The following is a 113,083-nucleotide window of genomic DNA, read 5'->3' as shown; positions in this document are numbered from 1 at the left end:
CGGGATGGCCGACGACGACCGCCGGCGCGGGTCCGTCGACCCGGGGTGTGTAGAGGTGCCCGGCGAGCTTCAGGCCGGCGCTGACGAAGCTCACATCGATGGGCTGGATGGCGTTCTGCTGTTGTTCGGTCATGTCTCCACAGTCGGCGCGCGCCGAACCCGGTTCCAGGGAGGGTTTTGCCTGGGCAACCCAGTACCAGGCACGGCTCCCGTCCCTGGGAGACACTGGAGCCATGAACGAACTCGGCGAGTTCCTCCGCTCGCGGCGCGCCGCCCTCGAACCGCAGCAGGTGGGACTGCCGGACGACGGACGTCTCCGCCGGGTGCCGGGACTCCGCCGTGAGGAGCTCGCTCAGCTCGCGCACGTCAGCATCGACTACATCGTCCGTCTCGAGCAGGGCCGCACCCGTCGCGTGTCGCGTCCGGTCCTGGACGCACTCGCCGACGCGCTGCAGCTCGCCGAAGACGAGCGTGCCTATCTCTTCACGGTCGCTGACGTCGCCCCCACCCAACGCATCACCCGCCCGGCGGTGGCTCCGCAGCTCCGGCAGTTGCTCGACACCATGCACGACGTCCCCGCGATGGTGCTCAGCCGCACCACGGACGTCCTCGCCTGGAACCGCGGCGCCACGGCGCTCCTCACCGACTTCGAGGCCCTGCCGTCCGCGCACCGGAACCTGATCCGGCTCACGTTCCTCGACCCGGCGTTCCGTTCGCTGTACGCCGACTGGACGCGCTCGGCCCGCGAGTGCGTCGCCGTACTGCGGATGGAGGCCGGCCGCACACCCGGCGACCCGGCGCTGAACTCGTTGATCGGTGAGCTCAGCGTCCACGACGCCGACTTCCGGGTCTGGTGGGCGACCCATCAAGTTCGTGGCCCTCGGCAACTGGCCAAGACGTACCTGCACCCGGTCGCCGGCGAGCTCACCCTCGACGTGCAGCAGTTCACCGTCGACACCCACCCCGAGCAGTTCCTGGTCGCGTACACGGCGGCCCCGGACTCCCCGTCGTACGACGCACTGCGCTTCCTGCTCCAGATGGCCGAGTCCACACCGCGATGAACTCCGCGGCCGGACGGCGGTCAACCAACGCTGTCGGCAGGCGTACGGGCGATCGCCGGGTATGACGCCGTGCGCCGGCTCGTGATGCGGGCGGCGAGCTCGTGCCGGTACACCGGACGTGCCACGTCGGTGGTGTGGGTGAGCGTGCCGTCGCGCAGCATCTGGTGGACCTCGTCGACGCCGACGCCGAGGCTGTGCGCGGCGACCGACAACGGGAGCCAGCCCTGCCGCAACCGCGCCAGCACCACCACGTCCTCGTGCCGCAGCGGGAACTCCTTGCCGTAGGCATGCAACAGGCCCGCGGTGATCAACCGCCGGACCCCGGTCTGTCCGAGGCCGAGCTCGGCGCCTGCCTCCGCGACGGACATCCACTGGTCCAGGCCGACCTGGACGACGTCCGAGAGCAGCAGCCGGCGATGCGTGCGCGACCGGGCCGGCAACCGCCCCGCGCGCACCAGTCCGACCACCCGCTTCGGCGACACCCCGAGCAGCACCGCCGCCTGAGCGGTCGTCAGCAGTGGGTCGTCCACCATGATCGGCTCGCCGAGCAACTCGGCCAGCCGTGCGCGATACTCCTGTCCCAACGCGTCTTCTGTCACCGCAGCCCCTCCCCAGTTCGCTGCCGCACGCGAGCGGTTGACGGACAACACGCTCTGTAGCCATTGACGCATGATCAGATCTACACGGTCGAGGATCGAAATTCGCTTCCTGGACGACGAGTCCGGATCCCGGAAGGCCGTGGCAGGAGCTCATTCCCGGGCGGGAATTGTCGCGCCGGTACCGCGTCCCGAAGATCTGCGTATGACTGTGGACGCGAAGGTCGGCGTACTGCTGCCGACGGGACAGGCGCACTGGGCGGGCGGGGATGATCCGCGGGACCTCGTACGGCTGGCGGTGCTGGCCGAGGGGCTCGGGTTCGACTCGGTATGGGCGAACGACTCGGTGCTCACACCACGGATCGAGGCGCTGACGGCACTCACCGCGGCCGCGGTCGCCACCGAGCGATTGACAGTCGGTACGGCGACATTGATGCCGGTGACGCGGCGCCCGGTGAACGCGGCGCACAGTCTGGCGTCGCTCGACCTGGTGTCCGGTGGGCGGCTCGTGGTTGGCGTCGGCGCGGGGTTCCCCGGACGGTTCGGGGAACCCTTGCACCGGTTGTCGGAGGTGCCGTGGGGACGGAGGTTCAGGCGGCTCGACGAGACGGTGGCGTTGTGGCGACAACTCTGGACTGCCGATGAGCCGGTGACGTTCCACGGCGAGCTGCTGCGACTGGACGACGTACCGCCGGCCATCCGTCCGCACACGGCCGGCGGACCGCCGGTCTGGCTCGGCGGGTCGACCCCGGCGGCGCTCGAAAGGACGGGACGTTTGTACGACGGTTGGCTGCCGTACCCGCCGGACGCGCAGGACTACGCGGCCGGCGTGCAGACCGTGCGGAAGGTCGCCGCGGAAGCCGGGCGACACGTCGACTCGGCGCTGTTCGTCTCGGTCGCCGTGACCGACACGATCGAAGAAGGTGAGGAGCGGTTGGGCGCCTACGCACGAGCCGGCTACGGGATGGAGCTCGACGAGCTCCGCAAGATCCAGGCGGTCGTCGCGGGACCTCCGGCGTACCTGACGGAGTACCTGCAGCGATACGTCATGGCCGGCGCCGGCCACCTGGTCTGCCGACTGGCCGTCACCGATCTCGCGGAGTACCGCCGGCAGCTAGAGCGACTGGCTACTGTCGTTGTATGAGTCGACTCGTGGTGGATGCGCCGATCGTTGGTGTGACTGTGTACCCGGACCGCGCGCGGGTGACCCGGCGCGGGCGGATCGCCGTGCCGGCCGGGGACCAGACGGTGTACGTCGAACCGCTCCCGCTGTCCCTCGAGCAGGACTCGGTCCGCGTCTCCGGCCGTGGTCCGGCGACCGTCCTCGGTGTGGACGTCGCGACGCAGCACCACCCGCAGGCACCTGACGAAACCGTCGCCGAGCTCGAACGCGAGCGCCTCGAAGCCCAGAACCAGGTCGCCGAACTGGCCGACGCCGACGATGTCCAAGCGCAGGTCGACGCCTTCCTCACGCAGCTGGCCCGGCGCGCCGGTGGGAGCTTCGCGCGGACGTTGGCGTCGAGCGAACCGGGCGCCGAGCTGGGTGACTTCACCGAGTCGCTCGCCGCCCGGCTCTCCGCCGTACGGGCGACTCGCCGGGAGCTCGCCACCCAGCGGCACGATGCCGACCAGCGGCTCGCGGCCGTCGAGCGCCGGCTCACCGGGCTCACGAAGCAGCGCGTCCCGGACCGGCACGCCGCCGCCATCGCCTTGGCGGTGGAATCCGAGTCCGAGGTCGAGATCGAACTCTCGTACGTCGTCCCCGCCGCCGGCTGGACCAGCTCGTACGACGTTCGTCTCGCCGGCGACCGCCTCACGCTGAACTGGTACGGCCTCGTCACCCAGCAGACCGGCGAGGACTGGCCCGAATGCGACCTCACGCTCTCGACCGCGCGGCCCACCGTCACCGCGAAGGTTCCCGAGCTCGACCCGTGGTTTCTCGACCGCTTCCAGCCGCCGGTGCCGGTCGCCGCCGCTGCACCCGGCGCCTGGGACGGGACCGAGACACTGCAGTCCGCTCCGGCCGGACCGCGCTTGGGCATGCAGGCGACGCCACGTCGCGACCGTGCGTTCGCCAACGCCGAAGCAGTTGTCGAGCAAGGCGTCACCGCGGCGAGCTACACACCCCCGCGCCCGATCGCCGTCCCCGCGGACGGCGCGACACACCGCGCCACCATCGCAGCGCTCGACCTCGAGGCAGAGCTCGACTACGTGACGGCCCCGGTGCGCTCGACCGACGTCCACCTGCGCGCGACCGTCGTGAACTCGTCCGCGCACACCCTGCCCGCCGGACGCGCCGCGGTCTTCCACGACGCGGACTTCGTCGGCTCGGCCGCGCTCCCGCTGTGGGCCCCCGGCGAGGACGTCGAACTCGCCCTCGGCCTCGACGACCGGATCCGCGTCGAACGCAAGCTGGTACGTCGGGAAGCCACGAAGGCAACCCTCGGCTCGACCCGGCGCCGTCAGGTCGAGTACGAGACCCGAATCGAGAACCACACCCCACGCACCGCGCGGATCACGGTCCTCGATCAGCTGCCGGTGGCCCGCGACCACGAGATCACCGTCAGGCCGATCACCACCCAGCCGGACCCGGCCGAGACCACCGAGCTGGGCGTCGTCACCTGGAAACTCGACCTCGCCGCCGGCGCCGAAACCACCGTCCGGTTGGGTTTCCGGGTCGACACCGGCAAGTCCGTCGACCTCACCGGCTGGCGCGAGTAGGCACTCAGACGATCTCGAGGTTGGCCATCATCCCCATGTCCTCGTGCTCCGCGTTGTGGCAGTGGAACAGGTATCGCCCGCGGTAGCCGTCGAACCGGGTGATGATCTCGGCGGACTCCCCCGGGCGCAGCGACACCGTGTCCTTCAGGCCCGCGTCGTGCGGAAGCGGCGCGTGGCCGCCCCGGGACAACACCTGGAATCCCACCAGGTGCAGATGCACCGGATGGTGGACATCGGCGACCAACCGCCAGATCTCCACATCTCCCAGCCGGGTGGTGACATCGGTGCGGTCCGGCGCGAACGGCAGGCCACCGATCAGCCATCCGTGCCCGTCCGCGAGCTGCCCGGCGCGGAACGCGAAGTCACGCACGCGCACCGCCTCCGATCGCTGCCACTGCGGAAGATCCTCGGACAGCACCGGCGGAATTCGGCTCGCGTCCGCCGCCTTCCGTACGACGTCGAACGCCATCACGTCGCGAGTCCGCCCGGTCCCCGCGCGATTCACGATCCGCACCCGGCTTCCCACCGGAACCGCGGTGAAGTCGGCGATCACGTCGTACCGCTCGGCCGGCGCGATCGGCAGATTGCGATGCCTGACCGGGGCGTGGAGCAGGCCCTGGTCGGCGCCGATCTGGACGAGCTCGAGCCGCCGTCCGTCGTCGAGGACCGCCTCCAGGTCGTAGTGCCGGGCGTTCGACGCGTTCAGGATCCGTAGCCGGTACCGTGCCGCGTCCACCTCGTGCACCGGCCACGGCGCCCCGTTGACGAGGATCACATCGCCCAGAACACCTGCCAGGTAACGCTCCTGCACACCTGGGCGGGATCGCAGCGTGGGGTCGAGAGCGGGATAGCTGAGCGAGCCGCCGGCACCGAACGCGCGGTCGGCGATCATCAACGGCAACTCCCGCGAGCCGGCCGGCAGCCCCAACGACTCCTCGGCCTCGTCGCGGACGATGTGCATTCCGGCCAGTCCCCGCCAGATCGCCGGCGCGGTGAAGTCCATCCGGTGATCGTGGTACCAGAGCAAGGTAGGTCGCTGGTCGAGTGGGAACGTGTACTCCCGCGTCACCTCGGTGGTCGTCGCCCGTGGATCGTGCATCCCCTGCATGCCCTGCCTGCCTGACATCCCGGGCATCTCGTGTGCCGTGTGCTCCGGGGTCCAGCCCCTCGGCAGGACGAGGTCGGTCGGGTAGCCGTCGGAGGCCGGTGGTGTCCGGCCGCCGTGCAGGTGGACGACCGTCGGCACCGGCAACTCGTTGCGGTGGGCAACCGTGATCGCCTGCCCGCGGCGCGATTCGATCGTCGGGCCGGGGAACGTCCCGCCATACGTCCACAACCCGGTCCGCAGCCCGGGCAGGATCTCCGTGGTCACCTCCCGCTGCACGATCTCGTACCGCTCCACTCCGTCCACGACCTGCACCGGTGCCAGCACCTCAGGCACCGGCAACGGCACCCGGAACGGCGGCGGCAGCGGTACGTCGCTCCGCAGCAGGGCGCCCGTCCGCGCCGGGCGCCGCGCCAGCGCCGCCGCACTCGACAACCCGCCGGCCGCGACGACCCCGAGCGCTCCGCCGATCCCGAGCACCTGCCGTCGGCTCATTCGTTCACGCATGGTCGACACCCACCTCGGCCTCGATCTCGACCTCGGCCTCAGGTTCGCGGCGCTCGAGCGGGTGGCGCCAGACGGCCACGAACAGCAGGACGACCGCGGCCACGGTCAGCACCCCCAGCGGGATGTGCAGCCACAACGCGCCGTCCCGACCGGCGAAGTACTGCACGGTCTCGGCGGCGACCACCGCCAGCGACGCGACGAACGGCCAGACCTGCCGCAACCGAACCCAGACCACGACCGCCACGATCACCTGCAGATAGCCGATCGACGTTGTCACGTCCGCACCGGCGGCGTGCAAGCGCAGACCGTCGAAGTCACCACTCAGATAGACGCCGGCGAACACCGGCTGGCCACAGATCGCCACCAGGTGCGCGCTGACCAAGCCCCGCAGTACCCACCCGCTGGTCATCGGGCAGCCTCCTCACTCAAGGTTCTCGACTCGCCGCGACACTATGATTCGAGAGTTATGAGCGTCCAAGACCAATATCGCTATCCTGTTATGACTCAGCCGGCATAACCAGCGGCTTCATCGAGAGGATCGCGGTGGATCTCACCATGCTCCGGCAGTTCGCCGTCGTCGCACGCCTCGAGCACCTCAGCCGGGCCGCCGACGAGCTGCACGTCGCCCAGCCCGCGCTCAGCCGCACCATCGCCCGCCTCGAGAACGAGCTCGGTACGCCGCTGTTCGACCGGGCGAACCGCCTGCGCCTGAACCCGGCCGGGGCGCTGTTCCGCGGCTATGTCGAGCGCGCTCTCGGTGAACTCGACGCCGGGCGGCGGGCCGTCGCCGAGGCGACCGAACAGGGCTCGGGCTCCGTACGGCTCGCGGCCGAGAACTTCCTGGCCCTCACCGAGCCGCTGGCCGTCTTCCGGCGCACGCATCCCGCCATCGAGTTCGCGCTCCAGCAGATGCCGGCCACGGAGATGGCCCGCCGGTTGCGTGCGCAGGACGTCGACTTCTGTATCGCGTCCCAGCCGGTGCCGAGCGCGGGCCTGGAATCGGCCGTCCTGCTGGACGAAGCCGTGTCGGTGGTGACGCCGCTCGACCATCCGCTGGCAGGCCGCGGCTCGGTGACCATCGACGAGCTCGCGGATGAGCCGTTCGTCACCGCGCGAAAGGGCCAGTGGCAGCGACGCTTGCTCGACCGGCTGTTCACCGAGCGCGGTCTGACTCCGCGGATCGTCTGTGAGAGCGACGAGGCCGGGGCGATCCAGGAACTGATCCGGGCCGGCCTCGGCATCGGCTTCAACCCGGAGACCGCGCGCCGGATGGTGCCCGACTACCCCGTCGCCTGGCTCGCTGTCGACCATCCCGAGTGCCGCCGTACGCTCTCGTTGCTGTGGAGTGCCGAGAGCCGGCTGCCGACGGCCGCACAGTTGATGCGGACCGCGATCATCGGATGGGACTGGACGCCAGGATCAGAGTGAGCCGTCCAGCCAGGATCTGGCGACCTCGAACTTCTTCTCCAGGCGAGCGCGGACGGCGTCCGCGACGAGCTGCTCGAGCCGGCTGCCGACGACCGGGACGGAAGCCGTCACCTGCAGGTCGAACGCCTGCTCGGTCCCGTGGTCGCAGGGCACGATACGCGTCGTACCGATCAGCTTCACCGGTACGCCGGTCAGCTCACCGTCGACGTCCGCCTCACGCGCACCGTTGACGTCGGCCCGGTGCCAACGCTTGCTCTGCGCAAGCTCCAGCGTGGCGCCGACGAACCGCCGCGCCACCACCGGTACCTCGGTTGCCCTCGTCTGCCAGTGGAACCGCACCGCCAGGTCGTCACCGTCGTCCCCCACGACCACGTCGTACGACTGCGCCCGCATCCGCTCGAAGACCTGCCGCTGGAACGTGACATCGGTGATCATCGCGAACACTTCCTCCGGGGAGGCGTCGTACGACGTGGCGAGAGACAGATCCATGCGCCCATCTTGCCCGACCCCCACCCCCCGGTCACGACCACTGCAGCTTCCGGCCGCCCCCTCACAAGCCCCCGCGCCGCATCCGCAGTTTCGGCGGCTCCTCCGCGATCACCTGGAAACCAAGGCGTTCGTACAACTCCCGCGCCCGATTCAGTCCCAACACGTGCAACTCCACGACGGACGCACCCGCCTGCCGCGCGCGATCCATGAGCAGGTGCAACAGCGCCGTACCGACGCCTCGCCCCTGCACCTCGGGAGCTATCTCGAGGCGGGAGATGTAGAACGTGTCCGCTGTCGCCGCAGCGGCCTGTACCATGCCTGCACGCTCGCCGCCGACGAGCACGATCTCGATCGTCTCCGGGTGGAACCAGGCCTGGTGGAACCGGCGCTGCACTGCGTCGTCCCACGGGCCCCAGGTCGCCTCGATCACGTCGCCGAGCGAACGGCGGTGCAGGTCGTACAGGAACTCGTCGTCGGCGGGCGTGGCCGGTCGCAGCCGGATGTCGTCCACGGCACCCTCCCAAACAGTTGCCTTGCGCAACAATCAACCGCCGTTCCAGCCTATTGGATCGTGGTGGCCAGGTGTTTTTCGAGTACGTAGCGGTAGGGGCGTGACACGGTGCGCAAGCTTGTGTAATCTTTTTGTGATGTTCACGGCGTAGCTGACTGAGAACGGGGCTTGGGAAGCGCATGGAGCATTTCGCACCGGGCGGTGCATGAGCCAGACATGTCCACACATGTGTCTGTACACACGCACACCGCCACCGACACAGACGATGACGAGGACACACTGATCCGGCTCGCGCAAGCGGGCGACGGGCCTGCCTTCGGCCGGCTCTACGATCGGTACCTGCCGTCGATCTACCGCTACACCTACAGCAAGACCTCGTCCCGCAGTGTGGCCGAGGACCTGACCAGCGAGACGTTCCTGCGGGCGTTCCGCGCGATCGGCAAACCACGGGCGCGGCTGAACTTCGCGGCGTGGCTCGTCACCATCGCCCGGAACGTGGTGATCGACCATCACCGGTCCGGCTGGAGCCGGCTCGCGGTCGTCACCGACGAGGTCGACCCGCAGGTCGACGAGTCGGCCGGACCGGAGCAGGTGGCACTCGCCTCGGTGAGCGAGGCCTCGCTGCGCGGCGCGATGGCCGGACTGCCCGACGACCAGCGCGAATGCCTGCTGCTGCGGTTCTTCACCGGACTGTCGATCAGCGAGACCGCGGCCGCGATGGACCGTACGGACGGCGCGGTGAAGCAACTGCAGTTCCGCGCCACCAACCGCCTGCGTGGATTGATCAAGGACCGTTGAGGTCTGCGGGAGGCGCGGTGGATGAACGCGGGCGAAACACCGGAGCGGAGTCCTTGCGCAGGTACCTACCTTCCGGTAGGAAAGGGCGGGTGCCATCCGGCTCACGGCCGTGACACGGCCGATCCATTCATATCTCACGGGGAGATATCGCATGAGCAATCCTTACGACGACAGCGAATCGTCGGACCGTTCCGGTTACGGCTCCGGTGACCAGGGCAACGACTTCGGCTCGGATTCCAGCGGAGGGGAATCCGGCGGCGAAAGCTCGTTCGGCCAGGGCAACGAGGGCTACGACAGCCGCGGCAACGACGGCGACAGCGGCAACGAGCGCCAGGGCAACGACTTCGGCCAGGGTGGCGATTCGGAGCGCTCCGGCAACGAGTCCGGTGGAGACTACGGCCGGGAAGAGTCGGGCAGCAGTTACGGCTCGGACGACGACTCGCGTGGCGGCAACGACTACAGCCAGGGCGGTGACTCGGGTGGCGACTCCGGCTACGGCCAGGGTGGCAACGAGAGCTCGTCGGACGGCGGCTACGGCTCGTCCGACGACGGCGGCAACAACGACAGCGGCGACAACAACAGCTACGGCAACTGAGCGGAGATCTGACCATGGGTGTCTTCGACAACATCAAGAACGCCGCGGAAGGCCTGAAGGACAAGGCCACCGACCTGGTCGACGGCCACGGCGACAAGGTCGGCGAGGGCCTGGACAAGGCCGGTGACTTCGTCGACGAGAAGACCGGCGGGCAGTACGGCGACAAGATCGACACCGGCGTCGACAAGGCCAAGGACGGACTCGACAACCTGGACGGCCAGAACGACGACATCCCGGACAACCAGGGCTGATCGAGAGGCCTGACCCGGTACCGCGAGAGGCGGTCGTGGATACGCTCCACGGCCGCCTCCGGCACGTTCAGAGATCGTCGTCCGGAGTGTCGACGGTGGCCAGCTCGATCAACCGCTCGGCGACCTGCGCACAGCGTTCCTCGGCCCGGCCGCGCGCCGCGCCGGCGTGCCGCAGCCGTGCGGTCGCGGTGAGAGGGTCGGACCGGACCTCGATCAGGGACCCACCCGGTCGCGGCTGCACCTTGACCGCGATCCGCACCCAGCCGCCCAGACCGCTGCGCAACCGGACGACGAGCTCGTGATCCGGACGCCAGCTCTCGACCACCGCGACGATCAGGTGCCGGTTGTGGGCGTGCCGCGCCCGCGGCTCCTTGCCGGTGTCGCGTTCCAGCGTGCTGCCCGCTTCGGGCCAGTTGTGCGCGGGCCGGAGCTCGGACGGTACGGCGACCATCCAGTCGGCGAAGGTGGCGGGATCGCGCAGCACCGCCGTCACGGCGTCAACGCCAACGGCGCCGAACCGCCAGGCCATCACCATCCGATGCCGCTTCCCTGTCCGCTGCCCGTGCCTCGACCCTTGTCCATCAGGTAGCGCCCTCGCCCGGCACCTGTCCCACGCACCCAGTAGCACCCGACGCCGGCGATCCGATGCCGCAGGCAACATCACACCGCTACCGGACCGCGGTCACGGGTCCACCATAGCGGCGGGCAGGACCAGCTCGAAGGTCGCGCCGGCCGCGCTCGGGGCGAGCCGCAGCTGGCCACCGAACCGGTTCGCCACGTCGTGCGCGAGCGCCAGGCCGAGGCCGTAGTGGGCACGACCACTCCGCGGTCCGCTCGAGTCGAACCGCCGCAGGACCCGTTGCGCCGCTTCGGGATCGAGGCCCGGGCCGGTGTCACTCACCGCGAGGATCACGTCCCCGCGCTGCCGCCGGACGGCGATCCGCACGTCTCCCCCGGGCGGCGTGTGGTCGATCGCGTTGTCCACCAGGGAAATCGTGGCCCGACGGATCGCACTCGGCGAGCCGACCGCCACCGCGCTGCCGTCGTCGGTGACCGTCCGGATCCGTACGCCGACCTGTTGCGCATGCGCTGTCGCCGACTCGCTCACCTCCAGCGCGACCCGCGCGAGATCGACCGGTTCCTGCTGCTCGGCACCTCGCGGATCGGCAGCCGCCAGCAGGTCGTCGACGACCTCCGCCAGCCGTCGTGTGTCCCGAATCACGCCGTCCGCGTCGCCCAGTACCTCGGCGCCGGCGCCTTCTCGCCGCAGCGTCCGGCCGAGCAGTTGTGCTCGCGTGCTCAACAACGTCAACGGCGTGCGTAGTTCGTGCCCGGCGTCGGCCACGAAGGCACGCTGCAACGTCAACGCCTGCGCCAGCGGCCGGACGGCACGCCGGCCGATCAGCACGCCCAGCAATCCGGCGAGCAACAGCGCCGGTACGGCGGCGAGCGCCATCGACTGCACCAACCGCGCCTGCTGCTTGTGCGCGGTCTCGAGATCGAGGATCGCCTGAACCGGCCGGCCGCGCACCATCCCGGTCGCGACCCGGTACTCACCGTCGTCCTCCGCGACCGTGCTCACCTCGATCTTCGGCGCGGCGTCGGTCCGGAGCGCCACCAACTCCGGACTGAGGTCCTCCGGAAGCCCCGGTGACGACGCCGTCCCCGACGGGCCGGCCAGCACGAGCCAGGTGCCGGCCGGTGGATCACCGACGTCGTCGGCGGTCGCGACGGCGGATCGCAGCAGATCGTCCGCCGCACCGGCTTGTCCACGCACCACGATCACGGTGACGGTCGCGATCAACAGCAGCATCGCCGCCGCCACCAATGCCGCGGCCTGGACGGCGACTCCGCGAGCAGCTCGCCGGACGAGCACCTCGTCGCCGATCAGCTGTCCGCTCATGTCGCACCCAGCCGGTACCCGAGCCCCCGCACCGTGCTGATGACGCCCCGTCCCAACTTGCGCCGGCAGTAGTGCACGTAGGTGTCCGCCACGCTCTCCGACTCCGCGTCGTCGAACACCAGGTCCAGCAGTTCCGCGCGGCTGAAGACCACTCCGGGCCGCGCCGCCAGCAGACCGAGCAGCGCGGCTTCCCGCTCCGACAACTCCACGGTCCCGCCCGCGTGCCGGCGTACCGTCCGCCCGGCCAGGTCCAGCGATCCACCGGGTACGGCGAGCTGGACGGCGTGATCGAGATGGCGCCGAAGCAGGGCCCGCACCCGGGCCAGCAGCTCGCTCAGCTCGAACGGCTTCGTCAGGTAGTCCTCGGCACCCGCGTCGAGACCCTCGACGCGGTCCTCGGTGCTGCTCCGCGCCGACAGCACCAGGATCGGCGTGCCGACGCCGCGACTCCGGAGCCGGGCGATCAGATCCAGCCCGTCGACGGCGGGCAGGCCACGGTCGACGATCATCGCGTCGACCGAACGCGTCAGCGCGAGATGCAATCCGGTGTGCCCGTCGCCGGCCCGCGTCACGGCGTACCCCTCGTCGGTGAGCACCCGGTCGAGCATGCCGATCAGGTCGGCGTCGTCCTCGACGAGCAGGATCCGCCCGGTCACGCGACTCCCCAGCCGGCCGTCGAGAACATGTTGCCATCAGCAAGGATGCCGAGCCCTTCGAAGCCCGGCAGCAGGACCGTGGGCCAGTCGTCACCGGCCACGAACGCGGCGGTGGCGAAGATGTCGGCGTACTCCAGCGACGGCCCGCTGACCGACACCGAGAGCCAGCGGCCCTGCACGGGGTCCCCGGTCCGCGGATCGTAGAGGTGCGCGCCGCGGGCCGCCGTACCGCTGGTAGCCACCGCTCCCCAGCTCCGCTGCAAGCTCGCGACGACCCGGCCCGGATCCCGCGGGTCCTGGATGCCGATCGTGAAGGCCTCGGCGCTCGGCGAGATGACGAGGACGTCGCCGCCCGCGTTCAGGCACCAGTCCACCTCGGCCACCGCACGCAACCGCCGGCCGGCCCGCTCGACGGCCCACCCCTTGACCAGCCCGGAGGGATCCCAGCCACCGTCCGGCAGGTCGGCGTCGAACAGGCCGCCGGTCATCTCCCGCGCCGCGGCACACCGCTCGCAGACCTCCTGCACGTCGAAGCCGGCCTGGTCCCAGCCGACCTCACCACGCATCAGCAGACTGACCATGCTGTCCGGCTTGTACGGGGAGAACAACCGGTCGATGCCCTCGAGTTCGGCGTACAGCTCCTGCACGGCGGTGTCCGCCGCTTCCGAGTCGGCCGCGTCACCCCGGGCGAGCACACTGATGGGCATCCCCATCATCTGCTCGACCCAGCTCCGCCTCATGACGCCGACGCTAGAGAACCTTCCCTGAGAGCCCGCTGAGCTGTGTACGCCGCGACATGCTGAGCGATCACCCGCTCCCACGTCATCACCGGATCGGTGTGCCGGTTGTGCTGCTGCATCCGGTGCAGTACGGCGGTGTCGGACAGGAGTGCCGCGACGGTCCGGGCCATCTCGGTGTCGGACTCGACCAGGAAACCCTCGACACCAGGCCGGATGAACTCGCGCACACCACCGGACGCCATCGCGACCACCGGCAGACCGGCGCAACGCGCTTCGAGCGCCGCGACCCCGAACGATTCCAGCTCGGCCGGCGCCAGGTAGACGTCCGCCGACGCGTACAACTGCTGAATCTCGTACCGTGTGAGGCGGCCCGGCAGCTCCACCCAGGGCGTCAGCGAGCGACGCCGGCTCTCGACGGCGCGCTCCCGCGGTCCGGCGCCGACGATGACACCCCGCAGCGGCACTTCGGGCGGCACGAGCTCGCGGATCGCGGCCAGGGTCCGGAGCAGCGCGATCGGACGCTTCCGCCTGGAGAGTCGCATCGTGCTGACGATCGTCAGCGGATGACTCACCCGTCCGGCGAGCCGCCACGCGGTGGGTTCGACGCCGTTGTGCAGTACGTCGACCGCGCGTCCGGGCAATGCCCGCCGAACCACGTTCGCGACCGCGCCACTCACCGCGGTCCACGCGACGTCACCGCAGTACCGGTCGATCTGGGCGATCGGCCACGGCATCGTGGGTCCGGGCAACGAGTGCACGGTGATGATCGCGGTCTCGGCCAGCCGTGCCGCACGCCAGGCCAGTGGCGACAGCAAGGACGAGTGGGCGTGGACGAGGTCGAACGACTCCAGCTCGGCGCGTAACCGCTCCACGCTCGCGGGCAGCGGTACGCCGGCCCTGGCGGGCAGCCGCACGACCGGGACACCGACCGAGGGCGGTCCCTCCGTGCTGGTGAACACCGTCACGTCGTGCCCGGCCCGGATCAGCTGGACGGCGAGATCGTGAACCTGTAACTCGATGCCCCCGAGGCGCGGCAGATAGCAGTCACTGACCAGCGCGATCCTCATCCGGCCACCGCCTGAAGGCGCGACGCGCGGTGCTGCAGCGACGACCAGATCGCGAGCAGGATGCCACCGACCGGGATCTCCATCAGGAACGTGAACCCGCGGAACAGCAGCAGCCCGGCCGCGACACCGGCCGGATCGCCACCGAGGGCGACCAGAGCGGCCGACGTACCGACCTCGACGATCCCCGCGCTGCCGGGCGTGATCGGAACCAGCGTCAACAGCCGCTCCACGGCCAGTGCCGTGAACAGCACCGGGAGACCGAGCGGCACGTGCAGGACGTGGAAGCACAGCCACAGCAGGGCGAGCTGCAGCGCGAGGTAGGCGATCATGCCGACCGTCATCGTCCGCCAGCCGGTCCGCATCAGGTGCAGCGTCGTACGGCGGAACCTCGGCAGCCGCTCGGCCAGCCGCGACCGGCGGAAGACCTTGTCGAGGGTGCGACCGATCAGAGTCGCGGCGCGCTCGTCGGCCAGGATCCAGACGCCGACCAGCACCGCGACAGGCACCGGCAGGAACAGCAGGCCGCCCGACCGGAACGCGGACGCACTGTGCAGGATCGGCGCCAGCGCGAGTGCGACCGCGATCACGCCGAGTTTCGAGGCGACGTTCAGCAGCGTCGTCACCGCGAGGAATCCGCCGAACGCGCGGCGGGTGAATCCCCAGCGCCGGACCATGCTGAAGTTCAGCGCGGTCCCGACGGCGCCGCCCAGCGGGAGAACGTTCGCCACGGCGCTCCCGGTCAGACTCAGGGTCAGCCCACGGCGCTTCGTCAGACCGGGCAGGGACGCCGCGAGGACGAACGAGTGCGCCCACAGGCCGGAGATCCACACCACCGCGAGCAGCAGCAGCGAGACCAGCGACACCCGGGCGAGGACATCGCCGATCTGCGCCCAGGTGGCACCGACCGCTCGCGGTAGGAACACCACGAGCGTCGCGGTCAGCAGCCCGCTCAGGACGGAGGTCGTCAGCCGCCTTCGCCATCCCGTATGCCGTTCGAGTTCGCTCATCGGCACCAGCGTGGAGCCCGGACGCTGAGAGGGTGCTGAGAGCAACTAGGCCGGATCGGCGGGGCGTGCCATGCTCGTAGTGTGGGCCGGTCTTTCACCCTGGTGGCGTTTCACGCGCACCCGGACGACGAAGCGCTCCTGATGGGCGGAACGCTCGCGCGCCTTGCCGCCGAGGGGCATCGGGTAGTGCTCGCGGTCGCCACCGACGGTGAGGCGGGCGCGGCGGCTTCGACGTACCGTTCCGGTGGCGGGCTGGCGGCGTACCGGCGCAGTGAGCTGGATCGGTCGGCGGCGGCGCTGGGGTGCGCGCGGGTGGTGCGGTTCGGTTTCACGGACTCCGGATCGTCGGGGCCCGCGGCCGACGGCGGTTTCAGCACGCTTCCGGTCGAGGAGGCGGCGGCGCCGTTGATCGCGCTGCTGCGCGAGGAACAAGCCGACGCGCTGACCATCTACGACCCGGCCGGCGGCTACGGTCATCCCGATCACCGGCAGGTGCACGCCGCCGGGAACTACGCCGCGGCCCGGGCCGGTACGCCGTTGGTGCTCGAGGCAACGATCGACCGGGGACCGATCCGGCGGCTGATCCGGATCGTCGAGGCGATCCCCGGCGTCCTGCCCGAGGTCTCGGCGGCGGACTACGACGACGCCTACTCCCCCGGCACCGCGATCACGCACCGGGTCGACGTCCGCCGGTACCTGCCGGCCAAGCGCCGGTCGTTCGAGGCCCATGCGAGCCAGGCGAGCTCGGACCAGGGTGCCCGGACGCTCGCGCTGCTGCTCAAGCTGCCCCCGTGGCTCTTCCGCCTGCTGCTCGGCCGCGAGTGGTACGTCGAACACGGCCGCACCCCAGGCGCACCGCTCGACGACCTCTTCGCCACTCTCAGATCCTCTTGACATCCCCGGAGCCGCCCTCACCTCAGCCGGGTAACGAATGAGATCTTCTCGCAACTCGGCTGTGAACTTTTCGGCGGCGTCCGGAATCCAATGCGGTACGACGGAGGCTGGGGTGCCTCCGCGTCATTGGGGAGGACGATCGAGATGTTTCGTAAGACCGTAGGTCTGGCCTCGGCCGGCATGCTCGCGCTGGGGCTCGGAGCGGCCATGGTGCCGTCCGCGCAGGCCAAGTCGTCAGCAGTGGACACCACGACGGCGACCACCGCGGCGTGCGCGCTGCGGCTCGGATCGGTGACGTCCACCGGCGCGTTCACCAGCCGGATGATCAACGCCACCGCGCCGATCACCGTCGGCGGCGTCCGTGGCACCGCCGGGGTGTTCGGAGCGAATCAGGTCCAGCACATCACCACCGTCGTCGGTACGCCGCTGACGGGTGGCGGCGAGGCACGCTCGGGGCTGACCGTGATGGGCGGCGCACTGTACTCGAGCTCGTTCGTGGTCGACAGCGAGAGCCAGATCGACCCGCACTACCCGCACAACAACCTCCGCGTCGGCGGCGGTTGGGCGAACTACCGCTGGATCGAGCAGTCGGTCCTGCAGCCGGCCAACGCCGGCGACCCGGCCCGTACGCTGCTGTACGGCCAGAGCACCAACGGCATCACCACGCGGTGGATCTCCGACGGCAGCGGCTGGCGCACGACCGCGGGTGTCGGCGGCCTCAGCACGGTCAAGGGGATCGCACTGATCAACCGCACGGCGACGTCGGAGACGTTCCTGGCCAACACCCGGTCCGGTGCCCTGGTGACGGTCACCTGGCCGACGAAGTACCTGGGCCCCGCCTCCAGCAAGGTCGTCCGGGGGTCGACCTGGCAGGGCTTCGAGCAGCTGATCGCGACCAAGTGCGGCGCGAACGGCACGTTGCTGCTCGGCATCGACCGGGACACCAAGTCCGGTTACCTGTACGCCGTTGGGCACGCCAACGGCAAGAGCACGGCGATCAAGAGTCTGGGCAAGGTCCCGCTGACCTTCTCCGACCCGCAGTACTTCCGGATCGCCCCGAAGTACGACGTCCTGAACGGCTGAGCAGTCCGATCCTGGGGCCGGTCGCACCACCGCGGCCGGCCCCGCCTCTGCCCGGGACCGCCCCGGAGGGTGCAGACTCGTCCGTAGGACGCGACCGGGCGGAGGAACAGTAGATGACCGACGACACGGTGAACTCCGGCGGCGACGGGCCCGCGACCGACGGCGAGTGGTCGCAGCAGGACTACCACCACCCGGCCGCCGGTTGGGGCGCGGCGAAGTCCGTGGCCCAGGTCCTCGGTCACGAGCACGCCGTCCTGTCCGGGCCGCGGGCGATGCTGAAGATGAACCACGAGAACGGCGGCTTCGACTGTCCCGGGTGTGCCTGGCCGGACGCGACCGACGGCCTGAAGCTCGATCTCTGCGAGAACGGCGTCAAACACGTCGTCTGGGAGATGACCCCGAAGCGGGCCGGCCGGGAGTTCTTCGCCGCGCACACGGTCTCCGAGCTCGAGACCTGGACGGATTTCGCTCTCGAGGACGCCGGCCGGCTGACCGAGCCGATGGCGTACGACGCGCGCACGGACCGCTACGTGCCGATCACGTGGCAGGCCGCCTTCGACCTGATCGGCGGTCAGCTGCAGGCGCTCGACTCCCCCAACCAGGCGGCCTTCTACACGTCCGGCCGGCTGAGCAACGAGGCGACGTTCCTCTACCAGCTGTTCGCCCGCGAGTACGGGACGAACAACCTGCCCGACTGCTCGAACATGTGCCACGAAGCGTCCGGCCGCGCCCTCCAAGCCGCCCTCGGCACCGGCAAGGGTACGGCGGACCTCCGCGACTGGGAGAACGCCGAAGCGATCTTCATCCTCGGAGTGAACGCCGCGTCGAACGCTCCGCGGATGCTCACCGCCCTGTCCGACGCGTACCGCCGCGGCGCGCAGATCGTGCACGTGAACCCACTCGTCGAGGCTGCGGCCGGGCGGACGATCGTGCCGCACGAGTTCGTCGACATGGCGCTGTTCAAGGCCACCCGGACCGGCACGCTGAACCTGCAGGTCCGCGTCGGCGGGGACCTCGCGCTGCTGCGCGGCATCGCGAAGGCAGTGCTCGAGGAGGCACGCACCGACGAGAAGGCGCTGGACGAGGTGTTCCTGGAGCGGTACACCGACGGCTTCGCGGCGTACCGGAAGCTCTGCGAGGACACCGACTGGGCGGACCTCGAAAAGCAGTCGGGGCTCTCGGAGGCCGACATCCGGCGCGCGGCGACGATCTACTCGGAGGCGAAGCGCACGTTGTTCAGCTGGTGCCTCGGCATCACGCAGCACGAGCACGGCGTCGACACCGTGCGAGAGATCGTCAACGTGCTGCTGCTGCGCGGCAACCTCGGCCGCGAGGGCGCGGGGCCGTCTCCGGTGCGCGGGCACAGCAACGTGCAGGGCAATCGGACCTGTGGCATCGACCATCGCCCCAGCGCGGAGTTCCTGGACCGGCTCGCGACCGCCTGCGGGATCGACCCGCCCCGCGAGCACGGCCTCGACACCGTCCGGACGATCGCCGCGATGCGCACCGGGGCGATCCGGGTGTTCGTCGGGATGGGTGGGAACTTCGCCCTCGCCGCACCTGACACCGCCGCGACCTCCGAGGGACTCCGGTCCTGCGACCTGACCGTCCACGTCAGCACCAAGCTGAACCGCAGTCATCTGGTCCACGGCCGCCAGGCGCTGATCCTGCCGTGCATCGGACGCACCGAGATCGACCGGCAGGCCGCCGGTCCGCAGTCGGTGTCGGTCGAGGACTCGATGAGCATGGTGCACCTGTCGGCCGGCCACAAACGCCCGGCGTCACCGCAGCTGCTGTCGGAGCCCGCGATCATCTCGGGCATCGCTCAGGCGACGCTGCCCGCGTCCCGGACTCCGTGGACCTGGTACGTCGAGGACTACGACCGGATCCGCGACATCATGGCCAAGGCCCTCGACGGGTTCGAGGACTTCAACCGCCGGGTGCGGAACCGCCTCGGGTTCCGGCTCCGGCAGCCCGCGCGCGAGCTGGTGTTCCGCACCCCGAGCGGCCGCGCCGAGTTCTCCACGGCCGATCTACCGGACGTGGTTCCGGCGGACGACGACGTACTGATCCTGCAGACGATGCGGTCGCACGACCAGTGGAACACCACGATCTACTCCGGCAACGACCGGTACCGCGGGGTGCGGAACCTCCGCACGCTCGTCCTGATGAACCCGGACGACATGCGCAGCCGCGGTCTCGAGCAGGGCGATCTGGTGGACGTCACCGCCACCGCGCGGGACGGGTCCGTCCGCGAACTGCGCCGGTACCGGGCCTTGCGCTACGACCTGCCGCGCGGGAACGCCGCTGGGTACATGCCGGAGATGAACGTGCTGGTCGCCGCGAACGACTACAGCTCGCAGAGCGACCAGCCGTTGATGAAGAACATCCGGGTCCGGGTGACGCCTGCGCGTTCCGTCGACTGACCGACAACGTTGTCAGCTGTTCAGGAGTTCGTCATGATGGGCTCCTAAGCTCTCCGCCGTTCCGTCTCCGCCCCCACGGAAGGTCGACGCATGCGCCTGCCCGCTCTCGCTCTCACCGTTGCCCTCAGTGCCGCCCTCGTGGCGTCGCCGGCTCCCGCGGTACCGGCCCAGGCCGGGTTCGATCCGGCGGGGTACGTCGACCCGCTGATCGGCTCCGCCCGCGACGGAACGACCTGGCCGGGCGCGGTCCGGCCGTTCGGGATGATCTCCTGGAGCCCGACAAGCACCCGCGGCGACCAGACCAGCACCGGCGCGGCCAACGGGTACCAGTACGACGTCACGCGGGTGCGCGGGTTCAGCCTGACGCACCTCAGTGGCGCCGGCTGCAATCCCGGAGCCGCCGGTGACGTCCCGATCCTGCCGTTCGCCGGCGCGGTGGACTCGTCGCCGACCGCGGACACCGCCGACGCGAAGTACGCGACGAACTTCCGGCACGAGAACGAGACCGCCCGGCCGGGCCGGTACACGGTCACTCTCGACTCCGGCGTGAAGACCGACCTCGCTGTGACCACGCGCGCGGGCGTCGGCGAGTTCACCTTCCCGGCCGACCAGGCCGCCAACCTGCTGTTCCGTACGTCGAACTCGCTCAACGGCAGCGAGGACGCCGAGATCACCATCGACCCGGCGCACCGCACTGTGACCGGCTCGGTGCTGACCGGCGCGTTCTGTGGCCGCCGCGCGAACGGCGGCGTGAACAACCGGAAAACGTACTACCGGCTGTACTTCACCGCGTCCTTCGACCAGCCGATCGTTGCCAACGGCACCTGGAAGGACAGCACGCTGGCGCCGGGCAGCACGCACACCACCGGTGGCGAGGGGTACGCGACGGGCGCCGACCGGGCCGGCCGCGGCTCGGGCGGGTTCGTCACCTTCGCGCCCGGCTCCGCGGTCCGGATGCGGCTCGGGATCTCGTACGTCAGCCTCGCGGGCGCCGAGCAGAACCTGCGCGCCGAGCTCCGGCCGAACGCGACCGTCGACAAGGTCGCCGCGGACGGGTACGCCGCCTGGCAGCACGAACTGAACGCGATCAAGGTCAGCGGTGGCACCGATGCCCAGCGGACCACGTTCTACACCGCGCTCTACCACACGCTGCTGCAGCCGAACGTCTTCAACGACGTCGACGGCCGGTATCTCGGGTCGGACCAGAAGATCCATCGGCTCGCGCGCGGGCAGAAGGCGCAGTACGGAACATTCTCCGGATGGGACCAGTACCGGGCGCACATCCAGCTGCTCGCGCTGCTGAAGCCGGATGTGGCGGGCGACTACGCCCAGTCGATGTATCAGTTCGCCCAGCAGAACAAGGGGATCTGGGACCGCTGGCTGCACAACAACGGCGCGACGCATGTCATGACCGGCGATCCGGCCGCGCCGACGCTGGCGACGTTCGTCGCGATGGGCGTCCGGAACTTCGACACCCGTGGCGCGTTCGACTCGCTGGTCCGGCAGGCGCGGGTCCAGAACGCCGACGCGGAGAACGACGGCGGCTGTCCGGGCCAGTGCACTGGACAGCGGCCCGCGCTGAACACGTACCTCGCGAAGCACTACGCACCGCAGGACGCCTGCCACTGCTGGGGCGGAGCTGCCGAGACGCTGGAGAATTCGCTCGCGGACTACTCGCTGGCTCAGTGGGGCTCGCGCATCGGTGCCGGCGTGGCGGATCTCGAGGACCGTGGCAGCTGGTGGAAGAACACGTTCGACCCGGCTGTCGGATATCAGCGGGCGCGCAAGGCGGACGGCACCTGGCAGGACGGGTTCAGCCCGTCGACCGATGTCGGGTTCGCGCAGGGCACGACGTCGACGTACACGTGGATGGTGCCGCAGGACGTGTCCGGGCTGGCGTCGCTGATGGGTGGCAACGCACCGGCGGTTCAGCGGCTGGACACGTTCTTCCACGACGCCGACGGCAACTGGGCCGTGAAGGGCGGCAGCCCACTGCGATACGACCCGACCAACGAACCCGGTCTGCACGCGCCGTGGCTCTACAACGGTCTCGGCGCGCCGTGGAAGACGCAGGCGACCACGCGGGAGATCGTCGACACGGTCTACGGGACCGGCCCGTCGGGACTCCCGGGCAACGACGACCTGGGCACCTTGTCCGCGTGGTACATCTTCGCCGCGATCGGACTGTTCCCGCAGACACAGGGCCGCGCGGAACTGCTGGTCGGCAGCCCGCTGTTCCCGAAGGTCGAGGTACGGCGGAGCAACGGCGTACGGCTGACCGTCGAGGCGCCGGCGACCTCGGACGCGAACCAGTACGTCCAGGGCCTGACGCTGAACGGGCAGGCGCGGAGCGAGTCGTGGCTGCCGGAGAGCTTCGTCACCCGGGGCGGGCGGATCACGGCGCAGATGGGGGCCGCCGCGTCGAACTGGGGATCTCCCCCTGTGGACCACTGACGCGCCGGTCCGGCTCCGGCCGTTAGGATAGGCCGGAGTTAGACCGGCGGTGGGGCTCGCCGGACCGAACTGTCGCCGATCCGGTGGCCAACAGTCCCTACCAGGTAGCCTCGCGGCGTCCCGTCGCGAGGTCGGTCCAGGTAGGAGGCCTGTCTGTGGAGCACCACCCTGTCGCACCGCTGCCCAAGGGGCCGGTGGATCCCGATGTCGACCTGCGGATCGACGGTCGCGCCGGACGTGCGCACGACCCGGTGATCCTCGGCGCGATCGCGGCCGGCGGGGCGCTCGGTGCGACCGCTCGCTACCTGATCGGGCTCGCCTGGCCGACGCCTGCCGGCGGCTTCCCGGTGAGCACGTTGCTGATCAACGTCGTCGGCTGCGGGCTGATCGGGATCCTGATGGTCGTGGTGACCGACGTGCTGACGCGGCAGCGGCTGCTGCGCCCCTTTCTCGGGACCGGCGTGCTCGGCGGGTTCACGACGTTCTCGACGTACGCCGTCGACATCCAGCGGCTCGTGACGGGGCAGCATGCCGGGGCCGCGCTGCTCTACCTCGTCACGACGGTTGTCGGCGCGCTGCTCGCAGTACGGGCCACGGTGTCGGCGACCCGGGCACTCGTCAGCTGGAGGACGCGATGACGTCGCTCGTGCTGGTGATCGCCGGCGGCCTGATCGGGGCACCGCTGCGCTACGTCGCGGACCGCGCCGTCCAGGCGCGTCACGACTCGCCGTTCCCGTGGGGCACGTTCAGCGTCAACGTCCTGGGCTCGCTGGTCCTGGGATTCCTGGCCGGTGCGTCGTCCGCGCTCCCGCACGAGGTTCAGCTCTTCGTCGGTACGGGGTTCTGCGGCGCGCTGACGACGTACTCGACCTTCTCCTACGAGACGATCCGGCTGTTCGAGGACCGCGCGCGTTTCCTCGCCTTCGCCAACGTCACGGCGAGCATCGTCGCCGGCCTCGGCAGCGTCTTCCTCGGGGCGGCCGTCAGCCAGGCCTTGTGGAGTTGACGGTCGGGGGTCGCGATCCCCGGATAGTCGATGACGAGGCCGGTGGCGTCGAAGACCAGCTCGCACTCGAAATCGAAGGTGGCGGCGGGCAGCGCGCGGAACTCCATGACGCGACCCTAGCCGGACATGATGGACTGGTCCCGTGACCGACGGACAGGTGGAGTTGGGGCCCGGGTACTCGAGTCAGTTCCACGACGCGATGCGACCGGTGAACCTCTTGTACGACGAGGTTCGGCAGCGGCGCGAGACGGGGTACGACGTCGACTCGCTGGTCACCGAGGCGAACCGGACCGACCCGAACGACCGCGAGGCCGTGCTCGACCTGGTGGACCGGATGTCGCTGGCGGCCCGCGCTCCCGGCTGGCGGTACTTCGAACCGGACGAACTCGTCGACATCGAGGAAACGCTGGACGCGCGGCCCGAGGCTTTCGCCGTACCGGAGGCGGAGCTTGCGGACAAGATCCAGGCGGCGTGGCTCGGTCGGATCGCGGGGTGCAACGTCGGCAAGCCGGTCGAGTCGGGTGACTACTGGACGTCCGACCGGATCCGCGACTACCTGATGCTGGCCGACGCGTACCCGCTACGGGACTACGTGCCGGTGCTGGATCCGATGCCGGACGGGTATCGCCTGATCGCCTGCTGGCCGGAGACGACCCGCGGGAACGTGCACGGGTCGGCCCGCGACGACGACATCGACTACGCGATCCTGGCCCTGCACCTGCTGGAGACGCACGGTTCGGCGCTACGGCCCGAGGACGTGGGCGTGGCGTGGACCCGGCTGTTCCCGATCGGACAGGTGTTCACGGCCGAGCGAGCGGCGTACCTGAACCTGGTCAACGGGTTCACGGTGCCCGAGGTCGCGCGGCGGCGGAACCCGTACCGCGAGTGGATCGGCGCGCAGATCCGCGGCGACGTGTTCGGGTACGTGCGGGCCGGCGACCCGTGGGCGGCCGCCCGGCTGTCGTACCAGGACGCGGCGCTCTCGCATGTCGGGAACGGGATCTACGGCGAGATGTGGGCGGCGGCGCTGGTCGCGGCGGCGTTCACGGCGGCCGGTCCGCGCGAGGTGGTCGAGCGGGCGCTGGCCGTCGTGCCGCCGCAGTCCCGGCTGGCCGAGGCGATCCGGGACGTGCTCGAACTGCAGGCGTCCGGGAGCACGTGGGAGGACGCGCTCGCCGCGATCCAGCAGCGGTACGGGCACTACTCGTGGGTGCACACGATCAACAACGCGGCGATCGTCGCCGCAGCGCTGCTCTGGTCGGACGGGGACTACCTGACCGGCGTCGGCCGGGTCGTGATGAGCGGCTGGGACACCGACTCGAACGGCGCGACCGTCGGCTCGGTCCTCGGTGTCCTCACCGGGACCCGCGGCCTGCCCGAGCACCTGATCGCTCCGCTGGAGGACCGGACCCGCTCGGCCCTGTTCGGCTTCGACAACTCCCGGATCTCAGATCTCGCCGCCCGTACGGTGCGCCTCGCCGTACAGGGTCTCGAGTGATGCTCGACCGGTCCGAATCCGCGCTGGGCATCGTCCTCCGGTCACGCTTCTACCGCTCGGCCTTCCTGTCGCTGCTGGTAGCCGGCATCGGGGTGTCGGCCGCGACGCCGCAGTTCACGCTCTTCCTGGTCCGCGACCTCGGTACGCCGCTCCCGGTCGCCGGCCTGTACTACGTGACGAACCTGGCCGCCCCGGTCGCCGGATTCCTGGTCGGGCGCTGGTCCGACCGCAGCCACGACCGTCTGCTCTGGTTCCGGATCTGTGCGCTGATCGGCTCCGCGGGCTGGTTCGCGATGGCGGCGACCAACGCGATCTGGATGCCGTTCGTGATCAGCGTGCTGGCGTTGAGCGTCTCCGGTGGGTCGATGGCGCAACTGTTCGCCGCCTGCCGCGACGAGCTCAGCCGTCACCCGACCCGGGCCGAGAACCGGGTGATCGCGACCATCCGGATGGCGTTCACGACGGGCTGGATCCTCGGCCCGGTGTTCGGCAGCTGGTTCGGCGGCGTGTTCGGTCTGCGCGCGCTGCTGATCGCGACGGCCATCTGCGTGTTCGCCCAGGTCCTCCCTCTCGGCCGCCAGCGAGTCGAGCGGTACGACGCCCCGCGGGACGTCGACGCGCCGGTGGAGAAGCGGCGGATCGACCACATGATGCCGCTGCTGATCTTCACCGCGGTCTGCGTGCTGGCGATGACCGGTGACACCATCAAGTTCGGCTACCTGCCGATCTACATGGCCGAACAGTTGCACGTGTCCGACTCGCTCCGCGGTCTCGTGATCGGCGTCCAGCCGCTCCTCGAACTGCTCCTGCTGCCCGTGGTGGCGCGGCTCGCGGACCGGTACGGCGCGATGCGCGCGATGACGGTCGGCGCGATCCTCGGTCTGGGCGGAAACGTCGCCTACGCGCTCAGCACGTCGGTCGCCGGCCTGTTCCTCGGGCAGACCCTGACGGCCGGTCTGTGGGCCTGCGTCGGCGCACTCGGGGTATCCATCGCTCAGCGTCTCTATCCGGAAGGTGTCGGCACTGCCTCCGGCGTGTTCCTCAGCGCGATCCCGCTCGGCTCGGCGATGGGCGGCACCATCGGCGGCATCGGCGTGGCAGCGATCGGTCTCCCGCACGTCTTCTTCATCCCGGCCGGCCTGACGTCGCTGTCGATCGTCGCGTTCGTGATCCTGAGTGTGCGCGAGCGGGTCTAGCTCTCCATCTAGCTCACGGCCGCGCGGATCGACTCCTTGAGTGAGCCGAGCGTCGCGACCACCGCGGTCGGTTCGTAGCCGCAGTGCGCCATGCAGTTCGCGCACCGCGGGTCCTTACCGCGGCCGTACGCGCTCCAGTCGGTCTCGTCGAGGAGCTCCTGGTACGTCGCGACGTACCCGTCGTCCATCAGGTAGCAGGGGCGTTGCCAGCCCTTGAGCGAGTACAGCGGGATCGCCCACGCCGTACAGCTGAAGTCGACCTTGCCCTCCAGGAAGTCGAGGAACAGCGGCGAGTGGTTGAGTCGCCACTTCTTCCGGCGGCCGTCGCCGAACGCCTTGCGGAACAGTTGCCGGGTCTCCTCCGGGCCGAGCCAGTGCTCCTGGTCGGGCGCCTTCTCGTAGGCGAACCCGGGCGAGATCTGCATGTTGTCCACGCCGAGGTCGTCGTTCAGGTAGTCGAGTACGTCGATGACGTCCTGCGGGCTGTCGGTGTCGAAGAAGGTCGTGTTCGTCATCACCCGGAACCCCGCCGCCTGCGCCTGCTTGACGGCGTCCACGGCCTGGTCGAACACCCCGTCCTTGCACACCGATTGATCGTGCCGCTCGCGCAGCCCGTCGATGTGCACCATCCAGGCGAAGTTCTTGTGCGGCGTGAACTTGTGCAGGTGCTTGGGCAGCAGTACGGCGTTGGTGCACAGGAACACGATCTTCTTCCGCGCCAGCAACTGCCGGACGATCTCGTCGATCTCCTTGTGCATCAGCGGTTCGCCGCCGGCGATCGAGACCATCGGCGCACCGCACTCCTCGACCGCCGCGACCGCCTGCTCGACGGACATCCGCCGCTTCAGCCAGTCGTGGGTCTGCTGGATCTTGCCACAGCCCGCGCACTTCAGGTTGCAGGCGTACAGCGGTTCGAGCTCGAGCAGGATCGGGAACTTCTCCCGGCGGTGGAGCTTCTGCTTCATCAGGTATCCGCCCAGGCGGACGGACTGCCGCAGCGGCATGCTCACGACTGGGTCACCTCTTTCGGTAGCGCGAAGCGGACGTCCTCCACCAGGCTTCCGTGCTCGGTGAGGGTCGTTGGGCCGAGTCCGGACAGGCAGTGGACCAGGGCATCGACGAGTGCGGGTGGGGCTGATGCACCGGCGGTGATGCCTACGCGTCGTACCCCGGCGAGCCGGTCGAGCGTGAGCTCGCCGGCGTCGTCGACGAGGACCGCGGGGGTTCCCGCCGCCTCCGCCACCTCGACCAGGCGCCGGGAGTTCGAGGAGTTCTGGGAGCCCAGGACCACCACGAGGTCGGAGCGTTCGGCGATCGCTCGGACGCCGGCCTGGCGGTTGCTGGTCGCGTAGCAGATGTCGTCCTTGCGCGGACCGGTCAGGTTGGGGAAGCGCCGACGAAGTACCGCAGCCGTCTCGGCGGCCTCCTCGAGGGCGAGGGTGGTCTGCATCGCGTAGCCGACGTTGTCGGGATCGGGGACCTCGACGGTCTCCGCCTCGGCCGCGTTCGCGACGACGATGACGTGGCCGGGCGCTTCACCTACGGTGCCGATGACCTCTTCGTGGTCGGAGTGGCCGATCAGCAGGACGGTGCGATCGTGGGCGGCGTACCGGCGTACCTCCTGGTGGACCTTCGCGACGAGTGGGCAGGTTGCGTCGATGACGCGCAGGTTGCGCTCGGTCGCCTGCTCGCGGACCGCGGGAGCGACGCCGTGCGCGGCGAGCACCAGGAGGCTGCCTTCCGGGACCTCGTCCACTTCGTCGACGAAGACGGCGCCGCGTCGCTCAAGGTCGCCGACGACGTGCCGGTTGTGGACGATCTGCCGACGGACGTAGACCGGGGCGCCGAATGTCTCGAGCGCCCGCTCGACGGTCTCGATGGCACGCTCGACTCCGGCGCAGAACGAGCGCGGCGTGGCGAGCAGCAGCTCCCGCTCCCCGGTCGCCGCGGCCCAGGCGTCGATCCCCGGCGCCGTCCGCCGCAGCTGCTTCAGTGCCTGCGCTCCACGGCGCGGCATCCCGATCCCCCGCAGCCGCTGCGACGGTGTGTCCACCACGACCCGAACCACGACGGTCAGCCCGTCGTCCCCTGCCAGCAATCCCGACTCGGTGTCCACGGCCATCGCTCCGCTCGCGGCAAGCTCGTGGCGTTCCCGGGGCGAGTCGACAACGTGATCGGTGGTCACGATCGGACCGGCGTGAACGGTCAGCCCGAGCCGCCGCAGCTCTCCTGCGACGAGTTCGGCCGCTCGGCAAGGTACGACGCTCTGCCGGTGCCGAACCTCTGTCGCGACCACCACGTCGCCGGCGGAGATCCCGTCGGTCAGCGCGCCGGCGACGCCCGCGACCAGCGCCGGGCCCCCGGTCGGTCTCCCCTTCGATCGGCCGGTGTGGATGACCCAGGTCGCGAGTTCGTCCCGGAGGGCCAGCCACTCGGCGAGCAGTGGTGTGTAGACGACCGCTGTCATCGCGGGCTCCCGAGATAGCGGCCCAGCGCCCAGATGGGGAAGACCAAGCGGTACAGGTGATAGCCGATGGAGAAGTCGCCGGGGAAACCCGTGCCGGTGTAGCGGTGCTCGTCCCATCCGCCGTCCGGCCGTTGGGTGTCGACGAGATAGTCGATCCCGCGGGACAGCGGCTCGCCACTCTCGTCTGCCGCGAGCAGAGCGAGCAGAGCCCAGGCGGTCTGCGACGGTGTGGAGTCACCACGGCCGATCCAGGACGGATCGACGTACGAGCGGAGGTCCTCGCCCCAGCCGCCGTCCGGGTTCTGGTGCTCGGCCAGCCAGCGCACGGCCCGCCGTACGACGGGATCGCGCGGCGACATCCCGGTCGCGATCAAGGCCGGTACGACGGCCCCGGTCCCGTACACGTGGTTGGTCCCCCACCGTCCGAACCAGCTTCCGTCCTCTTCCTGCGCGTCGAGCAACCACCGCACCCCCCGGCGGCACTCCTCCGACTCGGTCCGCCCCTCGGCCGCCAGCATCTCCACGACGTGGGCGGTGACGTCGGCCGAGGGTGGATCGATCACCGCCCCGAAGTCGCAGAACGGCAGCTTCAAGGCCGTGGTGTCGGTGTTGTCCGCGTCGAAAGCGCCCCACCCGCCGTCGGCCGACTGCATCCCGGTCGTCCACGCGACCGCGTCGTCCAGCGCCATCCGCAACCGCTCCGGCTCCGGGTGATCCACCCGCCGCAACGCGAGCACGATCTCGGCGGTGTCGTCGGTGTCCGGATAACCGTCGTTCGCGAACTCGAACGCCCACCCACCGGTCACCAGGTCCGGCCGCCGGACCTGCCAGTCCCCCGGTGCGTCGATCTGCTCGGCCAGCAACCAGTCCGTTGCCTTGAGCACCGACTTGTCGTCACCGGGCACGCCTGCATCCAGCAACGCCCCGACGGCGAGCCCGGTGTCCCACACCGGTGACTGACACGCCTCGAGCCAACGCACCGGCCCGTCGGCGGTCTCGGAGTGCACGGTGAACCCTTCGAGCCCCCGCAGGCCTGCAGCCATCACGGGATGGTCGAGCGGGTACCCCATCAGCCGCAGCGCGATCAAGGAGTACACCCACGGCGGCTGGATCCCTCCCCAACCACCATCGGCCTCCTGCCGCGCCACGATCCACTCGGTCGCCCGCCGCATCGCCAACCGCCGCAGGCCCTTGACCGCCCCCTGGCGGGTGTACCAGTTCAGTACGACGTCCAACCGCTGGAAGGCACCGTCGAGTCGCCAGGGCGGTGCGAGCGGCGCGGACGGCCTACCCGAACGCAGCTCGTCGATCGTGAAGTCCACCGGGTGCACCGGCCTGCACGCGCTCACGATCGTCAGCGGCACGATCGTCTGCCGCGCCCAGCACGCCCAGTTGTAGATGTTCAACGGCGCCCAGCGCGGCAGGAAGATCAGCTCCGGCGGTAGGTCCGGGGTGTCGTCCCACCTCCACAAGCCGAAGAGCGCGAGCCAGATGTGCGTGAACACCCGCGCCTGCTCGACACCACCCGCCGACCGGATGAACTCCGCGGCGCGCGCCAGATGCGCCGCCCCGGGATCGTCGCCCGCCATCCGCAACGCCACCCAGGACTCGACCGTCGTCGACAAGTCACCAGGCCCACCCGGGTACGTCGCCCACGTCCCGTCCTCCCGCTGCTGTGAACGGATCCATCGCGCCGTCTCCGCGTCGGCCTGCGCCGTCGCCACGCCGAGGAAGTGCCGCAGCATCAGATCCTCGGCGTCCATCGTCACGTTGGTCGCGAGATCGCCCTTCCACCACCCGTCCTCGTGCTGCAACGACCGCAGATACTCCACCGCCGCGTCCAGACAGTCCTGTACGCCGGAACGCTCGCCGTACCGTTCCTCGGGCACTCGCTCGGCCGTCACAGCTGCCGCTCCGCGACGAACTGGGCCAACTGGTCGAGCTGGTCCCGGTTGGCCGGCGCGATGCCCGCGGCGTCCAGGGCCTTCCCGGCATTCCGCACTCGTTCCTCCGCTTCCGCGAGCGCCCACTCCCGGCCGCCCGCGCGTTCGACCAGCTCGGCGGCCTCCGAGGCGTCGCCGGACGGGTTCGCGAACCAGGCCGCCAGGTCGCGGCCGGGCGCACCGCCGTACTGGAGGGACCAGACGACGGGCAGCGTCTTCTTGTGGGCGAACAGATCGGAGAAGACGGGTTTGCCGGTCGTCTCCGGCGTACCCCAGATGCCGAGCAGGTCGTCGACGAGCTGGAACGCGAGGCCGAGTTCCCAGCCGTACGTGCGGAACGCGTCGCAGGTGACCGGGTCGGCGCCGGACAGGATCGCCCCGAGCTCGGCCGCCACCCCGAGCAGCGCACCGGTCTTGCCCGCGGCCATGTCGAGACACTCGGCCAGGGTGACGTCGTCCCGGCGCTCGAACGCGACGTCGAGCACCTGGCCGCGGATCAGTTTGCGGGTGGCGACGGCGAGGGCGTGTCCCGCGGGTGCGGCGTACGGCGTGTTGCTCTCGGCAAGTACTTCGTCGGCGAGACAGGCGAGCGCGTCGCCGACGAGGACCGCGGTCGCGTCGCCCCAGATCGCCCAGACGGTACGCCGGTGGCGGCGCTTGGTGTCACGGTCCATCAAGTCGTCATGGATGAGCGAGAAGTTGTGCACCAGCTCGACCGCGACACCACCGGGGACCGCCGGCTCGGCCCGGCCGCCGACGGCCTCGCCCACGAGCAACGTGAGGCCGGAGCGGATCGCCTTGCCCGAGCTTCCGTTGGCGGGCCGGCCGTGCTCGTCGCACCATCCGAGGTGATAGGCCGCGACCAGCCGGCTGTGGTCGTCGAGCCGGTCGAGGGCCTGGCGGAGGGGCGGATCCACCAGTTCCCGTCCCCGGGCCAGCATCCCGGGGACGCTCGTGGCCGCCGGCATCCTCTCCACCGCGGTCACGAGACCACATCCTTCGCAGCCACCTCGCCGGACCGGGTGACGGTGGTTCTGCCGGACGTGCGCAGGACGGATGCGGCGGCCGCCTCGCCACTGCGGACGGCGCCCTCCATCGTCGCGGGCCAGCCGGTGGCGGTCCAGGCACCGGCGAGATGGAGCCCGGGCCGGCGCGTGGTCGCACCGGGCCGGAAGCGACCGGTGCCTGGCGCCGGCCGGAATGTCGCGTGTCGCTCTCGGGTCACGAAGAACTCCCTCACACGTGCGTTGGCCGCCTCCGGGAGCAGCCGCCGAACAGCCGGCACCAGCACATCCCGCACCTTCGCGACCGGAGTGTCGATCAGGTCGTCGGCGGCCGACATGGAAACCGCGAGGTACTGCTCGCCCCCGCGCATCCCGCGGTCGAAGACCCACTGCAGCGGGCTGTCCACCGCGGCGACGAAGTGCTCGCCGAGCACCTGGCGATCGAACATCAGGTGCGCGTTGACGATCGGCGAACTCCCGAGCGCCTCGACCCACCCACCGGGAACGTCCAGTGCGTCGTCAGGCAGCAACCGCGCGGCTTCGTCGGGCGGGACGGCGAGCACCACGTCGTCGTACCGCTCGCCCCCGATGGTCCATCCGCCGCCGGCCGCCTCCAAGGAGCGCGCGCGAGCACGCACCCGTACTCCGACACCCGCGGCCGCCAACGCCCGCCCTGCAGCATCGCCGTGCAGTTGCTGCAGGGGCACCAGCGACCATCCGATGTCGGCGGCATCGGCCTGCTCCAGCAGTCCGATCTGGAAGACCGTCGCCGCGACCGCCAGCGACGCGTCGTCCGCTCGCGCGTTCAGCGTCGCCACGCCGATCAGTTCCCACAACGCCTCGACCGCGCGAGCGTCCTGACCGTGCGCGGCCAACCAGCCGCCGAACGACTCGGCATCCGTCGCCGCGGCGTACCGATCCACCCGCCCCATCGCGAGCGCACCACTGACAGCGGCCGCCCGCTCGGCCAGACTCAACCAACGGTACGTCGCCAACGCCGGCCCGAGATGCAACGGCGCCGGCATCCCGTTCCGCCAGATCCGCCCCACCCCGGGCCGCGTCCCACTGCGCACCGGCACGTCGAGCCGCGGCTGCAGATACACCTGGTCCCGCACCCCGAGCCGCTCCAGCAGGCGCAGGTACGACGTGCAGCACCGCAGGAACACGTGTTGGCCGTTGTCGATCCACCGCCCGTCGCGCTCGAACGAGTGCGTCAACCCACCCAACTTCGGGCGACCCTCCAGCAACACGACCTGACACCCCGCATCAGCCAGCGACAGCGCGGCCGTGATCCCGGCAAGACCGCCTCCGACGACCGCAACCCGCCTCATCGCCGGGCTCCCGTCAGCGACACGAGAGCGACCAGTGCCTTCTCGCCGGCCGACAACGACAACCGCTGGTCGTACACGAGGACCGGGTTCGCCCCGATCCGGCGGAGCAGGTGGTGGTAGATGCCGGACATCGCCCGGCACGACGCGCCGCTGCGCCAGTCCAGGTACGGCAGCAGGCGCCACCCCAGCGAGTACCAGTCCTGCGCGCGACCGGCGGCGTACCGGATGTAGCCGGCCAGCCGGCCCTGTGGGTCGTCGAGCCGGCCGTGCTCGTCGAGGACGATCCGGACGCCGAAGCGTTCGAGCTCGTCGGCCGGCAGGTAGATCCGGTCGTTGGTCAGGTCCTCGCGGATGTCGCGCAGGATGTTCGTTTGCTGCAAGGCGATTCCGAGTTGGTCGGCGTACCCCGCGAGGGTCTCGACGTCGGCGCCGGTCGTCGCCGGGCCGAAGATCGACAGGCACAACCGCCCGACCGAGCCGGCGACGCGACGGCAGTAGACGACCAGTTCGTCGAAATCACCGATCCGTACGTCGGCGAGATCCGTCTCGACTCCGGCGATCAACTCCTCGAACGCGCCGAGCGGCACCGGATAGCGCCGCGCGGCATCCGCGACCGCGACGTACACGGGCTCGGCCACGTCGTCCAGGCGACCGAGATCCTTGCGGACCTGCGCGAGCGCCGACCGCTTGGCCTCCAACGGCAGATCACCGTCGCCGATGTCGTCGATCCGCCGGGCCAGTGCGTACAAGGCGGACAACGCGTTGCGCTTCGGCGGTGGCAACAACCGGATGCCGTAGTAGAAGTTCCGGGCCTCGCGTCGGGTGATCTCGAGACAGGCGTCGTACGCCGCCGCGACAGTTGCCGTCATCGCGCCACCGCCCGAACCATCAATCGCACCGTCTCCACCTTCGAAGGCCGAGCCGATCCGGCCAGCACCTCACCCCCGGTACGCCGCAACGCGCGCACCGTCGCCTGGCCACCGGCCACGAATCCGGCCACCGCTACCCGCGCCCAGCCGTGCAGTCGTCGCACGATCTCCGCCCCCTCGTCGAGCATCACCGCGGCCCGTTCGGTCTCGAACGTCATCAGCGCGCGCAGCTGCGGTGTCGCCCGCTCCCGATCGAGATCGCTCGCGTCGACGCCGTACGTGCGTAGGTCCTGTTGTGGTAGGTAGATCCGCCCGGCGCGACGGTCTTCGGCGACGTCCTGCCAGTGCTCGACGAGCTGCAACGCCGAGCACACGAGATCCGAGAGCCGCTCGGCTTCGGCGTCGTGGACGTCGAAGACACCGAGCACCATTCGCCCGACCGGATCCGCGGACAGCCTGCAGTAGCCCATCAGGTCCTCGAAAGTCTCGTAAAACTTGACGGTCTGGTCCTGCAGGTTGGCCTCGATCAAATGCCGGAACGGTTCGGCGGTCAGGCCGTGCGCCCGGACGACGGGCAGCAACCGGCGCAGTACCGGGTGCTCCGGCTGCTGGCCGGTCCAGATGCGGTCGAGATCGGTCGCGAACGCGCGCAAGGCCGCCGTACGGTCGCCTGGATGACTGTCGCCCAGCTCGTCGACCGTGCGGGCGTAGCCGTAGACAGCGTGTAGCGCTTCTCGATGTCCGGAGGGCAGGAACTTCAGCGCGACCGGGAAGTTCTCGCCCTGCTCCTTCCTGCCCAGGTCCTTCTGCAGTCCGTCTGGATGCACCTTTCCATGATCGGAAGCGGTTTCCTGCCAACTCTGCCCCGGTGGAGCACATTCGGCGCAGGGAAATTTGTCACGGAGTTACAGTTGCCTTCGAGGGGCTGGTGCCTTCGCGGCGGCCTTCGAGGGGGTAGGCAGGCATGACCATCACGACGTTCGATCGCGCGAGTCTCGAGGAAGCGCTGCTCGACGGACTGCCGGCGCTGGTCGCCGAGGTGCGGGACGGACTGGCCGAACACTGGCCGGACTACGCGGCGTTCCTGGACGCCGACCGGGACGCGGTGGTCAAACCCGCCGCGCTGTTCGTACATCGGCTGCTGGACATGTCGATCGCGAACCTGAACAGCCCGGACCGCACCACCGTCGACCGCGGGCTCGACGGCGCGGACGAGACGGTCCGGCAGGTGTTCGAGGAGATCGGCCGCCGGCAGCTGCAGGAGGGCAACGACCTGACCCGGCTGCTCACCGCGTTCCAGCTCGGCGCCCGGGTCGCCTGGCGGCATGTCGCCGCGACCGCACTTCAGCTGGACTTCGCACCGGACAATCTCGCCGCGCTGGCCGACTCGGTGTTTGTCTTCGTCAACCAACTCTCCTTCTCGGCCGCGAACGGCTATCTGCAGGAGCAGATCGACGACGCGATGGCGCGTGAACGCCGCCGCGAGGAGCTCGCCAACCTGTTGCTGTCCGGCCGTGCCGGCAGCGAGGCGATCCAAACGGCCGCGCTGCAGGCGGCCTGGCGAATTCCGTCGACCGCTGCGGTCGTCATCTACAGCGACGGTGACGAGGAACCTCCCAGCACGCTGGTCGCCCGGCTCGAACCAGGCGCACTGCCGATCCGCCGCAACGGCGTGCTGGTCGGTGCGATCGTTCCGGAACCGTCCGGTCCGGGACGCCGGCTGCAGCTCAGCCGGGAGCTCACCGGTCGCGGCGCGGTGGTCGGCAACTCGGTCGCGCCGGAGCAGCTCCCGCGCAGCCTGGAGATCGCGCGAATCGCTGTCCGGCTGCGGCGGACCGGCGTACTCACCGACGACCCGGTGTTCGCGGACGAGCATCTCGACGCATTGATCGTCTGGCGGGACGAGGCGCTGGTCGCCGCGTTGCGCGACGAGATGCTCGCGCCGTTGGAGGGCCAGACGGTGGCCGCGCGCGAGCGGCTCGCGGAGACGCTCGCGAGCTGGTTGCGGCACTTCGGCGACCGGCAGGCGATCGCGCACGAGCTGAGTATCCACCCGCAGACCGTCCGCTACCGGATGGCGCGGCTCAGAGCCCTGTACGGCGACCGCCTGGACGACCCCGAGTCACGCGCTCGACTCTTCCTCGCCCTGGAGTGGCCCGGCCCCTGACTCGCGGCGCAGCCTCTGCAAGGCTTTGTCGAGGTACGCCGCCAGCGCCGGCCCGTCGACGAGGTCGGGATCGGTCGCCAGCCCGATGCCGAGCGTGCCCGACCAGCTCAGCGCACCCACCGCGAGCGGCGTCCCCGGGACCAGCGGCAGGATCGGGTACGCGCGATGGTGCGGTACGCCGGCGAACGTCATCGGGATCGTCGGCCCGGGCATGTTCGACACCACCGCGTGCAGGAATCGTGGCCCGTAGACGGTGCGTGCGAACCATCGCACGAACGGTTCCGGCACCACCCGCAATCCGGTCGCCATCACGAAGCGGGACGCCAGTGCCCGCGTCGGCCGGCGCAACCGCTCGGTCCGCCGCGAGACCTCCGCGAGCAGGTCGTCGAACGGACGCCCGTCGACCGGCACCTCCACCATGATCGCCGCGGTCGCGTTCCCCTCCGCCGCGCTCTCGGGCGTCCGCACCATCGTGGTCACGGAGAACCGCATCCGGTCCCGGACCGATTGCGGTAGCGCGGGCGCAACGGCGTACAGGCCGTCGGCGAGGAGGGCGAGCAACAGGTCGGTGACGCGGACGCCGCGGGCCGTCGCGATCCGTCGTACGACGTCCAACTCGACGGCGGCGACACCGAAGTCGCGGCGCGACGATCCTGGCGGCAACGGTGCGGAGGTGCCGTCGGTCGCGAGTTGCGCGAGGCCGACTGTCACTGCCGCGGCACGGGCGAGCCGACCGGGTCCGGCGGCGGACGGCATGGTGAGCGTGGGGCGAGGCTCGAACAGGCTGAAGGTCTGCAGCACCGTACCGATGCCGTCGGCAATCGAATGATGGACGAGCACCACGAGCGCATCGGCCGCACGCGGCCCGGCGTCGCGGACCATCGCGATCCGCCACAGCGGCCGGTCCCTTGGCATCGGCTGCTCGGCCAGGTCACCGATGAACCGCAACAGCCCCGGTACGCCGTCCATCGACCGGTGCTCGATCACGTGCCAATCCAGATCGGCCTCGCCTGCCTCGATCCAGCGCGGCCGCCGCCACGGGGACGACGGCGCGAGTCGCTGGTGCATCCGCGGCAGCCGCGCGAACCCGTCCCCGACCAGCTTGCGGATCTCCTCGATCGAGGGCCGCTGCTCCGTCGGCTCGAGCATCACCACGCCACCGACATGCTGAGCCGCGCCGGTCCCCTCGATGTGCAGGAAGAACGCGTCCGCCGACGGTACGACCAGGCCCTTCACCGGGACTCCCGCCGCGACTGCACCTGCTCGCCGAAACGTGCCGAGAGCAGCCGATAAGCGCCCGGAGCAACCGCGCGGACGACGGGCGCGACGCGCAGCCATCCGGGCACGACGGTCTCGGGGCGATCGTTGGTGATGCCATCGACCAGAGCTCGCGCGACGTCGGCGGCAGGCATTGGGCGCGGCCGGCTCCGATCGTACGGGCGACCGCGAGCAGCGAAGAAGCCAGTGTCGACAACGCCCGGGACCGTCAGGCTGACACCGACACCGGTCCCACGAAGTTCCAGCCGTAGGCTCTCGGCGAAGATGTCGATCGCGGCCTTCGTGGCCGCGTACACGGCCTCGCCCGCGACCGCGGTGCGTCCGGCGATCGAGCCGACGAGGGCGATGTGGCCGCTGCCCCGCTCGACCATTGGCGGCAGCAACTGGTGGGTCAGCCGGAGCGGCGCCACCAGATCGACCGCGATCAGCCGTTCGATCTCGTCGTACCGCATCTCCACGAACGGCCCCGACCATCCGGTGCCGGCGTTCGCGACCAGGACGTCGACCCGCCCGTGGACACGCAGTACTTGATCGGCCAACGTGCCGGTCTCGGCGAGATCACCGACGAGGGGTACGCCGCCGACGCGCGTCGCGACTGCCGCGGTCCGTTGCTCGTCGCGGCCGTGCACGACGACCCGAGCGCCCGCGGTCGCGAGCCGCTCGGCGACCGCCGCGCCGATCCCCGCCGATCCACCGGTGACCAGCGCAACCTTCCCGTCCAGTCGCATCGCACCCTCCCACCCCAGCATGCACGACGAGCGGGTGGGAGTGCGGGATCAGTCGCCGCCGCGGAACGGGAAGCCCGGGTAGCGATACCCCGGGGTCCAGAACGGAGTCATGCCGTAGTAGCCGTAGACATCGTTGAGGTCGTCGACGGGCTGCAGCTCCGTCAGGGCCGGGTCATACCCGGGAGCTTTGGCGATCTCGCTGCGGGTGCGGCCGATCGTGACCTGCTCGTCGGTCACCTCGACGACGGCGTCGACCGGGATCAGCCGGTGCTCGGCGCCGATCCCCAGCAGTCCGCCGGACTCGACGTCGAGCAATCGGACCTGCCGCTCGTCGGCGTCGACGAACAGACTGTGGACCTTGCCGATCTCCTCGCCCGCGGAATCGACCACGGTCCGGCCACGGACGTCGTCCTCGGTCTTCGCGAGCGTCAGATCGGTGTCGTCCAGCCGGACAAGGCCGAGCGGTTCCTTCTCGGTCATGGTGTGCCACCTCCAAGAGACCTCCGGGTACCCAGGCGGCCGGGCCGTCATTCCCGCACAGTCCGCACAGTCCCGAGTCGGGACGTTCACGCACCGTCAACCTGTAGCCACGTGACGTATAGGCGATCGTGCCTCGGTGCTGGCATGGTCGTGTCGTTGTTTTCCGCCCTGAAGTAAGTCCCCGAAGGAGCGATCGATGCAGGACTCCGCCCCGCCTCCTCGTCCGCGCCGCGTCCGCCGGCTGCTCGGCGTCGTACTCGGAACCACCGCCCTGATGGTCACCTCGGCCGCGCTGGCGTACGCCGCCCCGCCGCCGCACCTCCCGCAGAACGCCGGTGGGTACGAGCAGTCGTTCTCGCCGGCGTACGACTACGACACCGACGGCTGCTACGCCACCCCCGCCATCGGACCCGACGGCACCCTCAACCCCGGGCTCAACCCGACCGGCGCCGTGAACGGCAACTGCCGGGACCAGTCCGACCTCGACAACTCCCAGACCTACGCCCGCTCGAAGTGCGACAACGGCTGGTGCGCGATCGTGTACGCCAGCTACTTCGAGAAGGACCAGGCCGTCCCCGGCAGCAGCCTCGGCGGCCACCGGCACGACTGGGAGCACGTCATCTCCTGGGTGAACCAGGCCTCCAACCAGGTCGAGTACGTGACCACGACCCAGCACTCCAGCCAGGTCACCTACACCCGCTCGCAGGTGCGCTTCGACGGCTCGCACCCGAAGGTCGTCTACCACAAGGACGGCGCCAGTACGCACTTCTTCCGGCTCGCCAACACCAACGACGAGCCGCCGGAGAACCACTACCACGACTGGCGCTACCCGCCGCTCGTCGACTGGAACGGCTACCCCAGTACGGGGTTGCGCGACACCCTGATGAACGCCGACTTCGGCTCCGCGACGATCAAGATCACCGACTCCGGCGACCGGTTCCGCAACCTGCTGAACGCATCCAAGCCGTCCGGGATCCCGTTCGACCCTTGGGCCTGACCAGCCCTGGATCGGCGGTGTGCGCGCTCAACCCCGGGCGCGCAGGCCGCCGGTCAACGACTCCACGATCAGGTCGATCATCGCCGCGTGCCGGTTCGCCGCGGTGTCGGCCTGCCCGAGGGCGAGCGTGTCGAGGAAGACCCGGCTGACCACGAGCTCGGCCGCGGCCTGCACCCGCGCCGGATCGGCGGTCACGTCCCCCGCGCCACCGAGGACGCCGGCCACGGTCTCGGTCGCCTCGGCGAACAGCTCGGCCGCCCGCGACGCGATCTCCGGCCGGGCCTGCGCCTCCCGGAACACGATGATCCGGGCGGCCCGATCGTGTTCCAGTTCCGTGGCCATCGTCGCCACGATCGCCCGCAACCGGCGCCGTACCGTCCGGCCGCGGGCCGCGGAACGCAGTACCTCGCTCGGGGCGGGGCGTTCCTGGACGATCGCGAGCAGCAGGTCGAGCTTGGTCGCGAAGTGGTAGAACACCAGCCCCGACGGTACGCCGGCCTCGTGCGCGATCCGGGCCGTCGATGTGCCGTCGTACCCGTGCTCCGCGAACAACCGCTCGGCGGTCTCGATGATGACCTGCCGTTTGGTGTGCCGTGCGTGCGCCGGTGCGGTCATGATCCTGCTGGTTGAGCGGCGGGCCAGACCTCACCTTTCCGTTCGGCGGCGAGCTCGGCGGCCCGCCGCAGGGACTTGAACACGTAGTCCGGGACGCGGAGCCCGCGCCGGTGCGCGAACATCAGCTCGTACTCGGCCCGCCCGACCTGCCGCGCGTACTCACGCAGCTCCGCCTCGCCGCCGTCGGTCATCTTCAGCGCGTCCATCACGTCACCGAACTCGGTCACCTGGCGCTTGTTGTAGGCGCCCACCACTTCGAACGTACGCTTCCGCAGGCCGCGTGTCAGCCATTTCTGCCAGCCCGACAGCTGGTCCCACAACTGCTGGGCGGCCATCTGGTAGTACGCGAAGTGACCCGGCTCCTGGCGCCGGATCGGCGCGATCACGGTCGCCGCGATCGCCCGCTCCCCCAGCTCGAGCAGCCCGGCGTGGAACTTGTTGTAGGCAATGACCGCGGAGCGTTCGGTGGCCAGTCCGGTCAGGTAGTAAAGCATCCGGCTGATGTCCTGGACGCCGCGCATCCGGCCGAGCGCACCGAGGAACTTCAGGCTGAACGACACGTCGGTCAGGTTCGGGTCGTGCGGGTCCACGCCGATCAGCTGCTGCAGCTTGTCGAGGATCTGCCCGTGCCGGGTCTCCTGCGGCATCCACACGTCGGCGTAGAAGTGCTTGTCGACCTCGGGCGGGTCGGGCAGCAGGATGTTCAGCTCCAGCACGTTGCGCTCGACCTCGAGCTCGACCCGGGTCATGTAGGCCAGCACGGACCCGAACCGCTCGGCCAGCAGGCCGGGCTGCTGCATCGTGTAGTCGACGCTCTCGAGCGGGATCGGCGGGTGCTCCTCGCCCAAGCGGTCGACGTGATCGGCCAGCCGCGAATCCTCGCGGCGGGGCCCCCGCCGGGAGCGGAAGGGCTTGGTGGGCCTGGTGGGCCTGGTGGGCATGGTGATATCGCTCAACGACATACGCGGAACCTCGCTCCAAGGACGGAGATGCGGGCTCGATCCCCGGGTTCCAGCGTAACAAGGTGACTGACCGATCAGTCAGTTTATTTCCGTGTGAGACCGTGCACACACGCCTGTGGGCGGCGGTCCCGAGGACCAGCACAGACCGCCGCCCGCAGTTGCATCGGTGACTGAACTACTTCGCGATCGTGTAGCGGATCGTGTCGTTGCGCAGGACGTCGCCGTTGACCTTGACGATCTTCACGGTGTGCGGCCCGTTCTTCAGGCCGGTCGTGCTGAACGCCTGCTTCGCCGTCACCCGGGTGTCGCTGTGCAGGTTCACCCGCTGCAGCAGCTTGCCGTCGACGTACACGTCGGCGTCGCCCTGATCCGGAGCCAGTGCGGTGATCCACTGGACGCCTGTACCGGTGAAGGCGAAGTTGACCGCGGCACCGTCCACCTTGGTCGCGTGGATGTCGTCGCGGTAGTCACCGCGGAAGCGGAAGTCCAGCGACGTGTTCCCGAGCGGCAGTGTCGCGAGGAACGTCTTGCTCAGCGTCACCGTGCCGCCGTTCAGCGTGTAGTCGGTGCCCTGAACCAGATCCTTGCCACTGTTGGCGATACCGGCCAGCTCGCCCGGGTCGCGGCCGAGCTGGATGCTGACATCGGCCGGCGCGACCTTGTCGAAGGCCGCGGTGTCCGGGTTCAGCAGGCTCTCCTGCCGGATGTTCAGCTTGTCCAGCAGCATGAACTGGCCGGACTTCTTCACGCCGCGGATCGTGTGCGTGCCGTTCGGCAGATCCGAGATGCTGTACACGACCTGCTGCGGCTTGTTGTGCCCCTGCGCCGGATCCATGTACGTACTCACGGTCTGCTTCAGTTCGCCGTCGATGTAGATGTCGACGTCGCCCTGGCCAGGGTCCGTCTCCGTCACGTAGTCGACACCGGTTCCGACGAACTGGTACGAGAACGAGTCGCCGTTGCCCTCCGTCCACTGCACGTCGTCCTGATAATCGCCGAGCCCACGCCCCGAACTGTTGTTCCAGTTGCCGGTGTAGACGATCTGCGAGTTGTTGTTGTTGATCTCAACGGTCCGCGTCGCGACGTCGGCGGTCCTGGCTGTCGACTGCGTGGCCTTCACGGACGAGTCCGTCACACCAACGGTCAGTGCCTGCGAGACGGCCGGCACCTCGTAGTTGGCGTTCCGCTGCCACGCGCCGTCGTACGTGACCCGCAGATCGTCGTCGTTCACGCTGATCGCCGCGTTCTTCTGCGGCGTCACCTTCAGCAGCCGTACGCCGTGGATCGGGACGTCCGTCGCGGTGAAGCTCGAAGCGAACGAGCCGAGATCCTTGCGGGCCCACAGGTCACGCACCTTCGCGGCACCGTCCAGGCCGAGGTCCGCGAAGTTGACCGTCATGTCCGCATCGGTCTGGCCGAGGTTGAACAGGGCAACGGTGTACGAGCTGTCCGGATTCAGCGAGAACCAGACCTGCCGGTTGGTCTTCGTGGACAGCGGCTGCGCCGGACGGCCGGCCTGGTCGACCGCGATCACCTCGGGGTTGGTGAGCAACTCGAGACCGTACGAGTCCAGCTTGGTCATGTCGTTGCCGATGTACATCGGCGCCGCGGACACTGCCCACAGCGTGGCCGCCGTACGACGCTCGTCCTTGGTGAGACCGTCCATCTGGCCGTTGCCGACGTCGAGCGAGTCGAGGTCGTTCCAGCCGCCCGGGCCGGCGTGGCGCCACCAGTCGGCCAGCTTGGGGAACAACCGGTTGATGTTCGGCCAGGCGGTGAGCGCCGTGCCGGTGCAGTAGCACTCGACGTCCCACTCGATCCGCCAGCCGTTCGCGTACTGCTTCCAGTAGTCCGCGTAGTTGATGTCCAGCGCCCAGGAGATCTCCAGCCAGATCTTGTGCCGGGCGAGCGCCTGCGACCACGCTTTCACGTCGTCCCGGGCGTCGACCGACAGGTCACTGATCCCCGAGCCCGGTGTCACGCTGTCGAACTTCAGGAAGTCCAGGCCCCAGGAGCCGAACAGATCCGCGATCGAGTCGACGTACTTCTGCGCGCACGGCTTGGAGAAGTCGATGCGGTAGCCGATCCCCCAGTAGTCGCCCTTCTGCAGCGGCAGCACCGGCAGGTCCGCGGTGGTGCACTCCGGGGCGCCGTAGATCGGGAGCTTGGCGTCGATGACGGCCTTGCTGATCCCCGGGATCGTGTAGAGCCCGACCTTCTGGCCGTTGGCGTGGATGTGGTCGATGACCGCCTGCAGGCCGTTCGGGTAGAGCTTCTTGCTCGGCGTCGGCCGGCCGTAGGCGTCGATCCCGTCGTTCCAGCCGGCGTCGATGTTGAGGTAGTTGTACCCGTACGGCTGCAGCTTGGCGTGCATCGCGTCGGACTGCTTGATCAGCTGGTCGGCGGTGATCCAGCTGCCGCCGTTCGGGTTGTAGACCTGCATGCTGTAGCTGCTCCAGCCCATGTAGGGCCGAGCCGCCACATCCCCCGCCGGCCCCGGGAGGGCCGGCGGGGTGACGCTGGTGGTTGCTGCTGATGACGTACTCAAACCTGCCGGCAGCAGCCCGGCGATCACGAGACCGGCAAGCGCGGCCCGTAACACCCTGCTCCGAACGGATCTGGTCATGGCGGTGACCTCTCTGAGAGAACCGAATCGGATAGGATATTGGAACTATTACTTAACCTTGTCAAGATTCTGTGCGAAAGTGGCGCAGTGATGCCGGGCCGCGAAGTCCGTCGTCAGCCGCGGGGCCGGGGTCACGAGCGAGACGATCTTGCCGCCGGGCCCGAAGGACGGCCAGCCCGTGGCCGGCTTGCCGGTCTTCGCGAAGTTCACCCAGGCCGCGCGCATCGTGTCGGCGAGCTTGGTCTGCTCGGCGTTCAGCGTCACCGGGAACGGAGCGTTCGGCAGGTCGAACAGGTACCACATCTCCGATCCGTGCGTGGCCACCGACAGCGTCCCGGCCGGCGCGAAGATGAACGGCGCCGTGTCGTCGTTGAACTCGTACCCGTACGCCGGAACGTGCCGACCGGCCCACGTGTTCACCTGCGCCGCCCCGCACGCGAACGTCGCGTCGCCGACCAGCGTCCCGAACGCCTTGTCCGGAGTCGGGTACGACGCCGGCGGGTACTCAACTGCGATCGCGGCAGCCTGCGCCGGGGTCACGCGAAGCGCGGACGCGATGTTGCTCTCGTAGTTCTGCGCCGTGACCGGACTCGTGTACGCGACGTTGTACCCGCGGCTCACGACCCGGCCGCCGAGCGTGAACAGCGCCTCCTCGTCGTGGTTGCTGCCGTTCAGAATCGGCACGTGGTTGAACCGGCCGGCCGCCAGCGCCGTACCGATCGACTCCTTCAGGACCGCGCCGTCGACCACGCCCGGGATGAGGGCGGTCGCCGTCGAGATGTTGTTCACCAGCGTCTGCGCGGGAACCTTGCGCAGGCAGTCCGCGGACTGGTCCGCACAGCCGACCTTGGTGGCGAACTCGGTGCCGAACTTCTCGGCCTGCGCGAGCGACTGCTGCTGCAGCGCGAACGCTCCGCTCTCCACGATCGCCCGCTGGAACAGGCCCGCCGAGCTGCGCGACACGACCTGCGCGAGGACCGACAGACCACCGGCCGACTCACCGGCGATCGTGACGTTGTGCGGGTCGCCGCCGAACTGCCCGATGTTGCGCTGCACCCAGCGCAGCGCGGCCTGCTGGTCCATCAGGCCGTAGTTGCCGGCCGCTCCCCCGGGGCGGGACGCGAGTGCCGGGTGGGCCAGGAAGCCGAGCGCGCCGAGCCGGTAGTTGATGGTGACGACCACCGCGCCGGCCTTGGCGAGCTTGGTGCCGTCGTAGTTGGAGCCGCTGTCCTGGATCAGGCCGCCGCCGTGGATCCACACGATCACCGGGCGCCTGACGGCGGTCTGCGCCGCGGGAGTCTGGACGTTCAGGTACAGGCAGTCTTCCTGGAGCTGTCCGGGCGGGGCGATCCCCGGAGCCTGCGGACAACCCGGCGCGTACGACGTGGCGTCGCGGACCCCGCGCCAGCTCGCGGCGGGCTGCGGTGCGCGCCAGCGCAGGTCGCCGGTAGGCGGCGCCGCATACGGCAGACCGCGAAACGCGGACGTGCCGTCGAGGCTCAAACCCCGGACCACGCCGTTGCCCGTGGCGACCACCGGGCCCGTCGAGCTCACGCCGGCGGTCGAGCCGACGCCGGACGTGGCGGCGGACGTGGCGGCGGACGTGGCGGCGGACGTGGCGGCGGACGTGGCGGCGGACGTGGCGGCGGACGTGGCGGCGGACGTGGCGGCGGTGGGGGTGCCGGCGTCTGCCGCGCGGGCGGCGGTCAGGCCGCCTACGACGGTCGCCAGGGTGGCGGCGCCTGTGGCGAGGGCGACGCGGGTGCGTCGCGAGAGAGCGGTTCTCATGGTTCGTTGCACCTCATGCTGGAGAGTGATTCCGTAACGGCTTCACTCTCCAGCGGGCGACCGCCCGTCGCCCCAGGGAGAATCCCTGGTGTCAGGCCGCGGACTCGCCTGCGGGACCCGCGGCCTCGCGCCAGCCGTCCGGCCCGTCCGAGCCGGCGTCGTACTCCTCCAGCGGGACCTCACCCGCGCGCCACGCGGCGAGCACCGGTTCGACGATCTCCCAGCAGCGCTCGGCCACGTCACCACGGACCGAGAGCAGCGGGTCGCCGCGCAGGATGCCGTTCAGCACCTCGCCGTACGGCAGCACCGGGGACGACGGGAGCGTCGCGTCCAGGAACACCTGGCCCATCGTGTACGGCCCGTCGACGCCGAGCGCCGGGACCGACAGCGACAGCTCGCCCGGATTCAGACCGATCCGCAGAGTCTCGCCGTCCCGGCCGCCGTGCAGGCCGGACGGCAGGTGCCGCAGCGGCTTGAACTTGATCACGATCTCCTTGCGCGCGACCCCGAGCGCCTTGCCCGACCGCAGCGTGAACGGGACCCCCGCCCAGCGGTTCGTGTCCACCTCGACGGTCACCTCGGCCAGCGTCTCGGTCCCCCGCTCCGGGTCGACCCCGGACTCGGCGGCGTACGCCGGGACCACGCGGTCGTCGGCGATCCCGGCGGCGTACCGCGCCCGCCGGCCCGCCTCGGTCGCGGAGCCGCGGTACAGCCGCACGCTGCGCAGCGCACGAGCCATCTCGCTGCGGACCTCGACAGCGTCCATCGTCGACGGCGCGTCCATCACGAGCAGCGCGAGGACGAGCAGCAGGTGGCTCTGGATCATGTCGACGAGCGCGCCGGCGTTGTCGTAGTACTGCGCGCGTCCCTCGAGGCCGAGCGTCTCGTCGTACACGATCTCGATGCTCTCGATGTGCTCGGCGTTCCACACCGGCTCGAACAGGCGGTTGGCGAACCGCAGGCCGATCAGGTTCAGCACCGCGGTCCGGCCGAGGAAGTGGTCGACGCGGTGCACGTTCTCCTCGGGGACGAACGAGCCGACGAGCCGGTTCAGCGCGGCCGCGGACGCCGAGTCGGTGCCGAACGGCTTCTCGAACGCCAGCTCCGTCCCGGCCGGCAGGTCGACCTCGCGGAGCTTCTCCACGATCGCGGTGGTCACCGCGGGCGGGAGCGAGAAGTACAGGACCGGCGCCGGACCGGCCAGCTCGAGGAGCGTCCGCAGGTGCTCGGTGTCGGTCGGGTCACCGGCGACGTACTCTGTGGTCGCCAGGGTCTCGGCCGCGACCGGGCCGATCTCGCCGCGGGACGCGAACGCCGACCGGACCCGGTCCGTCCACTCCTCGGCGGCGAGCGCCGACCGGCCGGTGCCGATGATCCGGACGCCGGTGGCGCGCGGTCCGGCGAGCAGACTGCCGAGACCGGGCAACAGCAACCGGGAACTCAGGTCGCCGCTGGCGCCGAAGATGACGAGGGTCCGCTGTTCCGTCCCCGCCGGCCGATCGTCGACCGGCAGCAGGGCCGCATACGTAGTGATGGTGCCTCCCAAGACAGGGCAGATTCCGGGCTGTGCGGCCCCTGTCGTGGAGCCACACCCTCAGACCCAACGGCGCCGAGGGTAACCGCATTCCCCTCACCGGGGCGGCGACGTCTCAAGGGCTGGGTACGGCGAATCCGGCAGGCCCAGGTTTCGCCAGACGAAACGTGGGACCCGGGACAGGAAACCACGGATGAACTCCGAGCTGTGCGCGATCGCCGGCTGGCTGTGCTCACCCGGTGAGAACCAGGCCCAGTCCTCCTCGATCGAGAACGACGCCGGCGGGTTCGCCATCAGGTACTCCATCTGCCGCGGGTGCATCACGTCGTACGCGAACTTCTGGTCCGGCGAGTTCACCGCGAACCGCTTGTTGAACTCCGCGCTCTCGAAGCTGATCCCGCTGCTCAGACCCTTCCGCCCGACCTGCAGCCGCGGCATCCGGATCGGCAGCTGAAACCCGAGGACCGGCTCGCTGTGGCTCTCGACGACGGTCCGGGACTGGGTCCGGCCCTCGCTGTCGGTGTAGGTCTCGGTACGCGTCGTCTTCCAGTGGTGCTCGAACGCGACGAACGGCGGGCCGCCAGCGTCCTGCCCGCGGACCACGTCGCTGGTCCGGTGGTCGTGCCCACCGCGGTTCACCGGCGTGACCTGCAGCAAGCTGTCGTCGACGCCGACCCAGTACCAGTCCGGGTGCTGGTAGAACGTCAGCCGCGCCGGCGGCTCCGGCTGCCGCCACTGGTCGAGCGGTACGGCGTCGATCGCGGCGGCGACCGCGGCGACCTGGTCCAGCCACGGGCCGAGCTTCTCGAGATCCTTGCGCGGCGGGTCGAGCACCACGAGCTGGTCACCGTCGATGCTCAGGTTCACGCCCGGTTGCCCGGCCGCCAACGCGGTCAACTGCGCCGACAGCTGCGGCGTCAGCACCTCGGCCGCGAACGCCGGGTCCGTCACACCGACCTGCCACCCCGGTCCCAGCTCGGCCGGCGCGGGTACGGCGGTCGCGCGGACGCCGTACCGCGGCCGGGTCTCGCCGCCGGTGATCCACAGCTCGGGCAGGCGACGGGACAGCGTGACCATCCCGACCCAGCCCGACCAGTAGGTGGAGGCGTACTCGATCACCTGGAACGGCCGGCCTGCCGTGGTCACCCCGGAGATCTGGTCGTCGGGCTTGCGGTCGAAACCGATGCCGAACGGCGGGTTGCCGAGGCGCGCCACCGAGTCCCACGCCGGCGTGTTGACGAAGGTCCAGCCCCGCCGGCGGATCGAGTCGATGTAGTGCTGGCGGCGGACGAGCGCGACGATGCCCCCGATGATGCCGCCCACGACGAGCAGCCCGACGAGCAACAGGACAATGACCATCGCGCTCACGTGCGCCTCCCCGATCCGGCTACTGGCACACCGGACGATAGCGCCGGGACGGGATCACGCCAGCGCCGCGGGGAGCGGGTCGGCGTGGATGATCTGCAGCCGGCTGACCGCGCGGGTGAGGACGACGTACAGGCGGTGCACGCCGCGGGGCTCGGCGGCGACGATGCGGGCCGGCTCGGCGACGACGACCGCGTCGAACTCCAGCCCCTTCGCCAGCGTGGCGGGCACGCAGACCAGCCGGACGGTGTCGATCTCGTCCTCGCTCTCGCCGAGCAGCTCCGTCTCGAGGCCGGCCGCGGTGATGGCGTCCCGCAGTACCGCGATCTGGTCGTCGGCGGCGATCAGCGCGACCGATCCCTCGCCTTCCAGCGCCGCCCGGCACTCGGCGACCACCTGGTCCGCGAACGTCGCTTCGTCGGCCGGGACGATCCCGAGCGCGTCGGCCACGGTCCGTACGCCGCTCGGCGTGCCCAGCGTCGGCGCGATCTCGGGGAGCAGCTTCGCGGCGAAGTTGATGATCTGGGCCGGCACCCGGAACCCACGGTCGAGCTCGGCCACCACACCGTCGCCCTTGTCGAGATGGCCGAGCACCCGGTCCCACGATCCCGCGGCCCACGGCGTCGTCGCCTGCGCCAGGTCACCCAGCACCGTCGCCGAACCGGTGCGGCACCGGCGGCCGAGCGCCCGCAGCTGCATCGCGGACAGGTCCTGTGCCTCGTCGAGCACCAGGTGGCCCAGCGATCCGGTCCGGCGCTCGATCAGGTCTTCGAGCTCGTCGAGCAGGACGCTGTCGGCGAACGACCATGTCGCCGACTTCCACGAGCGCGGCGGTTTGGTCCAGAGCAGCGCCGTACGCTCCTCGTCGGTCAGTTCGGGAGCGGCCTCGGCGAGGAACCCGGCGTCGGCGAAGAGCCGGTGCAGGATCTGCTCGGGGACGACCCGCGGCCACACCGAGTCGAGGACCTCCTTGACCGGCTTCGAGCGTGCCACCGCGTTCTGCACGCGGTCGTCCGGGGACTCGGCGCGTTCCTCCATCCGGACCAGGACGACGTGCGCGATCCGCTGCGCGAGCGCGTTCCGGCCGGGCGCGTAGCGGGTCGACTCGCGCAGGTCCGCGACGATGTCGACGACCTCGTAGTCGTGCACGCGATAACGCCGCGATCCCTTGCTGTACAGGACTCCGTCGGTCGGCGTACCGACGTACGACCACAAGGCACGGCGCAGTACGCCGGCCATCCGCGCGTCGCCCTTCAACGCCTCGGCCTCGACCGAGTCGGTCGCGGCGGTCGGCCGGGTCAGCAGCTCGTCGATCGTGATCTGGCGGACGTCGACCTCGCCCAGCGCGGGCAGCACCTTGCGGATGTAGGACAGGAACGACTTGTTCGGCCCGACGATCACGACGCCGCCGCGGCCGAGGCGCTCGCGCTCGGTGTAGAGCAGGTACGCGACGCGGTGCAGGCCGACCGCGGTCTTCCCGGTGCCGGGTGCGCCCTGCACGCACACGCTCGGGTGCAGCGGTGCGCGGACCAGGTCGTCCTGCTCGGGCTGGATGGTGGCGACGATGTCGCGCATCGGACCGGTGCGCGGCCGCTCGATCTCGGCCCGCAGGAACGCGTCCGCCTGGTCGGTGTCCACGCCCCCGGTCAGCGGCTCGTCCTCGAAGCCGGTCAGCTCGGCATGGTCGGAGAACCCGTACCGCCGGCGCATCAGCACCCGCTGCCGGTCGCTCTGGGTCGCCCGGTAGAACGGCACCGACACCGGCGCCCGCCAGTCGATCACCAGGGGGACGCCGCTGCCGTCGTGGACGTGGCGGCGGCCGATGTAGATCCGGTCGTGGTCCGGGATCGTGCCGTGCTCGTAGTCGAGCCGGCCGAAGAACAGCGGTACGTCGGGCAGGTCGACGAGCGCGCGGGTGCGCATCTCCTTCGCCCGCTGGTTCGCCTCGTTGGTGAAGCGTTCGTCGTTGTCCTCGCCGCCGATGATCTGGACCTCGCGGTCCACGACGCCGGCGTACATCCGCTGCAGCGCGGCGCGGGCGGTGCTGAGGAAATCGCGTTCGGAGGTGAGTTCGGGCAGGGCTGGTGCAGGTTCGGCCATCGGAGAGCAAGCCTCGAATCGTGAGCTTGGCTGGGTCCCGCCCCGGAGCAGATCCATCCGGTTCGATTCGATCCCGAAAAGACAGGCTCGCGACGTTACCACCGCGCCCGGTGGCCGGCGACTGATTTACCGCGGCGTTACCGGAGCCAGTCCGGCGTGTGCTCAGCGTCCCGCGGGAACTCGGCCAGATCGGCCCGATAGATCTGCGGGTCGACGTCCATCGACCAGGCCGGCTCGTGATCGTAGTCGAAGTCCGTCGCGAAGTGCCCGGTCGAGGTGACCGTGAGCCGGGCCGTGAACCAGGTGCCCTTGCCCGGCTGATACATCGTCCGTCGCAGCTCCTCGAAGTGGTCCTCGAGACCGGCGGGCAGCTTCCGCAACTGCGACCTACCCGAGGGTCCGAGGACCTCGGCATCGAGCTCGGAGTACGACGTCGTGGACCGGTAGACCGCACTCACCTCACGCCAGCCGGCGGGCAGGTCCGCGACCAGTGCCCGCGCGATCGTGTCGATCACGCCGATCTCGCTCATCGCGCTCCCCGGGCCGTCGGTATCGTCTCCCTGAAGGTACGCCGTGGTTCGCGGCGGCCGTCGTGCAGGGCGACGACTGTGCGACTCGACGGGCGGCGCGTGGTGCGGTTCGGATGCGCGACGTCGATCGTCGCGTGCACCTGGATACCGGCCGCGCGCATCGCCTGCCAGGTCTGTTCCATCCGCCGCCAGTTTTCGCTGCCCTTCACCGCCTGGTTCTGGGTCCGGGACTGGGCGGTCAGGTTGATCGACTCCCCCGGGCCGCCGAACGACGTACCGAACAGGTGACCGCCGTCGTCCTCGCGCTCCCGGTCGGGTTTGCCCGCGTCCCGCTGCGCGTCCAGATTGCGGCGTTCCTCGTTCTGCTCGTGCGGCAGCCAGCCGAGCCAGCCCTCGGCGTGCTTGACCCGGCCCTCGTCGTCTGTGACGTACAGGTAGCGTTCGTCGACGATGTACACCGCCGACGGCTCCGGGTTCATCAGGCGCTCGTTCCACTGCTCGTCGCGCCCCGACCGTTCCTTGTGCACGGGGAGCCCGGCGTACTCCTCCGGCACCACCGGGACGTCGCCGGGCCCGTAACCGACGTCGCGGACGTCGGCCGGATCGGCGTGCTGCTCGATCCGGGCCGGCGCCCGCGTCGATCGTTTCGGCATGCGCTGTTTCTACACGCCGAGTGTTGACAAGTGGTAGACCTCAGCCGTCGTTCTCGGCACCCGGGATGACCGCGCCCGGAACGTTCTGCGGTGCGAAGATCTGGCTCTCACCGGGGTACGGCGTGGACCAGTTGTGCGCCTCGTACCAGTCGAAGTGGTTCATCAGCACCGGGCTCGCGGTGTCCGGCTTGGCCGTCGGAGCGTTGAAGAGCTGCTTCGACGTCCACGCGTTCCACTGCGCCGCGACGGCCTGCTTGTCCGCCGGAACGGTTGCCGACGGCACCGGAGCGACGGCCGGGTTCTGCGCCGCCGGAGTGTCGGCGCCGCACGGCGGCAGGTCCTTCAGACCGGCGGTCAGCGAGGTGCGGTTCGGCACCGCGGTGAACGGGGTCAGGTCCGGCTTCTGCGTGAATGCGCCGAACATCGGGGTGGCCGCGGTGTCCTTCTGGTTCATCGGCTTCATCCCGAGGATCTGCTCGATCGTCCGGATCAGCGTGATCTGGGTGTAGTAGTGGCTGTCCACCGCACCGTGCTGGGCGTACGGGCTGATGATCTGGATCGGCGCCCGGTGCCCGTCGACGTGGTCGAGACCGGCCTGCGAGTCGTCTTCCGCGACGAAGATCGCCGAGTCCTTCCAGTACTTGCTGTGGGTGATCTCGTCCACGATCCGGCCGACGGCCAGGTCGTTGTCGGCCACGCCCGCGGGCCCGCTGTTCGGTCCGCCGGTGTGGTCGTTGGACAGCCAGAACATGTTCAGGTTCGCCGGACCGTTCTTCTCGAAGTCCTTCTTCCAGATCTCGGCCTTGTAGATGTCCGGGACGTTCAGGTCGAACTGCGGGAAACCCTGCACCGAGATCGCGTTCAGCGACGGGATCGCCGACCCGACCTGGATCGGATACGCCGTGTCCGCACCGGTGGACCGCATCGTCTTCGTGTCGCAGTACAGGTTCTGCCAGGAAGCGCCGGCCGGCTTCTGCTCGATCGACTGGAACTCGCCGTAGTCCTTGACGGTCTTGCCCGCTGCCTGCACGCCGGTCCAGAGGAAGCCGCTCCTCTGGTGGCCGAGGGCATCGTTCTCGGTGTCGTAGGTGCGGATGTACTCGCCGGCCATCGACTCGGTGTACTCCGGGTTGTCGGCCTGCATCATCCAGTTGTGGCCCTCGGCCGAGTTCGTGCCGACGTCGTAGGTGTTGTCGTACAGCCCGAACTGCTTGGCCAGCGCGTGCTGGTTCGGCGTCACGTTCTCGCCGTACTGCGTCAGCGCCGGATCGCCGTTGCCCTCGGGGATGTCGCCGTACACCTGGTCGTAGGTCCGGTTCTCCTTGACGATCAGGAAGACGTGCTTGATCGTCGACGGGTCACCGATCTTGGCCGGGACCGGCACCGGGTTGCGGTGTCCCTGGTCCGTCGCGGCCTGCGCCGATCCGTTCGTCCAGCCGTTCTGGTCGAAAACGGTCTTGGTGTACTTCTTGATCGCCTGGTCGTCCGGCAACTGGAACTTGGTCAAGCTCGACGTGGTGTCGTGCGTTGCGTGTCCGGCGGCGGTGGTGTCGCGACGGGCGTCGACGCCGCGGGTGTTCGACACCACGATGTCCTTGCCGACCTGGGCGAGCTCGGCCGGGAAGTAGTCCGTCGGCAGCAGGCCGATGTAGCTGACCGGCTCGAGCGGGTTCTTGTACCTGTAGACCGCGACCGCGTTCGCCCGGCCGAGGGTGACCAGCAGGTGGCCGTCGTCGGTGAGCATGACGCTGTTCGGCTCGTACCCGACCGAGGCTTCCGGCCACGGCTGGGTCGCGATCGTCTGGGTGACCTTGTTCTTCGTCGCGTCGATCACCGAAACGGTGTTGCTCGAGGTGTTCGTGACGAACACCGCGCCGTTCTTGGCGTACACCGCGGTCGGGTGCAGACCCACCGAGATGCTGGCCGGTGCGGCCGACGCGTTCTTGGTGTCGATCACCGAGACGGTACCGGTGGTGGTGATCGCGTCCTGGTTCGCGACCACATTCGTGCCGTACGAGTTGACCGTGCTGTCACCGGCCTGCGCCGTCCGGCCGCCCTCGTTGCTCACGTACAGCTTGTCGCCGACCATCACCAGGTCGCGCGGCGCGTTGCCGGTCGCCCAGCTCTGCTTGATCGCACCGGTCGCGGTGTCGATCGCGACGACCTTGTTCTGGCCGTTCACCGCGGCGTACACCGTCGAGCTGTCCGCGGAGAACACGGCCTCGGAGGCCAGCGCACGCTTGCTGCCGTCGGCCGGGATCGCCACGAACGCCGGGTTCGCGAGCGAGCCGTCCGAATTCACGGTGAACTTCCGGTAACCGTCGGCCTGCCCCAGCCAGACCTGTTTGCCGTCCGGCGAGTACGTCGGTCCTTCCTGGCCGATGTCGTTGCCGGGGATCTTCAGGTCGGCGGCGGCGTTGTTGCCGACGTACTGCTGGACCTTCCAGTTCTTCAGGTCGACGATCGCCAGTGCCATCCCGCCGTCGGTCACCCCGGCGGCCATGTGGCTGCCGTCCGGGCTGACCGAGGACGACATGATCTTGCCCTTCTGGAGGACGAGACGGTCGCCGATCGGCTTGATGTACTGGTCGGAGGAGACGACTTGACCCTTGGCGGTGACCTGCCCGACCTGGTCGTGTCCGAAGCCGGTGGTCGAGGCGACCGCGGTGCCTGCGAGGGCCACGGCGACCGCCGTGGTACCCGCTGTGACGAGTGGTAATCTCCGCCGGAGGGGGCGGGACGGACCCTTTTCGTCACGCCTGCGGCGGCGTGTTACCTGCATGGGAGGGTTCCCTTCGGGTTGGCCTTCAATGGGCGGGTAGCAGTTCGACTGTGCCGTCGAACTGCCACAGCGGGTTCGGTTCGTCCCCGGACGGGGTGCGGACCAGGAAGAAGCCATTCACTTCTTTCGGTCCGTCCCCGTCGGACACGTACCGACCGAGTGGGTTGATGTCGAGTTGGTAGATCGCCGAGCCGGCTGCCTCCACCCCCGGAAGGTGCCAGCTGACCACGCACCGCCAGTCGTTGCCGGGCCCGCGGGCGGCGACCTGGTCGCCACCCTTGGTGCACTCGGCCGCGGTCTGCAGTTGCTCCTCGGTGACATCGGCCCGATTGAGCTGCTTGGTCTGCAGACGGTAGAGATGCGCGAACTCCACCGCGACCGAACGCTGCACCTTGTCCTGGTCGATCCCTGACCCGAAGCCGGTCACTGGAGTGACGACCGCGGTGGTGAGACCGAGCAGGACGACGAGCGGCAGCAGACCAGCCGTCAGCGCGAGCCGGCCGGAGCCGTCGTGCGTCGGGTTGGTGAAGTCACGGCGGACGAACAGGAAGTAGGCCAGGCCGGTCGCGACGAGCGTCCAGACCAGGCTGACGATGACACCGATCAGCAACGGGCCGACCTGTGCCGGTTCGGTGAACAGACCGTTCCAGCTGATGAAGGCGTACCCCGGGAGCGCCAGCCGGAGCGCGACCGGGACCGGCAGTTGCTGGACGATCTGCATCGCGAGCGCGACGACGGCCGGGAGCAGTAGGCCCATCGGCGAGCGGCCGAGTGCGACCGAGCCGAGCAGACCGATCGCCGCGAGGGCCAGCGTCGGAGCGAGTGCGCACAGCCAGGCGAGCAGAACCGTTCCGGCCGCGTCGCCCGGCGAGAGCAGGTGGCCGTCGAGACCGATCAGCTGGCGATTGCCGATCACCAGCAGGCCGCTCACCGTGCTGGAAACGACCAGGCCGAGCACCAGGACCACGATCACGCTCAGGCTGGACAGCGCCTTCGCGGCGAAGATCCGGCGCGGCGAGCGGACCGCCACCAGCAGGTGCCGCCAGGTGCCGAGGCGGTCCTCCGAGGCGAACGAGTCACCGGCGATCAGCGAGGTCAGCAACGGGAGGGCCCACGAGCCGGAGAAGCCCAGCAGGACCAGCGGTCCGGCCCAACCGGTCGCGTGCATCATCCGGCCGAACAGGGTGTCGACCGGCAGCGAGGCCTGCTGGCTCACCACGGCGACGAACACCGCGGGCGCCAACCAGCACGCGACGATCAGGACGCGAACCCGCCACTGCGTGAGCAGCTTGACGAGTTCGAAGCGGTACCCGCGGACCAGTGGGACGCCGCGGGCGACAGTGACATCGGGGGCAGGGGTGTCGGGGGCAGCCACGGTGGCTGTCATCAGTTGGTCTCCTGCTGCTCGGTGAGGGCGAGAAAGGCCGCTTCGAGCGGCGACACCACTGGCGCCAGCTCGCGGACCGCGATGTCGTCCCGGACCAGCCGCTTCACGAACTCGTCGAGGGCCGGGACCGGTGCCGAGATCACCAGCAACTCGACGTCGTCCTGGACGACGGCCTCGTCGCGCAGGCGGACGCCCGGGACCTGACGGGCGAGCCGGCGGGCCTCGGCCGGATTCGAGGTGAGGACCCGGTAGTCGAGTTCGCTGTTCTCGGACGCGAGCTTGCTGATCGGTCCGGTGAATGCGACCCGTCCGGTGGCCAGGATCGTGACCTCGGAGCAGAGCGCCTCGACGTCGTCCATCCGGTGACTCGAGAGCATCACCGCCGTACCGTCGGCGGCCAGGCGGGAGAGGACGCCGTACACGTGCTTCTTGCCGGCCGGGTCGAGGCCGTTCGAGGGCTCGTCGAGGATCAGCAGGCGGGGCTTGGTGAGCAGCGCGGCGGCGAGGCCGAGGCGCTGGCGCATGCCGAGCGAGAAGCCGCGGACCCGGTCGTCGGCGACGTCGGTGAGACCGACCTCGGCGATCGCGTCCTCGATCTTCATCGTGCCGGCGTCGTCACCGCGCAGCTGGGCGAGCGCCGCGAGGTTCTGCTTGGCGGTCATCGACGGGTACAGGCCGGGCCCGTCGACGAAGCCGGCGACACCCTCAGGTACGGCGAGGGCGCGGCCGACCGGTGTACCGAGGATCTCCAGCGTGCCGCCGTCGGCGACGGCGAGGCCGAGCAGCAGTCCGAGGAGCGTGGTCTTGCCGGCTCCGTTGGGTCCGACCAGGCCGTGGATCTGGCCGGGTGCGACGTCGAGATCGACACCGTCGAGCGCAACGACCTCGCCGAAGTTCTTGGCCAGGCCGCGGGCACGGACAGCGGGCGGAGTGTCCATGGTTAATACATTAGAAAGCAATGTACGGAGAGGTGAAGACCGAAGGTAAACAAATACCGAACTGGAGGCGGCCTTTTCCGGCCAGACTCTCAGCGGTCTCTCAGACTCGGTCCTCCGGCGGGACGTAGCGGAACGTCGGCCCGGCAGTGGTGGAGTCGTCCTCACTGAGTCGCATCAGCTTCAGGGCCTCGCTCTTCAGGCCGAACATCGCGCGGGTGGCGTCACGGATCAGGGCGGGCTCACCGGTGAAGGCCTGGTGCAGGAGGTACAGCAGGGTGCAGTAGGTGTTGTCGAACTCCTCCTGCGCGGCGCGGACCTGCGGGTCGGCCGAGCGGCGTGGGTTCGGTTGCATCGGCGAGACGCCGGTGGGATCGAACGTCACAGGCTCGCCGGTGGGGCCGGACTGCGGGGTGTCGCCGCGTTGGTAGCGGCGGCCGAGCTTCAGTTCCTCGAAGCGGTAGTAGTGGGCGACCTCGTCGCGGTCCGGGTGGAAGATGTCGTGGTCGCCGTCCCACACCTCGCCTCGCGACGTACCTTCACCCTGCTCGACGATCTCCTCCAGCGCGGCCAGTGCGGAGCCGAGGTCGGTGACGGGGCGCAGTACTCCGCCGGTGTGGTGGAACGGGCCGGCGGTCACCTGACGCGCCGGGTCACCGGAGAACACCTTGTCCTCGCCGAGCGTCTCGGTCAGAAAGCGCAGGCCGTCCTCGATCGCGTCGTAGAACTGGCCGATCGTCGCGTAGTGGTCGCTCTCCCCCGGCGCACCCGGCGCCTCGGGTTTCTCGAGCCGGAGGAACATGTCCAGCGCCTCCGGACCGAACGGCAGCAGCGACAGCTCCATCGATCCGTGCGGCAACTGCCGCGGATACCCGGGCAGCATCTCGGGGACGTCCAGCCGCGGTTCACCACCAACCGCGTTCAGCAGGTTGGACGCGAGCGCGAGGTGGATCATCTCCTCCACGAACACGCTGCTCACCAACTCGACCGCGTCCGCGTTCCGCGCCGGGTCCAGCGAGTACAACGCGCACAGGTACGGCGGGATCGTGGCGTGCTCGAGCTCGATCGCCCACTGCACATGCCGATGAAGACTGTCGATGGTGTCGATGCGCTGGTTCATACCTGGTGAGACAACACAGCAACCCCACTTGTGACGGTCACACCCCGGCGGTCTGCCCTGTCTACCCCATGACACCGCATCCCACGGAAGGTGAGCTTGATGACCGAACACCGATCAACCGCGTGGCAGACCGCCCTGACGATGCTGCAGGAGGTCGACCCGCCCTTTGTTCCCGAGGGTTTCCACGCGATGACCGTCGTCATCGACTACCCCGCGGGCGATCCCGGAGCACCGCCGCACCGGCACTCGGGTCCCGCGTTCGGGTACGTCGTCGAGGGCGAGATGCTGTTCGAGCTCGAAGGTGAGCCGCCGCGCGTTCTCAAGGCCGGCGAGGCGTTCTGGGAGCCGGGTGGCGACGTCATCCACTACCAGGACGGCAACAACCGCAGCGACGTACCGCTGAAGTTCACCGTCACCATGTTGTGTGCTCCGGGCCAGGAAATGTTCACGCTGGTCCCGGAGAACGAGCTGGCTGAGCGGGCCGAGCGCCGCGCCGGGAGTCAGCGGTAGGCGCGGGCCTGGAGTTCGAAGAGCTCGGCGTAGCGGCCGCCGGCGGCCAGGAGGTCTCCGTGGGTCCCGAACTCTTCGACGCGGCCGTCGTGCATGACGACGATCAGGTCGGCCATCCGGACTGTCGAGAACCGGTGGGACACCAGCACGGTGATCCCGCCGGTCTCGGCCGCGGCGACCTTCGCCGCGGCGGCGTACTGCTCGTAGAGCCTGTGCTCCGCCTCCGGGTCGAGCGCCGCCGTCGGTTCGTCGAGCAGCAGCAACAGCGGCCGCTCGCGCATGAATGCCCGGGCCAGCGCCAACCGCTGCCACTGCCCGCCGGACAGCTCGACGCCCTCGGCGAACTTCTTGCCCAGCTGCGAATCCAGCCCGTGCGGCAGTCCGGCGATCACGCCCTCCGCGTCACCCCGCGCGATCGCCGTCCGTACGGCGTCGTCGTCACCGGCTCGCGCGAGATCGCCGATGCCGACGACCTCCCGCGCGGTCAGCTCGAACTTCACGAAGTCCTGGAACCCCGCCGACAACTGCGACCGCCAGTCGTCCGGCCGGATCGTCGAGAGATCCACACCGTCGACCAGGATGCGACCGGTCGTCGGGTCGTACATCCGCGCGAGCAGCTTCACCAGCGTCGTCTTGCCGGCTCCGTTCTCCCCCACCAGCGCGACCGCCGACCCGGCCGGCACCTTCAGGTCGATCCCGCTCAGCACCGCGGAATCCGAACCGGGGTAGGAGAATCCGACGTCCCGCAGCTCGATCCCGGACGTCAGCCGCTCCGGCGCCGGCGTCAGGCTGGCCTGCCACGCGTTCTGCTTCGCGTACTCGCGCAGCCAGTCGTACCGGCTGAAGCTGCGTACGACCTCGCCGACCCAGTACACGTTCTGCGCGATACCGCCGGTCATCTGATCCACCTGCGGCGCGAGCAGCAGCACGAGTACGACGTCACCCGCCGACGACTGCCCGTCCCGGGCGCGCAGGACGACCCAGACGACCGCGACGGCGTACGCGACTCCGAACACGAGCCGCACCAGCCCGTCGACCTTCCCACCCCACCGAGCCGCCTCGACGCGCCGGTCGAACCGCTCGGTCTGCAGCGTGAAGATCCGCTCCAGCAGCACCCGGCCGAGCCCGAACACGCGCAGCTCCAGCCCTGTCCGCGGATCCTTCGCGACCTCGATCAGCCGATCGATCAGACGCTCCTGCGGCATCGAGTCCTCCCAGGCCTTCTGCTGCCTGATGCTGCTCAGGTACGCCGACCAGATGCGAGCGCCACCGAGCAGCGGAAGGACGAGGAGCACCGGATGCACGGACCCGAGCAACGTGAGCACGGTCGCGGTGTTCGTCACGGTCGCGAACGCCCACAGCAACACCTCGGCGCCGACGCCCATCCGCCACGCGCGCTCCCGGACCAACTCGAGACGATCCGCGACATCCGGCCGCTCGTGATGCGACAACCCTGGAATGCCGGACGTCACGTCGAGCAGATCCGCGTGCACACGGCCGGCCATCCGCTCCTGCGCGGTGTCCTGCAGCGGCCATCCGAGCCCGTCGGCGAGAAACGAGACCGCGAGACCACCGACGATGATGCCGATCCCCAGCGCGATCGTGCTCGACCGGTCCGACGCGATCCCGTCGACGAGCCGGCTCACGCCGTACGTCTGGGTCGGGGCGGTGATGGCGCGGGCCGCGACCAGCACGGTCGAGATCGCCATCAGACCGGGCGCCGCCCGGAACGACGTCGACAACCACAGCCACAGGATGCGCAGGTTGCGGTTCCAGTTACGCATCGACGGCCTCCGGTCCGGTCACGTAGCGCTCGGCCTGCAGCCGGAACATCCCGGCGTACTCCCCGTCCCGCGCGAGCAGCTCCTCATGCGTGCCGTCCTCGACGATCCGGCCGTCGGAGAGCACACAGATCCGGTCCGCGTTCCGCACGACGGAGAAGCGGTGCGAGATGATCAGCGACGCCACGCCCGAGGTGAGCTCGAGATACCGCTCCACCAGCTCGGCCTCCGCCCGTACGTCGAGCGCGGCCGCCGGCTCGTCGAGCACGAGCACACCCGCGCCGGCATGCACCGCGAACAGCGCCCGCGCGAGCGCGACCCGCTGCCACTCACCACCGGACAGGTCGACACCACCGTCGAACGTCTTGTCCAGCACGGTGTCCCAGCCCTTCGGCAACCCGCGCACCACCTCGTCGATCCCCGACTCGCGCGCGACCCTGGCCAGCGTCAGCTCGTCGCCCGCGCGTTCGACCGCGCCGAACACCACGTTGTCCGTCACCGACAGCGGGAACCGCAGGAAGTCCTGCACGATCGCCGCGACCCGCCGCTGCCACGCGGCCAGGTCGAGCTCCGCGAGGTCCACGCCGTCGACAAGGATCCGCCCACTCGTCGGGCGGTACGCACCGCCGAGCAGCTTCACCAGCGTGGACTTCCCGGCGCCGTTGATGCCGACCAGCGCGAGCGCCTCCCGCGCGCGGATCGTGAGGTCGAGATCCCGCAGTACGTCGACCTCGGAGCCCGGGTAGCGGAAGCCGACCTTCTCGAACCGGATCTCGCGGGCCGGCATCGTCTCGATCCGGTGCTCGGTGCTCGCGACCGCCTCCGGGTGCCGCTCGGCGATCGTCGCCGGCAGGTCCCGCATCGCGCGGTACGCCGAGAGCCCGCGACGGACCTGCACCACGCCGTACCCGTTGTTGGTCTGGGCGATGGCGAGGATCGCGGGCAGGGTGGTGGCGACCTGGGTGAGCGGGAGCGAGCCGTTCAGCGCGGCGCGGCCGACCGCGAGGATCGCGATGCTGTTGGCCACCAGGTGCACGCCACCGAACAGGATCGACCACTTGGCGTTCTGTTTCCGGCGGGCCCAGACCGGGCGGTAGCCGGCCGTCCAGTCGCGGACGTAGCGCTCGACCAGCCAAGTGTGCAGACCGAAGACGCGCAGCTCTTTCGGGGCGTCACGCATCCCCAGGTTGAACAGGTAGTTCGCCCGGCGCTGCTCCTCGGTGTTGCCCCACCAGACGTCGATCTCGCCCTCGACGAGGCGCCCGCCGTACGACTCCAGCAGCAGGGTGACGCCGACCAGCAGGATCGCCACCCACCACGAGAACATCACGCCGACGATCACCGCGGAACCGAACAGCGTGACCCGGCTGGCCAGCAGCCAAGGCAGTTGGCCCATGCCCTGCGCGAGGTGGAACCCGCCCTTGCCCTTCGCCCGCTCCTGGACGTCCAGCACCTCGGGGTCCTCGAGGTGCTCGATCCGGCGCGGCGTCAGCAGTGGCTCGGAGATGCCGGTGCCGATCGCGCGGACTAGGCCGGCGTCCATCATCAGCGAGGCGACCTGCCGCAGCGCGGGCAACAGGCTGTCCGCCACGAAGACCACCAGCAGCCCGCCGAGCAACCAGCCGAACTCGCCGAGCGGCATCGCGCCGGGGCGCCCGTCGATCACCCCGGGCACCGCCCCGACGACCCGCCCGGTGAGCAGCGTGACAGCCATCCCCAGCAGGGCGCCGAGGATGGTCAGACCCATCGTCAGAAGGGTGCTTCCAGGTGCAACGCGTACGCCGTAGCGGAACAGGGTCAGCACTCGACCGACCGTAACCGCGGCCACCGACAATCCGCGACCGAGTTTCCGGCCGGGACCGCAATTCAGCCCCGCCGATCAGGCCCGACGATCAGTGCAGGCCGTCAGCCCGGACGGCTCAGCCGAGGATCGGCTCCGCGTGCGCCTCGGCGTACCCCGCCGCGGCCAGCCGGTCGAGCGTCCGCTCCAGGACCGCCGTGTCCTCCAGCGTTCGCACCTCGGTGATCTTCCCCCACCTGATCCGCAGGAACTGATGCACCACGTTCTCGTACGCCGACCCGTCGACGACCGTGACATGCACGGTGACCGCCGTCGCGACCCGGGTGTTCCACCGCGGCCCGGCGACCACGACGTCCTGGACGTCGAACGTGGTGCCCGGCAACAGCCGTTGGCAGCGATCCCACCAGCGCCGCAGCGCCTCGTGGGTGTGCCGCTCACCGCCGAGCGCGTGATCGCCGTAGAACCGGTAGCTGAACGACGGCGCCATCCCGGACACCATCGCGTCCGTGTTGCCCGCACTGATCTGCGCGAACGTGCCGCGCACCTTCCGCGCCACGATCCGGTGGTAGATGCCCATGACGACAGCCTAGGAGTAGTAAGTTCAATAACACAACTGACTAGACTCCGGACATGCGGAACACCAGCTTCTCCTCGATGCACTGCTCGCTCGCCCAATCGCTGGAGCTGATCGGCGACTGGTGGACCCCGCTCGTCCTGCGAGACCTCTACCTCGGCCTGAACCGCTTCGACCAGTTCGTCACCGACCTCGGCATCTCCCGCAACCTGCTGACGGACCGTCTCTCGACGCTGGTGGACGGCGGGCTGGTACGGCGCACGCCGTACCAGCAGAACCCGGTGCGCTACAGCTACGAGCTGACGGACGCGGGACGAGAGCTCGTGCCGATCCTGATGGCGCTGACCGCGTGGGGCGATCACTGGGCGACTCCCCCGGCCGGCCAGCCGATCCGGTTCACGCACACGACCTGTGGCAAGGTCACGACCCCGTCGGTGTGCTGCTCGGAGTGCGGCGAGGCGCTGCGGATGGACGACGTCGCACCGTCTCCCGGACCGGGCGGCCGAACGGCACCGGGTACGGCGTTGATCGCGAGCGTCCTAGGACTCGAGCCGAAGGCGTAGCAGGTCGGCGAGCGGCATCGACTCGCCGTCGCGCGCACCCTGACCCACGACGAGCGGCGGGTCGGACGGCAGCACGGTCACCCCGGCGACGCGGGACTTCAGACTGGCGGGCACGCCGAGGATGTAGAAGTTGCCGTCCAGGTCGACGGCGAGCGAACGGTTACGACGCAGGTACCACCCGGTGAGGCTGGTGCGGTAGCTGGCGCTGGAACCGATGACCTGCGCGCGCAGCGGCTCGGGCTCGACACCGCGCTCCTTCATCGTCGCGATGAACCCAGCCAGCAGTTCGCGGGCCTGCGCGGTCTCGGAAGCCTTCTTCCGCTCCAGGGCGGCCGCATGCTCGGCAGCGGCCTGCCGTCGTTCCTCGCGCCAGCTCGTCACCACCTCACCCTAGGGCAGTCAGTCGACGCACAGGCAGAACGGGTGCCCGGCCGGGTCCAGGAAGACGCGGAACGTCGTACCCGGCTGGTGGTCGGGCTTGGTCGCCCCGATCGCGAGCACTTCCGCCTCCGCCTCGTCGAGGTCGCGGACCATGACGTCGAGGTGCATCTGCTGCGGCGCGTCCTGGCTCGGCCAGGCCGGCGCGTTGAAGTCCTTGACGGGCTGGAAGCAGATGCAGTTGCTGCCGTCCTCGGGGCGGATCTCACCCCACTTCTCGTCGGCCTTGACCGTCCAGCCGAGCAGCTCCCCGTAGAACCGCGCCAGCACGACGGGATCCGGACAGTCGATGACGAAACTCGGGTACATCGCGATAGCCATGGACCGCACACTACTGAGCATTCCGGACGTTCCGCGTCCGTTACTCAGGCGGAATGTCCGGCGCGTCCGGTGAGGGTCAGCCAGGCCCGGTCGAGACCTGAGGCGATACAGCCGGCGACGACGGTTTCGGAACCGAGCACACTCGCCTTCACCTCGGGCAGCACCGGCGCGAGGTGACGGAGCTGCCGGGTGACGGCTTCCAGGAAACCGGGCGCCTGGCCGATACCTCCACCGAGAACCACCAGGTCCGGGTCCACGACGGTGATGACCGTGCACACGGCCTTGGCGACGAGCAGTGCTTCCTCGGCGACGACCGCAGCGGCGAGCGCGTCACCCCGCGCAGCGGCCGCGAACACCTTCTCCGCCGTCGAGGCCCCCCGAACTCCGGCTCGGCGCGCCGCCCGGACCACGGCGGCCGCCGATGCCGACGCGTCGAAACCGCCGCGTTTGCGAGCGTCCCGCGGATCGCTGCCGCTACCTTCCGTGAACGGCAGGTAGCCGATCTCACCCGCGACGCCGTGCGAACCGTGCCGGAGCTTGCCGTCCAGGACCAGGCCCATCCCGATCCCGGTGCCGACCGAGACGAAGGCGAAGCTGTCGACATCGCGCCCGTGTCCGTGCACCCGTTCGGCGAGCGCCGCGGCGTCCACGTCGTTCTCGATCATCAGTGTCGGGCCGAACCGGTCACGCAGCGCCGCGAGCGTCGCAGGCGAGTCCCAGCCGGACAGCCGCCCGGTCAGCGTCAGCGCGTCGAGCCGCGGATCGTAGACGCCCGGGCTGCCGAGCACGGTCTGGGTCAGTTGGGTGACCTCGATACCGGCTTCGGTCGCCAGCGTCGCGGTCAGCACCGCCAGCTCCTGGATCCGCGCCATCGCGTCGCCCGCCTTGGTCCGCACACTCAATCGCGCCCGCACCGTGCCCGCGAGATCCGCGATCGCGCCGCGGAGGAACTCCCGCCCGACATCGAGCCCCAGGACGTACCCCGCCTCCGGGCGCACCTCGTAGAGACTCGCCGCTGGCCCGGGTACGCCGGTGCGCTGGCCGGTAACGTGCACGAGGCCGGTGCCTGCCAGCGAGCTCAGCGCGGCCGACACCGTCGGCTTCGACAGTCCGGTCAGACCGGCGAGCTCGGTCCGCGAGATGGGTCCGGAGCGACGGATGTGGTCGAGCAGCACCTGCTCGTTGATCTCGCGGATGAGCTGCGGGCGCGCTGCGGCCGCACCGCCGGCAACAACCGTCACGTCGACCCCCTTCTCGCTAACAACTCGGCCACCAAGTCGGAGTTAAGGCTTGTGGTCCCGTGGTTGTTAAGTTAGTTTCCTATCGATTCTATTGGTCGGCACGAGGAGGTGCCACCCCGTGGTTCCAGCGCCGGTCGTCCTCGGACTCGACTTCGGTGGCACGAAGATCGCCCTGGCTGTCGGTGACCTCACCGGCCGTCGCCTGGGCGCCCGTACCATCGACAGCCGGGCAGACAGTCGCGTGGACAGCCACGACGGGTCCGGCGGTGCCGCGGCGGCACTCGCCCGCGGCCTGGCCGCGGCCCACGAACTGCTCTCCGAGGTCGCCCCTGGCCAGGAGCTCGCCGGTGTCGGCGCGGCCACCCTGGGTATCCCATACGACGACCGCGTCGAACTGGCCCCGACCTTTCCCGGCTGGGGCGAACTGCCCTTCGGGCGCCTGGTGCGGGACGCGTTCCCCGGCGTACCCGTGCGGCTGGCCACCGACGTGAAGGCGGCCGCGGCGGCCGAGCTGCGCTGGGGTGCGCTGGCCAGCTGCGACCCGGGTCTCTACCTGAACCTCGGCACCGGTCTCGCGATCGCGATCGTTGCCGGCGGCACCGTGATCACCGGGGCGCACGGCGCCTCCGGCGAGATCGGCTACAACCTGCGCTCCCCCGCCGACGTGTACGTCGACGAGGGCCGGCGCACGATCCTCGAACACGTCGTCAGCGGCCAGGCGCTCGAGACCACCGGGAGCACCCGGCTCGGGCGAGCGGTCACGGCCGCCGACGTCTTCACGATGGCGCGGACCGACCGGGACGCCGCCGTCCTCACCGACGAGTTCGTCCGGGAACTGGCGATGCATCTCGCCAACCTGACCATCGCCGTCGATCCGGCGCGGATCGTCGTCGGCGGCGGCCTGGTCCGTTCCTGGGACCAGATCGAGACCGGTCTGCGGCGCGCCCTCGCCGCGGCCGTTCCGTTTCCGCCGGAGTTGTCGGTGGCGCGCTTCCCGTCGGACGCACCGCTGATCGGGGCGCTCGCTCTCGGCGTCGAGGCGGCCGGTGCCGCCCTCGGCGAAGAGGCATTCGCATGAGCAGGATTACCAGGAGCGAAAGGCAGAGACGATGAGGGGCATCACACGCATCGCCGTCGCCGCGATGGCGGTCGGAGCACTGACCGCGGGCTGCGGCGGTGGTGACAAGCCGGTCGGGGGCGCGGCGTCGTCCAACCCGTCGTCCTCGGCGAGCGCCGGAGGCGGCGGAGGTGGCGGCGGCGAGCACAAGAAGGGCGGCACCGTCACGATCGCCAACGTCGGCGGGCAGACCTGGCCGTGCCAGTTCAACCCGTTCAACCCGGCGGTCAACCAGGCGGCCAACGGCTTCGTGTACGAACCGCTGACGTTCGTGAACGTGCTGAAGAGCGGCGCCACCACGCCGATGCTGGCCACCGCTTTCAGCTGGTCGCCGAACAAGGACTCGGTCGTCTTCACCATCCGCGACGGTGTGAAGTGGAGCGACGGGCAGCCGTTCACGGCCGACGACGTCGTCTACACCTTCACCCGGATGAAGGAGCAGCCGGCCCTCGACCTGTACTCCTTGTGGACCGGCGCCGGCCTGAGCAGTGTCACGGCCGCCGGCAACAAGGTGACGCTGAAGTTCAAGGGCCCGGCGGAGCCGTACTTCTTCAACTTCGCCAACCAGGTCGGCATCGTGCCCAAGCACATCTGGTCCACCGGTGAGGCGGCCACGAAGCCGGCCACCTGGGCGGACCCGAAGCCGGTCGGCACCGGACCCTTCACGGTCGAGTCCTGCAGCGGCAACAACATCTCGTACGTCGCCAACCCGAACTACTGGCAGCCCGGCAAGCCGTACGTCGCGAAGGTCCAGTACCCGGCGTACCTGGACAACAACCCGGCGAACCTCGACCTGGCCAGCGGCAAGGCGCAATGGGGTGGCCAGTACATCCCGAACATCGACAACTTCTACAAGTCGAAGTCACCGGACAACAACTACTGGTTCCCGCCGACCGCGAACGTGGCGCTGGTCCCGAACAACGACCCCTCGCGCCCGGCGACCAGCAAGCTGGCGGTCCGGCAGGCGATCGCGTACGCCCTCGACCGCGAACAGATCTCCAAGATCGGTGAGAGCGGCTACCAGCCCGCGGCGAACCAGAGCGGTGTCGTGACGCCGACGTTCGACAAGTACTACGACAAGGACGCGGTGGCCGCGGCGGGCTACGACAAGCCGAACCTGGACAAGGCCAAACAGCTCCTGCAGAGTGCCGGGTACTCCGACTCGAACCCGCTCAAGCTCAACGTCATCACGGTCACCGGCTACACCGACTGGGACGCGTCCCTGGCGGTGGTGAAGCAGCAGCTGGCCAAGGTCGGGATCGAGCTGACCGTCCAGGACCTGCAGCAGCAGTCGTACAACCAGAAGCTGTACACCGGTGACTACGACCTCGCGTACGACAGCCGCCCCGGCGGTCCCACGCCGTACTACGAGCTGCGGGCACTGCTGTACTCGAAGAACACCGCGCCGATCGGCACGCAGGCGAACAGCAACTACTCGCGGTACAAGAACCCCGAGGTGGACAAGCTGCTCGACCAGTACGCGAGCGCGGACCCGGACACGCAGGTCAAGCTGATCAAGCAGATCTCGTCGTACATGATCAAGGACGTGCCGGTCATCCCGACCACCGAGTCGGTCGACTGGTACCAGTACAACACCAAGGACCTGGACGGCTGGCCGACCCAGGACAACCCGTACGCGCAGCCGGCACCGTACAACATCCCCGACGTGGGACAGGTGCTGACCAACCTGTACTCGAAGTCCGCCCAGAAGTAAGGAATCCCGCGTGAGCACGAGGAGCTGGTGGTTGTGCGTTACCTGATCCGACGCCTCGGGTTCTTCGTGCTCACGTTGTGGGCGGCGATGACGCTCAACTTCTTCATCCCGCGGATGATGCCGGGCAGTCCGGAGGAGGCACTCCGCGGGAGGTTGAGCAAGGGCGGTTCGGTCGTCACGGAGGAGCAGTTGCGCACCGTGCTGGCCGAGTTCGGGTTCGACCCGGGCAAGAACCTGCTGCTGCAGTACGTCGAGTACCTCAGGTCGATGGCCACCGGTCACTGGGGCGTGTCGATCGGCAGCAGCCTCGGCGTACCGGTGACCACGCTGATCGGTGACGCGCTGCCGTGGACGCTCGGACTGGTCGGCATCACGACGATCCTGGCGTTCGCGCTCGGCACACTGATCGGCACCGTCTCCGGCTGGCGCCGCGGCGGGCTGATCGACGGCGTCGTACCGCCGGTGTTCATCGTCACCTCCGCGCTGCCGTACTTCTGGGTGGCGCTGCTGCTGATCTCGATGTTCGCGATCGGCGACCACCCGGTGCTGCCGAACGACTTCAACTACGACCAGGGCCTGACGCCGGCGTTCTCCGGCGAGTTCGTGCTGAGCGTGCTCAAGCACGGCATCCTGCCGGCCGCGACGATCCTGATCACCGCGGTCGGCGGCTGGATCCTGACCATGCGGAACAACATGATCACCACGCTCGCCGAGGACTACGTGCGGATGGCCCGGGCGAAGGGCATCCCGAACCGCAAGATCATGTTCGGGTACGCCGGGCGGAACGCGTTCCTGCCGAACCTGTCCGGCTTCGCGATGTCGCTCGGCTTCGTCATCTCCGGCACGATCCTGGTCGAGTACGTGTTCAACTACCCCGGCCTGGGTTACATGTTCTACAACGCGACGGTGAGTACCGACTATCCGTTGCTCCAGGCCCTGTTCCTGCTCGTGACGCTGGCGGTGCTGATCTGTGTCCTGCTCTGCGACATCGCGGTGTTCCTGCTCGACCCGCGCGCCCGGACGAAGGGGTAGACGATGAGCGCAGTTGTTGCCGGTGCGTCCGCTCCCGTCGCGAGTGCGAGCCGCCGCCCGCGGGGTGGGCTGTTCCGCGCCGTCCTGCGCAACCGTAAGGCCATGATCGGGGCCGGGTTGCTGCTCCTGTTCATTCTGCTCGCCGCGTTCCCGGGGCTGTTCGTCCCGGGCGCGCACCACGATCCGCAGGCGATCGGCGACCTGCCCCTGCAGCACCCGTCCGGCGGGCACTGGCTCGGTACGACGGGACTCGGGCAGGACGTCTACGCCCAGCTGATCTACAGCACCCGGGAATCGCTGGTGATCGCCGTGGTCGCCGGCCTGGGTGCGACCGTGCTGTCGGTCATCATCGGGGTGTCAGCGGCGTATCTGGGCGGGTTCGCCGACGACGGTCTGTCGATGCTGACCGACATCTTCCTGGTGCTCCCGACGTTCCCGCTGATCATCGTGCTGGCGACGTACGCCGGCAAGGGCAACCTGACCGTGATCATCATCGTGCTGATCCTCACCGGCTGGTCGTACGGCGCCCGGCAGATGCGGGCGCAGGCGCTGTCGCTACGGAACCGGGACTTCCTGGAGTCGGCGCGGGTCCGGGGCGAGCGACGCTCGTACATCATCGTCGTCGAGGTGCTGCCGACGATGATCTCGCTGATCGTCGCGAACTTCCTCGGCGCCGCGCTGTACTCCGTGCTCACCGCCGCCGGCCTGCAGTTCCTCGGGCTCGGCGACCCCAACTCGCTGAGCTGGGGCACGATGCTCTACTGGGCGCAGAACCAGGGCGCCCTGGTGAACGGCCTGCCCGCGTGGGCGCTCTCGCCGGGTCTGGCGGTCGCGCTGCTCGGGGTGTCCTTCGCCCTGCTCAACTACGCGTTCGACGAGATCAGCAACCCCGCACTGCGGCCGGTTCGGAGGCGACGTGCCAAAGCCACTTCTTGAGGTCCGCGACCTCACGGTCTCCTACGACACCGGCTCCCGTCCGGTGGTCGCGGTCGACCACGTGGATCTCGACGTACAGGCCGGGGAGTTCGTCGGCGTGGTCGGCGAGTCCGGCTGCGGCAAGTCGACGCTGCTGTTCGCGATCGCGCAACTGCTCACCTCACCGGCCGCGATCACGGGCGGCAGCGTCACGTTCCAGGGCCAGAACCTGGTGACGATGAACGAGCGGAAGCTGTCCGCGCTGCGCTGGCGGGACTTCTCGGTCGTGATGCAGAGCGCGATGAACGCGCTGAACCCGGTGAAGAGCATCGGGGCGCAGTTCAAGGACACGATCATGGCGCACGACGAGGCGGTCGACGAGAACCGTCCGGCCGAGGTACTGCGGCTGGTCGGGATCGACCCGGTGCACCTGCGCAGCTATCCGCACCAGTTGAGCGGCGGCATGCGGCAGCGGGCGATGATCGCGATGGCGCTGCTGTTCACGCCGGACCTGATCATCATGGACGAGCCGACGTCGGCGCTCGACGTGGTCGCGCAGCGGTCGCTGATGGTGCAGATCAAGGAGCTCCAGCAGCAGCTCGGGTTCGCGGTCATCTTCGTCACCCACGACATGTCCCTGGTCAGCCACTTCTCCGACAAGCTGGTGGTGATGTACGCCGGACAGGTGGTCGAGTTCGGCGCCACTCGGGCGGTGTTCGACCACCCGGAGCACCCGTACAGCGCCGGGCTGCTGGACGCGTTCCCGTCGATCCGCGGGCCGAAGGTGCCGTTGACCGGCATCCCGGGCAGCCCGCCGAACCTCGCCGACCCGCCGAGCGGCTGCCGCTTCCAGCCGCGCTGCCCGAAGGCGTTCGAGGACTGCCCGAAGATCGCGCCGGAGCTGTACTCGGTCGGCGCCGTCGAGGCGCGCTGCCTGTTGCACGCGCCGTCGCTGGAAACCCGGGAGGTGTCATGACGACCGTCGACGCCGAGCAGACCGAGGCCACCGGCCCGGCCACCACGCCGTTGCTCGAGGCAAAGGAACTGACGCGGCACTTCCGGGTCGGGCGCGGGTTGCTTTCGCGGCAGCTGCTGCACGCGGTGGACGAGGTGAACTTCACCATCGGCCAGCAGGAGATCGTCGCACTGGCGGGTGAGAGCGGGAGCGGGAAGAGCACGATCGCGCGGCTGCTGGCGGGCGTGTACAAGCCGACGAGCGGTGAGATCTATTACCAGGGCCGGGCGATGTCGACGTACCGGTCCCGGAAGGATCAGCTCGCGTACCGGGGCGACGTACCGATGGTGTTCCAGGATCCGTTCAGCTCGCTGAACCCGGCGTTCCGGGTGTCGCACGGGATCTTGCGCAGCCTCAAGCTGCACCGGCCGGAGCTCGACCGGCGGCAGCGGTACGCCGAGGCCGAGCGGGTGGTCGAGGCGGTCGGGCTGACACCGGCGGCGGACATCATGAACCGGTTCCCGTACGAGCTGAGTGGTGGCCAGCGGCAACGGATCGGGTTCGCGCAGGCCCTCGCCCACAAGCCGAAGCTGATCCTCGCCGACGAGCCGGTGTCGATGCTCGACGTGTCGATCCGGATCGGCCTGCTGAACCTGATGGCCGAGCTGCGCAGCAAGGAAGGCGTGTCGTTCCTCTACATCACCCACGACATCGCCAGCGCCCGCTACGTCGCCGACCGCCTGATGATCATGTACGCCGGCCACGTGGTCGAAACCGGCCCCACGGAATCCGTCCTTCAAAACCCCAAGCACCCGTACACGGACCTGCTCCTCGGCGCGGTCCCCGACCCCCGAGCCCCACTCTCCACCGGCATCGAGGGCGACACCGGCGAGCCCCCCAAGGTCATCGACCCAACCCCCGGCTGCCGCTTCCGCTGGCGTTGCCCACTGGCGATAGACAAGTGCCACGACGTAACCCCGCTCCTCCGCCCCCTGGGCGAGAACCACGCGGCCGCCTGCCACGTAGCCGAGCCAGACGTACCCTTCCCCGCCTGACGCAGATCCTGCCCTTCGGGGGCTGGGACAAGTACTCGGGGGTGGGGACCCGGTATTACCTGTCTACGGCAACCTGTTCCCGTTCCACGACCCGACTCCTGTCCCACCCGATCAGGTGAGACTGACAGACAGCCTGCTGGTTGGTGTGACTACGACTGGGTGGGACAGAGTGACGACAGCTCGGTTGCCCGTGGCAACTACGGTCGCGGGGGCTCGGTCGTGGCCCAGGTGGACCTCGGCTCGTCTGGCCGGTTTGGTGGTTTCGAAGGAGAGAGTGGTCAGGCTTGTTCGGCCGTAGCGGATGTCCACGGTCGCGGTGAGGGTGGTAGGGGTTCGGCGTTGGGTGTAGAGGCCCCAGCCTTCGGCGGCGGTGAAGGCGGCCCGGAAGTTCTCCGGGTGGATGCGGGGAGCGAAGCCCAGGTGGCCCTTGGGGCCGTGGTACTCGTAGCCGCAGGCCGCCAGGTAGACGCCGTAGCCCATCATGGCGCGGGCGTAGTGGTCGCTGGCCTCGATCTCGTTGTAGGGATTGCGTTTCGTCGCCGAATAGCGCTCGTACATCGCGCGGGTGACCGCGAGGCCCTCGGCCGTCATGCCCTCCGAGAAGAGGTGCGCGGCGAACTGGTACTCCTGGCCGGTCCACACCTCGTTGAAGTACATCAACCCGCGGGTCTCGTCCGACCCGCCGTGCGGCCAGGTCGCCATGATCACGCCGCTCTCGCCGTCGGTGGTGTACACGCGGCCCACCCCGATCCCCGGCGGCCGGTACGTCTGCGGCTCGGCGCGAAAGTTCGACTCGTACAGCTTTGTCAGCGCCGTCCGGGCCTGGTCCGCGGGGAACACCCGGGGCAACCCGAGCTGAGCCGCGTAGGTCTGCCCGTACATCTGATCCACGAACAACCCTCGGTTGCTGTTCTCCGCCGTCGGATGCGCCGGATCCACCTTCTGCACGTAGTACCCGTACTCGTCGTTCCACAGCTTCCCCGACAGGTACGCCGAGCCTCGGCCGGCGATCGCCGCGTACCGGGACGCGCTCGCGGTGTCCCCCACCTCGTCGGCCATCGCGGCGGCCGCACGCAGCGCCGCGACGTACAGGCCGCTGATCCACGGCACCTCGCCGAACCATTCGGTGTCGAGCGTGTTCCACTGGCTGCCGCGGAAGATCCCGTCCTCGTCCTTGCCGTCGCGCTGCGTCACCAGGAACTCGACAGCGGTCCGCACCCGGGGCCAGACGCGGCGCAGGAAGGTCGCGTCCTTGCTCATCTGGTGCTCGCGGTAGATCCGCAGGATCGTCCCGGTCTGCCCGTCCGCGAACGAGGTGGACGCGTCACCCGACTCGCCGCGGTTCCCGATCTCACCGGTCGGCCGGAACGCGATCCCGAGGTCGACGCGTTCGCGGGTGTCGCGCTCGAGGTCCGGGAAGAGCCGGCCGATCGCCTGCGCGTAGTTCCACACGTGCTCGCAGGTGCCGGCGCAGCAGTACGTGCCTTCCCACGCGTAGAACCGGCCGTCGTCCCAGCGGTAGCAGGTACTGGTCGCGATCGTCGATGCGGTCGCGAGCGTGCGTTCGAGGAACCAGTGCGGCAGGGACGAGTCGTCGTACCACGTCTGCACCCAGGTTCGCGTGGCGCGCTCGAGGCGGTCGACGTGTTTGCCGACGTACTCGAGGACGCCGCGGGCGGACGTGAACCGGCTCGCGTAGTGACGGCGGAACGTCGAGGCGCCGACGAGCTCCGCGAACAGCTCGCGTTCCGGGTTCGGGAAGAACCACCCGTAGGCGAAGCGGATCGTCCTGGACTCCCCCGGCGCGAGAGTGATGTTCACGGCAACAGTCCCGGCCTGTGGACCGTCGGAGTCCGCCGGTGCGGACGGTGCGTCGAACAGTTCGTCGGCCGTGGACCACTTGGCGATCGACGGCCGGGCGACCGCCCCCGGCGTGAGCGCGGCCAAGGCGAACGTGCCGCCGTCCGGCCGCTCGGCCACCGGCTGCCGGCGGATCGGGCGGTCGCTGAACAGGATCCGGTCGACGTTGACGTGCCCCCAGCCGCCGGTGTTGCTGTCGACGATCTGGATGCGCGCGGTCCGCCCGGCGTACTTCCCGACATCCATCGACACCGCGGTCAACGGCTCGATGTCGGTTCCCGCCGTACTCGCGACGACCTGACCGTCGACGACCACGTTCAGGCAGGTCTCCGCCTTGTGGTGCCCGCCCCCGACCCACGCCGTCACGAAGCGGCGCTCGATGACGAAGTCCCGGCTCGTCAACGACCCGGTGTACCGGTCGGGGTCGCCGGTGCCACGGAAGTTGTACGACGTGACGAACCGCCCGCTCACGTTCAGCTCGGTCCGGACCCCGAACGGCCGCCGGAATCCGTCCGGTGTCTCGGCCGCGGTCACCGGCCCGGCCCCGAACGCCTCGCCCGCCACCGTCCAGCCGTCGTACGTCGTCCTGTCCCAGGTCTCGAAGACGATGTCCGGCCGGTCCGTGAACACGATCGCGTCACAGCTCACGTGCCCCCACGCCCCCGTCGTCGCGTCGACGATCTCGATCCGCGCGGTGCGGCCCTGGTACGCGCCGACGTCCAGCATCCGCGCGACCAACGGCTCGCTCTCGTCACCGGTCGCCGACGCGACGACCGCGCCGTCGACCACCACGTTGACGCCGGCCTGCCGTCCGCCGCCGACGCCGACCGCGACGTACCGCCGCTCGATGGTGAACTCGCGGCTGGTCAGCTTCCCGGTCGCGCCGTCGTTGCCGCCGCCGCGGAAGTCGTACGACGTGACGAACCGCGTCCCCGACACGTTCAGGTCCCCGAACCGCTTCATCAGGTTCGGTACGTCGAGCGGCCGCACCGGCCCCGGCCCGAACGCGTCGCCGGTCACCGTCCAGCCGTCGTACGTGTCCTTCTCCCAGTCCTCGAACAGGATGTCGCCCTGCTCGGCCGCGAGGTCGTCGACCGCACCGAACTGGATCCCGCCCTTGAACGGGCGCGCCTGCAGCGTGGTGGGCTGGCGATAGCGGCTGTCGATGCAGACCGGGTTCTCGGCGTACCCGAGCAGTGTCGCGTGGACGGCCGCGGCGGACGTGTTCCGCAGCGTGAACGCCATGATCGTCGTCGGCAGGGTGGAGTCGAGTGTGGCGAGTGGGATGAACGGCGAGAAGGCATCCAGCTCCACCGCGACCGGGCTGGCGGCATCGGCGTACGAGACCTGGCCGATCGGGTACGTGCCGGTGAACCGGACGTCGCGGAACCCCTTCGCGTCGACGGTCCGCGTCGTCGTCCGGCCGCGGGTGGTGGTCCGCAGCGCGAAGCCCTGGCCGAACTGGGACGCGCCGGGCTGGTCGGCCGAGAGCGGGTCCGCGTAGTTGTGCCCGGAGAAGTCCGCGCCACCGAGCGGGAACGACGACGGGTTGAAGATGTCCCACGCCCACAGTCGTCCGTCGCCGGCCAGGTACACCTGTCCCGTCGTACCGCCGCCGACCGGCATCCCGATCCGGGGCAGCGCGGCACCGCCGTACGTCGTCGGCTTGCCGCGGCCGAACAGCACACCCGGGTCCGGCGCCGGCGGCGCGGCGAACGCGGCGACGGCCTGACCCGGGACGGCCAGGGCACCGGCGGCGGTGGCCCCGAGGGCGATGAAGGTACGGCGGCTCAGATGGGCCCGGGGACAGTCACCGGCACAGGAACGGTTCGCGCAGCCGGGCGGTAGATCGCTGGCGGTCATTCGGTTCTCCTGACGGGCGGCGATGGGAGAAATCGATTTCCGACACCGTAGTCACGGCCCGGGCGAAGGTCAATGGGTCCCGGCCAGTGGTCTACTGTTCGACGCTTGTCGAACAATGTCGTAGGGTGAGTTCCATGCCCGTCGAACACCGCCGGTCCGTCGTCGCCCTCGCCCTGATCGCCTCGTTCATGGTGTTCGTCGACAGCACGATCGTGAACGTCACCCTGGCCGAACTCGGCACCCATCTGCACGCGTCCCGGCCCGAGCTCGAGTGGTCCCTGAACGCGTACACGTTGTCGTTCGCCGCGCTGATGCTCGGCGCCGGAGCGATCGCGGACACCCTCGGCGCGAAGCGGGCCTTCCTCACCGGGCTCGTGGTCTTCACGCTGTCGTCGGCGGTCTGCGCGGCGGCGGGCTCGATGCTGATGCTCAACCTGGCCCGGCTCGTCCAGGGCGCGGGCGCGGCGCTGCTGCTGCCGAGCGCGCTCGTCCTCGCGACCGCGTCGGCCACCGACGAGCACGCGCGGCACCGCCTGGTCAGCTGGTGGGCGGCCGCGGGTGGCGCCGGGATGGCGGCCGGTCCGCTGCTCGGCGGTGGTCTGGTCGCGCTCGCGAACTGGCGGGCCGTCTTCGCGGTCAACGTGGTGATCGGCATCCCCGCCGCGATCTGGGCGCTGCGCTCGATGCCGGCCGTCGTACGGCGTGGCCGTCGGCTCGACCTCGGCGGGATGGTCACGGCCACGGCCTTCATCGGTGGTCTGGTGTTCGCGCTCATCGAGGCACCGTCCCGAGGCTGGGTCGATCCAGCGATCCTCGCGGCAGGCGCCGTGACCGTCGTCGGTCTGGTGGGCTTCGTCCTGGTCGAACGCTCCGTCAGCGGCCCGCTGCTGCCACCGAGGCTGTACGCCGATCGCGGGTTCGCGGCCGCCGCTCTGCAGGGCAGCCTGCTGAACTTCGCCTTCTACGGCGTGCTGTTCACGATGAGCCTGCTGCTCCAGCAAGGTCGCGGTCTGAGCGCTCTGGTCACCGGGCTGCTCTTCCTGCCGCTGACCGGCCTGATCTCGATCGCCAACCTCTGCTCCGCGCCACTCACCCGCCGGCTCGGCCGCCCGGCAGTCCTCGCCCTCGGCCAGGCAGTCCTCACCGCTGGTCTGCTCGCGCTCGCCTGGGCCAGTACGGCGTCCGCGGTCTGGCCGATGGTGCTCGCGCTGGTCCCGATCGGCATCAGCTCCGGAATCCTCGTACCGACCATGACCGCGCAGTCCATCGCCGCCGTGGAACCCGAACTCCACGGCGCCGCGTCGGCCGCGTTCAACACGTCCCGCCAGATCGGCGGCGCGATCGGTGTCGCCACGTTCGGCCCGTTGCTCGGCACGGCACACAACCTGAGCAGCGGCTTCGTCACCTGCGCGATCGTGGCCGCCGCGGCGAGCGTCGCCGGCCTGTGCGTAACGGCGCTCGGCCGCCGGCAGCCGGTCCTCGTAGGCTCCTGCGGGTAGTTTGTCCCCCAGGGTCACAGACCGGGGCCGGATGCAACGAAACAGGGGGCTCGGAGCGTCTAGGTACTCGAGAGGGTGGTGGGGGGCGGGTGGCTGCGCAGCCGAGGAGGCGCTTCGGGACGACCGTCGCATTGACGGTCGTCTGCGTCCTCGTGTGCGGCGTGGCCTTCGCGGGCGCCGTGTTCGTCCTGATGCCCGGCGCCCGCACCCGCAGTACGCCGGCCGCCGCGAGCGGATCGCCGACGCCCGGCACGGCCGGTCCGAGCACGAAGCCCGCGCCGCCCCCGAGCGCGCCGTCGGCGACCGACGAGCCGCTGCCGGGCGTCGACACCCCGGCCACTCCCCCGCCGTCGACGCCGGTGGCGAACACCGGGACGTACGAATGCCCCGGCTTCAGCGGGATCGACTCCAAGATCCCGGTCCCGATGCTGATGAACGACACGTTCAGCTGGGGCGACGACCCGCCGTACAAGGTGGGCAACGGCAAGGGTGACATCAACTGGCGATCGAACCCGTACCAGAAGCCGAGCTGGTACATGTGGCTGCACTCGCTGCGCTGGCTCGGGCAAGGGATCGCCGCCGGGCAGCGCGGCGACCGGAAGACGCTGAACCACGTGCTGGCGATCATCCACGACTGGGTGCAGGACAACCCGTACTCGTGGAAGGGTGACGTCGGCGCCTGGGAAGCCACCATGCACCGCACGAACGTGCTGCTGTGCACGCGGCAGGCGGTGCTCACCGGGCTGCACGTCCGCACGCTGCCGACACAGTACGCCTGGCTCGACAAGGCGCTCGTCGACCATGCGCAGTTCATGATCGTGAACTGGAGCGGCTCGTCGAACCACGGGACCGACGAGAGCATCGCGCTGTTCGGGGTCGGCTGCACCCTCAAGCGGCCGGAGCTGAAGAAGCTCGCGGTCGACCGGCTGACCCAGGCGATCACGACCGCGATCGACCCGCAGGGATCGACGAACGAGCAGTCGGTCGGGTACGCGATGTTCAACTACCTACTGTGGGGTCGCGCGACCACCGCCTTACAGCGCTGCGGCTCGAATCCCGGCCAGGTGATCTCGCAACGCCGCGCCGCCCTGTCCGAGTGGCTCGCGCTCGCGACCAAGTCGACCGGTGAGCTGCAACAGGTCGGTGACGCGGTACGGCAGAAGCCGACCGGGGCCGTCGGTACGTCGCTGGACTACGTCGCCTCGCTCGGGAAGCAGGGGAAGGCGCCGGCGAAGCGGGTCGCGGTGTTCGACGCCGGGTACGTCTTCGGCCGGACCGGGTGGGGCGAGACGCGGCCGTTCGCGAACGAATCGACGTACAGCATCAGGTACGGCGTTGCGCGGCGGCTGCACGGGCATGACGACCACATGTCGATCACCTACTCCTCGCACGGGCGGGACGTCCTGATCGACCCGGGCCACTCGGGGTACCAGCTCGACAAGTGGCAGGCCTGGTCGAAAAGCCAGGCGGCGCACAACGTGATGACGATCCCGTCGGCGCAGACGGCGTCCGTCGACACCCGGCTGGTGCGCGCCTCGATCACGCCGACCTGGGAGTCGTACTCACTCGAGGACTCGCCGGCACCGGAGGTGACCCGGAAGCGAGACGTGCTGGTGCTGAAGGATCCCGACCTGATCATCACGCTGGACCGCGGCCAGTCGACGAGCAGCCAGCGGTACGAGACGCTGTGGCATCTGGCGCCGGACCAGAAGGTCACCGTCCAGTCCCCCACCGCCGCGGTCGCGGCAAAACCGGGCGACACGTCCAAGACGCACCTGCTGCAGATCCCGTACCAGCAGCAGCCGCCCGCCGACGGCATCACTGTCGTGCAAGGCCGGCAGGACCCGGTCCAGGGCTGGTACTACCCCGACATCTTCCACCGGCAGCCCGCTCCGGTCGTGAAGTTCACCCGCAACGGCAGCACCGCCACCATCCTGTCCGCCATCGTCCCGGCCGGCGCCACCGAAGCGGTGTCCTACACGACCCGCACCGTCGGGACCATGTTCTTCGTCGACCTCACCGTCGGAGCCCGCAAAACCACCATCCGGGTCCTCCCCGACGGCCGCCTCACCCGCATCAGCTGACGTTTGTTTCACCGGCGCGCGGGTCGGTTACCGGTTCGACGTGGGTGTTGCGCTCGCATTGGCGTCCGCGCTGTGTTTCGGCCTGTCGGACTTCGCGGCCGGCCTGGCCGCCCGTCGGCTGCACAGCGCGGTCGTCGTGCTGCTCGGTCAAATCTGCGGCGTCGTTCTGGTCACCCTGCTCACCCTCCGGGTCGCTGCTCCCGGCATCACGCCGGCAGCCCTTGGATGGGGTGCGCTGTCCGGGCTCGGGACCGGGCTGGGCGCGGCGTTCCTGTTCCAGGCGATGAAGATCGGCCGGTTCAGCCTCGTCGTACCGCTGAGTGATGTCGCCGGTGTCGCGCTTCCGGTGCTGATCGGGGTGGCGTTGCTGCACGAGCAGCTGCGATGGTGGGCCTGGGCGGGGTTCGCGATCGCCGCACCCGCGATCTGGCTGATGACGAGCGGCCGGGGTCCGCGGACCGGCACGACCGCGGGCGCCGGGTGGGCGTTGTTGTCCGGCACCGCGTTCGCCCTGCAGTACGTCGCGCTCGCACGAGCCGATGTCGCGGCCGGGCTGTGGCCGTTGGCGCTCAACCGCCTGGTCGCAGTCCTCACGGTCGCCCCGGTGGCTGTCCGTCGCGAGCGCCTCCGGATGCACCGTCGTACGGCGTTGCTCGCGGTCGGCTCCGGTGTGCTCGGGACGTGCGCGATCGCCGCGTTCCTGTTCGCGAGCCGGGAGCAGGCACTTTCGGTGGCGGTCGTGCTGACCTCGCTGTATCCCGCCGTGACCGTCCTCCTCGGGCTCACTGTGCTGCACGAGCGCGTCAGCGCGCGGCAGATCGCCGGGCTCGTCTGCGCGGCGGCGACCGTCGTTCTGGTCTCGCTCTGAGTCAGGTCTGGCGGTCACAGCCGGTTCGGGTGTTCTGTCTCTTCCTGTGAAGTCAATTGGAGGAGGACTGGAATGACTACGCATCCGGTGGCGCGCGACCACTGTCTGAGCTCGGTGCGGAGCGTGGACCGGCCGACAGGCGGAGCGCGGTACGGGCGCATGTTCGCGGAGCTGGAGCCGCTCGGGACGGATCCGCAGGTGTTGATGCGGGCGGGCGCGGACGGTGGGGTCTGCGACGCCGCGGCCGCGCTGGATCTCGGCAGCGGTGGCGACGACGCTGAGCAGGCGGCCGGGTGGCCGTTCTTCGGACAGCTGGTGGCGCACGACACGACCGCCGACCGCTCGCCGATCAGCGGGATCCCGGCCGACACGGACGGCTTGCGGAACGCCCGGTCGCCGCGGCTCAACCTCGAGATCCTGTACGCCGACGGGCCGATCGGCTCGCCGTTCATGTTCGACGTGAACGACCCCGCCAAGTTCCTGCTCACCTCCGACGGGTACGACGTCCCGCGGAATCCGCAAGGTGTGGCGCTGATCGGCGACCCGCGCAACGACGTACACCTGTTCACGTTGAGTCTGCATGTGGCGCTGCTGCAGGCGCACAACCGGATCGTGGATCACCTCCGGGCGCAGGGCGTGGCCGAGGAGGACGTGTTCGAGCACGCGCGCGTGACGCTGACCTGGCACTACCAGTGGATCATCGTCCACGACTTCCTGCCGCGGCTCGTCGGTCCCGAGCTGGTCGACGAGGTACTCGACAAGGGTGGCGTCTGGTTCGCGCCGGAACCTCTGCAGGGCTTCATCCCGCTGGAGTTCGCGGATGCGGCGTACCGCTACGGTCACGGGCAGATCCGGCACAGGTACCGGCTGGCCGAGGGCGGGCCGGAGTTCCCGCTGTTCCCCGACCTGGTGGGGTTCGGACCGCTGGCGGCCGAGCGGCGGCTGGATCTGGCGCAGGTGTTCGACGTACCAGGATGTCCGCCGGCGCAGCGCGCCAAGCGGCTCGACGGGCGGCTGGCCGCGAGCCTGATCGGGCTACCTGAGCGCGTGACGGGCGCGGTGGACGAGTCGGCGTACCGGTCGTTGGCGGTGCGCGATCTGTTGCGCGGTGACACGACCGGTCTGCCGAGTGGCGAGCAGGTGGCGAAGCTTCTCGGCGTACCGGCGCTGACCGAGGAGACCTGGCCCGGCGGTACGCCGCTGTGGTTCTACATCCTGAAGGAGTCCGAGCACTTCGCTGCGGGCGATCGGCTCGGGCCAGTCGGTGGGCGGATCGTGACCGAGGTACTGATCGGCCTGCTGCGGGCAGACCCGGCCAGCTACCTCAGCCTCGAACCGGATTGGCAGCCGACGCTGCCGGCCGCCGGCGCCGCGTTCGGCCTGACCGACCTGCTCATCCCGGACGGGTCACGCTGAGCTTCGGTGCCTTGGCCTCGGTCGTGAACGCCTCGCGCGGACTCTGGACCGAGGCCAGGGACACGATGTCCCGGCCGTAGCAGAACGAAACCAGCCAGATCGCCAGCACCCGCATCTTGCGATCCCACGTGGGCACCGCGAGTACGTGATACCCGCGGTGCATCAGCCAGGCGAGCAGGCCCTTGATGACGATCCGCCGGTACTGGAAGATCCCGGTGCCGAGGCCGAGCGTCGCGATCGCGCCGAGGCTGTGGTGGACGTAGTTCTTCGGCTCACGCCCGCGCAACGACCGCAGCAGGTTCTTCGCCAGCAACTTCCCCTGCCGTACGGCGTTCTGCGCGTTCGGCACCGTGTACGCGCCCTCGCCCGGCGCGGCGAGATCGGGCACCGCCGCGTCGTCGCCGGCCGCCCACGCGTCCGGCACCACCTCGCTCGCGGTCCCGATCCTCAGGTCGGCCCGGACCTGGACCAGACCACGCTCGTTGTGCGGCAGGTCGGTGTGGTTGCGCAACAGCCGGGTCGCGGCGTTGCCGGCCGTCCAGACGATCAGCTCCGAGTCGAACTCGGTGCCGTCGGACAGCACCACGTGCCCGTCCTCGGCCGACGTCATCGTGGTGTTCAGGTGCACCACCGCGCCGCGCTTCTCGAGCATCTTCACCACCCACTCGCCGGGCCGGTCGCTGACCTCGGGCAGGATCCGGTTGGTCGCTTCGACCAGATGGAAACCGAGGTCGTCGCCCGCCAGCTCGGGGAACTTCTTCAGCAACGCCCGGGCCAGCGACTGCAGCTCCGCGAATCCCTCGACCCCCGAGAACCCACCGCCGACGAACGTGACCGTCAGCAACTTGCGCCGCAGCGGTCCCGGCTCCAGCCCGGCCGCCTGGTCGAAGGCGGTGAACAGCCGGTCGCGGATCGCCACCGCCTCCTCGACGTGCTTCATCCCGATCGCCCGGTCCGCGACGCCGGGGACGTCGAACGTCCGCGTCACCGCGCCGGCGGTCACCGCGATCACGTCGTACGGCAGCTCGTAGTCCGGCCCGAGGGCAGGGCGGATGGTGACCGTCCGGTCGGCGTGCGCGATGTGCGTGACCATGCCGTCGACGATCCGCGTCCGGCGCAGGTTCCGGCGCAGCGAGACGGCCGCGTGCCGGGCCTCGACGGAGCCGGCCACCACCTCGGGCAGGAACGGCTGATACGTCATGTACGGCCGCGGATCGACCACGACCACCTCGGCCTCGTCGCGTCGGAGCTTCTTCTCCAGGCGCCACGCGGTGTAGAACCCGGCGTACCCGCCGCCCACCACCAGGATCCTGCGCATCAGCCTTCTCCGTCCGTCGTCTCAGCGACCCACCGCGTCCAGGATCGTAGTCGCGACAGCCTCCGGCTGCGAGACGCTGAGGGCGTGCGACGCGCCCGCGATCTCGCGGGTTGCCTTGGCACCGGCCCGCTCGGCGAGGAAACGGTGCAGGGCGACCGGGATGTTCAGGTCCTGATCGCTGAACACGAACCAGGACGGGATGGTCCGCCAGGCCGGCGTGGCTGTCGGCAGCCCGGTGGTCAGCGCGGCCTCGGTGACCGGCCGCTGGGTGGCAGCCATCAGCGCGGCCTGATCGGCCGGTACGTCGGCGCAGAACTGTGCCTGGAACACGTCGGACCGGATCGCCAGCTCGTTGCCGCCGCTGCTGACCGGAACCGTCTCGATCGACTGCGCCTGCAGCCGCTCGACGACGCCGTTCCAGCTGGCCGACTCGGCGAACGCACCGTGCACCAGAACGACGACCGGAGTTTCACTCATGGATCTTCCCTTCCCTCGATGTGTCCCCGAGCTAATGAAGAAGACCGGAGAGCCGCGCAGTTTGTGACCGGACTCAACGCGGCCGTGCCGACAGCAGCCCGAGGACCAGCGAGAGCGGCGCCCAGCCCGTGCGGCCGCGGCGGGTCAGCGCATACGCGCGGACGCGCGGCTCGGGATCCCGGAGGCGGCGGAGCGAGACACCGGTGGTCTTCGGGTAGGCGGCCGGGAGCAGCGCGACTCCGAGGCCGGCCACGATCATCTCCTGGACGAGTTGCAGGCTGTCCGCGCGTTGCGTCACGCGCGGCTCGAAGCCCGCGAGCGCGGCGATCGTGCGAATGACTTGCTCGTCGGCGAGGTGCCGGGAGTTCACGATCCAGTCGCTGTCGGCGAAGGCGCCGAGCACGTCGGCCGCCGTACCCGGGGTACGGCGGGAACGCGACGGTACGGCGAGGCTCCACGCGGCGTCCCAGAGCCGGGTGGCCTGCAGTGCGGGGTCGATCGCCGCGGGCGCGAGGTTGTAGTCGTAGGTGAGCGCGAGGTCCACCTGGTCGCGCTCGAGCATCGCCAGCGCGTCGGGCGGTTCCTGCTCCTGGATCTCCAGCCGGACCGCCGCCGGCAGCCGCGGTACGACGGGCAGCAGGCTGTCCCGGATCGCGGTGTGGAACGCGGCGACACGGACCGTTCCGGCAGGTTCCGCGGACGGATCGAGATCGGCCCGCGCCGCCTCGTGCGCGGCCAGGATGTGGACGGCGTGCGCGGCGAGCCGGCGACCGGCCGGAGTGAGCCGGACGCGGCGGCCGTCGGGTTCGAGGAGCGGCAGTCCGACCTCTTTCGCGAGCGCCGCGATCTGTTGCGAGACGGTCGACGTCGTGACCCCGAGGGTCTCCGAGACCGCGTGCATCGAGCCCAGCCGGGACAGCGCGAGCAGGAGTTCGAGACGGCGTACGTCCATCCCGTCATTGTTCAGTGATCCCGAACGATCTGTCCATGATTCTCACGTGGACGCGAACGGAATCGCGGGCTTCACTGGACGGCATGCGCACACGGGACACGGGCATCGCCTTCGCGGTGCTGTCGATGACGATGGTCCAGCTGGGGCTGGCCGCGTCGGTCGGGCTGTTCGACCGCGTCGGGCCGGAGGGTGCGGCCTGGCTGCGACTGGTGTGCGCGGGGCTGATCGTGCTGGTGCTGTTCCGGCCGCGGCCGAGTTCGTTCGACCGGCGGTCCTTCCTGGCCGCGGTCGGGCTCGGCGTCGCGACCGCGGGCGTCACGTTGCTGTTCATGGCGGCAGCGGCGCGGCTGCCGCTCGGAACGGCGAGCGCGCTGGAGTTCCTCGGTCCGCTGTCGGTCGCCGTACTGCGGAGTCGCGGGCGACTGGTGTGGCCCGCGCTGGCGTTCGCCGGTGTGCTGCTGCTGACTCAGCCGTGGCGCGGAGCGGTCGATCTGATGGGGGTGCTGTTCGCGCTCGGGGCGGCGGCGTGCTGGGCGGCGTACATCGTGCTCACCCAGCGCGTCGGCAACAGGGTCACCGGGCTCCAAGGAATGGGCGTCTCGCTACCGGTCGCTGCCGTCGTGGCCACCGCGGTCGCGGGCCCGAGCACGATCCCGGTCATGACCTGGCAACTGGTGATCATCGGCTTCGGCCTGGCGCTTCTGCTGCCGGTGATCCCGTTCACCCTCGAGTACCTCGCTCTGCGCCGCCTGGACGCCGGTGTCTTCGGGACCTTGATGAGCCTCGAACCGGCGTTGGCCCTGCTCGTCGGCTGGATCTTCCTCAGCCAGTCCCCCACCCTGCTCCAGGCGATCGGCATCGCCTGCGTGATCGCCGCCGGCATCGGCGCCGAACGCGCCGTACGCCCCCGTCAGCAACAACAGGTCCTCGCGGCCTGACCCACTGGCGGGTTGTTTCGCCGGTGGCGCCGTACAACACGCCATCGGTCGTACACGCCGTCAGTCAGCCGGCCCGGACTTGGGCTACCTCCTGGCCCAGCACGGTCGACGGGTAGCGGGCCAGCATCGCCCGGAGTTCGTCCGCGTCCACGTTGGCGCCGAAGGCCTCGGTTCCGGGCTCCAGGCGCTTGCCGTGCGAGAGCGCGCCGGCCGGAACCGGGTCGAAGCCGAACGCATCGACGACGGCCGCGACCTCGGCCAGGTCGTCCGGGTCGCCCGCGATGGCGATCGCCTTGCGATCCGGGGCGCCGGCGGGCCGCGCGCCTTCGTCCAGGTCGTGGTACCCCATGTGGTTGAACGCCTTGACCACGCGGGACCCGGCCAGGAACTCCTGGACGATCTCCGAGGACGACGTCCGCTTGTCGGTGAGGTCGTCGCGGATGCCGTCGACCTCCCACCAGTAGTTCATCGCGTCGATGACGAGCTTCCCGCGCAACGCGTCCGCCGGGATCGTCCGGTACTTGCCGAGCGGCAGCGCCAGGATCACCACGTCAGCCTCGGCGACCGCCTCGGCCGCCGTCGTGGCGACCGCGCCCGGGGTGACGACCTCGACGATCAGCGCGATCTTCGAGACATCACCCGGGCCGGCGATCAGGACCCGGTATCCGGCCGCGACGGCGAGTCGCGCCAGCACGGTGCCGACCTTGCCGGCGCCGAGAATCCCGACCGTCGTCACTCCGGCTCCTCCGCGAGCAGTTCCCGCACCATCGGGACCACTTTGGTCCCGTAGAGCTCGACGGCCTTGGTCCGCGCGCTGACCGGCAGCGGTCCGGCGGAGTAGATCAGGTCGAACCGGCCGACATCGAGCGTCTTCACCGCGGCCGCGATCCGGCGCGCGACGGTCTCCGGCGAGCCGACGTACATCGACCCGTGCAAGACCTCGGACTCGAACTCCTCCCGCTTCAGCGGCGGCCAGCCGCGCAGCGCGCCGATCCGGTCTCGCATCACCTTGTACGGCGCGTAGAAGATCTCCTTCGCCTGCTCGTCGGTCTCGGCGACGAAGCCCGGCGAGTGCATCCCGATCGGGTGCGCCACCGTCCCGAACTGCGCGGCGGCCTTCTTGTACAGGTCGACGTACGGGCCGAAGCGCTCCGCCGATCCGCCGATGATCGCGAGCATCAACGGCAGCCCGTAGTACGCCGTCCGGACGACGGACTGCGGCGATCCACCGACACCGACCCAGGTCGTCAACCGGCCGGACTCGGTCTTCGGGTACACCTCGATGTTGTCGAGCGCGGCCCGCACTGAGCCTTCCCAGGTCACCGGCTTCTCGTCGAGCAGCCGCACGAACAGCTGCAGCTTCTCCTCGAACAGCTTGTCGTAGTCCGCCAGGTCGTACCCGAACAGCGGGAACGACTCGGTGAACGAGCCGCGCCCGAGGATCACCTCGGCGCGCCCGTTCGACAGCGCGTCGACGGTCGAGAACCGCTGGAAGACCCGCACCGGGTCGTCCGAGCTCAGCACCGTCACGCCCGAGCCGAGCTGGATGTTCGACGTCCGGGTCGCGATCCCGGCCAGCACCGTCTCCGGCGTCGAGATCGAGTACTCCGGCCGGTGGTGCTCACCGAGCGCGATCGCGTCGACGCCGATCTGGTCGGCCAGCACCGCCTCGTCGACCACCTGGCGGATCGCGGCCGCCGCCGTCACCGGGGCACCGCTGTCGTCCACCGGGATGTCCCCGAAGGTGTCGAGGCCGAACTTCACCTCAGTCATGTCCGCATGCTCCTGTCCACTCACCAAAGTCTAGGTTGACATGTCAACACCAGATCGGGTGGGGTTCATTCCCAGGGGCACGCTCACCCCCAGCCGCGCAGTTTGTCCGGGTTCAGCACGATCCAGACCGCGGTCACCTTCGCCCCGGTCAGCTTCAGGCTCACCACCGCGACGACGCCCGCGCGCCCGCGCAGTACGACGCCGGGCTCCCCGTTCACCGCTTCCACCGTCAGCACGACGTCCGGAGCCAGCAACTCCACCACGCACCGGGCCACCTGCTCCGGACCGCGGACCGGACCGGGCGCCGCCGGCACCCGCCCGCCGCCGTCGCTGACCGCGACCACCTCAGGCGCGAGCAGATTCCGGATCGCGCCCGGACTGCCGGCCCGGCAGGCGGTCGCGAACCGGTGGACGACGGCATGATCGCCCCGCTTCGACACAGCTCCTCCTGCTCAGGCGACCGCGGTCAGCTTCGCCGGGTTCATCATCCACAGCACCTCGTCGATCCCGTCCTCCGAGGCGGTCACGGTGCACACCGCGAACGTCGTACCGTCGCGCTGGAGCAACCCGACCGCGCGGCCGTTCGCCATCCCGAACTCGACCTCGACACCGACCCAGAAATGGGTGTGGAAGGCCCGGTGGTACTTCGCCACGCGCAGCCGCCCGACGACCGGGAACTTCGACGCCCGCGCCGCGCCACCGCCGTCGGAGTAACTGATCGCATCCTTCGCGAGCAGCTTCTCCAGCGCGCTCAGGTCGCCCGACCGCGCCGCCACGATGAACGCCGACAGCAGCGACTGCTGCTCGCTCCCACTGACCTCGGTACGCCGTTCCGCGCGGATCCGCTTGCGGGCCCGGCTGACCAGTTGCCGGACGGCCGGTTCGGTCGACTGCAGCATGGTGGCGAGCTCGGCGTACGAGTAGTCGAAGGCCTCCCGCAGCACGTACGCCGCCCGCTCTGTCGGCGACAGCCGCTCGAGCACGAGGAGGACGGCGAAACTCAACGCCTCCCCGCGCTCGGCGCCCAGGTACGGGTCGGCGCTGGTGTCGACCGGCTCGGGCAGCCACGGGCCGATGTAGGTCTCCCGGCGGGCGCGGGCGGACTGGCTCGCGTTGATCGCGAGCCGGGTGACCGCGGTCGACAGGTAGGCGACCGGGCTCTGCACCGCGGCCCGGTCGGCGGCCTGCCACCGCATCCACACCTCCTGGACCAGGTCCTCGGCCTCGGTGTGACTGCCGAGCATCCGGTACGCGATCCCCATCAGCCGCGGCCGCACCGCGTTGAACACGGTGACCGCGTCGTCCAGGTCACCGACATCGCCCGTCATCGAATCAGAACCCCCTCGGATCTCAGCTGGAGACTACGGTCGGATCGGCCCCTGGTTCACCTTGCAGGGCCACGATCGCGCCGTGCAGGCTGTTCAGGTCCGCGGCCTCCGCCTCGACCTCGAAGGGATCAGCCAGCCACTCCCCCGGTTGCTCGTCGTCGGGCACGGCACCTTCCGCGTTCCGTTCGATGCCGGCCTCGACCTCCACGTCGAGCTCCCGCAGGAACCGTTCGTCGCCGGCCATCGTCAGCGCCCGTCCTGCGCGGCGTACCACTTGTCGTAGTGCCATTCGCCCAACGTCGCCTCGCCGACCGGCACCAGACTGCGCTCGGTGAGCTCGGAGCCGAAGTACCGCGCGTGCTCGTCGGCGACGACCTCGCGCGTGTCCCCGCGCTCGGCGAGCGCGCTGCGGAAGAACTCGTCCATCCGGAACTCGTCCGGGCCGGCGATGTCGATCCGGGCGTTCAGCGGCGTACCGGTGGCGGTCCGGCCGAGGATCGCCGCGACGTCCTCGCCGGCGATCGGGGCCCAGGCGACCGGCGCGATGTGCACCTTGCCGTCGTCCCGGGTGCCCTCGTCGGCGATCGCCGGGACGAACTCGAAGAACTGCGTCGCGTGGACCAGCGAGTACGGGATCCCGGAGCCCTTGATCAGCTCCTCCTGGGCGATCTTGGCGGCGAAGTAGTGGTTGTCCGGCATCCGCTCGGTGCCGACGATCGAGATCCCGACGTGGTGCCGGACGCCGGCCGCCGCCTCGGCCGCCAGTACGTTCCCGGTCGACGTCCGGAAGAACTCCATCACCGGCCCGGCCTCGAACGACGGCGAGTTGGCCACGTCGATCACCACATCGGCGCCCTTCAGGACGTCCGCCAGGCCCTCGCCGGTGATGGTGTCGACTCCGGTGCTCGGCGCGGCCGGCACCGCCTCGTGGCCGTGCTCGGTGAGCTTCGCCACCAGCTTCGTGCCGATCAGGCCGGTCCCGCCGATCACGACGATCTTCATCGCTTGAACCCTTTCGTTGCCGTGCGGTTGGCGGTGTCATCAGTTCGACCGCCCTTGTCATCAGGAGAGACAGGGCAGGCCTCCAGCTTGTGACAGCCCCCAGCCGGTCACAGCCGGGATCTGTGTGCTGTCTCACTGGATGAGGACGTCCGACGAGGGGAGCCACCAGGTGTCCAGCCCAGCAATCCGCATCCGGGTGCGGATGACGGCGCGGCCGATCGACGAGCCGCACCGGGTGTCCAGTCAGCTCGAGTTGCTCTTCGACCTGACGTTCGTGGTCGCGGTCGCCGCGGTCACCGAGCAACTCGCGCACACCATCGCCGACGGTCACGCCCGCGACGGCGTACTGCCGTTCCTGCAGGTGTTCTTCGCGATCTGGTGGGCGTGGATGAACTTCACCTGGTTCGCCTCGTCGTACGACACCGACGACGTCACGTACCGAATCCTCACCATGGTGCAGATGGCCGGCGTGCTGCTGCTCGGCGCCGGCGTCCCGGCCGCGGCGGACCATGGCGACTACCTGATGATCACCTCGGGCTACCTGATCATGCGGCTCGGGCTGATCTCGCTGTGGGTGCGCGCGGGGGTCGAGGACCCGGCTTCCCGCCGTACTGCGTTCCGCTACGCGTTCGGGATCGGGATCCTGCAGATCGGCTGGTTCGGCCGGCTCTACCTCGCCACCACGGGCGCGCCGGACCGCGTCCTGCTCGTGACGTTCGTCGTCCTGGCCGCGCTCGAACTGTGCGTCCCGCTGTGGGCCGAGCGTCCGCATGCGACGAACTGGCATCCACACCACATCGCCGAGCGGTACGGCCTGTTCACGATCATCCTGCTCGGCGAGGCGGTCCTGGCCTCGTCCAACGCCGTACGGCGGGCCGTCGTGGCGACCGCGGTCAGCGCGGAACTGATTGCCGTCGCGGCCTGCGGACTGGTGATCCTGTTCGCCCTGTGGTGGCTGTACTTCCTGCGCCCGGCCGGCCCGCGACTCGAGGACCGACGGGACCGCTCGTACCGCTGGGGCTACGGCCACTACGGGATCTTCGCCAGCCTCGCCGCCCTGGGCGCCGGCCTCGAAGTCGCGGTCGAACAGACCAGTCACGAACTGCATCTGTCCCCGACCGGCGCGAGCTACGCGGTCGCCGTACCGGCTGCCTGCTTCGTCTTCCTGCTCTGGGCCGTGCACCGCTGCGTCGGTGAGCCGTCCCGCGCCCACCTCGGTACGGCGGCGTGCGGCGCCGCCGTACTGCTGGCTCTGCCGCTCGCGACACCGTGGATCGGCTCGGTCGCCACTCTCGCGCTGCTGGCAGCGACCTGCGTGGCGTTGGTCGCGGTCGCCTCGTGGGCGGTGAACGTCAGGCAGTGAGCTCCGCGAGCGTCTTCAGCGTGGACCGAATGACGTCCGTGATCGGTACGTCGTCGGGCGCCGCGATCCAGCGCTCGAACGACACCCGGAACACGGCCACGCCGGTCTCGGCCGCCAGCGCCGCCACGTCCTGATCGACGCCCCGGTCGAGCAGCGCCTTGGTCAGACCCGACGTCAGCGACGCCATCTTGATCAGCTCGCGTTCACGCAGCTCCGGCGTCGACGCGATCACCGCTGCCCGCCGCCGCGAGTACTCCCGGCGGATGTCGTCGAAGAACTCCGCCGACGCGAGGACGCCGGCCACGACCGCCTCCATCGGGGTCGCGGTCGGCGGCGCTTCCCGGAGGGCCTTCACCATCTGGTGCTCGAGCATCTCGGATCCGGCGAACAGCACCTCTCGCTTGTCGGCGAAATGCCGGAAGAACGTTCGTGCGGTGACCCCGGCCCGATCGGCGATCTCGGCGACGGTCGTGCCGTCGTACCCGCGCTCGGTGTAGAGCGCCATCGCCGCTTCGCGCAGCCGCCCGGCCGCGCCTGGTTCCCACCGTCCCATGCCTCGATCCTAGCGTCGATCACCGGCGATGTCATCGAATGACATCAGGGTGTACAGTCGTGATGTCACAGACTGACATCGCGAAGGGAAGCACCATGCGCGTCTTCATCACCGGAGCATCCGGGCACGTCGGGTCCGCCCTCGTCCCGGAACTCCTGCACAACGGTCACCAGGTGCTCGGCCTGGCCCGCTCCGACGAGTCCGCCAAGCGGCTGACCGACTGGGGCGCCGAGGCGATCCGCGGCGACCTGCACGATCTCGACCGGTTGCGCGCCGCGGCCACGGCCGCCGACGGCGTCGTCCACCTCGCGTTCCGCCACGATGCGATGGCGGCCGGCGACCTGGCCGGCGCCGCGGAGTCGGATCTCGCCGCCCTGCAGACGATCGGCGACGCCCTGGCCGGCACCGACAAGCCCTTGGTGAGTACGTCGGGCACCGGCATGCTCGCCCAGATCGTGCGCGACCGGACCGCGACCGAGGACGACTTCGACCCGAACGGCGGGTACCGCGTCGACGCCGAGAACTATGTCATCGACCTGGCCGCCAAATCAGTCCGCTCGTCCGTCGTCCGGCTGCCGCAGATCACCCACAGCCGGCTCGACCTGCACGGCTTCGCGCCCACCCTGATCGGCTTCGCCCGCACGAACGGCTTCGCGGCGTACGTCGGCGACGGGACGAACCGCTGGCCGTCAGTGCATACGCTCGACGCGGCGCGGCTCTACCGGCTGGCGCTCGAGTCGGCACCCGCGGGCAGCCGGCTGCACGCGGTCCAGGACGAGGGCATCGAGTTCCGGACGATCGCCGAGGCCATCGGCCGGGGACTCGATCTCCCGGCGCGCTCGGTCTCCGCTGACGACGCAGCGCAGTACCTCGGGTTCCTCAGCCGGTTCGCGGGCATGAACAGCCCGACGTCGTCGGCCCGGACGAGTGAGCTGCTCGACTGGCAGCCCACCCATCCGAACCTGCTGGCCGACCTGGCCGAGGGGTTCTACTTCGGTTAGACCTTCTGCGTTCAGACCTTCAGGACCGGCGCGATCACCTTCGACCGTGAGCCTTCGTACGCCGCGAGCAGGATGCCGAGGACGGCGATTCCTTCCTCCTCGGTGTGCAGCGGACGCGTCCGGCCGGCCAGCGAGTCGGCGAAGTGCCCGATCTCGGCGACGAAGGTGTCGACCGGTTCGAACGCGAAGGTCTCGGTCTCACCCGAGCGGAGACGGTAGGAGAGCGTCGTACCGTCGCTGGTCAGGGAGCCGAGCTCGCCGACCGCCGAGAAGCGCTCGGTGGACTCGGCCGGCTGGTAGGCCCAGCTGGTCACCATCTGGCCGACGACCCCGTTGTCGAACTTGATCAGGACCTGAGCGGAGTCCTCGCCCTCCATGAACTTCAACCGGTGCGTGGAGAGCATCGCGGTGGCCTCGACCGGCAGCCCGCCGGCCAGGTGCAGCATCAGATAAGTGGGGTGGTACCCGGTGTCGATGAGCTCGCCACCACCACTGGTCTTGCTGCTCGCCCGCCAGCCCATCGAGCTCGGGTCGAAGTCGTTGTAGAAGCTGTCGGTCGTGCGTACTTCGTAGACGGTGCCGATCGTGCCGGCCTCGAGCAGCTCCTTGGCCTTCGCCACCGCCGGCATGAACAGCTGGTTGTGCGCGCACATCAACGTCACGCCCGCCTTGGTGACCGCCGCGCGAACGTCAGCGGCCTCCTCCGCGCTGAGGCACAACGGCTTCTCACAGAGCACATGCTTGCCTGCCTCGGCGGCCGCGACGATCGCGTCCCGGTGCAGATGGTGCGGCAGACAGATGTCGACCGCGTCCAGCTCCTCGTTGGCGAGCATCTCGCGGTAGTCCGTGTACGACGTGGCACCGAGCTCCTCGCCACGCTTCTTGGCGGTCTCCTCGACCGCGTCGGCGACTGCGGTGATCCCGATCTTGTCCGCGTGTTCGGCGTACCCGCGGATGTGCGCCGAGGCGATTCCGCCGGCGCCAATGAGCCCAACCTTGATCATCGGAACGCTCCTCAGCTGTAGGAAATGACGCGGTTGGACTCGGCGGCCGCGTTCGCGGCGACCACCAGACGGGTCAGCTCGATCGCGCGCGCGATGTTGTCGTCGGCGCGGGTGTCGTTGGTGATGTGATCGACCCACTGCGCGAACGCGTCGGTCGAGTGCTCGGGCACCGGGATCTGCTCGCCGTTCACCGTCAGCACGTTGCCGGCGTCGGTGTACGTCAGGGTGCCCTCGGTGCCGAACAGGTCGATCGTGAACGGGTTGCCGCTGGCGAACCCGGCCTCGATCACACCGATCTTCTGGTCGGCGTACCCAGCCACCACGACAGCGTTGTCTTCGAGACCGCGCCCGGCCACGGAACGGTACGTCGCACTCACGGTCTCCGGCGTCGCGCCGAGGAACAGCTGCGTCAGGTAGATCGGGTGGCAGCCCAGGTCGGTGAGCGCGCCACCGATCGCGGCCTTCGGCTCGAAGAACCGCTGCGGGAGCCAGCCCTCCTTGCCGTCGCGCCCGATCGCGCCGTCGTGCGACAGCCGGACGCGGCCGTACGTCAGTCGGCCGAGGGTGCCCTTGTCGAGTACTTCCTGGATCGCCCTGGTGTACCCGTGGTACAGCCGCGGCAGCGAGACGATCAGCTTCACACCGGCCTCGTCCGTCGCCGCGACGATCTCTTCGGCTTCGGCGACCGTAGGCGCGAGGACCTTCTCGGTGAAGATGTGCTTACCGGCCCGGGCGGCCTTCACCATGATGTCGCGGTGCACGTCGGTCGGGGTGGTGATCACGACGCCGTCCAGGTCTTCGCGGGCGAGCAGCGCGTCGAGGTCGCCGGTGTACTCCACACCGAACTGCTCGGCGCCGGCCTTGCCGCGCTCGGAGTCGTCGTCCCAGACGGCCACCAGGTCCGTCCCGGGGTGCGCCTGGGCCTGCCTCGAGTAGTCGCCGGCGTGCACGTGCCAGAAGCTCAGCGTGGCGATCTTCAGTGGGTTGGACACGTAGGTCCTCCTCATTTCGGATGCATTCGGAAACGTTTCGGATCGACCGTCGGCTGATCACGGTACAACGTTGTCAGGAGGTCTGGACAGGGGTCCGGCGCGCCCTTCCACACGCTGAGACCCGCGCGCAGTCGCGGTGCTTATAGTTATCCAGGAGTCCTGGATTAGGTGAGGAGCCACGGATGACTGAGCAGCCGGTCGGCGGGGATCTGTCGCGGCTGCGTCAGCTCAACGCGGTCGCCGTACTGCGGGAGTTGCGCGGGGACCAGCCGTTGACGCTCACCGAGTTGTCGCAACGCACAGGACTGTCGCGCGCTTCGACCGAGGACGTCGCCCGGGACCTGCTCGGGCGCGGCTGGCTGACCGAGGTGGCGCCGGCTGTCGGGTCGGTCGGGCGGCCGGCCCGGCGGTACCGGTTCAACGCCGGGGCCGGGCGGTTGCTCGGGGTGGACATCGGTGGGCACAAGGCGCTGGCCGTGGTCACCGACCTCGACGGCGAGGTCCTGCACCAGACCCGGATCGAGATCCCCGCCGACGCCGGCCGCCGCGAACGCCTCGCCGCCCTCGACCGCTGCGTGACCAAAGCTCTCGCGGCGGCGCGAGGAGGCGAAGCGGCTCGCCCGAGCGCGGGTGGTGTGGACGCCGGCGGCGGGCTCGAGACGGCTCGCGGGCCGGGCGAGATCTGGGCGACCGGCGTGGCCACCACCGGGCTGGTCGACGGCGCCGGGAAGGTGATGCTGTCCGACTCCCTCCCCGAGTGGACCGGCGTCGACCTGGCCGCGCATGTACGCCGGTTGGTGCCGGGTCCCGTCCGCGTGGAGAACGACTGCAAACTCGCCGCACTGGCCGAGACCTGGCGCGGCGTCGCCCGCTACGCGAAAGACGTCGTCTTCCTGCTGGCCGGCCTCCGCACCGGCGCCGGCCTCATCATCAACGGCACCCTCCACCGAGGCTTCGCCAACTGGTCGGGCGAGATAGGAGCCCTCCCCGCCGCCCGCTGGCAAGAAGCACCCACCCACCTCCACACCTGGCTAGAACGAACAACCGCCACAACCGGCGAGGTGGCGGGCTCTGCTCAGGGCGGGGCTTCTCCACCTACTTCATCCCGAGGGGTGGTTGGGGCCGGTGGGGCGGAGGGGTTCGAGCGGGTGTTTGTGGCGGCTCGGGCGGGGGATGTTGCGGCGCTGGCGGCGGTGCGGGGGTACGTGACGGATCTGGCGGTGGGGGCTTCGGCGTTGGTGTTGACGCTGGATCCTCAGATGGTGGTGATCGGAGGTGGGTTCTCGCGGTCGGCGGACGTGCTGGTGGAGCCGTTGCGCCGGGAGCTCGATCGGTGGTGTCTGCGGACACCGGAGATCCGGGTGTCCGCGTTCGCCGACGAAGGGGTCGCGCTCGGCGCGGTCCGGCTGGCGCTCGAGGAGGTCGAGTCGACGATCACCTCCGGCCTGAGGCCTTGACATAATCTTCCTGGACTCCATGATTATCCCCATCGCCACGCCCAGCGAGAGGAAGCATCATGATGCGTCCGTTCCGCCTGCCCACCGTCCGCCGCCGCACCCTCACCACCGCGCTCACCACCGGCGACGACGCGACCAAGGACCGAGTACTGGCGCACCTCGACCAGTTGGCGCCGTACCTGAGCGCCGGCCAGGACGTCATCGCCGTCGTGCAGTCCGGCCTGATCGGCGCCTGGGGCGAGTGGTACTACACGCAGAACTTCGGCAACGCCGGCACGGTCTCCTCCACCGACTGGGCGAACCGCAAGGCAGTCACCGACAAGCTCCTCAGCGTCGTCCCGTCCACGCGGATGATCCAGCTCCGTACGCCGAAGTTCAAACGCACCCTGTACTCGACCACCCCCGTTCAGCCGACAGACGCCTACAACGGCACGCCCCTGAGCCGGATCGGGCATCACAACGACTGCTTCCTCGCCAGCCCCGACGACTACGGCACCTACGAGAACCCGACTGTCGAATACCCGTACCTCAACAGCGACACGACATACGTCGCGATGGGCGGCGAGACCTGCGGCGTCAACGCACCGCGCTCCCAGTGCTCTACCGCGACGAGCGAGCTCGCACAGTTCCATTGGTCGTTCCTGAACACCGACTACGAGCCGAACGTGCTGAACTCCTGGAGCACCGGCGGCTGTCTCGCCGACGTCAGCAAGAACCTCGGCTACCGCTTCCGCCTGGAGTCCGGCACTTACCCCGCGACCGCCTCTCCCGGCGCGGCCCTGCCGATCACCTTCACCGTCCACAACGACGGCTACGCCACCCCCTACAACCCCCGCACCCTCGAGCTCGTACTCCGCAACACGTTGACCGGCGCGACCTACAAGCTCCCGATGACGTCGGACCCACGCCGCTGGACCGCGGGTACGTCGACCACGGTGTCGCAGACGCTCACGGTGCCCACGAACGTTCCGGCAGGCCAGTACGCCTTGCTCCTCGACCTGCCGGACCCACTCCTGTCCACCCGCCCCGAGTACTCCATCCGCCTCGCGAACCAGAACACCTGGGACGCCGCGACCGGGATGAACTCGCTCCTGCACACGATCACCGTCAGCTAGGTAGGAGAAACCCATTCCATGAGAAAGCTTGTCGTCGCCCTGGCGTCGCTCGGGCTGCTGCTGCCGACGCAGGCAGCCCTGGCGCACCCCGCACCGGCCACCACCCGCACCTACACGACCACCGACGAGGTGATCTCGAACCAGGAGCGCGGGTTCTACCACCACGAGGAGACCCACTACCGCGCCGACGGCACCGGCTACGTGCCCCTCGACCTCACGACCCTGCGGAACTACCGCACGCAGGAGCACATCACGCAGATCCTCCGCCTGTTCTACCTGGAGAAGTTCTCCAAGCAGGACGTCATCGACAAGCACTACCTCGAGTTGATGCAGGCCGACTTCGCCACCGCCCGCGCGGCCGGGGTGAAGCTGATCGTCCGCTTCGCCTACGCGCTGCCGGGTGACGGCTGGCCGCCGCCCACGCCGTACGGCGATGCTCCCGTGGCGCGGGTGGTCACGCAGATCAAGCAGCTCACCCCGATCCTGCGCGCCAACGCCGACATGATCGAGGTCGTGCAGTCCGGGTTCGTCGGGCTCTGGGGTGAGGGCTACTACACCGACTACTTCTCCGACCCGGCCGACCCGAGTCAGGTCTCGGACCAGAACTGGGCCGATCGCAAGGCCGTGATCGACGCGCTGCTCCAGGCACTTCCGAAGGACAAGATGGTCCAGGTGCGGACGCCGTACATGAAGCAGCGGTTGTACGGCGTACCGACCGGGACCGCCGGCGGACTCACGGCACAGCAGGCGTACGACGGTTCGGCGGTGGCGCGGATCGGGCAGCACAACGACTGCTTCCTGGCCAGCCCCGACGACTACGGCACGTACCTCAGTGACCCGATCGAGCTCGACAAGGATTTCGTTGCCCAGGACACCAACTACGTGCCCGAGGGCGGTGAGACCTGTGGGGTGGACGCGCCGCGCTCGGAGTGGCCGTCCGCGGCCGCCGAGATGGCCCGGTTGCACTTCTCGTTCCTGAACATCGAGTACCACCCGGACGTGCTGGCCAGCTGGGGCGCCAACATCGAGATCGCCAAGCAGAAGCTCGGCTACCGGTTCGCGCTGACGCAGAGCACGGTGTCGCAGTCGCACGGCAGCGCCCAGGTCGGAGTCACGATCCGGAACGACGGCTGGGCCGCGCCGTTCAACCCGCGGCAGGTGCAACTGGTGTTCCAGAACGACCAGCACACCTACCGCGTCAACGTGCCGGGCGATCCGCGGCGCTGGGGTGCCGGACAGACGGTGACCCTGAACTGGAGCGTCAAGCTGCCCGCCGGAAAGTACAAGGTGTTGCTCAACATCGCCGATCCGAGGCTGCAGTCCCAGGCCCGGCTGCCAGGTTCCAGCGAGACCTACAACGCGGTCTACGCGCTACGTCTCGCCAACAACGGAACCTGGCAACCGAGCACCGGGTACAACGACCTCGGCCAGATGGTCACGATCGGATAGCCGCCCACGGGCAGTCCTCGGCCCTGAGTTGGCTCCGGTAGCCGGTGGGGAAACAAATGTGCATCTGGTGACCAGAAGTTTCCCCGCCGGCGGTGCCGAGGCCGGTCTGCACCGAACCTCCGACTCAGGACACTAGATGTCCTCGGCCGTGCGGTTGGTGGCGTTGGACTGCTGAGCCGCTCCTGCGACCGGTTCTGGGAGGGCCGGCTCCGGCGCCGGGAGCTGGCGGGGTTCGTGGGCGATCCCCGCCGCGGCGTACGCGTCGGCCTCGTCGAGGGTCTCGTGGATCAGCAGCTGCCCCGCGATCGAGTCCAGCTTCGAACGGTTCTCCCGCAGCAGCCGGCGCGCCTCTGCGTAGCACTGCTCGATCAGCCGCCGTACCTCGGCGTCGACCGTGTTCAGCAGCTCGTCGGACACACCCGCGGTCCGCGCGTCGCCTTCCGCGGGCAGCACCGACACCGGCCCGATCGCGTCCGACATACCCCACCGGCCGACCATCGAGCGGGCGATCCGGGTCGCGGTCTCGAGGTCGCTCTCGGCGCCGGTGGTGACCATCCCGAGCACCTCCTGCTCGGCGGCCATCCCACCGAGTGCCCCGATGATCCGGCCGCGCAGGTAGTCCACGTCGTACCCGTACCGGTCCGCTTCCGGCGTCGACAGCGTCACGCCGAGCGCCCGTCCGCGCGGGATGATCGACACCTTTCGCACCGGGTCCGCGCCCTTCTGGATCATCCCGAGCAACGCGTGCCCACCTTCGTGGTACGCCGTCCTTCGCCGCTCCTCCTCCGGCATCACCACGTTCCGCGCCGTACCGAGCTGGATCTTCTCCAGCGCGTCGGTCAGATCGCGCTGGGTGATCTGCGACTCGCCCTGCCGCGCAGCCGCGAGCGCCGCCTCGTTCAACAGGTTCGCCAGGTCCGCGCCGGTCATCCCGGGTGTGGACCGGGACAGGGCGGCCAGGTCGGCGTCCGGCGCCAGCGGCTTCCCGCGGGCGTGCACCTTGAGGATCGCCTCCCGCCCCGGCTGGTCCGGCGCGTGCACCGTGATCGTCCGGTCGAACCGCCCGGGCCGCAGCAATGCCGGGTCGAGGACGTCGGCCCGGTTCGTCGCCGCCAGCACCACGACGCCCTCGGTGCCGGAGAAGCCGTCCATCTCGGTGAGGATCTGGTTCAGCGTCTGCTCGCCCTCGTCGTGCCCACCGAACGACCGGGCACCGCCGCGGGCCCGGCCGATGGTGTCGATCTCGTCGATGAAGATGATCGCCGGCGCCACCTTCCGTGCCTCGCCGAACAGCTCCCGCACCCGGCTCGCCCCGACCCCGACGATCATCTCGATGAACTCGGACGCGCTCGCGGAGAAGAACGGTACGCCGGCCTCGCCCGCGGTCGCCCGCGCCAGCAGCGTCTTGCCGGTGCCGGGCGCGCCGGCCAGCAGCACACCCTTCGGCGCCCGCGCGCCCAGCCGCCGGTACTTGTCCGGGTCCTTCAGGTAGTCGACGACCTCCTCGATCTCGGCCTCGACCTCGTCGATCCCCGCGACGTCGGCGAACGTCACCCGCACCGTGGTCGGGTCGACCGGCTTCTTCTGCTGGCCGCTGCCACCGAGCAGCCCGCCCAGACCGCCGCCGGCCCGGCTGCGCCGGATCAGCCACCAGTAGAAGGCCGCGATCAGGATGAACGGGCCGAGCGAGATCAGCAGGTTCCAGAGCACGCCACGCTGCGCGACCACCGGTGTCGCCCGGACCGTGGCGCCGCCCTTCTGCAGGTCGCCGTACAGGTTGTCGTTGGCGAACGTCGGCCGCTCGGTGGTGAACTTGGTGAACGTCGAGCCGCTCTTGCCCGGTACCGGAGCGGCTTCCTTCAGCCGCCCCTCGATGGTGTCGCCACGGGCGAAGATCTCGGCCACGTTCTGTTTCTGGACCTGCGCGGTGAAGTCGGTGTAGGCGATCGTCTGCTCGCCGCCGGACATCTGGTCCTGCATCGTGGTGAGCAGGAAGAGCAACAGGTAGCCGCCGATGATCCAGGCGGCCCACTTCCACCACCGCGGCCGCCGGGGTCTGCCGTTGTCGCCGTGACCGGCCGGCAATCCCTCGGTCCGCCACGGCTTGTGCGGCGGCCGCGGCGATCCGCCCGGGTCCCGATCGCCCCGGTCGCCGCCCTCGGCACCCGGCCGGCGGTCGGCCGAGGACTCGTCCTTCGCCGGCTGATCCTTGTCGCTCATGCAGCCCAACATAGGACCTGAACCGCCTGCGACCCAGCGACAACCCGAACGACGTACGCTGGCGCATGCCCACCCCGCTGGTCCTCGACTGCGATCCCGGCCACGACGACGCGATCGCGATCCTGCTCGCGGTCGCCGATCCAGCCGTCGACCTGCGCGCCGTGACGACCGTGGCGGGTAACCAAACGGTCGAGAAATGCACGCTGAACGCCCGCCGCGTGCTGTCCCTCGCCGGGGCGCCGAGCATCCCGGTCGCACGCGGTGCGGCCCAGCCCTTGGTACGCCGATTGCGCATCGCCGACGACGTCCACGGACAGACCGGTCTCGACGGACCCCGGTTCACGGACGATCCGTCGGTGCCGCAGTCGCCGTACTCGGCGCACGAGCTCCTGACCGACGTGCTCCGGACCGGACCAGCGACGATCGTGGCGACCGGGGCGCTGACGAACGTCGCGCGGTTGCTCTCCGAGGAACCCGGTCTGGCGCCGAACATCACCGAGATCGTCTGGATGGGCGGCTCCACCGGCCGCGGGAACATCGCCCCACTCGCCGAGGCCAATTCCGCCGTCGACCCCGAGGCGGCGGATCTCGTCGTCCGGTCGGGCGTGCCGTTCACGATGTGCGGTCTGAACGTCACCCACCAGGCGCTCGTCACGGACGAAGTACTCGCCCGCCTGGACCGGATCGGTACGCCGTTGGCGCGGGTCTGCGTCGAGTGGATGACGTTCTTCGCGTCGACGTACCGGGAGCTGTTCGGGTTCGTCGCGCCGCCGCTGCACGATCCGGTGGCGGTCGCGCGGGTGATCGATCCGGCGATCGTCCGGTGCGTCGAGGCCAACCTGGTCGTCGAGACCCAGGGCGAGTGGACGGCGGGCGCGACCGTGGTTGACCTCGATCACTACACCGGCCGACCGCCGAACGCCCGGATCGCGGTGGAGCTCGACCGCGCCGCGTTCTGGGACCGAATCGTCGACGCGATCACCACCCTCGGTTGATCGCGTTCGTCTGCTGACAGCGGAAGAGGGTTCTCCGAGCCCTCCGCCTATCGCAAGGTGGAGAGGTCGAAGGAGGACATCATGTACGTCGAGAAGCCCGCCGCCACCTGGCCGGGCAAGCCTGAGATCCCCCAGCCGAACCCCGGAACGCCACGCCCCGGACCGTTCCCCGGCCTACCGCAGCCTGACGCGCCGCAGCCCGGAACGACGCCGCAGCCGATCCTGCCGGCGTGGTTCGAGCCGATGTCGATCAGCGTCGAGCAGGAGATCGCGGACCGGCTGCTGGCCGAGCGGGTGATCATCGTCGGCGGCCACCTCGACGACCGGCTGGCGAATCACGTCACCGCGCAGCTGCTGCTACTCGATGCCCGCAGCAACGACCCGATCACGCTGCAACTGTCCGCCGGCGAGTCCGACCTCGAGGCGGCGCTCTCGGTGGTCGGCGCGATCGGCCTGATCACCGCCCCGGTGCACGCCGTCGCCCGCGGCACGGTCCGCGGCCCCGCCATCGCCGTACTCGCCGCCGCCGAACAACGCGAGGCCCAGCGGCACACGATGTTCGTGCTCTCCGTCCCGCCCCTCACGGCCGAAGGCACCGCGGACGAACTCGCCACGGTCGCCGAGCAGTACGAGCGCCAGACGGCCCGCCTGCGCGACCTCATCGCCGACGCCACGGGCCGATCAGCCGATGAGGTCGCCCATGACCTGGAGGGCCGCGTCTTGTCCGCCGAGGAGGCGCGAACCTACGGTCTGATCACACGCTTACTGTGACCGGTGGCGGGTTGTTTCACCGATGCCGTGTTACAACACGCCAGCCGGCAAACAACCCGCCAGCGCTAAGCGTCGATCGTCAGGACCAGGCGGCCCGAGGTGGCGCCGGATGCCTGGCGGGACCAGGCGGTTGCGACGTCGGCGAGTGTGACGGTCTCGTGAGCCACCGCGATCGCGCCGGTCGCCGCGTGTTCGAGTACGGCGGTCAGCGCCTCCCGCCGCTGGTCCGCCGTCAGCGCGTTGTTCGTGTACCCGAGCACGCTCGCCGTCTTGCTCCGCAGTACCGCCGAGGAGAACACCGCCTCGTCACCGGACGACCCACCGAGGTTCACCAGCCGCCCGCCGGCCGCGAGCACCCGCGAGGCAGCCGTCGCAGCGACGCCGAACACCGGATCGACCACCACGTCGTACGACGGTTCGCCCAGCCGGGCCGTCAGCTCGTCCACATCCGTGCTCAGGGCAACCACTTCGTCAGCCCCGGCCACCAGCGCGCGCTCCCGCGACGCCTCGGACCGCGTCACCGCCACGACGCGCGAGGCACCCAGCACGCGGGCGGCCCCGATCGCCACCTGCCCGACCGCGCCACCACCGCCGAGCACGAGGACCTGCTCCCCCGCCTGCAGCTGGGCCCGCCAGGTCAACGTCATCCACCCGGCGACGCCGGACAACCCGATCGCCGCCACCGCGGCGTCGGACACGGCCTCCTCGCTCACGGCGAGCGGGATCAGATCCTCGTCCGGAACCGCGGCACGCTCGGCGAAGCTCCCGTCCCCCGCCGCCATTCCGGCCGACGTCGCGAAGAACACCCGCGTCCCGGGCGCCACGACCTCCGACTGCTCGACCACGCCGACGCCCTGGACACCCGGTACGTACGGGACGGCCGGCGGACCGAAGTACGACGTACCGGAGGCGCAGAGCAGGTCGAGCGGGACCACCGGCGCGGCGGTCACGCGGACGATCGACAGACCCTCGGCGGCGACCGGGTCGGGGTGTTCGGCGTGGGTCGGTGGTTCGCCGTGGGTGTGCAGGACTGCGGCGCGCACGCGAGACCTCCTCAGGTAGCGACGTCGGGGTACGGCAAGGACAGGTGCTGCAAGGCCCGACCATACGCCCTCTGATATTCCAGCGGTCCGTGGTCCCGCTCGAACATCGCGATGAACAGCGTCAGCGTGAGGAACGGATGCGCACCGAGTCCGAAGAGCGCGACGTGATCGTGTTCCCGCAGCGCGCGCCGCTCCTCCTCGGTGAACTCCTGCCAGGTGGACTTCTCGGCGACTGCGCAGTTCAGGAGCTGGTTGGCCATCTCCTGCTCCCACCAGTCCACCGTCCCGGCGGCGTCCTCGCGGTACCGCTCGACCAGCTCCGGGTCGCGGTCGACGGTGTAGAGGAACTTGTCCAGCAGGTACTTACTCATGCGGGCACCCCGTTCGGATACCAGGTGAAATAGGCCTCCATCGTGTGGAACAGGTCGAGCGAGTCGACGTGATCCGCCTTCTGCCCCGCGCCCGCGACACCCATCATCAGCAGGAAGTCCATGAACCCGTGGGTGGCGTTGCCCGGCAGGTGCAGGCTGTCCAGCGTCACCTCGGACAGGCACCCCTCGATGTCGCCACCGGCGATCCAGTCCACCGCCTTGCGATCGAACTCCGGGTCCGGCCCGTGCGCACCGAACTGCCGCGGTCCGCCCAGCTCCAGCGACAGGTGTCCGGTCCCGATGATCGCGACCCGCTTGTCGATCGGCCACGACTCGACCAGCTGCCGGATCGTCCGGCCGAGCTCGACGAACCGGCCCGGGCGCGGCAGCGGGGGCGCGAAGATGTTGGTGTAGATCGGCACGATCGGCAGGTCCGCCTCCGGCCGGAGCGTGATGATCGGGCAGGTGATGCTGTGGTCGATCCGCAGTTCGTTGCTGAAGGCAAGGTCGAACCCGGCGTCCAGCCCGTTCCGCAGGATATGCCCCGCGAGCTGCTCGTCCCCGGCCAGCCGCATCCGCGGCAGCCCGAACTCACGCTCCTCGTTGTACCAGTTGGCGTCGAAGTACGGCGCCTTGCCGACCAGGAACTGCGGCATGTTGTCCAGCCACAACTGATGGAAGTGATCGCTGCCGACCATCACCAGGATGTCCGGCCGGGCCCTCGTCAGCGTCTCCCGGAACGCCTCGATCTTCGCCACCCACTCATCGGCGAACGGCGGCCGATCGGCACCGGTGGCGGTGCTCGCGCGGTAGTAGAACGGATGGTGGGTCGAGGCGATCACCGCGGCGACTGTGGCCATCTGGTCCCCCTTCAGGACTCCGGATCGACGTACTCGGCGTTGCGGTCGACGGTCAGATAGGCGTCCATGCCGATCGGGCGGCGGCGTTCCTCGGCGATCTGCCCGAGCAGGCCGGCCGCCCGCGCGAGCAGCGCGAACCCGCGCAGCAACTCGACCGGGAGCCCGAGATCGGCCAGCGCCGCGCCACAGACGCCGGCGCCGTTCAACGGCAGCTTGCGCCCGAGGACCTGTTCATGGACCCGCCCGATCGCCTCGAACAACCGCAGGTGCGGGCCTTCCAGCCCTTCCTCGCGCGCGATGCCGATCAGCACCGGCGTGCGCGGGTCCTGCACCTTGTGCACCGGATGACCGAGCCCGGGGACGTACTTCCCACCCGCTCGCGCATCCCGGACGACGGCGAGCGCGAGCTCGTCCCAGCCGGCGTCGTCCGTCGGCGCGTCCCGTCCGTCCAGGGCCTGATGCAGGAACATCCCGCAGTCTTCGGTGACGCCCAGGAAACGTGATCCGCCACCGAGCAACCCGGCGGCGAGCGCGCCTTGCAACGAGTCCGGCGCCGACAGGTACGTGAGCCGCGCCGCGATCGCCGTCGGCGTGAACCCGTGATCCGCGAGCGCGACCAGCACGGCCTCGAACACCCGCGTCTCGGACGGCGTCGGCCGCCGCAACGCGACCAGCCAGAACGCCAGCTCCCCGAACCCGACCTTGCCCATCAGGTCCGCGGTCAGATCCTGCCCGAGCAGCCGGATCTCGTCCGCCGTCGACGTACCCAGTGATGTCGGAAAGCTCATCAGGTCAGCCACTTCCTCAGCTCGTCACCGTGCTCGTCGAGGGACGGTGGCGGCAGCCGGTACGACGCCGCGCTGCCGGTGTCACCGGTGTCACCTGTGTCACCGGTGAACGTGATCGGATTCCGCACCGTCGGGATCCCGCCGACGGTCACCACCGGGTCCAGCCCGATGTCCTCGGCGAACGCGACCCCGCCGTCCACGGTGTTGATCGGCCCGCACGGCACCCCGGCCGCGATGATGTCGCGGAACCACTCCAGCTTCGTCCGTGCCATCAGCCGGTCGACGAGCAGCGGCCGGAGCTCGTCCCGGTTGGCGGTCCGCTTCTCGTTCCGGTCGAACCGCGGGTCGTCGGCCAGCTCGGGTACGCCGAGGACCTCGACCAGCTTGCGGAACTGCCCGTTGTTCCCGGCCGTGATGATCAGCTCCCCGTCCGCGCAGGGCAGCGGCTCGTACGGGAAGAGGCTCGGATGGCTGTTCCCCATCCGCCGCGGCACCACACCACCGGCGACGTACGCGCTCGACTGGTTCACCAGGCCGGACAACGCCGACGACAGCAGGTTGACCTCGACGTGCTGGCCGCGGCCGGTCTCGTGCCGGGAGTTCAGCGCGGACAGTACGCCGATCGTCGCGTGCAGCCCAGCCATCACGTCGAACACCGAGATGCCGGCCCGGAACGGTTCGCCGTCCGGATCGCCGGTCAGACTCATCAGCCCGGAGATCGCCTGCACGATCAGGTCGTACCCAGGCAGCTCGGCGCCCTTCGGCCCGGATCCGAACCCGCTGATCGACGCGTAGATCAGCCCTGGGTTGCCTGCGGCAACGGTCTCGTAGTCGAGCCCGAACCGGGCCAGCCCACCCGGCCGGAAGTTCTCCACCAGCACGTCCGCGCGACGCGCCAGCTCCTGCGCCGCGGCCAGGTCGCCGGCGTCCTTCAGGTCCAGCGCGATCGACCGCTTGTTCCGGTTCACCGCGAGGTAGTACGTCGAGATGCCGTCCCGGACCGGCGGCTGCCAGGACCGGGTGTCGTCACCGGCGGGCGCCTCGACCTTGACCACGTCGGCGCCGAGGTCGGCGAGCAGCATGGTCGCGTACGGACCGGCCAGGATCCGGGAGAAGTCGGCCACCAGCAGACCGGACAACGGACCGTTCACCCTGACCTCCCGACGAGATCTACGGACATCTGTCCGCACCAGTCTCGGCACGCCTTCCATCGCCTGTCAACCACTCGTCGCGACCCCTTGACAGCGTCAACTAGCGCTCCAATAGTGAGCAACAGCGCCCCATGTGACCGTGATACGGACGTCTGTCCGAACTGTTCTGGAGGGGATCATGACCAAGCTGCTGCTGCGGGGCGGGACCGTACTGACGATGGACGACCGGCACACGGTCGTCGCGGACGGCGACGTGCTGGTCGACGGCGACCGGATCGCGGCCGTCGGCCGGGACCTCGACGTCCCGGAGGGGACCACGGTGATCGACGCGTCCGGTGGCATCGTGATGCCGGGCATGATCGACACCCACCGGCACATGTGGCAGACCGCGATGCGCGCGTACGGCGCCGACTGGACGCTCACGCAGTACTTCGTCTGGTACTACCTCGAGCACGGGAAGACGTTCCGGCCCGAGGACATCCACGCCGGCAACCTGACGTCGGCCTGGGAGTCGCTCGAGGCCGGTGTCACCACGACCGTCGACTGGTCGCACGGTTTGCAGAGCGTCGACCATGCCGAGGCGGCGGCCGACGCGTTGCGCGCCGTACCCGGGCGCTTTGTTCTTGCTTACGGCAACATCCAGGCCGGGCCGTGGGAATGGACCGCGGACCCGGCAGTGCGCGCGTTCCTGGAGCGGATGCGAGACGACTCGCGGCTGGGCCTGCAGCTGGCGTTCGACGTCACCGGCGATCCCGCGTTCCCGGAGCGGCCCGCGTTCGAGGTGGCCCGCGAGCTCGGGCTGGGTGTGACCACGCACGCGGGGGTCTGGGGCGCGACCAACGACGACGGCATCCGGTTGATGCACGAGAACGAGTTCATGACACCGCAGAACATCTACGTGCACGCGGCGTCCCTGAACACCGACTCGTACCAGCGGATCGCCGCGACGGGCGGATCGATCTCGGTCTCCACCGAGTCCGAGCAGAGCGCCGGCCAGGGCTACCCACCGACCTGGCAGGTACGCCGCCACGACATCCCGGTCTCACTGTCGATGGACACCAGCGTGTGGTGGAGCGGCGACCTGTTCAGCGCGATGCGGACCACCCTCGGCGCGGACCGCGCCCGTGAACACCTCGAGGCGCACATGAAGGGCGCCACCGTGACACACAGCCATCTGCGCGCCGAACACGTCGTGGACTGGGCGACCCGCGGCGGCGCGAAGGCCCTCGGCCGCGACGACCTGGGCAGTCTCGAACCGGGTCAGAAGGCCGACGTGATCCTGATCAAGAACGATGCGTCACCGGTGTCGTTCCCGCTGATCAACCCCTACGGCCAGGTCGCGTTCCAGGCGCAGCGCGGCGACGTCCACACGGTGATCGTCGACGGTCGCGTGGTGAAACAGGACCACAAGCTGGTCGGATGCGACCTGGCCGCCGTACGCCGGGACGTGGAGGCGACCGTCGACTATCTGCGCTCGTCGCTCGGCGAGGAGGCCTGGCGGAACGGGATGAACCCGGAGCTGCCGAAGGGCGAGGTGCTCGACAACCCGTACCAGTACACCGAGTACAAGTCCGACTCGACGCGTGAGGCACGTGGCACCATCTTCGGTGAGCCGTAGTCGACCGACGGAGGTACAGATGGCAGGGCGTGGCGCGGGTCCGGATTTTGTCGAGTCGCTGGCTCGCGGGCTGGACGTGCTCGCCTGCTTCGACGCCGACCACCGGACGATGTCGCTCACCGAGGTCGCGACCGCGGCCGGCCTGGCCCGGCCGACCGCGCGCCGGCTGCTGCTCACCCTCGAGGAGCTCGGCTTCGTCCGAACCACCGACGGCGCCTTCCAGCTGACCCCGAAGGTGCTCACCCTGGGGATGGCGTACGTCGGTTCGCTCGGTCTGTGGGACATCGCGAAGCCGCACCTCGAGGCGCTCGTCGCCCGCACCGGCGAGTCCTCGTCGATGGCCCAGCTCGACGGCTCGGACATCGTGTACGTCGCGCGCGTGTCGGTGCCGAAACTGATCGCGCTCCGGGTCGACATCGGGACCCGGTTCCCGGCGGCGCAGACGTCGCAGGGCAAGGTGCTGCTGTCCGCGCTGACCGCCGGCGAACTGGCCGAGGTGCTCGCGCAGCCGAGTCGCGCCGGACTGCCGCCGTACATCGGCCGGACCGCGGAGCAACTGCGGGACGAACTCACCGAGATCCGGGCGCGCGGGTGGGCGCTGGCGGACGAGGAGCTGGCGCCCGGCGTCCGGTCGGTGGCAGCGCCGGTGCGCGACGGCAACGGGACGGTCCGGGCCGCGATGAACGTCACGGTGCACGCCGCCGAGACCTCCGTCGAGACGTTGCTCCACGACCATCTGCCGCTGCTGCTCCGGACCGCGGGCGATGTCAGCGCCGAGTGGGCGTTGTGGCAGTCCCGCCCGCATGTGGAGTCCGGCCAGCGGAACGAGACCACTGCCTGAGCTGCTCCGAGCTGCCTCTGGCTCGAACGTAGGCGACGATGGACGCCATGACCGTTCTCGACTCCCCCATCCCCCGTTTCCACCTCGCGATGCTCGTCGACGACCTGGACGCGGCCCGGCACTTCTACGGCACGGTCCTCGGCCTCGAACAGGGCCGCAGCTCCGGCACCTGGATCGACTGGAACCTGCGCGGCCACCAGTTCGTCACCCATGTCGCTCCCGAGCGGGCCCAGCGCATCCACAATCCCGTCGACGGTCACGACGTACCGGTGCCGCACTTCGGGCTGATCCTGACCGTCGAGGACTTCCAGGCGTTCGCCGAGCGGCTGAAGGCGGCCGGCACCGAGTTCGTCATCGAGCCGTACGTCCGGTTCCAGGGGCAGACCGGTGAACAGTGGACGATGTTCTTCCTCGACCCGGCCGGGAACGCCCTGGAGTTCAAGGCGTTCGCGGACGACTCACAGGTGTTCGCCGCCTGAGCGGTAGAGCTAGGGCGTGATCCAGCCGGTGAGGATCGTCGTACCGGAGGCCGTGGTGCAGGTCAGCCGGTAGGGCACGGTCGGTGGCGGGCGCAGGACGAAGAACCCGAGGTCGTCGATCTCCGCGGTCGGCAGGCCGCCACCGGCCCCGCGGACGGTGACCGTCCCGGACTCGGGTGGGTCCAGCTGCCCGAGGACCGCGTCCGGGGTCAGCTCGACCTCGACCGTCCAGCCGTCCGAGGCGAAGGTCAGCGATCGCAGGATCGCGCTCTCGGAACGGATCGCCAAGGCGTCCAGCGAGTCCCAGGCCGAGTCATAGGTGAGCGCCGCCAGCTCGGCGTCGATCGTCCGCCACGCGAACGCCGCTTTGCCTGCCTCGACGAAGGACTCCGGCACCTCACCGGCCGACGCGAGCGCGTCCCGCAGGGCCTCGATCAACTTCTCGTCGTCGTTCCACTCGGGGTCCAGCACGGTCTCTCACCTCCTCGTCGGTTCGTCGGGTCCGTCCGCGACCAGCACCGCGAGCGCGGGGGTCTGCCGGAGCCTGGTCAGGCAGCGGGCACGGTTCGGCCCGATGCTGCCGATCGGCAGCCGCAGCGTCCGGCCGATCTCGTCGTACGGCGCCGGCGGGTCCTGCATCAGCAACGCGAGCAGCACCTGGCATTTGCGCGAGAGTTCGGCGAACGCGGCCCGGAGGATCCGCCGGCGTTCGTGCCGCAGTACTTCCTCCTCCGCGATCGCCGGCTCGGGTACGTCGGCCGACTCGGCCAGATCCACCGGTTCGACCCGGCTCGTCGAGCGGATCAGCCGGAAGCACTCGCGTTGGGTCGTGGTCGCGATCCAGCCCGGCAGTGCGGCCGGCTCCCGCAACCCCGGCAGGTGCTCGACCAGGCGCAGCCACACGCTCTGCCCGACGTCGTCGATGTCCGGCTGCGTCAGCCGGTACCGGCGGCAGACCGAATAGACGAGCGGTGCGTACCGCTCGACCAGTTCGTCCCACGCGCTCTTCTCGCCGTCCCTGGCTCGGGTGACCAGGTCGACGACCGACGGATCGTCCCGCATGCCGTCCCCCTCCACTCACTTGTACAGAGCCGATGCAGTCCACCGCTGATACAAAACTCAGGCCCCGAGCGCGACGAAGGATCGCCCTGCCGCCAGCGCCACCGGATCCCCGCGCGCCGCCGACCGGGCACCGGCGAACGCGGCCGCCAACGGCTGCCCGGCGCGTAGGTTGTCGTGCAGCGCGAGCATCAGCGGAGCGGTCGCCGGATCGTTGACCGGTACGACGCTGGCCAGGATCCCGGCCGCGCCCAACGGGATCAGGCTGCTGCTCAACCCCAGCAGTTCGTCCGCCCCGACCGGCTTCGCCAGCCCGGAATCGCAACTCGACAAGACCATCCGGTACGGCGCCCTGCGCAGCCGCTCGAAGTCGTACACGGTCAGCGGCCCGTCGTCGAGCCGCAGCGACGAGAACAGCGGACTGTCCGCGCGGAAGGTTCCGTGCGCGGCGATGTGCGCGATCCAGGCGCCGTCGAGTTCCCGCAGTACCTTCTCCGCGGTCGCGTCGCCGTCGGCGAGCACGGTCGCGTCCGGGTACTGCTCCGCCAACCGCAGCACCTCGGTGCGACCCGCGGACAACCCGGGGCCGAGCACCAGCACCACCCGCCGATCAGTAGGTGGCCGCACCTGCCGAGCACGCACCCAGGCCGCCGCCGACGGCACGACGTTGACCGGTCGATCAGCGAGCTCTGGCACCAATCCCCACGGCAACGCCTGCAAGCGAGCAGGCGGCACCATCACCACCGGACGATCCCCGAGCAACTCCAACGCGCCCCCGAGAATCGCTTCCCCCAGCCGATCCCCCAACACGTCCAACGACGGTCCTGTTTGCCCCGCTCGCAGCCGGCCGTGAGCCAGGCGGCGTAAGCGGAAGCGGGACCGTTCGACCTCGAGGGCTGCGCCTGCCAATGCGCCGACCTCTCGGCGGATGATCCGGCCGTCCCGCACCACCACCGCGTGCAGCGTCCCGTCGACCTCGACCAGCTCGACGAGCACCGTGTCGCCCAGCGCACCGACCAACTCATCCAGGTCGAGCCGCGACGCCGCAGCACCCAAGCCACCGCCCTGCGCCAGCAACGCCCGATCGCGAACCGCCTTCTCGAGCCGCCGCCGCTCCTTGTCCAACGCCGGATCCGGATCCGCGTCCGAGCGCCGTACGACATCACGCAACGCCGCCAGCTCCTCCGCGAGCTGTACGTCGTCCGGCGACCGCACCGGCGGCACCTCGAGCGCCGTCGCCCGCCACCGCTCGGCCCACACCAGCAACCGCCGCGCATCATCACGCCGTACCGCGTCACGCAACGCCAGCCGCGCCAGTTCGGCACCCTGCCCGGTCGCCAACGCACGCAACTCGGTCGCGCCCATCGACAACCTATGCTCGTCCAGCGCGTCCAGACCACGACCACACGCCGCCAACATCCCGCGAACATCCGCCCGCTCCTCGGCCCGCAACGCCTTCCCGAGCCACGCAGCACTCCGTGCCATGGGCGGCGCGTCCTTCGCGTGCCGGCCGGCCAATTCCAGCTGACGATCCGCGGTCCGCGTCCGCCCGTCGGCCAGCGCGATCCGCCCCGCCAGCAGATGCGCGGCTGTCGCCTCGGAAGCACCCAGCACGTCCAGCCGGCGCGCGACCTCGCGGACCCGGCGCAGCAGGCGCGGCCCGCGTTCGCCTGCCTGATAACGGGCCTCGAGCAACACCAGCGACGACCGCACCGACCACCACTCCCGACGGTGTGCCGAGAACGACCGCCGCGCCCGCTCGGCCCGCTCCTGCGCCGCGAGCGGATCCCCAGCCGCCAACGCAGCCGTCGCCGCTGCGAACAGCAGCTCGCCGCGCTTGGTCGCCGGACCGCCGTCGGCATCCATCCGGGCGATCGCCTGATCCGTCTCCGCCAGCGCCTCGGCGCTCAACCCGGCAGCCAGCAGGACGCCACACCGGTCGATCGCGAGATCCGGCCAGACCACCCCGACGGCGGCGAACCGCCGACCCGCCTCGTCGAGATACCGCAACGCCGCCGGCAGATCGCCGCGCGCGTAGGCGACCAGACCACGGTTCTGCCGCGCCTCGGCGTACTCGAACTCCTGACCCGTTGCGGCGTACAACTTCTCCGCGACTGCGAAATCCGCGTCCGCGCGTTTCGTCCCACCCATTGCCAATTGGATGAATCCGCGGTAGTTCCGCGACCGTGCCTCCCAGACCTGGTCACCCGAGCGCCGCAACCGGGTGATCGCCGACCGCAGATCGTCGAGCGCCTCCCGGTGCCGCCCGAGCACCAGCAGTACGTCGGCCCGCCGCAACAGCACCCGCCCGGTCAGCGCACCGCGGCTGAGGTCGACGGCCCGGTCCAGGCGCTCGAGCCCTTCACGGCTACGACCGGCCCGGCCGAGCGTTGCGCCCAACGTGGCAAGGACATCCGCCTCCCGCTCGGACCGCCCGGACTGCTCGGCCAGCCGCAGCGCGGTGCGCAACTCGCGCACGGCCCGGGTCACGTCACCGAGCTGGCGCAGCCCGATCCCGCAGGCCTGGTGTGCGATCGACGCCTCGCGGGCGGCCGGGTCGGCGGCGAGTAGCATCCGGGCCGCCGCGATCGCGTCGTGCGGGCGTGACAAGGCGAGCGGCAGCAGATTTTCCGCCGCTTCGGCACTCCCCCCGGCCGTCGGCATTCTGGAATGATATCGGTCATTTCGATCGACTGAGGGGGAAATGCCGGAAATGGAAAATCAAACGACCGAGCGAAAGTACATCGCCCAGATCGAGCTGATTCTCGAGGCGTTCGGGCGCACGGTCGAGGTTTACCCGGAGGACTGGGAGAAACGCCCCGAGGGGGCCGGCTACCTGTACCGCACCGGGGTGGTGCTGGTCCGCGACGAGGACCTCACCCGAGTGGTCGAACTGTTCGAGGGC

At 69.8% G+C, this 113,083-nt stretch carries 104 protein-coding genes (2 of these 104 running past the window's edge); 41 read left to right on the top strand and 63 right to left on the bottom strand.

The window, feature by feature from the left end:
* Positions 1 to 133, bottom strand: partial view of an alpha/beta hydrolase gene (locus ACFYRH_RS23395; protein WP_387778924.1) — the start only. It extends 809 nt beyond the left edge of the window; only the first 133 of its 942 coding nucleotides appear in the window; the start codon lies at positions 131 to 133; its stop codon lies beyond the left edge, outside the window.
* A 100-nt stretch (positions 134 to 233) separates the two neighbouring features.
* Between ACFYRH_RS23395 and ACFYRH_RS23390 the strand changes: the two genes are divergently transcribed.
* Entirely contained in the window at positions 234 to 1,061 is an 828-nt protein-coding gene (locus tag ACFYRH_RS23390) for a helix-turn-helix transcriptional regulator (protein ID WP_387778921.1), read from the top strand.
* Positions 1,062 to 1,081: 20 nt separating this feature from the next.
* Here the strand turns inward: ACFYRH_RS23390 and ACFYRH_RS23385 are convergent, their stop codons facing one another.
* Entirely contained in the window at positions 1,082 to 1,660 is a 579-nt protein-coding gene (locus tag ACFYRH_RS23385) for a helix-turn-helix domain-containing protein (protein WP_387778918.1), read from the bottom strand.
* A gap of 202 nt (positions 1,661 to 1,862) precedes the next feature.
* On the opposite strand from ACFYRH_RS23385, the gene ACFYRH_RS23380 reads away from it, so the two are divergent.
* Positions 1,863 to 2,801 carry an LLM class flavin-dependent oxidoreductase gene (locus ACFYRH_RS23380; protein WP_387778915.1) on the top strand — a complete coding sequence of 313 codons (939 nt, stop codon included), beginning with the start codon at positions 1,863 to 1,865 and terminating at the stop codon, positions 2,799 to 2,801.
* Entirely contained in the window at positions 2,798 to 4,378 is a 1,581-nt protein-coding gene (locus tag ACFYRH_RS23375; protein ID WP_387778912.1) for a mucoidy inhibitor MuiA family protein, read from the top strand. Before ACFYRH_RS23380 ends, ACFYRH_RS23375 begins: the two co-directional genes overlap by 4 nt.
* 4 nt (positions 4,379 to 4,382) lie before the next feature.
* Here ACFYRH_RS23375 and ACFYRH_RS23370 read toward each other — a convergent pair whose 3' ends face one another.
* The gene (locus ACFYRH_RS23370) at positions 4,383 to 5,990 is read right to left on the bottom strand and encodes a multicopper oxidase family protein (RefSeq protein WP_387778909.1); all 1,608 of its coding nucleotides are present in this window, start codon (positions 5,988 to 5,990) and stop codon (positions 4,383 to 4,385) included.
* Positions 5,983 to 6,399, bottom strand: a complete 417-nt coding sequence (locus ACFYRH_RS23365) for a hypothetical protein (protein WP_387778906.1) — start codon at positions 6,397 to 6,399, stop codon at positions 5,983 to 5,985. The genes ACFYRH_RS23370 and ACFYRH_RS23365 overlap by 8 nt, the downstream gene beginning before the upstream one ends.
* A gap of 134 nt (positions 6,400 to 6,533) precedes the next feature.
* On the opposite strand from ACFYRH_RS23365, the gene ACFYRH_RS23360 reads away from it, so the two are divergent.
* Positions 6,534 to 7,418: a LysR family transcriptional regulator gene (locus tag ACFYRH_RS23360; protein WP_387778903.1), complete on the top strand. Its 885-nt coding sequence runs from the start codon at positions 6,534 to 6,536 to the stop codon at positions 7,416 to 7,418.
* Here ACFYRH_RS23360 and ACFYRH_RS23355 read toward each other — a convergent pair.
* Together ACFYRH_RS23355 and ACFYRH_RS23350 are read right to left on the bottom strand one after the other, a co-directional pair.
* Positions 7,410 to 7,907 carry a DUF2505 domain-containing protein gene (locus tag ACFYRH_RS23355; protein WP_387778900.1) on the bottom strand — a complete coding sequence of 166 codons (498 nt, stop codon included), beginning with the start codon at positions 7,905 to 7,907 and terminating at the stop codon, positions 7,410 to 7,412. The two genes, ACFYRH_RS23360 and ACFYRH_RS23355, sit on opposite strands and share 9 nt — an antisense overlap.
* Positions 7,908 to 7,968: 61 nt before the next feature.
* Positions 7,969 to 8,418, bottom strand: a complete 450-nt coding sequence (locus ACFYRH_RS23350) for a GNAT family N-acetyltransferase (protein ID WP_387778897.1) — start codon at positions 8,416 to 8,418, stop codon at positions 7,969 to 7,971.
* 216 nt (positions 8,419 to 8,634) lie between these two features.
* Between ACFYRH_RS23350 and ACFYRH_RS23345 the strand changes: the two genes are divergently transcribed.
* The 3 genes from ACFYRH_RS23345 (at position 8,635) to ACFYRH_RS23335 (ending at position 10,062) form a co-directional block, all read left to right on the top strand.
* Positions 8,635 to 9,216: an RNA polymerase sigma factor gene (locus tag ACFYRH_RS23345; RefSeq protein ID WP_387778894.1), complete on the top strand. Its 582-nt coding sequence runs from the start codon at positions 8,635 to 8,637 to the stop codon at positions 9,214 to 9,216.
* A 151-nt stretch (positions 9,217 to 9,367) separates the two neighbouring features.
* On the top strand, positions 9,368 to 9,811 hold the full coding sequence (locus ACFYRH_RS23340; RefSeq protein WP_387778891.1) for a hypothetical protein: 444 nt from the start codon (positions 9,368 to 9,370) through the stop codon (positions 9,809 to 9,811).
* A gap of 14 nt (positions 9,812 to 9,825) precedes the next feature.
* The gene (locus tag ACFYRH_RS23335) at positions 9,826 to 10,062 is read left to right on the top strand and encodes an antitoxin (protein ID WP_387778889.1); all 237 of its coding nucleotides are present in this window, start codon (positions 9,826 to 9,828) and stop codon (positions 10,060 to 10,062) included.
* A gap of 67 nt (positions 10,063 to 10,129) precedes the next feature.
* On the opposite strand, the gene ACFYRH_RS23330 is transcribed toward ACFYRH_RS23335, so the two are convergent.
* The 6 genes from ACFYRH_RS23330 to ACFYRH_RS23305 all read right to left on the bottom strand — a co-directional run bounded on the left by ACFYRH_RS23330 (position 10,130) and on the right by ACFYRH_RS23305 (position 15,435).
* On the bottom strand, positions 10,130 to 10,597 hold the full coding sequence (locus ACFYRH_RS23330; RefSeq protein ID WP_387778886.1) for a hypothetical protein: 468 nt from the start codon (positions 10,595 to 10,597) through the stop codon (positions 10,130 to 10,132).
* A gap of 147 nt (positions 10,598 to 10,744) precedes the next feature.
* On the bottom strand, positions 10,745 to 11,965 hold the full coding sequence (locus ACFYRH_RS23325; protein ID WP_387778883.1) for a sensor histidine kinase: 1,221 nt from the start codon (positions 11,963 to 11,965) through the stop codon (positions 10,745 to 10,747).
* Entirely contained in the window at positions 11,962 to 12,621 is a 660-nt protein-coding gene (locus ACFYRH_RS23320) for a response regulator transcription factor (protein WP_387778880.1), read from the bottom strand. The genes ACFYRH_RS23325 and ACFYRH_RS23320 overlap by 4 nt, the downstream gene beginning before the upstream one ends.
* The gene (locus ACFYRH_RS23315; RefSeq protein ID WP_387778877.1) at positions 12,618 to 13,361 is read right to left on the bottom strand and encodes an FAD:protein FMN transferase; all 744 of its coding nucleotides are present in this window, start codon (positions 13,359 to 13,361) and stop codon (positions 12,618 to 12,620) included. Before ACFYRH_RS23315 ends, ACFYRH_RS23320 begins: the two co-directional genes overlap by 4 nt.
* Complete coding sequence (locus tag ACFYRH_RS23310; protein WP_387778874.1) at positions 13,358 to 14,428, bottom strand: glycosyltransferase family 4 protein; 1,071 nt, start codon at positions 14,426 to 14,428, stop codon at positions 13,358 to 13,360. Before ACFYRH_RS23310 ends, ACFYRH_RS23315 begins: the two co-directional genes overlap by 4 nt.
* Positions 14,425 to 15,435, bottom strand: a complete 1,011-nt coding sequence (locus ACFYRH_RS23305) for a YbhN family protein (RefSeq protein ID WP_387778871.1) — start codon at positions 15,433 to 15,435, stop codon at positions 14,425 to 14,427. The genes ACFYRH_RS23310 and ACFYRH_RS23305 overlap by 4 nt, the downstream gene beginning before the upstream one ends.
* 81 nt (positions 15,436 to 15,516) lie before the next feature.
* Between ACFYRH_RS23305 and ACFYRH_RS23300 the strand changes: the two genes are divergently transcribed.
* The 8 genes from ACFYRH_RS23300 to ACFYRH_RS23265 all read left to right on the top strand — a co-directional run bounded on the left by ACFYRH_RS23300 (position 15,517) and on the right by ACFYRH_RS23265 (position 25,992).
* On the top strand, positions 15,517 to 16,329 hold the full coding sequence (locus ACFYRH_RS23300; protein ID WP_387778868.1) for a PIG-L deacetylase family protein: 813 nt from the start codon (positions 15,517 to 15,519) through the stop codon (positions 16,327 to 16,329).
* Positions 16,330 to 16,473: 144 nt separating this feature from the next.
* Positions 16,474 to 17,412, top strand: a complete 939-nt coding sequence (locus ACFYRH_RS23295; protein WP_387778865.1) for a hypothetical protein — start codon at positions 16,474 to 16,476, stop codon at positions 17,410 to 17,412.
* 113 nt (positions 17,413 to 17,525) lie between these two features.
* Complete coding sequence (locus ACFYRH_RS23290) at positions 17,526 to 19,838, top strand: FdhF/YdeP family oxidoreductase (protein WP_387778862.1); 2,313 nt, start codon at positions 17,526 to 17,528, stop codon at positions 19,836 to 19,838.
* A gap of 90 nt (positions 19,839 to 19,928) precedes the next feature.
* On the top strand, positions 19,929 to 22,292 hold the full coding sequence (locus ACFYRH_RS23285) for a GH92 family glycosyl hydrolase (RefSeq protein WP_387778859.1): 2,364 nt from the start codon (positions 19,929 to 19,931) through the stop codon (positions 22,290 to 22,292).
* A gap of 155 nt (positions 22,293 to 22,447) precedes the next feature.
* Positions 22,448 to 22,930, top strand: a complete 483-nt coding sequence (gene crcB, locus ACFYRH_RS23280) for a fluoride efflux transporter CrcB (protein WP_387778856.1) — start codon at positions 22,448 to 22,450, stop codon at positions 22,928 to 22,930.
* Complete coding sequence (gene crcB / locus ACFYRH_RS23275; protein ID WP_387778853.1) at positions 22,927 to 23,298, top strand: fluoride efflux transporter CrcB; 372 nt, start codon at positions 22,927 to 22,929, stop codon at positions 23,296 to 23,298. The genes crcB (ACFYRH_RS23280) and crcB (ACFYRH_RS23275) overlap by 4 nt, the downstream gene beginning before the upstream one ends.
* Before the next feature lie 142 nt (positions 23,299 to 23,440).
* Positions 23,441 to 24,796: an ADP-ribosylglycohydrolase family protein gene (locus tag ACFYRH_RS23270; RefSeq protein WP_387778850.1), complete on the top strand. Its 1,356-nt coding sequence runs from the start codon at positions 23,441 to 23,443 to the stop codon at positions 24,794 to 24,796.
* Complete coding sequence (locus ACFYRH_RS23265) at positions 24,796 to 25,992, top strand: MFS transporter (RefSeq protein WP_387778847.1); 1,197 nt, start codon at positions 24,796 to 24,798, stop codon at positions 25,990 to 25,992. The genes ACFYRH_RS23270 and ACFYRH_RS23265 overlap by 1 nt, the downstream gene beginning before the upstream one ends.
* Positions 25,993 to 26,000: 8 nt before the next feature.
* On the opposite strand, the gene hpnH is transcribed toward ACFYRH_RS23265, so the two are convergent.
* From hpnH to hpnC, 7 genes are read right to left on the bottom strand one after another with little or no spacing between them, the layout of a single operon-like run.
* The gene (gene hpnH, locus ACFYRH_RS23260) at positions 26,001 to 26,996 is read right to left on the bottom strand and encodes an adenosyl-hopene transferase HpnH (RefSeq protein WP_387780657.1); all 996 of its coding nucleotides are present in this window, start codon (positions 26,994 to 26,996) and stop codon (positions 26,001 to 26,003) included.
* A 2-nt stretch (positions 26,997 to 26,998) separates the two neighbouring features.
* The gene (gene ispH, locus ACFYRH_RS23255) at positions 26,999 to 28,459 is read right to left on the bottom strand and encodes a 4-hydroxy-3-methylbut-2-enyl diphosphate reductase (protein ID WP_387778844.1); all 1,461 of its coding nucleotides are present in this window, start codon (positions 28,457 to 28,459) and stop codon (positions 26,999 to 27,001) included.
* The gene (shc, locus tag ACFYRH_RS23250; RefSeq protein ID WP_387778841.1) at positions 28,456 to 30,363 is read right to left on the bottom strand and encodes a squalene--hopene cyclase; all 1,908 of its coding nucleotides are present in this window, start codon (positions 30,361 to 30,363) and stop codon (positions 28,456 to 28,458) included. The genes ispH and shc overlap by 4 nt, the downstream gene beginning before the upstream one ends.
* Complete coding sequence (locus ACFYRH_RS23245) at positions 30,360 to 31,388, bottom strand: polyprenyl synthetase family protein (protein WP_387778838.1); 1,029 nt, start codon at positions 31,386 to 31,388, stop codon at positions 30,360 to 30,362. The genes shc and ACFYRH_RS23245 overlap by 4 nt, the downstream gene beginning before the upstream one ends.
* A complete protein-coding gene (gene hpnE, locus ACFYRH_RS23240; protein ID WP_387778835.1) occupies positions 31,385 to 32,737 on the bottom strand; it encodes a hydroxysqualene dehydroxylase HpnE in 1,353 nt (450 codons plus the stop codon). Before hpnE ends, ACFYRH_RS23245 begins: the two co-directional genes overlap by 4 nt.
* On the bottom strand, positions 32,734 to 33,606 hold the full coding sequence (locus ACFYRH_RS23235) for a squalene/phytoene synthase family protein (RefSeq protein WP_387778832.1): 873 nt from the start codon (positions 33,604 to 33,606) through the stop codon (positions 32,734 to 32,736). The genes hpnE and ACFYRH_RS23235 overlap by 4 nt, the downstream gene beginning before the upstream one ends.
* Positions 33,603 to 34,433, bottom strand: a complete 831-nt coding sequence (hpnC, locus tag ACFYRH_RS23230) for a squalene synthase HpnC (protein ID WP_387778829.1) — start codon at positions 34,431 to 34,433, stop codon at positions 33,603 to 33,605. The genes ACFYRH_RS23235 and hpnC overlap by 4 nt, the downstream gene beginning before the upstream one ends.
* A 137-nt stretch (positions 34,434 to 34,570) precedes the next feature.
* On the opposite strand from hpnC, the gene ACFYRH_RS23225 reads away from it, so the two are divergent.
* Positions 34,571 to 35,773 (top strand): PucR family transcriptional regulator, encoded by a 1,203-nt coding sequence (locus tag ACFYRH_RS23225; RefSeq protein WP_387778826.1) that lies wholly within the window; start codon positions 34,571 to 34,573, stop codon positions 35,771 to 35,773.
* Here the strand turns inward: ACFYRH_RS23225 and ACFYRH_RS23220 are convergent.
* From ACFYRH_RS23220 to ACFYRH_RS23210, 3 genes are read right to left on the bottom strand one after another with little or no spacing between them, the layout of a single operon-like run.
* Positions 35,729 to 37,009 (bottom strand): WS/DGAT domain-containing protein, encoded by a 1,281-nt coding sequence (locus ACFYRH_RS23220; RefSeq protein WP_387778823.1) that lies wholly within the window; start codon positions 37,007 to 37,009, stop codon positions 35,729 to 35,731. The two genes, ACFYRH_RS23225 and ACFYRH_RS23220, sit on opposite strands and share 45 nt — an antisense overlap.
* On the bottom strand, positions 37,006 to 37,779 hold the full coding sequence (locus tag ACFYRH_RS23215) for an SDR family NAD(P)-dependent oxidoreductase (RefSeq protein WP_387778820.1): 774 nt from the start codon (positions 37,777 to 37,779) through the stop codon (positions 37,006 to 37,008). Before ACFYRH_RS23215 ends, ACFYRH_RS23220 begins: the two co-directional genes overlap by 4 nt.
* Before the next feature lie 48 nt (positions 37,780 to 37,827).
* Entirely contained in the window at positions 37,828 to 38,259 is a 432-nt protein-coding gene (locus ACFYRH_RS23210; RefSeq protein WP_387778817.1) for a PRC-barrel domain-containing protein, read from the bottom strand.
* 196 nt (positions 38,260 to 38,455) lie between these two features.
* Between ACFYRH_RS23210 and ACFYRH_RS23205 the strand changes: the two genes are divergently transcribed.
* Entirely contained in the window at positions 38,456 to 39,256 is an 801-nt protein-coding gene (locus ACFYRH_RS23205) for an NPP1 family protein (protein ID WP_387778814.1), read from the top strand.
* A gap of 27 nt (positions 39,257 to 39,283) precedes the next feature.
* Here ACFYRH_RS23205 and ACFYRH_RS23200 read toward each other — a convergent pair whose 3' ends face one another.
* From ACFYRH_RS23200 to ACFYRH_RS23140, 13 genes are all read right to left on the bottom strand, one after another.
* Entirely contained in the window at positions 39,284 to 39,871 is a 588-nt protein-coding gene (locus ACFYRH_RS23200) for a TetR/AcrR family transcriptional regulator (protein ID WP_387778811.1), read from the bottom strand.
* Positions 39,868 to 40,833, bottom strand: coding sequence for a GTP-binding protein LepA (locus ACFYRH_RS23195; protein ID WP_387778808.1), 966 nt, complete (start codon positions 40,831 to 40,833; stop codon positions 39,868 to 39,870). The genes ACFYRH_RS23200 and ACFYRH_RS23195 overlap by 4 nt, the downstream gene beginning before the upstream one ends.
* A gap of 175 nt (positions 40,834 to 41,008) precedes the next feature.
* Entirely contained in the window at positions 41,009 to 43,459 is a 2,451-nt protein-coding gene (locus tag ACFYRH_RS23190) for a X2-like carbohydrate binding domain-containing protein (protein ID WP_387778805.1), read from the bottom strand.
* Positions 43,460 to 43,507: 48 nt separating this feature from the next.
* On the bottom strand, positions 43,508 to 45,247 hold the full coding sequence (locus tag ACFYRH_RS23185) for a carboxylesterase/lipase family protein (RefSeq protein WP_387778802.1): 1,740 nt from the start codon (positions 45,245 to 45,247) through the stop codon (positions 43,508 to 43,510).
* A 91-nt stretch (positions 45,248 to 45,338) separates the two neighbouring features.
* The gene (locus ACFYRH_RS23180; RefSeq protein ID WP_387778799.1) at positions 45,339 to 46,793 is read right to left on the bottom strand and encodes a glucose-6-phosphate dehydrogenase; all 1,455 of its coding nucleotides are present in this window, start codon (positions 46,791 to 46,793) and stop codon (positions 45,339 to 45,341) included.
* An 84-nt stretch (positions 46,794 to 46,877) separates the two neighbouring features.
* On the bottom strand, positions 46,878 to 48,140 hold the full coding sequence (locus tag ACFYRH_RS23175) for a hypothetical protein (protein ID WP_387780654.1): 1,263 nt from the start codon (positions 48,138 to 48,140) through the stop codon (positions 46,878 to 46,880).
* Between the two features lie 63 nt (positions 48,141 to 48,203).
* Positions 48,204 to 50,246: a HelD family protein gene (locus ACFYRH_RS23170; RefSeq protein WP_387778796.1), complete on the bottom strand. Its 2,043-nt coding sequence runs from the start codon at positions 50,244 to 50,246 to the stop codon at positions 48,204 to 48,206.
* Between the two features lie 137 nt (positions 50,247 to 50,383).
* Complete coding sequence (locus tag ACFYRH_RS23165; protein WP_387778793.1) at positions 50,384 to 50,776, bottom strand: hypothetical protein; 393 nt, start codon at positions 50,774 to 50,776, stop codon at positions 50,384 to 50,386.
* The gene (locus ACFYRH_RS23160; protein WP_387778790.1) at positions 50,773 to 51,429 is read right to left on the bottom strand and encodes a DNA/RNA non-specific endonuclease; all 657 of its coding nucleotides are present in this window, start codon (positions 51,427 to 51,429) and stop codon (positions 50,773 to 50,775) included. The genes ACFYRH_RS23165 and ACFYRH_RS23160 overlap by 4 nt, the downstream gene beginning before the upstream one ends.
* Positions 51,430 to 51,469: 40 nt before the next feature.
* A complete protein-coding gene (locus ACFYRH_RS23155; protein WP_387778787.1) occupies positions 51,470 to 54,112 on the bottom strand; it encodes an alkaline phosphatase family protein in 2,643 nt (880 codons plus the stop codon).
* Between the two features lie 124 nt (positions 54,113 to 54,236).
* Positions 54,237 to 55,598, bottom strand: a complete 1,362-nt coding sequence (locus tag ACFYRH_RS23150; RefSeq protein ID WP_387778784.1) for an ABC transporter permease — start codon at positions 55,596 to 55,598, stop codon at positions 54,237 to 54,239.
* Complete coding sequence (locus tag ACFYRH_RS23145; protein WP_387778781.1) at positions 55,598 to 56,536, bottom strand: ABC transporter ATP-binding protein; 939 nt, start codon at positions 56,534 to 56,536, stop codon at positions 55,598 to 55,600. The genes ACFYRH_RS23150 and ACFYRH_RS23145 overlap by 1 nt, the downstream gene beginning before the upstream one ends.
* Before the next feature lie 100 nt (positions 56,537 to 56,636).
* Entirely contained in the window at positions 56,637 to 57,653 is a 1,017-nt protein-coding gene (locus ACFYRH_RS23140; RefSeq protein ID WP_387778778.1) for a ferritin-like protein, read from the bottom strand.
* A gap of 99 nt (positions 57,654 to 57,752) precedes the next feature.
* On the opposite strand from ACFYRH_RS23140, the gene ACFYRH_RS23135 reads away from it, so the two are divergent.
* A complete protein-coding gene (locus ACFYRH_RS23135; RefSeq protein ID WP_387778775.1) occupies positions 57,753 to 58,163 on the top strand; it encodes a cupin domain-containing protein in 411 nt (136 codons plus the stop codon).
* Here ACFYRH_RS23135 and ACFYRH_RS23130 read toward each other — a convergent pair.
* From ACFYRH_RS23130 to ACFYRH_RS23120, 3 genes are all read right to left on the bottom strand, one after another.
* Entirely contained in the window at positions 58,154 to 59,947 is a 1,794-nt protein-coding gene (locus ACFYRH_RS23130; protein WP_387778772.1) for an ABC transporter ATP-binding protein, read from the bottom strand. The genes ACFYRH_RS23135 and ACFYRH_RS23130 overlap by 10 nt on opposite strands.
* Positions 59,940 to 61,691, bottom strand: a complete 1,752-nt coding sequence (locus ACFYRH_RS23125; RefSeq protein WP_387778769.1) for an ABC transporter ATP-binding protein — start codon at positions 61,689 to 61,691, stop codon at positions 59,940 to 59,942. The genes ACFYRH_RS23130 and ACFYRH_RS23125 overlap by 8 nt, the downstream gene beginning before the upstream one ends.
* A 172-nt stretch (positions 61,692 to 61,863) precedes the next feature.
* A complete protein-coding gene (locus ACFYRH_RS23120) occupies positions 61,864 to 62,322 on the bottom strand; it encodes a nuclear transport factor 2 family protein (protein ID WP_387778766.1) in 459 nt (152 codons plus the stop codon).
* A 53-nt stretch (positions 62,323 to 62,375) separates the two neighbouring features.
* On the opposite strand from ACFYRH_RS23120, the gene ACFYRH_RS23115 reads away from it, so the two are divergent.
* Entirely contained in the window at positions 62,376 to 62,882 is a 507-nt protein-coding gene (locus ACFYRH_RS23115; RefSeq protein WP_387778763.1) for a winged helix-turn-helix transcriptional regulator, read from the top strand.
* Here the strand turns inward: ACFYRH_RS23115 and ACFYRH_RS23110 are convergent.
* The 3 genes from ACFYRH_RS23110 to ACFYRH_RS23100 are packed head-to-tail and all read right to left on the bottom strand — an operon-like array spanning position 62,859 to position 64,882.
* Entirely contained in the window at positions 62,859 to 63,263 is a 405-nt protein-coding gene (locus ACFYRH_RS23110) for a hypothetical protein (RefSeq protein ID WP_387778760.1), read from the bottom strand. The genes ACFYRH_RS23115 and ACFYRH_RS23110 overlap by 24 nt on opposite strands.
* Positions 63,264 to 63,281: 18 nt before the next feature.
* Positions 63,282 to 63,641, bottom strand: a complete 360-nt coding sequence (locus ACFYRH_RS23105) for a VOC family protein (RefSeq protein WP_387778757.1) — start codon at positions 63,639 to 63,641, stop codon at positions 63,282 to 63,284.
* Positions 63,642 to 63,685: 44 nt separating this feature from the next.
* On the bottom strand, positions 63,686 to 64,882 hold the full coding sequence (locus tag ACFYRH_RS23100; RefSeq protein ID WP_387778754.1) for an ROK family protein: 1,197 nt from the start codon (positions 64,880 to 64,882) through the stop codon (positions 63,686 to 63,688).
* A gap of 118 nt (positions 64,883 to 65,000) precedes the next feature.
* On the opposite strand from ACFYRH_RS23100, the gene ACFYRH_RS23095 reads away from it, so the two are divergent.
* The 6 genes from ACFYRH_RS23095 to ACFYRH_RS23070 are packed head-to-tail and all read left to right on the top strand — an operon-like array spanning position 65,001 to position 71,670.
* Positions 65,001 to 65,960 carry an ROK family protein gene (locus ACFYRH_RS23095; protein WP_387778751.1) on the top strand — a complete coding sequence of 320 codons (960 nt, stop codon included), beginning with the start codon at positions 65,001 to 65,003 and terminating at the stop codon, positions 65,958 to 65,960.
* A gap of 31 nt (positions 65,961 to 65,991) precedes the next feature.
* Complete coding sequence (locus tag ACFYRH_RS23090; protein WP_387778748.1) at positions 65,992 to 67,713, top strand: ABC transporter substrate-binding protein; 1,722 nt, start codon at positions 65,992 to 65,994, stop codon at positions 67,711 to 67,713.
* A gap of 33 nt (positions 67,714 to 67,746) precedes the next feature.
* Positions 67,747 to 68,745 (top strand): ABC transporter permease, encoded by a 999-nt coding sequence (locus ACFYRH_RS23085; RefSeq protein ID WP_387778745.1) that lies wholly within the window; start codon positions 67,747 to 67,749, stop codon positions 68,743 to 68,745.
* A 3-nt stretch (positions 68,746 to 68,748) separates the two neighbouring features.
* Entirely contained in the window at positions 68,749 to 69,681 is a 933-nt protein-coding gene (locus tag ACFYRH_RS23080) for an ABC transporter permease (protein ID WP_387778742.1), read from the top strand.
* Complete coding sequence (locus ACFYRH_RS23075; protein WP_387778739.1) at positions 69,662 to 70,636, top strand: ABC transporter ATP-binding protein; 975 nt, start codon at positions 69,662 to 69,664, stop codon at positions 70,634 to 70,636. Before ACFYRH_RS23080 ends, ACFYRH_RS23075 begins: the two co-directional genes overlap by 20 nt.
* Positions 70,633 to 71,670 (top strand): ABC transporter ATP-binding protein, encoded by a 1,038-nt coding sequence (locus ACFYRH_RS23070; RefSeq protein WP_387778736.1) that lies wholly within the window; start codon positions 70,633 to 70,635, stop codon positions 71,668 to 71,670. The genes ACFYRH_RS23075 and ACFYRH_RS23070 overlap by 4 nt, the downstream gene beginning before the upstream one ends.
* A 111-nt stretch (positions 71,671 to 71,781) precedes the next feature.
* Here the strand turns inward: ACFYRH_RS23070 and ACFYRH_RS23065 are convergent, their stop codons facing one another.
* Entirely contained in the window at positions 71,782 to 75,393 is a 3,612-nt protein-coding gene (locus ACFYRH_RS23065) for a GH116 family glycosyl hydrolase (protein WP_387778733.1), read from the bottom strand.
* Between the two features lie 134 nt (positions 75,394 to 75,527).
* On the opposite strand from ACFYRH_RS23065, the gene ACFYRH_RS23060 reads away from it, so the two are divergent.
* From ACFYRH_RS23060 to ACFYRH_RS23045, 4 genes are all read left to right on the top strand, one after another.
* Positions 75,528 to 76,892 (top strand): MFS transporter, encoded by a 1,365-nt coding sequence (locus ACFYRH_RS23060; RefSeq protein WP_387778730.1) that lies wholly within the window; start codon positions 75,528 to 75,530, stop codon positions 76,890 to 76,892.
* Positions 76,893 to 76,981: 89 nt separating this feature from the next.
* Positions 76,982 to 78,976, top strand: a complete 1,995-nt coding sequence (locus ACFYRH_RS23055; RefSeq protein WP_387778727.1) for a heparinase II/III family protein — start codon at positions 76,982 to 76,984, stop codon at positions 78,974 to 78,976.
* A 40-nt stretch (positions 78,977 to 79,016) separates the two neighbouring features.
* Positions 79,017 to 79,844, top strand: coding sequence for an EamA family transporter (locus tag ACFYRH_RS23050; RefSeq protein ID WP_387778724.1), 828 nt, complete (start codon positions 79,017 to 79,019; stop codon positions 79,842 to 79,844).
* Positions 79,845 to 79,916: 72 nt separating this feature from the next.
* On the top strand, positions 79,917 to 81,260 hold the full coding sequence (locus ACFYRH_RS23045; protein WP_387778721.1) for a peroxidase family protein: 1,344 nt from the start codon (positions 79,917 to 79,919) through the stop codon (positions 81,258 to 81,260).
* Here ACFYRH_RS23045 and ACFYRH_RS23040 read toward each other — a convergent pair.
* The 3 genes from ACFYRH_RS23040 to ACFYRH_RS23030 form a co-directional block, all read right to left on the bottom strand.
* A complete protein-coding gene (locus ACFYRH_RS23040) occupies positions 81,238 to 82,578 on the bottom strand; it encodes an NAD(P)/FAD-dependent oxidoreductase (protein WP_387778718.1) in 1,341 nt (446 codons plus the stop codon). The genes ACFYRH_RS23045 and ACFYRH_RS23040 overlap by 23 nt on opposite strands.
* Positions 82,579 to 82,599: 21 nt before the next feature.
* The gene (locus tag ACFYRH_RS23035; protein WP_387778715.1) at positions 82,600 to 83,055 is read right to left on the bottom strand and encodes an alpha/beta fold hydrolase; all 456 of its coding nucleotides are present in this window, start codon (positions 83,053 to 83,055) and stop codon (positions 82,600 to 82,602) included.
* Positions 83,056 to 83,128: 73 nt separating this feature from the next.
* Positions 83,129 to 84,007, bottom strand: coding sequence for a LysR family transcriptional regulator (locus tag ACFYRH_RS23030; protein ID WP_387778712.1), 879 nt, complete (start codon positions 84,005 to 84,007; stop codon positions 83,129 to 83,131).
* 83 nt (positions 84,008 to 84,090) lie between these two features.
* Between ACFYRH_RS23030 and ACFYRH_RS23025 the strand changes: the two genes are divergently transcribed.
* Positions 84,091 to 84,945 carry a DMT family transporter gene (locus ACFYRH_RS23025; RefSeq protein WP_387778709.1) on the top strand — a complete coding sequence of 285 codons (855 nt, stop codon included), beginning with the start codon at positions 84,091 to 84,093 and terminating at the stop codon, positions 84,943 to 84,945.
* 64 nt (positions 84,946 to 85,009) lie between these two features.
* Here the strand turns inward: ACFYRH_RS23025 and ACFYRH_RS23020 are convergent, their stop codons facing one another.
* The 6 genes from ACFYRH_RS23020 to ACFYRH_RS22995 form a co-directional block, all read right to left on the bottom strand.
* Complete coding sequence (locus tag ACFYRH_RS23020) at positions 85,010 to 85,681, bottom strand: NADPH-dependent F420 reductase (protein WP_387778707.1); 672 nt, start codon at positions 85,679 to 85,681, stop codon at positions 85,010 to 85,012.
* Positions 85,678 to 86,718, bottom strand: coding sequence for an LLM class flavin-dependent oxidoreductase (locus tag ACFYRH_RS23015; protein ID WP_387778704.1), 1,041 nt, complete (start codon positions 86,716 to 86,718; stop codon positions 85,678 to 85,680). Before ACFYRH_RS23015 ends, ACFYRH_RS23020 begins: the two co-directional genes overlap by 4 nt.
* Before the next feature lie 83 nt (positions 86,719 to 86,801).
* Positions 86,802 to 87,158 (bottom strand): hypothetical protein, encoded by a 357-nt coding sequence (locus ACFYRH_RS23010; RefSeq protein ID WP_387778701.1) that lies wholly within the window; start codon positions 87,156 to 87,158, stop codon positions 86,802 to 86,804.
* Between the two features lie 12 nt (positions 87,159 to 87,170).
* Entirely contained in the window at positions 87,171 to 88,046 is an 876-nt protein-coding gene (locus ACFYRH_RS23005) for an RNA polymerase sigma-70 factor (RefSeq protein WP_387778698.1), read from the bottom strand.
* A gap of 22 nt (positions 88,047 to 88,068) precedes the next feature.
* The gene (locus tag ACFYRH_RS23000; protein WP_387778695.1) at positions 88,069 to 88,335 is read right to left on the bottom strand and encodes a hypothetical protein; all 267 of its coding nucleotides are present in this window, start codon (positions 88,333 to 88,335) and stop codon (positions 88,069 to 88,071) included.
* Positions 88,293 to 89,048 (bottom strand): SDR family oxidoreductase, encoded by a 756-nt coding sequence (locus ACFYRH_RS22995; RefSeq protein WP_387778692.1) that lies wholly within the window; start codon positions 89,046 to 89,048, stop codon positions 88,293 to 88,295. The genes ACFYRH_RS23000 and ACFYRH_RS22995 overlap by 43 nt, the downstream gene beginning before the upstream one ends.
* 169 nt (positions 89,049 to 89,217) lie before the next feature.
* Between ACFYRH_RS22995 and ACFYRH_RS22990 the strand changes: the two genes are divergently transcribed.
* Positions 89,218 to 90,411, top strand: a complete 1,194-nt coding sequence (locus ACFYRH_RS22990) for a low temperature requirement protein A (protein WP_387778689.1) — start codon at positions 89,218 to 89,220, stop codon at positions 90,409 to 90,411.
* On the opposite strand, the gene ACFYRH_RS22985 is transcribed toward ACFYRH_RS22990, so the two are convergent.
* Positions 90,401 to 90,964, bottom strand: a complete 564-nt coding sequence (locus ACFYRH_RS22985; RefSeq protein WP_387778686.1) for a TetR/AcrR family transcriptional regulator — start codon at positions 90,962 to 90,964, stop codon at positions 90,401 to 90,403. The two genes, ACFYRH_RS22990 and ACFYRH_RS22985, sit on opposite strands and share 11 nt — an antisense overlap.
* Before the next feature lie 62 nt (positions 90,965 to 91,026).
* Between ACFYRH_RS22985 and ACFYRH_RS22980 the strand changes: the two genes are divergently transcribed.
* Positions 91,027 to 91,965 (top strand): SDR family oxidoreductase, encoded by a 939-nt coding sequence (locus ACFYRH_RS22980; RefSeq protein WP_387778683.1) that lies wholly within the window; start codon positions 91,027 to 91,029, stop codon positions 91,963 to 91,965.
* Positions 91,966 to 91,976: 11 nt separating this feature from the next.
* Here ACFYRH_RS22980 and ACFYRH_RS22975 read toward each other — a convergent pair whose 3' ends face one another.
* Together ACFYRH_RS22975 and ACFYRH_RS22970 are read right to left on the bottom strand one after the other, a co-directional pair.
* Positions 91,977 to 92,969, bottom strand: coding sequence for a Gfo/Idh/MocA family protein (locus ACFYRH_RS22975; RefSeq protein WP_387778680.1), 993 nt, complete (start codon positions 92,967 to 92,969; stop codon positions 91,977 to 91,979).
* An 11-nt stretch (positions 92,970 to 92,980) separates the two neighbouring features.
* Positions 92,981 to 93,961 carry a Gfo/Idh/MocA family protein gene (locus ACFYRH_RS22970; protein WP_387778677.1) on the bottom strand — a complete coding sequence of 327 codons (981 nt, stop codon included), beginning with the start codon at positions 93,959 to 93,961 and terminating at the stop codon, positions 92,981 to 92,983.
* 182 nt (positions 93,962 to 94,143) lie between these two features.
* Between ACFYRH_RS22970 and ACFYRH_RS22965 the strand changes: the two genes are divergently transcribed.
* Genes ACFYRH_RS22965 through ACFYRH_RS22955 form a run of 3 tightly spaced genes read left to right on the top strand, consistent with a single transcriptional unit; the run spans position 94,144 to position 97,982 of the window.
* Positions 94,144 to 95,418: an ROK family protein gene (locus tag ACFYRH_RS22965; protein WP_387778674.1), complete on the top strand. Its 1,275-nt coding sequence runs from the start codon at positions 94,144 to 94,146 to the stop codon at positions 95,416 to 95,418.
* A 59-nt stretch (positions 95,419 to 95,477) separates the two neighbouring features.
* Entirely contained in the window at positions 95,478 to 96,533 is a 1,056-nt protein-coding gene (locus ACFYRH_RS22960) for a DUF4832 domain-containing protein (protein WP_387778671.1), read from the top strand.
* A gap of 18 nt (positions 96,534 to 96,551) precedes the next feature.
* A complete protein-coding gene (locus ACFYRH_RS22955) occupies positions 96,552 to 97,982 on the top strand; it encodes a DUF4832 domain-containing protein (RefSeq protein WP_387778668.1) in 1,431 nt (476 codons plus the stop codon).
* A gap of 132 nt (positions 97,983 to 98,114) precedes the next feature.
* Here ACFYRH_RS22955 and ftsH read toward each other — a convergent pair whose 3' ends face one another.
* Complete coding sequence (ftsH, locus tag ACFYRH_RS22950; RefSeq protein ID WP_387778665.1) at positions 98,115 to 100,202, bottom strand: ATP-dependent zinc metalloprotease FtsH; 2,088 nt, start codon at positions 100,200 to 100,202, stop codon at positions 98,115 to 98,117.
* 65 nt (positions 100,203 to 100,267) lie between these two features.
* On the opposite strand from ftsH, the gene ACFYRH_RS22945 reads away from it, so the two are divergent.
* Together ACFYRH_RS22945 and ACFYRH_RS22940 are read left to right on the top strand one after the other, a co-directional pair.
* A complete protein-coding gene (locus ACFYRH_RS22945; protein ID WP_387778662.1) occupies positions 100,268 to 101,197 on the top strand; it encodes a nucleoside hydrolase in 930 nt (309 codons plus the stop codon).
* A gap of 81 nt (positions 101,198 to 101,278) precedes the next feature.
* Entirely contained in the window at positions 101,279 to 101,968 is a 690-nt protein-coding gene (locus ACFYRH_RS22940) for an ATP-dependent Clp protease proteolytic subunit (RefSeq protein WP_387778659.1), read from the top strand.
* A gap of 65 nt (positions 101,969 to 102,033) precedes the next feature.
* Here the strand turns inward: ACFYRH_RS22940 and ACFYRH_RS22935 are convergent, their stop codons facing one another.
* From ACFYRH_RS22935 to ACFYRH_RS22915, 5 genes are read right to left on the bottom strand one after another with little or no spacing between them, the layout of a single operon-like run.
* Positions 102,034 to 103,011: a zinc-binding alcohol dehydrogenase family protein gene (locus ACFYRH_RS22935; RefSeq protein WP_387778656.1), complete on the bottom strand. Its 978-nt coding sequence runs from the start codon at positions 103,009 to 103,011 to the stop codon at positions 102,034 to 102,036.
* A gap of 11 nt (positions 103,012 to 103,022) precedes the next feature.
* Positions 103,023 to 103,382, bottom strand: coding sequence for a hypothetical protein (locus tag ACFYRH_RS22930; protein ID WP_387778653.1), 360 nt, complete (start codon positions 103,380 to 103,382; stop codon positions 103,023 to 103,025).
* Complete coding sequence (locus ACFYRH_RS22925; protein WP_387778650.1) at positions 103,379 to 104,242, bottom strand: hypothetical protein; 864 nt, start codon at positions 104,240 to 104,242, stop codon at positions 103,379 to 103,381. The genes ACFYRH_RS22930 and ACFYRH_RS22925 overlap by 4 nt, the downstream gene beginning before the upstream one ends.
* An 11-nt stretch (positions 104,243 to 104,253) precedes the next feature.
* The gene (locus ACFYRH_RS22920) at positions 104,254 to 105,030 is read right to left on the bottom strand and encodes a citryl-CoA lyase (RefSeq protein WP_387778647.1); all 777 of its coding nucleotides are present in this window, start codon (positions 105,028 to 105,030) and stop codon (positions 104,254 to 104,256) included.
* Complete coding sequence (locus tag ACFYRH_RS22915; RefSeq protein WP_387778644.1) at positions 105,030 to 106,181, bottom strand: CaiB/BaiF CoA transferase family protein; 1,152 nt, start codon at positions 106,179 to 106,181, stop codon at positions 105,030 to 105,032. The genes ACFYRH_RS22920 and ACFYRH_RS22915 overlap by 1 nt, the downstream gene beginning before the upstream one ends.
* Before the next feature lie 178 nt (positions 106,182 to 106,359).
* Here ACFYRH_RS22915 and ACFYRH_RS22910 point away from each other — a divergent pair, with 178 nt between their 5' ends.
* The 3 genes from ACFYRH_RS22910 to ACFYRH_RS22900 are packed head-to-tail and all read left to right on the top strand — an operon-like array spanning position 106,360 to position 109,119.
* Positions 106,360 to 107,799, top strand: a complete 1,440-nt coding sequence (locus tag ACFYRH_RS22910; protein ID WP_387778641.1) for an amidohydrolase family protein — start codon at positions 106,360 to 106,362, stop codon at positions 107,797 to 107,799.
* A 19-nt stretch (positions 107,800 to 107,818) separates the two neighbouring features.
* Entirely contained in the window at positions 107,819 to 108,640 is an 822-nt protein-coding gene (locus ACFYRH_RS22905) for an IclR family transcriptional regulator C-terminal domain-containing protein (protein WP_387778638.1), read from the top strand.
* 47 nt (positions 108,641 to 108,687) lie between these two features.
* Positions 108,688 to 109,119 carry a VOC family protein gene (locus ACFYRH_RS22900; protein ID WP_387778635.1) on the top strand — a complete coding sequence of 144 codons (432 nt, stop codon included), beginning with the start codon at positions 108,688 to 108,690 and terminating at the stop codon, positions 109,117 to 109,119.
* A 9-nt stretch (positions 109,120 to 109,128) separates the two neighbouring features.
* Here ACFYRH_RS22900 and ACFYRH_RS22895 read toward each other — a convergent pair whose 3' ends face one another.
* Genes ACFYRH_RS22895 through ACFYRH_RS22885 form a run of 3 tightly spaced genes read right to left on the bottom strand, consistent with a single transcriptional unit; the run spans position 109,129 to position 112,842 of the window.
* Entirely contained in the window at positions 109,129 to 109,590 is a 462-nt protein-coding gene (locus ACFYRH_RS22895; RefSeq protein ID WP_387778633.1) for a hypothetical protein, read from the bottom strand.
* A 6-nt stretch (positions 109,591 to 109,596) separates the two neighbouring features.
* Positions 109,597 to 110,181 (bottom strand): RNA polymerase sigma factor, encoded by a 585-nt coding sequence (locus ACFYRH_RS22890; RefSeq protein WP_387778631.1) that lies wholly within the window; start codon positions 110,179 to 110,181, stop codon positions 109,597 to 109,599.
* A 57-nt stretch (positions 110,182 to 110,238) separates the two neighbouring features.
* Positions 110,239 to 112,842 (bottom strand): CHAT domain-containing protein, encoded by a 2,604-nt coding sequence (locus ACFYRH_RS22885; RefSeq protein ID WP_387778629.1) that lies wholly within the window; start codon positions 112,840 to 112,842, stop codon positions 110,239 to 110,241.
* 49 nt (positions 112,843 to 112,891) lie between these two features.
* Here ACFYRH_RS22885 and ACFYRH_RS22880 point away from each other — a divergent pair, with 49 nt between their 5' ends.
* Positions 112,892 to 113,083 carry the 5' end (the start) of a S8 family serine peptidase gene (locus ACFYRH_RS22880; protein WP_387778627.1) on the top strand. The gene runs 1,083 nt beyond the window's last position, so only the first 192 of its 1,275 coding nucleotides appear in the window; the start codon lies at positions 112,892 to 112,894; the stop codon falls past the right edge of the window.

The organism is Kribbella sp. NPDC004875, assembly GCF_042873375.1.
In the GTDB taxonomy this organism is placed as follows: Bacteria; Actinomycetota; Actinomycetes; order Propionibacteriales; family Kribbellaceae; genus Kribbella.
This window is presented reverse-complemented; position numbering and strand designations above follow the sequence as displayed.

Bases quoted from the DNA above. Each gene is read 5' to 3' on its own strand.
- ACFYRH_RS23390 (WP_387778921.1), top strand. From the start codon at position 234: ATGAACGAACTCGGCGAGTTCCTCCGCTCGCGGCGCGCCGCCCTCGAA.
- ACFYRH_RS23380 (WP_387778915.1), top strand. From the start codon at position 1,863: ATGACTGTGGACGCGAAGGTCGGCGTACTGCTGCCGACGGGACAGGCG.
- ACFYRH_RS23375 (WP_387778912.1), top strand. From the start codon at position 2,798: ATGAGTCGACTCGTGGTGGATGCGCCGATCGTTGGTGTGACTGTGTAC.
- ACFYRH_RS23370 (WP_387778909.1), bottom strand. From the start codon at position 5,990: ATGCGTGAACGAATGAGCCGACGGCAGGTGCTCGGGATCGGCGGAGCG.
- ACFYRH_RS23365 (WP_387778906.1), bottom strand. From the start codon at position 6,399: ATGACCAGCGGGTGGGTACTGCGGGGCTTGGTCAGCGCGCACCTGGTG.
- ACFYRH_RS23355 (WP_387778900.1), bottom strand. From the start codon at position 7,907: ATGGATCTGTCTCTCGCCACGTCGTACGACGCCTCCCCGGAGGAAGTG.
- ACFYRH_RS23345 (WP_387778894.1), top strand. From the start codon at position 8,635: ATGTCCACACATGTGTCTGTACACACGCACACCGCCACCGACACAGAC.
- ACFYRH_RS23340 (WP_387778891.1), top strand. From the start codon at position 9,368: ATGAGCAATCCTTACGACGACAGCGAATCGTCGGACCGTTCCGGTTAC.
- ACFYRH_RS23335 (WP_387778889.1), top strand. From the start codon at position 9,826: ATGGGTGTCTTCGACAACATCAAGAACGCCGCGGAAGGCCTGAAGGAC.
- ACFYRH_RS23330 (WP_387778886.1), bottom strand. From the start codon at position 10,597: ATGGTGATGGCCTGGCGGTTCGGCGCCGTTGGCGTTGACGCCGTGACG.
- ACFYRH_RS23325 (WP_387778883.1), bottom strand. From the start codon at position 11,965: ATGAGCGGACAGCTGATCGGCGACGAGGTGCTCGTCCGGCGAGCTGCT.
- ACFYRH_RS23315 (WP_387778877.1), bottom strand. From the start codon at position 13,361: ATGAGGCGGAGCTGGGTCGAGCAGATGATGGGGATGCCCATCAGTGTG.
- ACFYRH_RS23310 (WP_387778874.1), bottom strand. From the start codon at position 14,428: ATGAGGATCGCGCTGGTCAGTGACTGCTATCTGCCGCGCCTCGGGGGC.
- ACFYRH_RS23305 (WP_387778871.1), bottom strand. From the start codon at position 15,435: ATGAGCGAACTCGAACGGCATACGGGATGGCGAAGGCGGCTGACGACC.
- ACFYRH_RS23295 (WP_387778865.1), top strand. From the start codon at position 16,474: ATGTTTCGTAAGACCGTAGGTCTGGCCTCGGCCGGCATGCTCGCGCTG.
- ACFYRH_RS23290 (WP_387778862.1), top strand. From the start codon at position 17,526: ATGACCGACGACACGGTGAACTCCGGCGGCGACGGGCCCGCGACCGAC.
- ACFYRH_RS23285 (WP_387778859.1), top strand. From the start codon at position 19,929: ATGCGCCTGCCCGCTCTCGCTCTCACCGTTGCCCTCAGTGCCGCCCTC.
- crcB (WP_387778853.1), top strand. From the start codon at position 22,927: ATGACGTCGCTCGTGCTGGTGATCGCCGGCGGCCTGATCGGGGCACCG.
- ACFYRH_RS23265 (WP_387778847.1), top strand. From the start codon at position 24,796: ATGCTCGACCGGTCCGAATCCGCGCTGGGCATCGTCCTCCGGTCACGC.
- hpnH (WP_387780657.1), bottom strand. From the start codon at position 26,996: ATGCCGCTGCGGCAGTCCGTCCGCCTGGGCGGATACCTGATGAAGCAG.
- ispH (WP_387778844.1), bottom strand. From the start codon at position 28,459: ATGACAGCGGTCGTCTACACACCACTGCTCGCCGAGTGGCTGGCCCTC.
- hpnE (WP_387778835.1), bottom strand. From the start codon at position 32,737: ATGAGGCGGGTTGCGGTCGTCGGAGGCGGTCTTGCCGGGATCACGGCC.
- ACFYRH_RS23235 (WP_387778832.1), bottom strand. From the start codon at position 33,606: ATGACGGCAACTGTCGCGGCGGCGTACGACGCCTGTCTCGAGATCACC.
- ACFYRH_RS23225 (WP_387778826.1), top strand. From the start codon at position 34,571: ATGACCATCACGACGTTCGATCGCGCGAGTCTCGAGGAAGCGCTGCTC.
- ACFYRH_RS23215 (WP_387778820.1), bottom strand. From the start codon at position 37,779: ATGCGACTGGACGGGAAGGTTGCGCTGGTCACCGGTGGATCGGCGGGG.
- ACFYRH_RS23210 (WP_387778817.1), bottom strand. From the start codon at position 38,259: ATGACCGAGAAGGAACCGCTCGGCCTTGTCCGGCTGGACGACACCGAT.
- ACFYRH_RS23205 (WP_387778814.1), top strand. From the start codon at position 38,456: ATGCAGGACTCCGCCCCGCCTCCTCGTCCGCGCCGCGTCCGCCGGCTG.
- ACFYRH_RS23200 (WP_387778811.1), bottom strand. From the start codon at position 39,871: ATGACCGCACCGGCGCACGCACGGCACACCAAACGGCAGGTCATCATC.
- ACFYRH_RS23195 (WP_387778808.1), bottom strand. From the start codon at position 40,833: ATGTCGTTGAGCGATATCACCATGCCCACCAGGCCCACCAGGCCCACC.
- ACFYRH_RS23190 (WP_387778805.1), bottom strand. From the start codon at position 43,459: ATGACCAGATCCGTTCGGAGCAGGGTGTTACGGGCCGCGCTTGCCGGT.
- ACFYRH_RS23185 (WP_387778802.1), bottom strand. From the start codon at position 45,247: ATGAGAACCGCTCTCTCGCGACGCACCCGCGTCGCCCTCGCCACAGGC.
- ACFYRH_RS23175 (WP_387780654.1), bottom strand. From the start codon at position 48,140: ATGGTCATTGTCCTGTTGCTCGTCGGGCTGCTCGTCGTGGGCGGCATC.
- ACFYRH_RS23170 (WP_387778796.1), bottom strand. From the start codon at position 50,246: ATGGCCGAACCTGCACCAGCCCTGCCCGAACTCACCTCCGAACGCGAT.
- ACFYRH_RS23165 (WP_387778793.1), bottom strand. From the start codon at position 50,776: ATGAGCGAGATCGGCGTGATCGACACGATCGCGCGGGCACTGGTCGCG.
- ACFYRH_RS23160 (WP_387778790.1), bottom strand. From the start codon at position 51,429: ATGCCGAAACGATCGACGCGGGCGCCGGCCCGGATCGAGCAGCACGCC.
- ACFYRH_RS23150 (WP_387778784.1), bottom strand. From the start codon at position 55,598: ATGACAGCCACCGTGGCTGCCCCCGACACCCCTGCCCCCGATGTCACT.
- ACFYRH_RS23145 (WP_387778781.1), bottom strand. From the start codon at position 56,536: ATGGACACTCCGCCCGCTGTCCGTGCCCGCGGCCTGGCCAAGAACTTC.
- ACFYRH_RS23140 (WP_387778778.1), bottom strand. From the start codon at position 57,653: ATGAACCAGCGCATCGACACCATCGACAGTCTTCATCGGCATGTGCAG.
- ACFYRH_RS23135 (WP_387778775.1), top strand. From the start codon at position 57,753: ATGACCGAACACCGATCAACCGCGTGGCAGACCGCCCTGACGATGCTG.
- ACFYRH_RS23130 (WP_387778772.1), bottom strand. From the start codon at position 59,947: ATGCGTAACTGGAACCGCAACCTGCGCATCCTGTGGCTGTGGTTGTCG.
- ACFYRH_RS23125 (WP_387778769.1), bottom strand. From the start codon at position 61,691: ATGGGTCTGACCATCCTCGGCGCCCTGCTGGGGATGGCTGTCACGCTG.
- ACFYRH_RS23120 (WP_387778766.1), bottom strand. From the start codon at position 62,322: ATGGGCATCTACCACCGGATCGTGGCGCGGAAGGTGCGCGGCACGTTC.
- ACFYRH_RS23115 (WP_387778763.1), top strand. From the start codon at position 62,376: ATGCGGAACACCAGCTTCTCCTCGATGCACTGCTCGCTCGCCCAATCG.
- ACFYRH_RS23105 (WP_387778757.1), bottom strand. From the start codon at position 63,641: ATGGCTATCGCGATGTACCCGAGTTTCGTCATCGACTGTCCGGATCCC.
- ACFYRH_RS23090 (WP_387778748.1), top strand. From the start codon at position 65,992: ATGAGGGGCATCACACGCATCGCCGTCGCCGCGATGGCGGTCGGAGCA.
- ACFYRH_RS23080 (WP_387778742.1), top strand. From the start codon at position 68,749: ATGAGCGCAGTTGTTGCCGGTGCGTCCGCTCCCGTCGCGAGTGCGAGC.
- ACFYRH_RS23070 (WP_387778736.1), top strand. From the start codon at position 70,633: ATGACGACCGTCGACGCCGAGCAGACCGAGGCCACCGGCCCGGCCACC.
- ACFYRH_RS23065 (WP_387778733.1), bottom strand. From the start codon at position 75,393: ATGACCGCCAGCGATCTACCGCCCGGCTGCGCGAACCGTTCCTGTGCC.
- ACFYRH_RS23060 (WP_387778730.1), top strand. From the start codon at position 75,528: ATGCCCGTCGAACACCGCCGGTCCGTCGTCGCCCTCGCCCTGATCGCC.
- ACFYRH_RS23045 (WP_387778721.1), top strand. From the start codon at position 79,917: ATGACTACGCATCCGGTGGCGCGCGACCACTGTCTGAGCTCGGTGCGG.
- ACFYRH_RS23040 (WP_387778718.1), bottom strand. From the start codon at position 82,578: ATGCGCAGGATCCTGGTGGTGGGCGGCGGGTACGCCGGGTTCTACACC.
- ACFYRH_RS23035 (WP_387778715.1), bottom strand. From the start codon at position 83,055: ATGAGTGAAACTCCGGTCGTCGTTCTGGTGCACGGTGCGTTCGCCGAG.
- ACFYRH_RS23030 (WP_387778712.1), bottom strand. From the start codon at position 84,007: ATGGACGTACGCCGTCTCGAACTCCTGCTCGCGCTGTCCCGGCTGGGC.
- ACFYRH_RS23025 (WP_387778709.1), top strand. From the start codon at position 84,091: ATGCGCACACGGGACACGGGCATCGCCTTCGCGGTGCTGTCGATGACG.
- ACFYRH_RS23015 (WP_387778704.1), bottom strand. From the start codon at position 86,718: ATGACTGAGGTGAAGTTCGGCCTCGACACCTTCGGGGACATCCCGGTG.
- ACFYRH_RS23005 (WP_387778698.1), bottom strand. From the start codon at position 88,046: ATGACGGGCGATGTCGGTGACCTGGACGACGCGGTCACCGTGTTCAAC.
- ACFYRH_RS23000 (WP_387778695.1), bottom strand. From the start codon at position 88,335: ATGGCACTACGACAAGTGGTACGCCGCGCAGGACGGGCGCTGACGATG.
- ACFYRH_RS22995 (WP_387778692.1), bottom strand. From the start codon at position 89,048: ATGAAGATCGTCGTGATCGGCGGGACCGGCCTGATCGGCACGAAGCTG.
- ACFYRH_RS22985 (WP_387778686.1), bottom strand. From the start codon at position 90,964: ATGGGACGGTGGGAACCAGGCGCGGCCGGGCGGCTGCGCGAAGCGGCG.
- ACFYRH_RS22980 (WP_387778683.1), top strand. From the start codon at position 91,027: ATGTCACAGACTGACATCGCGAAGGGAAGCACCATGCGCGTCTTCATC.
- ACFYRH_RS22975 (WP_387778680.1), bottom strand. From the start codon at position 92,969: ATGATCAAGGTTGGGCTCATTGGCGCCGGCGGAATCGCCTCGGCGCAC.
- ACFYRH_RS22965 (WP_387778674.1), top strand. From the start codon at position 94,144: ATGACTGAGCAGCCGGTCGGCGGGGATCTGTCGCGGCTGCGTCAGCTC.
- ACFYRH_RS22960 (WP_387778671.1), top strand. From the start codon at position 95,478: ATGATGCGTCCGTTCCGCCTGCCCACCGTCCGCCGCCGCACCCTCACC.
- ACFYRH_RS22955 (WP_387778668.1), top strand. From the start codon at position 96,552: ATGAGAAAGCTTGTCGTCGCCCTGGCGTCGCTCGGGCTGCTGCTGCCG.
- ftsH (WP_387778665.1), bottom strand. From the start codon at position 100,202: ATGAGCGACAAGGATCAGCCGGCGAAGGACGAGTCCTCGGCCGACCGC.
- ACFYRH_RS22945 (WP_387778662.1), top strand. From the start codon at position 100,268: ATGCCCACCCCGCTGGTCCTCGACTGCGATCCCGGCCACGACGACGCG.
- ACFYRH_RS22940 (WP_387778659.1), top strand. From the start codon at position 101,279: ATGTACGTCGAGAAGCCCGCCGCCACCTGGCCGGGCAAGCCTGAGATC.
- ACFYRH_RS22930 (WP_387778653.1), bottom strand. From the start codon at position 103,382: ATGAGTAAGTACCTGCTGGACAAGTTCCTCTACACCGTCGACCGCGAC.
- ACFYRH_RS22925 (WP_387778650.1), bottom strand. From the start codon at position 104,242: ATGGCCACAGTCGCCGCGGTGATCGCCTCGACCCACCATCCGTTCTAC.
- ACFYRH_RS22920 (WP_387778647.1), bottom strand. From the start codon at position 105,030: ATGAGCTTTCCGACATCACTGGGTACGTCGACGGCGGACGAGATCCGG.
- ACFYRH_RS22910 (WP_387778641.1), top strand. From the start codon at position 106,360: ATGACCAAGCTGCTGCTGCGGGGCGGGACCGTACTGACGATGGACGAC.
- ACFYRH_RS22905 (WP_387778638.1), top strand. From the start codon at position 107,819: ATGGCAGGGCGTGGCGCGGGTCCGGATTTTGTCGAGTCGCTGGCTCGC.
- ACFYRH_RS22900 (WP_387778635.1), top strand. From the start codon at position 108,688: ATGACCGTTCTCGACTCCCCCATCCCCCGTTTCCACCTCGCGATGCTC.
- ACFYRH_RS22890 (WP_387778631.1), bottom strand. From the start codon at position 110,181: ATGCGGGACGATCCGTCGGTCGTCGACCTGGTCACCCGAGCCAGGGAC.
- ACFYRH_RS22885 (WP_387778629.1), bottom strand. From the start codon at position 112,842: ATGCCGACGGCCGGGGGGAGTGCCGAAGCGGCGGAAAATCTGCTGCCG.